This window comes from Mucilaginibacter sp. (assembly GCF_025359345.1).
Classification (GTDB): domain Bacteria; phylum Bacteroidota; class Bacteroidia; order Sphingobacteriales; family Sphingobacteriaceae; genus Mucilaginibacter.
Genome location: NZ_JANYGQ010000020.1, coordinates 1 through 115,343 on the forward strand (window position 1 = coordinate 1; position 115,343 = coordinate 115,343).

99 protein-coding genes, 3 tRNA genes, 1 pseudogene and 1 riboswitch (1 of these 104 running past the window's edge) are annotated in these 115,343 nt (G+C 42.4%); of the genes and pseudogenes, 53 read left to right on the top strand and 50 right to left on the bottom strand.

Going from position 1 to position 115,343, the window contains the following annotated elements; all coding sequences use genetic code 11:
- From Q0R52_RS11545 to Q0R52_RS11670, 26 genes and pseudogenes are all read left to right on the top strand, one after another.
- Window positions 1–1,176, top strand: a pseudogene (locus Q0R52_RS11545) (DNA-directed RNA polymerase subunit beta'); the annotation flags it as partial.
- A gap of 70 nt (window positions 1,177–1,246) precedes the next feature.
- The gene (locus Q0R52_RS11550; RefSeq protein WP_252789922.1) at window positions 1,247–1,558 is read left to right on the top strand and encodes a DUF3467 domain-containing protein; all 312 of its coding nucleotides are present in this window, start codon (window positions 1,247–1,249) and stop codon (window positions 1,556–1,558) included.
- A complete protein-coding gene (locus Q0R52_RS11555) occupies window positions 1,559–2,488 on the top strand; it encodes a GDP-L-fucose synthase (protein ID WP_295794814.1) in 930 nt (309 codons plus the stop codon).
- Between the two features lie 211 nt (window positions 2,489–2,699).
- Window positions 2,700–5,198, top strand: a complete 2,499-nt coding sequence (locus Q0R52_RS11560; RefSeq protein WP_295794815.1) for an SLBB domain-containing protein — start codon at window positions 2,700–2,702, stop codon at window positions 5,196–5,198.
- Between the two features lie 19 nt (window positions 5,199–5,217).
- Window positions 5,218–6,294 carry a lipopolysaccharide biosynthesis protein gene (locus tag Q0R52_RS11565; protein WP_295794816.1) on the top strand — a complete coding sequence of 359 codons (1,077 nt, stop codon included), beginning with the start codon at window positions 5,218–5,220 and terminating at the stop codon, window positions 6,292–6,294.
- On the top strand, window positions 6,294–7,337 hold the full coding sequence (locus Q0R52_RS11570) for a ferredoxin--NADP reductase (RefSeq protein ID WP_295794817.1): 1,044 nt from the start codon (window positions 6,294–6,296) through the stop codon (window positions 7,335–7,337). Before Q0R52_RS11565 ends, Q0R52_RS11570 begins: the two co-directional genes overlap by 1 nt.
- A gap of 10 nt (window positions 7,338–7,347) precedes the next feature.
- Window positions 7,348–8,121 carry a glucose-1-phosphate cytidylyltransferase gene (gene rfbF / locus Q0R52_RS11575; RefSeq protein ID WP_295794818.1) on the top strand — a complete coding sequence of 258 codons (774 nt, stop codon included), beginning with the start codon at window positions 7,348–7,350 and terminating at the stop codon, window positions 8,119–8,121.
- Window positions 8,122–8,123: 2 nt separating this feature from the next.
- Window positions 8,124–9,200 carry a CDP-glucose 4,6-dehydratase gene (gene rfbG / locus Q0R52_RS11580; RefSeq protein ID WP_295794820.1) on the top strand — a complete coding sequence of 359 codons (1,077 nt, stop codon included), beginning with the start codon at window positions 8,124–8,126 and terminating at the stop codon, window positions 9,198–9,200.
- Complete coding sequence (locus Q0R52_RS11585) at window positions 9,193–10,119, top strand: NAD(P)-dependent oxidoreductase (RefSeq protein WP_295794821.1); 927 nt, start codon at window positions 9,193–9,195, stop codon at window positions 10,117–10,119. The genes rfbG and Q0R52_RS11585 overlap by 8 nt, the downstream gene beginning before the upstream one ends.
- Window positions 10,116–11,834: a thiamine pyrophosphate-binding protein gene (locus Q0R52_RS11590; RefSeq protein ID WP_295794822.1), complete on the top strand. Its 1,719-nt coding sequence runs from the start codon at window positions 10,116–10,118 to the stop codon at window positions 11,832–11,834. Before Q0R52_RS11585 ends, Q0R52_RS11590 begins: the two co-directional genes overlap by 4 nt.
- Before the next feature lie 23 nt (window positions 11,835–11,857).
- A complete protein-coding gene (gene rfbH, locus Q0R52_RS11595; RefSeq protein ID WP_295794823.1) occupies window positions 11,858–13,159 on the top strand; it encodes a lipopolysaccharide biosynthesis protein RfbH in 1,302 nt (433 codons plus the stop codon).
- Between the two features lie 7 nt (window positions 13,160–13,166).
- Window positions 13,167–14,330 carry a putative sugar O-methyltransferase gene (locus tag Q0R52_RS11600; RefSeq protein ID WP_295794824.1) on the top strand — a complete coding sequence of 388 codons (1,164 nt, stop codon included), beginning with the start codon at window positions 13,167–13,169 and terminating at the stop codon, window positions 14,328–14,330.
- A 127-nt stretch (window positions 14,331–14,457) separates the two neighbouring features.
- Window positions 14,458–15,807: a hypothetical protein gene (locus tag Q0R52_RS11605; RefSeq protein ID WP_295794825.1), complete on the top strand. Its 1,350-nt coding sequence runs from the start codon at window positions 14,458–14,460 to the stop codon at window positions 15,805–15,807.
- Window positions 15,795–16,865 carry a glycosyltransferase family 2 protein gene (locus Q0R52_RS11610; RefSeq protein WP_295794827.1) on the top strand — a complete coding sequence of 357 codons (1,071 nt, stop codon included), beginning with the start codon at window positions 15,795–15,797 and terminating at the stop codon, window positions 16,863–16,865. The genes Q0R52_RS11605 and Q0R52_RS11610 overlap by 13 nt, the downstream gene beginning before the upstream one ends.
- 123 nt (window positions 16,866–16,988) lie before the next feature.
- A complete protein-coding gene (locus tag Q0R52_RS11615) occupies window positions 16,989–17,504 on the top strand; it encodes an acyltransferase (RefSeq protein ID WP_295794828.1) in 516 nt (171 codons plus the stop codon).
- A gap of 5 nt (window positions 17,505–17,509) precedes the next feature.
- Window positions 17,510–18,589 carry a glycoside hydrolase family 99-like domain-containing protein gene (locus Q0R52_RS11620; protein ID WP_295794829.1) on the top strand — a complete coding sequence of 360 codons (1,080 nt, stop codon included), beginning with the start codon at window positions 17,510–17,512 and terminating at the stop codon, window positions 18,587–18,589.
- A gap of 63 nt (window positions 18,590–18,652) precedes the next feature.
- Window positions 18,653–19,771, top strand: a complete 1,119-nt coding sequence (locus Q0R52_RS11625; protein WP_295794830.1) for an EpsG family protein — start codon at window positions 18,653–18,655, stop codon at window positions 19,769–19,771.
- A 7-nt stretch (window positions 19,772–19,778) separates the two neighbouring features.
- Window positions 19,779–20,945, top strand: coding sequence for a hypothetical protein (locus Q0R52_RS11630; protein WP_295794831.1), 1,167 nt, complete (start codon window positions 19,779–19,781; stop codon window positions 20,943–20,945).
- The gene (locus Q0R52_RS11635; RefSeq protein WP_295794832.1) at window positions 20,942–21,715 is read left to right on the top strand and encodes a glycosyltransferase family A protein; all 774 of its coding nucleotides are present in this window, start codon (window positions 20,942–20,944) and stop codon (window positions 21,713–21,715) included. The genes Q0R52_RS11630 and Q0R52_RS11635 overlap by 4 nt, the downstream gene beginning before the upstream one ends.
- Before the next feature lie 22 nt (window positions 21,716–21,737).
- Window positions 21,738–23,111, top strand: coding sequence for a glycosyl hydrolase family 28-related protein (locus tag Q0R52_RS11640; protein ID WP_295794833.1), 1,374 nt, complete (start codon window positions 21,738–21,740; stop codon window positions 23,109–23,111).
- A 99-nt stretch (window positions 23,112–23,210) separates the two neighbouring features.
- A complete protein-coding gene (locus Q0R52_RS11645; RefSeq protein ID WP_295794834.1) occupies window positions 23,211–24,323 on the top strand; it encodes a glycosyltransferase family 4 protein in 1,113 nt (370 codons plus the stop codon).
- A gap of 495 nt (window positions 24,324–24,818) precedes the next feature.
- The gene (locus Q0R52_RS11650; RefSeq protein WP_295794835.1) at window positions 24,819–25,799 is read left to right on the top strand and encodes a sugar transferase; all 981 of its coding nucleotides are present in this window, start codon (window positions 24,819–24,821) and stop codon (window positions 25,797–25,799) included.
- 652 nt (window positions 25,800–26,451) lie between these two features.
- Window positions 26,452–26,829: a polysaccharide biosynthesis protein gene (locus Q0R52_RS11655; protein WP_295794836.1), complete on the top strand. Its 378-nt coding sequence runs from the start codon at window positions 26,452–26,454 to the stop codon at window positions 26,827–26,829.
- Window positions 26,830–26,851: 22 nt separating this feature from the next.
- Entirely contained in the window at window positions 26,852–27,496 is a 645-nt protein-coding gene (locus Q0R52_RS11660; protein WP_295794837.1) for a hypothetical protein, read from the top strand.
- Window positions 27,493–29,187, top strand: a complete 1,695-nt coding sequence (locus tag Q0R52_RS11665; RefSeq protein ID WP_295794838.1) for a capsule assembly Wzi family protein — start codon at window positions 27,493–27,495, stop codon at window positions 29,185–29,187. Before Q0R52_RS11660 ends, Q0R52_RS11665 begins: the two co-directional genes overlap by 4 nt.
- A gap of 15 nt (window positions 29,188–29,202) precedes the next feature.
- Window positions 29,203–30,900: a capsule assembly Wzi family protein gene (locus Q0R52_RS11670; protein ID WP_295794839.1), complete on the top strand. Its 1,698-nt coding sequence runs from the start codon at window positions 29,203–29,205 to the stop codon at window positions 30,898–30,900.
- On the opposite strand, the gene Q0R52_RS11675 is transcribed toward Q0R52_RS11670, so the two are convergent.
- The 3 genes from Q0R52_RS11675 to Q0R52_RS11685 all read right to left on the bottom strand — a co-directional run bounded on the left by Q0R52_RS11675 (window position 30,897) and on the right by Q0R52_RS11685 (window position 35,711).
- Window positions 30,897–31,961 carry a hypothetical protein gene (locus Q0R52_RS11675; RefSeq protein ID WP_295794840.1) on the bottom strand — a complete coding sequence of 355 codons (1,065 nt, stop codon included), beginning with the start codon at window positions 31,959–31,961 and terminating at the stop codon, window positions 30,897–30,899. The two genes, Q0R52_RS11670 and Q0R52_RS11675, sit on opposite strands and share 4 nt — an antisense overlap.
- Window positions 31,962–31,963: 2 nt before the next feature.
- Window positions 31,964–34,303 carry an SLBB domain-containing protein gene (locus Q0R52_RS11680; protein WP_295794841.1) on the bottom strand — a complete coding sequence of 780 codons (2,340 nt, stop codon included), beginning with the start codon at window positions 34,301–34,303 and terminating at the stop codon, window positions 31,964–31,966.
- Between the two features lie 175 nt (window positions 34,304–34,478).
- Window positions 34,479–35,711 (bottom strand): glycosyltransferase family 4 protein, encoded by a 1,233-nt coding sequence (locus Q0R52_RS11685; protein ID WP_295794842.1) that lies wholly within the window; start codon window positions 35,709–35,711, stop codon window positions 34,479–34,481.
- Window positions 35,712–36,188: 477 nt separating this feature from the next.
- On the opposite strand from Q0R52_RS11685, the gene Q0R52_RS11690 reads away from it, so the two are divergent.
- Together Q0R52_RS11690 and Q0R52_RS11695 are read left to right on the top strand one after the other, a co-directional pair.
- Window positions 36,189–37,133: an NAD(P)-dependent oxidoreductase gene (locus Q0R52_RS11690; protein WP_295794843.1), complete on the top strand. Its 945-nt coding sequence runs from the start codon at window positions 36,189–36,191 to the stop codon at window positions 37,131–37,133.
- A 15-nt stretch (window positions 37,134–37,148) separates the two neighbouring features.
- The gene (locus tag Q0R52_RS11695) at window positions 37,149–38,252 is read left to right on the top strand and encodes a glycosyltransferase (protein WP_295794844.1); all 1,104 of its coding nucleotides are present in this window, start codon (window positions 37,149–37,151) and stop codon (window positions 38,250–38,252) included.
- Here Q0R52_RS11695 and Q0R52_RS11700 read toward each other — a convergent pair.
- From Q0R52_RS11700 to Q0R52_RS11720, 5 genes are all read right to left on the bottom strand, one after another.
- Entirely contained in the window at window positions 38,249–39,376 is a 1,128-nt protein-coding gene (locus tag Q0R52_RS11700; protein WP_295794845.1) for a glycosyltransferase family 1 protein, read from the bottom strand. The genes Q0R52_RS11695 and Q0R52_RS11700 overlap by 4 nt on opposite strands.
- Window positions 39,377–40,072 (bottom strand): acyltransferase, encoded by a 696-nt coding sequence (locus tag Q0R52_RS11705; RefSeq protein ID WP_295794846.1) that lies wholly within the window; start codon window positions 40,070–40,072, stop codon window positions 39,377–39,379.
- The gene (locus Q0R52_RS11710) at window positions 40,065–41,459 is read right to left on the bottom strand and encodes a hypothetical protein (RefSeq protein ID WP_295794848.1); all 1,395 of its coding nucleotides are present in this window, start codon (window positions 41,457–41,459) and stop codon (window positions 40,065–40,067) included. Before Q0R52_RS11710 ends, Q0R52_RS11705 begins: the two co-directional genes overlap by 8 nt.
- 91 nt (window positions 41,460–41,550) lie before the next feature.
- Entirely contained in the window at window positions 41,551–42,492 is a 942-nt protein-coding gene (locus Q0R52_RS11715) for a glycosyltransferase family 2 protein (RefSeq protein WP_295794849.1), read from the bottom strand.
- Window positions 42,485–43,747 (bottom strand): oligosaccharide flippase family protein, encoded by a 1,263-nt coding sequence (locus tag Q0R52_RS11720; RefSeq protein WP_295794850.1) that lies wholly within the window; start codon window positions 43,745–43,747, stop codon window positions 42,485–42,487. The genes Q0R52_RS11715 and Q0R52_RS11720 overlap by 8 nt, the downstream gene beginning before the upstream one ends.
- A gap of 147 nt (window positions 43,748–43,894) precedes the next feature.
- On the opposite strand from Q0R52_RS11720, the gene Q0R52_RS11725 reads away from it, so the two are divergent.
- From Q0R52_RS11725 to rfbA, 3 genes are all read left to right on the top strand, one after another.
- Complete coding sequence (locus Q0R52_RS11725) at window positions 43,895–44,722, top strand: 2OG-Fe(II) oxygenase (RefSeq protein ID WP_295794851.1); 828 nt, start codon at window positions 43,895–43,897, stop codon at window positions 44,720–44,722.
- A gap of 160 nt (window positions 44,723–44,882) precedes the next feature.
- Entirely contained in the window at window positions 44,883–45,740 is an 858-nt protein-coding gene (gene rfbD / locus Q0R52_RS11730; protein WP_295794852.1) for a dTDP-4-dehydrorhamnose reductase, read from the top strand.
- Between the two features lie 15 nt (window positions 45,741–45,755).
- On the top strand, window positions 45,756–46,616 hold the full coding sequence (gene rfbA, locus Q0R52_RS11735; protein ID WP_295794853.1) for a glucose-1-phosphate thymidylyltransferase RfbA: 861 nt from the start codon (window positions 45,756–45,758) through the stop codon (window positions 46,614–46,616).
- 91 nt (window positions 46,617–46,707) lie between these two features.
- Here the strand turns inward: rfbA and miaA are convergent, their stop codons facing one another.
- The 6 genes from miaA to Q0R52_RS11765 all read right to left on the bottom strand — a co-directional run bounded on the left by miaA (window position 46,708) and on the right by Q0R52_RS11765 (window position 52,582).
- Window positions 46,708–47,628 (bottom strand): tRNA (adenosine(37)-N6)-dimethylallyltransferase MiaA, encoded by a 921-nt coding sequence (miaA, locus tag Q0R52_RS11740; protein ID WP_295794854.1) that lies wholly within the window; start codon window positions 47,626–47,628, stop codon window positions 46,708–46,710.
- 67 nt (window positions 47,629–47,695) lie between these two features.
- Window positions 47,696–48,349: a plasmid pRiA4b ORF-3 family protein gene (locus Q0R52_RS11745; protein WP_252789958.1), complete on the bottom strand. Its 654-nt coding sequence runs from the start codon at window positions 48,347–48,349 to the stop codon at window positions 47,696–47,698.
- Window positions 48,350–48,519: 170 nt separating this feature from the next.
- A complete protein-coding gene (locus Q0R52_RS11750) occupies window positions 48,520–49,929 on the bottom strand; it encodes an HD domain-containing protein (RefSeq protein ID WP_295794855.1) in 1,410 nt (469 codons plus the stop codon).
- Between the two features lie 172 nt (window positions 49,930–50,101).
- Window positions 50,102–50,668 carry an L-threonylcarbamoyladenylate synthase gene (locus Q0R52_RS11755; protein WP_295794856.1) on the bottom strand — a complete coding sequence of 189 codons (567 nt, stop codon included), beginning with the start codon at window positions 50,666–50,668 and terminating at the stop codon, window positions 50,102–50,104.
- Window positions 50,661–51,647 carry a glycosyltransferase family 9 protein gene (locus Q0R52_RS11760; RefSeq protein WP_295794857.1) on the bottom strand — a complete coding sequence of 329 codons (987 nt, stop codon included), beginning with the start codon at window positions 51,645–51,647 and terminating at the stop codon, window positions 50,661–50,663. The genes Q0R52_RS11755 and Q0R52_RS11760 overlap by 8 nt, the downstream gene beginning before the upstream one ends.
- A gap of 119 nt (window positions 51,648–51,766) precedes the next feature.
- The gene (locus Q0R52_RS11765) at window positions 51,767–52,582 is read right to left on the bottom strand and encodes a 2,3,4,5-tetrahydropyridine-2,6-dicarboxylate N-succinyltransferase (RefSeq protein ID WP_295794858.1); all 816 of its coding nucleotides are present in this window, start codon (window positions 52,580–52,582) and stop codon (window positions 51,767–51,769) included.
- Window positions 52,583–52,717: 135 nt separating this feature from the next.
- On the opposite strand from Q0R52_RS11765, the gene Q0R52_RS11770 reads away from it, so the two are divergent.
- From Q0R52_RS11770 to Q0R52_RS11780, 3 genes are all read left to right on the top strand, one after another.
- Window positions 52,718–53,119 (top strand): RNA-binding S4 domain-containing protein, encoded by a 402-nt coding sequence (locus tag Q0R52_RS11770; RefSeq protein ID WP_295794859.1) that lies wholly within the window; start codon window positions 52,718–52,720, stop codon window positions 53,117–53,119.
- 61 nt (window positions 53,120–53,180) lie between these two features.
- A complete protein-coding gene (locus Q0R52_RS11775) occupies window positions 53,181–54,584 on the top strand; it encodes an undecaprenyl-phosphate glucose phosphotransferase (protein ID WP_295794860.1) in 1,404 nt (467 codons plus the stop codon).
- 39 nt (window positions 54,585–54,623) lie between these two features.
- Window positions 54,624–54,995 carry a DUF4406 domain-containing protein gene (locus tag Q0R52_RS11780; RefSeq protein ID WP_295794862.1) on the top strand — a complete coding sequence of 124 codons (372 nt, stop codon included), beginning with the start codon at window positions 54,624–54,626 and terminating at the stop codon, window positions 54,993–54,995.
- Window positions 54,996–55,206: 211 nt separating this feature from the next.
- On the opposite strand, the gene Q0R52_RS11785 is transcribed toward Q0R52_RS11780, so the two are convergent.
- Together Q0R52_RS11785 and Q0R52_RS11790 are read right to left on the bottom strand one after the other, a co-directional pair.
- The gene (locus Q0R52_RS11785; protein WP_295794863.1) at window positions 55,207–55,671 is read right to left on the bottom strand and encodes a nucleoside deaminase; all 465 of its coding nucleotides are present in this window, start codon (window positions 55,669–55,671) and stop codon (window positions 55,207–55,209) included.
- Between the two features lie 100 nt (window positions 55,672–55,771).
- Window positions 55,772–56,362, bottom strand: a complete 591-nt coding sequence (locus Q0R52_RS11790) for an OmpH family outer membrane protein (protein WP_295794864.1) — start codon at window positions 56,360–56,362, stop codon at window positions 55,772–55,774.
- Window positions 56,363–56,705: 343 nt separating this feature from the next.
- Between Q0R52_RS11790 and gyrB the strand changes: the two genes are divergently transcribed.
- Both gyrB and Q0R52_RS11800 read left to right on the top strand, forming a co-directional pair.
- On the top strand, window positions 56,706–58,664 hold the full coding sequence (gyrB, locus tag Q0R52_RS11795; protein ID WP_295794865.1) for a DNA topoisomerase (ATP-hydrolyzing) subunit B: 1,959 nt from the start codon (window positions 56,706–56,708) through the stop codon (window positions 58,662–58,664).
- A 197-nt stretch (window positions 58,665–58,861) separates the two neighbouring features.
- Window positions 58,862–59,248 (top strand): DUF559 domain-containing protein, encoded by a 387-nt coding sequence (locus Q0R52_RS11800; protein WP_295794866.1) that lies wholly within the window; start codon window positions 58,862–58,864, stop codon window positions 59,246–59,248.
- Window positions 59,249–59,522: 274 nt separating this feature from the next.
- Here Q0R52_RS11800 and Q0R52_RS11805 read toward each other — a convergent pair whose 3' ends face one another.
- The 7 genes from Q0R52_RS11805 to Q0R52_RS11835 all read right to left on the bottom strand — a co-directional run bounded on the left by Q0R52_RS11805 (window position 59,523) and on the right by Q0R52_RS11835 (window position 73,750).
- On the bottom strand, window positions 59,523–59,981 hold the full coding sequence (locus Q0R52_RS11805; RefSeq protein ID WP_295794867.1) for an aspartyl protease family protein: 459 nt from the start codon (window positions 59,979–59,981) through the stop codon (window positions 59,523–59,525).
- Window positions 59,974–61,485: a PAS domain S-box protein gene (locus Q0R52_RS11810; protein ID WP_295794868.1), complete on the bottom strand. Its 1,512-nt coding sequence runs from the start codon at window positions 61,483–61,485 to the stop codon at window positions 59,974–59,976. Before Q0R52_RS11810 ends, Q0R52_RS11805 begins: the two co-directional genes overlap by 8 nt.
- A 476-nt stretch (window positions 61,486–61,961) precedes the next feature.
- Entirely contained in the window at window positions 61,962–64,259 is a 2,298-nt protein-coding gene (locus tag Q0R52_RS11815) for a BamA/TamA family outer membrane protein (protein WP_295794869.1), read from the bottom strand.
- 3 nt (window positions 64,260–64,262) lie between these two features.
- Window positions 64,263–69,401, bottom strand: coding sequence for a translocation/assembly module TamB domain-containing protein (locus Q0R52_RS11820; RefSeq protein WP_295794870.1), 5,139 nt, complete (start codon window positions 69,399–69,401; stop codon window positions 64,263–64,265).
- Between the two features lie 110 nt (window positions 69,402–69,511).
- Window positions 69,512–70,783: a DUF5103 domain-containing protein gene (locus Q0R52_RS11825; RefSeq protein WP_295794871.1), complete on the bottom strand. Its 1,272-nt coding sequence runs from the start codon at window positions 70,781–70,783 to the stop codon at window positions 69,512–69,514.
- Window positions 70,784–70,931: 148 nt separating this feature from the next.
- On the bottom strand, window positions 70,932–72,857 hold the full coding sequence (locus Q0R52_RS11830; protein ID WP_295794873.1) for an ABC-F family ATP-binding cassette domain-containing protein: 1,926 nt from the start codon (window positions 72,855–72,857) through the stop codon (window positions 70,932–70,934).
- A gap of 122 nt (window positions 72,858–72,979) precedes the next feature.
- Window positions 72,980–73,750: an SGNH/GDSL hydrolase family protein gene (locus tag Q0R52_RS11835; RefSeq protein ID WP_295794874.1), complete on the bottom strand. Its 771-nt coding sequence runs from the start codon at window positions 73,748–73,750 to the stop codon at window positions 72,980–72,982.
- A 199-nt stretch (window positions 73,751–73,949) separates the two neighbouring features.
- On the opposite strand from Q0R52_RS11835, the gene Q0R52_RS11840 reads away from it, so the two are divergent.
- Window positions 73,950–74,990, top strand: a complete 1,041-nt coding sequence (locus Q0R52_RS11840) for a quinone-dependent dihydroorotate dehydrogenase (protein ID WP_295794875.1) — start codon at window positions 73,950–73,952, stop codon at window positions 74,988–74,990.
- A gap of 267 nt (window positions 74,991–75,257) precedes the next feature.
- Here Q0R52_RS11840 and Q0R52_RS11845 read toward each other — a convergent pair whose 3' ends face one another.
- The 3 genes from Q0R52_RS11845 to Q0R52_RS11855 form a co-directional block, all read right to left on the bottom strand.
- On the bottom strand, window positions 75,258–75,434 hold the full coding sequence (locus Q0R52_RS11845; RefSeq protein ID WP_252791484.1) for a spore protein: 177 nt from the start codon (window positions 75,432–75,434) through the stop codon (window positions 75,258–75,260).
- A 33-nt stretch (window positions 75,435–75,467) separates the two neighbouring features.
- A tRNA-Cys gene (locus Q0R52_RS11850) sits at window positions 75,468–75,538 on the bottom strand.
- Between the two features lie 30 nt (window positions 75,539–75,568).
- Window positions 75,569–76,324: an RNA methyltransferase gene (locus tag Q0R52_RS11855; protein ID WP_295794876.1), complete on the bottom strand. Its 756-nt coding sequence runs from the start codon at window positions 76,322–76,324 to the stop codon at window positions 75,569–75,571.
- Here Q0R52_RS11855 and Q0R52_RS11860 point away from each other — a divergent pair.
- From Q0R52_RS11860 to Q0R52_RS11875, 4 genes are all read left to right on the top strand, one after another.
- Window positions 76,315–78,696: an outer membrane protein assembly factor gene (locus tag Q0R52_RS11860; RefSeq protein WP_295794877.1), complete on the top strand. Its 2,382-nt coding sequence runs from the start codon at window positions 76,315–76,317 to the stop codon at window positions 78,694–78,696. The genes Q0R52_RS11855 and Q0R52_RS11860 overlap by 10 nt on opposite strands.
- A 71-nt stretch (window positions 78,697–78,767) precedes the next feature.
- Complete coding sequence (locus Q0R52_RS11865; RefSeq protein WP_295794878.1) at window positions 78,768–78,998, top strand: hypothetical protein; 231 nt, start codon at window positions 78,768–78,770, stop codon at window positions 78,996–78,998.
- Window positions 78,999–79,645: 647 nt separating this feature from the next.
- On the top strand, window positions 79,646–81,478 hold the full coding sequence (locus tag Q0R52_RS11870; protein WP_295794879.1) for a hypothetical protein: 1,833 nt from the start codon (window positions 79,646–79,648) through the stop codon (window positions 81,476–81,478).
- 420 nt (window positions 81,479–81,898) lie between these two features.
- Window positions 81,899–83,107: a hypothetical protein gene (locus Q0R52_RS11875; RefSeq protein ID WP_295794880.1), complete on the top strand. Its 1,209-nt coding sequence runs from the start codon at window positions 81,899–81,901 to the stop codon at window positions 83,105–83,107.
- Window positions 83,108–83,156: 49 nt separating this feature from the next.
- Here the strand turns inward: Q0R52_RS11875 and Q0R52_RS11880 are convergent, their stop codons facing one another.
- The gene (locus Q0R52_RS11880) at window positions 83,157–83,483 is read right to left on the bottom strand and encodes a hypothetical protein (protein WP_295794882.1); all 327 of its coding nucleotides are present in this window, start codon (window positions 83,481–83,483) and stop codon (window positions 83,157–83,159) included.
- 309 nt (window positions 83,484–83,792) lie between these two features.
- On the opposite strand from Q0R52_RS11880, the gene Q0R52_RS11885 reads away from it, so the two are divergent.
- Window positions 83,793–83,945, top strand: a complete 153-nt coding sequence (locus Q0R52_RS11885) for a hypothetical protein (RefSeq protein WP_295794883.1) — start codon at window positions 83,793–83,795, stop codon at window positions 83,943–83,945.
- A gap of 24 nt (window positions 83,946–83,969) precedes the next feature.
- The gene (locus Q0R52_RS11890) at window positions 83,970–84,428 is read left to right on the top strand and encodes a PA2169 family four-helix-bundle protein (RefSeq protein ID WP_295794884.1); all 459 of its coding nucleotides are present in this window, start codon (window positions 83,970–83,972) and stop codon (window positions 84,426–84,428) included.
- A 57-nt stretch (window positions 84,429–84,485) separates the two neighbouring features.
- Here Q0R52_RS11890 and Q0R52_RS11895 read toward each other — a convergent pair whose 3' ends face one another.
- Both Q0R52_RS11895 and Q0R52_RS11900 read right to left on the bottom strand, forming a co-directional pair.
- A complete protein-coding gene (locus Q0R52_RS11895) occupies window positions 84,486–85,019 on the bottom strand; it encodes a hypothetical protein (protein WP_295794885.1) in 534 nt (177 codons plus the stop codon).
- 45 nt (window positions 85,020–85,064) lie between these two features.
- Window positions 85,065–85,556, bottom strand: coding sequence for a TspO/MBR family protein (locus Q0R52_RS11900; RefSeq protein WP_295794887.1), 492 nt, complete (start codon window positions 85,554–85,556; stop codon window positions 85,065–85,067).
- A gap of 154 nt (window positions 85,557–85,710) precedes the next feature.
- Window positions 85,711–85,893: riboswitch (SAM riboswitch) on the top strand.
- Window positions 85,894–85,947: 54 nt separating this feature from the next.
- Between Q0R52_RS11900 and Q0R52_RS11905 the strand changes: the two genes are divergently transcribed.
- Window positions 85,948–86,018, top strand: a tRNA-Cys gene (locus tag Q0R52_RS11905).
- A 76-nt stretch (window positions 86,019–86,094) separates the two neighbouring features.
- On the opposite strand, the gene Q0R52_RS11910 is transcribed toward Q0R52_RS11905, so the two are convergent.
- The 7 genes from Q0R52_RS11910 to Q0R52_RS11940 form a co-directional block, all read right to left on the bottom strand.
- On the bottom strand, window positions 86,095–86,940 hold the full coding sequence (locus Q0R52_RS11910; RefSeq protein WP_295794888.1) for a transglutaminase family protein: 846 nt from the start codon (window positions 86,938–86,940) through the stop codon (window positions 86,095–86,097).
- 77 nt (window positions 86,941–87,017) lie between these two features.
- Window positions 87,018–87,737, bottom strand: coding sequence for a peptidase (locus tag Q0R52_RS11915; RefSeq protein ID WP_295794889.1), 720 nt, complete (start codon window positions 87,735–87,737; stop codon window positions 87,018–87,020).
- Window positions 87,738–87,812: 75 nt separating this feature from the next.
- On the bottom strand, window positions 87,813–88,556 hold the full coding sequence (locus tag Q0R52_RS11920; RefSeq protein WP_295794890.1) for a YdcF family protein: 744 nt from the start codon (window positions 88,554–88,556) through the stop codon (window positions 87,813–87,815).
- Between the two features lie 128 nt (window positions 88,557–88,684).
- Window positions 88,685–89,881 (bottom strand): hypothetical protein, encoded by a 1,197-nt coding sequence (locus Q0R52_RS11925; RefSeq protein ID WP_295794891.1) that lies wholly within the window; start codon window positions 89,879–89,881, stop codon window positions 88,685–88,687.
- A 13-nt stretch (window positions 89,882–89,894) separates the two neighbouring features.
- Window positions 89,895–91,259, bottom strand: a complete 1,365-nt coding sequence (locus tag Q0R52_RS11930) for a hypothetical protein (protein ID WP_295794892.1) — start codon at window positions 91,257–91,259, stop codon at window positions 89,895–89,897.
- Between the two features lie 142 nt (window positions 91,260–91,401).
- Entirely contained in the window at window positions 91,402–93,960 is a 2,559-nt protein-coding gene (locus Q0R52_RS11935) for a M56 family metallopeptidase (protein WP_295794893.1), read from the bottom strand.
- Window positions 93,957–94,319: a BlaI/MecI/CopY family transcriptional regulator gene (locus Q0R52_RS11940; RefSeq protein WP_295794894.1), complete on the bottom strand. Its 363-nt coding sequence runs from the start codon at window positions 94,317–94,319 to the stop codon at window positions 93,957–93,959. Before Q0R52_RS11940 ends, Q0R52_RS11935 begins: the two co-directional genes overlap by 4 nt.
- Window positions 94,320–94,738: 419 nt before the next feature.
- Between Q0R52_RS11940 and Q0R52_RS11945 the strand changes: the two genes are divergently transcribed.
- Window positions 94,739–96,448 carry an ABC transporter permease gene (locus Q0R52_RS11945; RefSeq protein WP_295794895.1) on the top strand — a complete coding sequence of 570 codons (1,710 nt, stop codon included), beginning with the start codon at window positions 94,739–94,741 and terminating at the stop codon, window positions 96,446–96,448.
- Window positions 96,449–96,682: 234 nt separating this feature from the next.
- Here Q0R52_RS11945 and Q0R52_RS11950 read toward each other — a convergent pair whose 3' ends face one another.
- The 6 genes from Q0R52_RS11950 to Q0R52_RS11975 form a co-directional block, all read right to left on the bottom strand.
- Window positions 96,683–97,324, bottom strand: a complete 642-nt coding sequence (locus Q0R52_RS11950) for a DNA adenine methylase (RefSeq protein WP_295794896.1) — start codon at window positions 97,322–97,324, stop codon at window positions 96,683–96,685.
- A 216-nt stretch (window positions 97,325–97,540) separates the two neighbouring features.
- Window positions 97,541–98,107: a glycosyl hydrolase 108 family protein gene (locus Q0R52_RS11955; RefSeq protein ID WP_295794897.1), complete on the bottom strand. Its 567-nt coding sequence runs from the start codon at window positions 98,105–98,107 to the stop codon at window positions 97,541–97,543.
- 1 nt (window position 98,108) lies between these two features.
- Window positions 98,109–98,345, bottom strand: a complete 237-nt coding sequence (locus tag Q0R52_RS11960) for a hypothetical protein (RefSeq protein ID WP_295794898.1) — start codon at window positions 98,343–98,345, stop codon at window positions 98,109–98,111.
- A 26-nt stretch (window positions 98,346–98,371) separates the two neighbouring features.
- Window positions 98,372–98,683: a hypothetical protein gene (locus Q0R52_RS11965; protein ID WP_295794899.1), complete on the bottom strand. Its 312-nt coding sequence runs from the start codon at window positions 98,681–98,683 to the stop codon at window positions 98,372–98,374.
- A 2-nt stretch (window positions 98,684–98,685) separates the two neighbouring features.
- A complete protein-coding gene (locus Q0R52_RS11970; protein ID WP_295794900.1) occupies window positions 98,686–100,824 on the bottom strand; it encodes a phage tail protein in 2,139 nt (712 codons plus the stop codon).
- A complete protein-coding gene (locus Q0R52_RS11975; protein ID WP_295794901.1) occupies window positions 100,825–101,853 on the bottom strand; it encodes a hypothetical protein in 1,029 nt (342 codons plus the stop codon).
- 1 nt (window position 101,854) lies between these two features.
- Between Q0R52_RS11975 and Q0R52_RS11980 the strand changes: the two genes are divergently transcribed.
- From Q0R52_RS11980 to Q0R52_RS12000, 5 genes are all read left to right on the top strand, one after another.
- Window positions 101,855–102,940 (top strand): FtsX-like permease family protein, encoded by a 1,086-nt coding sequence (locus Q0R52_RS11980; protein WP_295794903.1) that lies wholly within the window; start codon window positions 101,855–101,857, stop codon window positions 102,938–102,940.
- Between the two features lie 240 nt (window positions 102,941–103,180).
- Window positions 103,181–104,446, top strand: a complete 1,266-nt coding sequence (locus Q0R52_RS11985; protein ID WP_295794904.1) for a BamA/TamA family outer membrane protein — start codon at window positions 103,181–103,183, stop codon at window positions 104,444–104,446.
- Window positions 104,447–104,687: 241 nt separating this feature from the next.
- A complete protein-coding gene (locus Q0R52_RS11990; RefSeq protein WP_295794905.1) occupies window positions 104,688–107,051 on the top strand; it encodes an ABC transporter permease in 2,364 nt (787 codons plus the stop codon).
- An 84-nt stretch (window positions 107,052–107,135) separates the two neighbouring features.
- A tRNA-Arg gene (locus Q0R52_RS11995) sits at window positions 107,136–107,207 on the top strand.
- A 125-nt stretch (window positions 107,208–107,332) separates the two neighbouring features.
- Window positions 107,333–108,106 carry a phage integrase SAM-like domain-containing protein gene (locus Q0R52_RS12000; protein WP_295794906.1) on the top strand — a complete coding sequence of 258 codons (774 nt, stop codon included), beginning with the start codon at window positions 107,333–107,335 and terminating at the stop codon, window positions 108,104–108,106.
- 181 nt (window positions 108,107–108,287) lie between these two features.
- On the opposite strand, the gene Q0R52_RS12005 is transcribed toward Q0R52_RS12000, so the two are convergent.
- The 5 genes from Q0R52_RS12005 to Q0R52_RS12025 form a co-directional block, all read right to left on the bottom strand.
- The gene (locus Q0R52_RS12005; RefSeq protein WP_295794907.1) at window positions 108,288–108,539 is read right to left on the bottom strand and encodes a hypothetical protein; all 252 of its coding nucleotides are present in this window, start codon (window positions 108,537–108,539) and stop codon (window positions 108,288–108,290) included.
- Window positions 108,540–108,875: 336 nt separating this feature from the next.
- On the bottom strand, window positions 108,876–109,091 hold the full coding sequence (locus Q0R52_RS12010) for a hypothetical protein (protein WP_295794908.1): 216 nt from the start codon (window positions 109,089–109,091) through the stop codon (window positions 108,876–108,878).
- On the bottom strand, window positions 109,088–109,519 hold the full coding sequence (locus Q0R52_RS12015; RefSeq protein WP_295794909.1) for a hypothetical protein: 432 nt from the start codon (window positions 109,517–109,519) through the stop codon (window positions 109,088–109,090). Before Q0R52_RS12015 ends, Q0R52_RS12010 begins: the two co-directional genes overlap by 4 nt.
- Window positions 109,516–110,079 (bottom strand): LuxR C-terminal-related transcriptional regulator, encoded by a 564-nt coding sequence (locus Q0R52_RS12020; protein ID WP_295794910.1) that lies wholly within the window; start codon window positions 110,077–110,079, stop codon window positions 109,516–109,518. Before Q0R52_RS12020 ends, Q0R52_RS12015 begins: the two co-directional genes overlap by 4 nt.
- Window positions 110,076–110,294, bottom strand: a complete 219-nt coding sequence (locus Q0R52_RS12025) for a hypothetical protein (RefSeq protein ID WP_295794911.1) — start codon at window positions 110,292–110,294, stop codon at window positions 110,076–110,078. Before Q0R52_RS12025 ends, Q0R52_RS12020 begins: the two co-directional genes overlap by 4 nt.
- Window positions 110,295–110,591: 297 nt before the next feature.
- Between Q0R52_RS12025 and Q0R52_RS12030 the strand changes: the two genes are divergently transcribed.
- Complete coding sequence (locus Q0R52_RS12030) at window positions 110,592–110,810, top strand: hypothetical protein (RefSeq protein WP_295794912.1); 219 nt, start codon at window positions 110,592–110,594, stop codon at window positions 110,808–110,810.
- A gap of 249 nt (window positions 110,811–111,059) precedes the next feature.
- Here the strand turns inward: Q0R52_RS12030 and Q0R52_RS12035 are convergent, their stop codons facing one another.
- The 3 genes from Q0R52_RS12035 to Q0R52_RS12045 form a co-directional block, all read right to left on the bottom strand.
- A complete protein-coding gene (locus Q0R52_RS12035; RefSeq protein ID WP_295794914.1) occupies window positions 111,060–112,316 on the bottom strand; it encodes an Hsp70 family protein in 1,257 nt (418 codons plus the stop codon).
- Window positions 112,317–112,488: 172 nt separating this feature from the next.
- A complete protein-coding gene (locus Q0R52_RS12040; protein WP_295794915.1) occupies window positions 112,489–113,349 on the bottom strand; it encodes an RNA polymerase sigma factor RpoD/SigA in 861 nt (286 codons plus the stop codon).
- 204 nt (window positions 113,350–113,553) lie between these two features.
- Window positions 113,554–113,937: a hypothetical protein gene (locus tag Q0R52_RS12045; RefSeq protein ID WP_295794916.1), complete on the bottom strand. Its 384-nt coding sequence runs from the start codon at window positions 113,935–113,937 to the stop codon at window positions 113,554–113,556.
- A 36-nt stretch (window positions 113,938–113,973) separates the two neighbouring features.
- On the opposite strand from Q0R52_RS12045, the gene Q0R52_RS12050 reads away from it, so the two are divergent.
- Together Q0R52_RS12050 and Q0R52_RS12055 are read left to right on the top strand one after the other, a co-directional pair.
- A complete protein-coding gene (locus tag Q0R52_RS12050; protein WP_295794917.1) occupies window positions 113,974–114,684 on the top strand; it encodes an SDR family NAD(P)-dependent oxidoreductase in 711 nt (236 codons plus the stop codon).
- Between the two features lie 561 nt (window positions 114,685–115,245).
- Window positions 115,246–115,343, top strand: the 5' portion of a protein-coding gene (locus tag Q0R52_RS12055) for a histidine kinase (protein ID WP_295794918.1). Its footprint extends 970 nt past the window's final position; 98 of the gene's 1,068 nt are visible here — the first part of the coding sequence; it begins with the start codon at window positions 115,246–115,248; its stop codon lies off the right edge, out of view.

Sequence of the window (115,343 nt, forward strand, 5' to 3'; positions counted from 1 at the left end):
ATTATATCTGAATTTGCGGGTGTTACCAAATTTGAAGCTGTTTTGGAAGGTATTACTTTCCGCGAAGAATCAGACGAGCAAACAGGTCACCGCGAAAAGGTAATTATCGATACCAGGGATAAAACCAAAAACCCTGTTATACAGGTTGCTGATAATAAAGGAAACATTATTAAAGGCTATAACATCCCGGTAGGCGCTCACATTGCTGTTGACGAAGGTGAAAAACTGCAAACAGGACAGGTTATTGCTAAAATTCCTCGTTCAACCGGTAAAACCCGGGATATTACAGGTGGTTTACCACGTGTAACCGAGTTATTTGAAGCACGTAACCCATCGAACCCTGCGGTAGTAACCGAAATTGACGGTGTGGTAACTTTAGGTGGTGTGAAACGTGGTAACCGCGAAATCACCATCGAATCGAAAGACGGACAGGTTAAAAAATACCTGGTTCCATTGTCGAAACACATCCTTGTACAGGATAACGACTTTGTGAAGGCAGGTATGCCATTGTCTGACGGTTCGATATCGCCTGCTGATATCCTTGCCATTAAAGGCCCTGCAGCAGTGCAGGAATACCTGGTAAATGGTATACAGGAAGTTTACCGCTTACAGGGTGTGAAAATTAACGATAAGCACTTCGAGGTAATTGTTCACCAGATGATGCAGAAGGTAGCTATTGAAGATGCCGGCGATACCCGCTTCCTTGAAAGGGAAGCAGTTGACAGCTGGGATTTCATGCTGGAAAACGACGACATCTTCGACAAGAAGGTTGTTACAGAGCCAGGTGATTCAACAAGCTTAAAATCAGGACAGATAGTTTCAGTAAGAAGGTTGCGCGATGAAAACTCAATTTTGAAACGTAAAGATTTGAAATTGGTTGAAGTGCGCGACGCAATTGCTGCAACCTCCAGCCCGATGCTGCAAGGTATAACAAGAGCTTCATTAGGTACTAAATCATTCATCTCGGCCGCATCGTTCCAGGAAACTACAAAAGTTCTGAACGAAGCAGCAATCGCAGGTAAAAAAGATTTGATGCTTGGCTTGAAAGAAAACGTTATTGTAGGTCACTTAATTCCTTCAGGAACAGGTCTGCGCGAATACGAAAATATCCGTGTTGGTTCACAGGAAGAATTTGACCGCTTGATGGCGTCGAAAGCTGAAGAAATAGAAGCTTAAAATTATTTCGAACAAATATATTATCAAAGCCTTCCGCACAAACGGAAGGCTTTTTTGTTAATTTAGCACCATGGAAGAACAAAACGAAAATCAACTGAATATTGAGCTTTCTGAAGAGATTGCAGAAGGTATATATTCCAACCTGGCTATAATCACGCATTCAAGCTCAGAATTTGTGCTTGATTTTATCCGTGTAATGCCCGGTGTGCCTAAAGCAAAGGTGAGATCGAGAATAATTTTGACGCCCGAGCATGCAAAACGTCTGTTAACGGCGCTTGAAGATAATTTAGAAAAATTTGAAAACGCAAATGGTCGTATAAAAATTCAGCAGGACCCATCGGGGTTCCCCATGAATTTTGGGGGCACAGTAGGACAGGCATAAATGGATAAATCGGCTAAAATATATATAGCAGGACACCGCGGTATGGTGGGATCGGCAATCCATCGCAAACTGCTTAAAGAAGGGTTTACCAATTTTGTTACCCGGACGTCAGATACACTGGATTTGCGCAATCAGCAGCAGGTGGCTGATTTCTTTGTCGACGAAACGCCCGACTATGTTTTTTTGGCGGCAGCTAAAGTTGGTGGCATTATTGCCAATAACACTTATCGGGCCGAGTTTTTGTATGATAACCTGCAGATACAAAACAATGTTATCCACAATGCATACCTTACCGGGGTAAAAAAGCTGATGTTTCTGGGCTCGAGTTGTATATATCCTAAAATGGCCCCGCAGCCACTAAAGGAAGAATATTTGCTTACAGGCTTGCTTGAACCGACCAACGAGCCTTATGCGATAGCAAAAATTGCCGGAATAAAAATGTGTGATGCCTACAGGGCACAATATCGTTGCAACTTTATATCGGTAATGCCTACCAATTTGTATGGCTATAATGATAATTACCATCCCCAAAACTCACATGTGCTGCCTGCCCTGATACGCCGTTTTCATGAGGCAAAGGAGCAGGGTTTGCCCGAGGTAACCATATGGGGGACTGGCTCACCAATGCGGGAGTTTTTATTTGCGGATGATTTAGCTGAGGCGTGCTATTACCTGATGCAAAATTACAATGAAGAAGGCCTTGTAAATATTGGTACCGGGCATGATATCTCAATTAAAGACCTGGCCATGCTTATTAAAAACGTTATAGGTTATAACGGCGAAATAAAATTTGATATCACCAAACCTGACGGAACACCCCGGAAGCTAATGGATGTTAGTAAACTGCACAGCAAGGGCTGGAAACATACAGTTGGGCTGCCTGAAGGCATAAAGATGGCATACCTGGATTTTTTAGCAAAACAAGCTTGAGTTCAGGGAACTGTTTGTTGAAAATTAAAACAATAACGGCTCTAATCTGTATTTAACGCATATTTATTCGGGCTGTGCTTTAGAGCGTTGCCGACCATTGGGAGCCGCTAATACTTACAAGTAATTTTATTTGCTTAATATTGCAGCGAATTTATTTGTAACCATATCACAAGTTTGGCAAAAATGCATTGGATGTGATTTTTATAAAATAATGAATAAACTTAAACTCTGCCTATTTATAATTTCTGTTTTTTTGTGCATCGCTGTTGTCACTCCGGCATCAGCACAAAGTATTCCGCAAAATCTTTCAAGCATAAATGTAGATGATCTTTCCGATCAACAGATAACTACACTGCTTCAGCAGGCGCAAAAAGCCAGGTTAACCGATGACCAGTTACTACAACAGGCGCAAGCGCGGGGTATGTCTGGCGTACAGGTTCAAAAACTGCAAACCCGTATAAATAATATCAGAAACAAGAACGGCGGCGGTAACAATAATAAATTAAAAAAATCGGCTGCGGATACTTTAAATGGTAAGCGTAAATCAAGTTACAGAGACACTACCAATACAGATACTTCATTAAAAAAGCTGGATTTATTTATTGATTTAAGACCTAAAATATTTGGAGCTGATTTATTCAGGAATAGTAATCCTACGACGTTCGAACCCAATTTGAAATTGGCTACGCCTTTAAACTATATTGTGGGACCTGATGACCAGCTGAATATTAATGTTTATGGGAATTCGGTGGTCGACTGGAGCCTGGACGTGTCGCCCGAGGGGAATATCAACATCCCCGGTGTTGGAGTCTTAAATGTAGCCGGCAAAACTATCGCTGATGCTACAACCGCAATAAAGAACCGGCTGAGAGCTAACAATTATGCAATTGACAAAGGTACAAACGTTAAAGTTACACTCGGCAATATTCGCAGTATTAAGGTAATTGTTCAGGGGCAGGTGGTCAAACCCGGCACCTATACCGTTTCTTCATTGGCTACTGTTATTAACGCCCTGTATGCGTCTGGCGGCCCTAACGATGTAGGGTCATTCAGGCAAATTGAGGTCATCAGGAATAATAGAATAGTGCGGCGTGTCGACTTGTATGACTTTTTGGTAAAAGGCAGTCAAAAAGATAACATATCGTTGCAGGACCAGGACGTAATTAGGGTGCCTACCTACCATATACGCGTAACGCTAAAAGGAGAGGTGAAAATTCCGGCTCTGTTTGAAGTTTTACCGGGTGAAACGCTGCAGGATGTTTTGAACTTTAGCGGTGGGTTTACCGATGAGGCATATACTGCGCGTATTAAAGTTGACCAGGTTAGCGATCAGCAACGGAGGATTACAGACGTTTTCGAAAGCGACTATAAAAATTATACACCTTTAAGAGGCGATAAATATACAGTGGATAAAATTTTGGACCGGTACGAAAACCGGGTTCAAATTCAGGGCGCAGTTTTCAGACCTGGAGAGTTTGAATTGCAAAAGGGTTTGACCCTATCGCAGTTGATAAAAAATGCCGGGGGATTAAAGGAAGATGCTTTTACCGGCCGTGGGAGCATAGTGAGGCTTAATCAGGATAATACTACACAGCAACTCTCATTTAATGTAAAAGATGTATTGAATAAGCCGTCAGCAGATATATTGTTGCAACGCGAAGATAGTGTGAACGTGGCCTCGATTTTTGATTTGCGTGACGCTTACAAGGTTACTATAAAGGGCGAGGTTAGAAAACCCGGAGATTTTGTATTTTCAGATAGCTTAAAAGTTGCCGACCTGATCGTTAATGCCGGTGGTTTTACCGAAGGTGCCAGCCCTAAACGGATTGAGGTTTCCCGCCGCGTGTACGATAATGATCCCAAGGTATTAAGCAGCAAAATTGCCCAGGTATTTATAGTTGATGTTAATGAAGGGTTAAAAGATGAGTATTCTAATTTTACACTTAGGCCTTACGATATAGTGTCGGTATATAGTTTACCGGGGTATGAGGTTCAAAAAACGGTTAAAGTGGAAGGTGAGGTAATTTATCCCGGTTATTACACCATTCAAAAGAAAAATGAGAAGATATCAGACATAATAGCCCGTGCCGGCGGATTAACCCCTTCGGCAGATATCGAAGGGAGCAGTTTAAAGCGCGACAATGCCGCGGTGCTTGGTGTGGACAAAACCAAAATTGATACTGCCGAGATAAACAGGGAGCGTATGCTAAATTTACAAAGGCTGCAAAATGATTATAGTGCAAATCCGAAAAAAGATACTATCCAGCTTAGAAATAACTATGTGGGGATTGACCTGAAGAAAATATTGCAGAAACCTGGTGGCAGTGAAGATCTTATCTTAGAGAACGAGGATGTTTTAAGGGTGCCTAAACAGCAACAAACTGTTAGGGTGAATGGTGAGGTGCTTTACCCGAGTGCGATAGTTTACAGTAGCGGTAAATCTTTCAGAGGGTATGTATTAAATGCTGGTGGATTTGCTCCCAGGGCGTTAAAACGCGGCGCATATATTGTTTATCCAAATGGAACGGTTAAAGGAACAAGTAAGTTTTTGTTTTTCAATATTCACCCCAGTGTAAAACCCGGCAGTGAAATTTATGTGCCCAAAAAGCCAATTAGCAATAATAACACGGCTCAAACAATTTTGGGCTTTACTACGGGCCTGGCATCATTGGGTGCAATTATACTTGGGATAATTAGCCTGCATAAATAAAAATTAAACTATTGTATTAATGGCCCAGGTTAAAGAAAATAGCAATATCCCCGCTGAGGAAGTTACATTAAAGGATGTAATTCTTAAACTTATAGGGTGGTGGCGGTTTTTGTTATCCAAATGGGCGACCATATTGTTTGCAGCGGTTATAGGTGCAGCAGTTGGTCTCACCTATTCTTTTATAAGCAAAACCAAATATGTCGCCGAATTAAGTTTCGCACTTGACGATGATAAATCAGGGGGCGGGGCGTTGGGTGCTTTAGGTCTGGCCAGCCAGTTTGGGATTGATTTAGGTAATAGCGGTGGTGGTGGAGCTTTTAACGGCGATAATCTGCTGGCGCTCATGAAGTCACGTTCAATAGTCGAAAAGACGTTGTTGGCAACTGTTACCATTAACAATAAGCGGCAAACGCTGGCCCAATATTATATTGAGTTCACGGGGTTTTATAGCGACAATCCAAAGTTAAGGGATGTTAGTTTTTTACCTGACGTTGAGAGGACAAAATTTACACTAAAGCAAAACGGAGCTTTGGGCGCTTTATATTCAAAAATAATCAAAGATAATTTAACGGTTGATAAGTTTGATAAAAAGCTGACGATTATCACCGTTAAGGTCGAATCAGAAAATGAGTTATTTTCCCAAAATTTTACCGAAATACTTGTGAAAAATGTTTCTGATTTTTACATAGATACAAAAACGAAAAAGTCTGCATACAATGTTGCTGTGCTGCAACGGCAAACAGATTCTGTTAGGCGCGAGTTAAACGCGGCCCTCACAGGCGTTGCAGCAACATCTGATGTTAATCCTAATGCAAACCCATCGTTACAAATACTACGGGTGCCCTCACAACGTCGCCAAGTTGATGTTCAGGCTAACCAGGCTATACTAACCCAATTAGTTGCAAATCTTGAAATATCAAAAGTATCGTTACGGAAAGAAACACCGTTAATACAGGTGATAGACCGGCCGATACTTCCGTTAGAAGAGGAAAAATTCGGGAAACTAAAAGGGCTGATTTTAGGCGGTGTGTTATTTGGTTTTTTTGCTGTCCTATTCTTCACAGTGTCAAAAGCCTGGAAAAAAATATTAAGATAATGCAATATTTTACTCTGAAAGTTGTAGGGCGGTTTTATGAGACCAGCGATACAGTCACGGTCTCATTTAAACAGCCGGGGCTTAAAAAAATAAAATATAGCGCCGGGCAGTATCTAACTCTAATCTTTAGGATAAATGGACGCAGGTATATGCGTCCGTACTCATTTTCGTCTGCACCATTTATTGATGCTGATCTGGAGGTAACAATTAAGCGGGTGCCGGGCGGTATTGTATCAAACCATATTATCGACAGTTTAAAAGTTGGTGACATTGTTGAAGTGATGGAACCGATGGGCGATTTTATATTGAGGGAGAACAATATTGCACAAGATACAAGAATTGTGCTATGGGGAGCAGGCAGTGGTATTACACCGCTTATGTCGTTAGCAAAATACGCTTTACATCAAAATATAGCTAGCCATGTAACCCTCATATACGGTAATCGAAATATAGAAAGCGTAATATTTAATGATAAAATTGAGGATTTAAAAAAACGGTTTGACAATAAGTTTTCTGTTTGGCATTTTCATACCAGGTTGGCGATCAGATCAAATAATCCCTATGTTATTGAAGGCCGTATTAGTCCTCAAAAGGTTTTATCGGTAATGCAGGATGAAAATAATTTTGATAATAGTTTACATTATATATGCGGGCCGGTTGGATTAAAAGAATCGGTTAAAGCCGTATTGCTTAACCATGGTGTTAGTAATGAGAAAATATACTTTGAAGATTTTGAAGTAGCACGCAACCCCGCTGATTTTGACGAAATAGTCACCAGGGAAGTATTAATAAAAAAAGGCGGCCAACATACAACGGTTGAAGTAGCTAAGGGTAAAAGTATTCTCGAGGCAGGGCTTGATGCTATGATTGAATTATCTTATTCGTGTCAAACCGGGAATTGTTTGGTTTGTAAAGGGCGCTTAATTAAGGGAGAAGTCAAAATGATAGGAGTTAAGAAATTGCCGGAAGATTTGCAGCAAAATGAGTATTTATTATGCAGCAGTTTCCCCCTTACAGACGAAGTTGAAATAGAAGTGGATTAATAAAATATAAATGAAAGTTGTACTATTAGCTGGCGGATTTGGAACCAGGTTATCTGAAGAAACTGTATTAAAGCCCAAACCGATGGTGGAAATTGGAGGGATGCCCATATTATGGCACATCATGAAAATATATTCGGCCCATGGATATAATGAATTTATAGTTTGCCTTGGATATAAAGGATATTTGATAAAGGAATATTTTGCAAACTACTTTTTGCATAAATCTGATGTAACGATTGATCTGGCCGATAATTCGATAAAAGTACTTGACTCACAAGCCGAACCCTGGAAAATTACGCTTGTTGATACCGGCACTGAATCCATGACGGGTGGCAGGATCAAGCGTATTCAACAATACACCAATAATGAAACGTTTATGCTAACCTATGGCGATGGTGTGGGTAATATCAATATTAAAGAACTTGCGGATTACCATAAAGCACATGGTAAACACTGTACTGTAACATCTGTGCAACCTTCCGGAAGATTTGGTGCGCTGAACATACTTGAAGATTCTACCGTTCATTCCTTCACGGAAAAACCCAGGGGCGATGGCGCCTGGATAAATGGCGGCTTCTTTGTTTGCGAGCCTGAGGTTTTTGATCATATAAAGGATGGGGATAAAACTGTTTGGGAGCAGGCCCCAATGGAACAAATAGCAAATTCAGGGCAAATGTGTGCCTACAAACATAGTGGATTTTGGAGGCCGATGGATACATTAAAGGATATGCACGATTTAAATAACATGTGGAACACAAATAGCGCTCCATGGAAAATGTGGTAAGTATGTTACATATATTACAAGAAACTTACCGTGGGAAGCGGGTTTTCCTGACCGGTCACACGGGCTTTAAAGGTTCGTGGCTCCTGAAAATCCTTACAATGCTTGGCGCCGAAGTTAAGGGTTATGCCTTGCAACCTGCCGGACTGCCAAACCTTTACGACATTATTAGCGGAGATGAACTTTGCCAATCGGTTATAGCTGATTTGCGTAACAGGGAGGCATTAAAAACTGCTGTTTTGGATTTTCGGCCCGATTTTGTTTTTCACCTCGCTGCGCAGCCGCTGGTGCGATTATCTTATCAAATTCCATCAGAAACTTTTGAAGTTAATGCGATCGGTACAGCTAACCTGCTGGATGCAATAGCCCTTTTGGACAACCCTTGTAACGCTGTTTTAGTTACTACCGATAAAGTATATCATAACAATGAGTGGGAGTACCCATATCGCGAAAATGACCGTTTGGGTGGAAATGACCCATATAGCGCAAGTAAAGCATGTGCTGAATTAGTTATTGATTCTTATCGCAATTCATTCTTCAACGTAAAGAATTACGCTACTCATAAAAAAGCAATAGCCGTAGGCAGGGCAGGTAATGTTATTGGAGGGGGCGATTGGTCTGATAACAGGCTAATACCAGATGTAGTTAAGGCGTTGAATAAAAATGAGAAAATAGAAATCAGGAGCCCCGAATCTGTCAGGCCTTGGCAGCATGTTTTAGAACCCTTGGCAGGATACTTATTACTGGGCGCCAAATTATGCAAAGACCCTCAACAATATTCTCAGGCCTACAATTTTGGCCCCGACTTAGATGATGCCCTGCCTGTTAACAAAATGGTAGAAATGGCAATTGATTGCTGGGGTGGTGGGGAGTATTTTATTAACAAGGAGATTAATCAGGTGCATGAAGCCGGATTGCTTAAATTAGATGTAAGTAAAGCGAAAGCCCAACTTAATTGGACACCCCAACTGGCAGCGTACAAAGCCGTCGCCGATACAATAACTTGGTATAAGGAATTCTACAAAAGTACAGACATGGCGGCGTTCACCGATACCCAAATTCATCAATTTTTTAATGGCTAGAGTTTTTATAACCGGTATTACTGGTTTTCTGGGATCAAATATAGCCAGGTATTTGCTTGAAGCACGGCATGACGTAGTTGCTATTTATCGGGAAAATTCATCAAGAGATTTATGCTTAACTTACATTGAAAATGTAACCTGGATAATAAAAGATGATAGTGATGAATGGATTAATAGTGTTGCTAACGGGAAGATTGATGTGGTAATACATGCAGCCTGGTTAGGCGTGGGGCACAGGGAACGGAATAACTGGGACCACCAGTTTTTAAATATAAACTTCCTGCAAAAAGTATTGCAGGTAACTCAAAAAAGCGGAGCTAAAAAATTAATAGGTTTAGGTTCGCAAGCCGAATATGGTGTTTTTAACGGGTGCATTGGTGAGAATCATCCCTTAAATGCGAATGAAGCTTATGGCCATGTAAAAATTATTTGTTCAGAAATAATTAAGCAGTTTTGCAGCTATAATAACATAGACTGGTATTGGCTGCGGCTATTTTCTTTTTTTGGGAAAGGTGAGTCGGATACATGGTTAATTCCGTCATTAATAAAAAAAATCACTATTAGTGACGAGATAGACTTAACTTTGGGCGCGCAGAAATACGCTTACTTATATGTTGACGACTTGGGTTTAGCCATAAATAAAATTATTAATAGCCAGGGAAATCCTGGTACATACAATATATCAGGAGCATCATTGCTGGCGCTCAAAGACTTAATTCAGAGGATAAGAGATTACATTAACCCAAAATTTAAGCTAAATTTTGGGGCTCTTCCTTATCGGCCAAATCAATCAATGCATATACAGGGCGATTCTGCAAAGTTCGTCGAAGCTTTTGGAGCGTTTGAGGTGTCAAATTTTGATAAATCGCTGCTGAAAACAATTGATTATTTTTTAAAAAAACCATTTACAAACAAATGAAGGTTTCGGATTTTGTAGCTACATATTTAGAAAAAAGAGGTGTAAAGCATGTTTTTGAGCTATCTGGTGGAATGATAACACATCTTTTAGATTCATTAAACCAGAAAACGTCTATTAATATAATTACCATGCATCATGAACAATCTGCGGCATTTGCAGCAGATGCTTATGGGCGAATTACCGGTATACCGGGTATTGCGCTGGCCACCAGCGGGCCGGGGGCAACTAATTTATTAACCGGGATAGGCAGTTGTTATTTTGATTCCTCTCCTGCAATTTTTATAACAGGCCAGGTTAATCGTCATGAACAAAAACGCGATAGAAATATAAGGCAACTGGGATTTCAGGAGACAGATATTATTTCGATGGCAAAACCAATTACAAAGGCCTGTTTTAAAATCGAAAGCGAACACGAGTTACCTGCTATTTTAGAGCAAGCTTTTTTAATTGCCACCGAGGGCAGGCCGGGCCCGGTGCTGATTGACATACCGATGGATATTCAGCGGGCACAAATTGATATTCGGGATTACGGTGTTGTTGCCCCAATTTTGCTGGGACCATCGGCAGCCCAGCTGAAAAATATTTTTGATGATATAAAAAAGGCAAAAAGACCACTGGTATTAGTGGGCAGGGGAGTAAGATCGGCGTTTGCAATAGAGCAACTGAAAATTTTCCTTCAAAAAACCCAATTGCCTGTAGCGACTACTTTGCTTGCTATCGATGCTTTGGAACATGATTCTCCTTCCAGGGTGGGATTTATCGGGGCTTATGGAAACAGGTGGGCAAATATCGCATTCGGAGAGTGTGATTTGTTACTTGTGATTGGCAGTCGCCTTGATATCAGGCAAACCGGCGCGGATACCAAATTTTTCGAAAATCGCAAGATTTATCATGTTGATTGTGAGCAGGATGAGATTAATAATAGGGTAAAAGGTTGTATACCTGTAATTGCTGATGCAAAACAGTTTTTTACCGACTTTGTTAATGAGGCAGCAACCGAAATTTTTGAAAAGCCAATAGAATGGTATGATTACATAAATGCATTAAGGCTCCAATGGCCTGATACGGCAGAGCTTAAGCCTGTTGGGATTAATCCCAATGTATTTATTCATGCCTTGTCCCACAATTCGAAATTAACCAAATGTTATTTGGCGGATGTTGGTAGCCATCAAATGTGGACTGCCCAATCAATAGAGATTTACAAAGATCAGTTATTTTTAACATCAGGAGGGATGGGGGCCATGGGGTTTGCACTGCCGGCTGCCATTGGGGCTTGTTTCGCGTTGAATTTAAAACCTGTGGTGGCAATAATTGGCGATGGCTGCATGCAATTGAATATCCAGGAACTGCAAACCATTGTGCGTAACAAGTTGCCTGTAAAAATGGTAGTAATGAATAACAAAAATCTGGGAATGATCCGCCAGTTCCAGGATAGTTATTTTGAATCGAGATATCAGTCGACCTATTGGGGTTATAGTGCCCCCGATTTTGAAAAAGTTGCAAATGCATACGAAATAAATGCAATTACTATTAATACTGAAGATGAAATAGAAGATGCAATAAAATGGATGTGGAACGACCAAAATGTGAATTCGCCTGTTTTACTGCAGGTGATGATAGATCCGCATACAAATACTTATCCTAAAATTGCATTTGGCAGGCCTATTACAGAAATGGAACCGTTTGCAAAACCTATTGAAATGGAAGGTACCTGATAGATTTATTTATAAATTAAAACATGTTAAAAAATATTATTGATCCTGAATTAGAAAAAAATCTCAGGAATATAGCAAAAGCAAAAACCAGCCAGGTTATTATCCCTGGGAAAAATTATATACCGGTTACAGGGAAGGTTTTGGATGAGGATGATATATTATCAGGAGTTGATGCTGCTTTAGATGGCTGGCTAACTGCCGGGCGCTTTGCCAATGCATTTGAATATGATTTTGCAAAGTATTTTGGAGCCCACAAAGCTTTATTAGTCAACTCTGGTTCATCGGCAAATTTGGTTGCATTTTACGCGCTTACTTCAACAAAATTGGGCGACCGGGCTATAAAACCCGGCGATGAGGTAATTACAGTTGCAGCCGGGTTCCCAACGACGGTAAACCCCATGATTCAGTTTGGGGCTATTCCTGTGTTTGTTGACGTTGATATTGCCACCCATAATGTAAAAGCGGAAGATATAGAAGCCGCTGTATCGCCAAAGACAAAAGCAATTATGATAGCGCATTCATTAGGTAACCCGTTTGATTTGGACGAGGTAATGCGGGTTGCCAAAAAATATAACCTGTGGGTTGTAGAAGATGACTGTGACTCATTAGGGGCTACTTACAGAGATAAAAAAACAGGCACATTTGGCGATATATCAACTTTCTCGTTTTACCCGGCACATCATATTACAATGGGCGAAGGCGGCGCTGTTTTAATAAACAATCCTGAATTGGCGAAAATTGCCGAAAGCTTTAGGGATTGGGGGCGCGATTGCTATTGTGAACCGGGTAAGGATAACACCTGTGGTTGTCGTTTTTCGCAGCAATTAGGTACATTGCCATATGGTTACGATCATAAATATACCTATTCTCATATCGGTTTTAATTTAAAGGTTACCGATATGCAGGCTGCTTTCGGGGTTTCGCAATTGAAAAAGCTTGATCACTTTGTACAGCGAAGGCGCGAAAATTATAAAGCTCTTTATGAGCGTATGAAGACGCTGGAGGAAATATTTATCCTTCCGGAGCCAACTCCAAACAGCAATCCTTCATGGTTTGGGTTTTTACTTACTTTGCGCGAAGGCGACGCTGCTGACAGGCACATGCTTGTACAGCACCTGGAAGAGAAAATGATTGGAACGCGTTTGCTTTTTGGCGGAAACCTGCTACGCCAGCCAGCTTATGCCAATATTAAGCACCGTACCATCGGAGGGCTTGAAAATACCGATACCATAATGAACCAGTCTTTTTGGATAGGTGTATGGCCCGGATTAAATGAAAATCACTATGACTATATACTAGATGTGATAAAACAATATATTAATTAGAAAAAAGATGTCGATAGTCTCAGAAATTAAAAAGAAACTGGTTGAAATAAAGGTTAACTATTTAAAAAAAGCGCAGTATAAAAATGTTCTTGAAAACCTTGGGTCCAATATTCCGCAATCAGATGATTTTAAAAATAACGACTTAGAGAAATGCTTTAGGCAAAAAAACGTTCACACAGAGAATAATGTAATAACAGACCGTATAATTCAAGCGTATAACAAGGCAAAAAAAGTTCAAAAAACCTTACCAGGGGCTTTTCAGGTGGGTAATGAATGGTTACCTATCTATGAGAATTATATGAATGATATTATTATCGCTTTAAATACGTTAAATAAAGCTGACACAAATAAAATATACGAAAATTTTATGCGTGAAGGTTGTAGCGTAGGATTGCATGGTTTACCATTTAGTATGGAGGATAATTTTTTTAATGGTAAAATTTCCAGGCTAAATGGTGACATATACTTGCTTGATTCTATTTATAGATATAATCATTGGAAGGAGCTGACCGCTAACCAATACCAGGTAGGCGACTTGTATATGCCGGACTATGGAAATCCGTACGGATATTATATAAACAATGAGTTTGTGAGAACCGGTGCAGAATATTTTCACTATTACGCCACACGTATTTCGGAGTTAATTAAAGGCGAAAAAGGGAGAAAAGTGGTGGTGGAGCTTGGGGGCGGGTACGGTGGTCTTGGATATTTCTTAAATAAAGTAATTGATGACGTTACGTATGTTGATTTTGATTTGCCGGAAAATATGGCCTTAACTGCATATTACCTAATGAATTGTTACCCGGAAAAGAAAATATTGCTATACGGGGAAGACGATTTTAATGAAGAAAGTATCTCAGAATACGATGTGATCATAATGCCTAATTTTGAAGTGCTTAACCTTCCTTCGGGAAAAGCCGATTTGGTGTTTAACTCATATAGTTTGGCGGAGATGTCGACAGAAACGATTAATACCTATATAACTGAATTGAAACGGGCAACAAAAAAACATGTTTTTCATGTAAATCATACCATCAAATCAAATTCTTTAAAAGCAGACGAGTTTGGTATCGAAGACAAAGACTTTAAACTTGTTTCAAAAAAACCAGCGTTATGGAACTTGGGAAGAGATTCAAAAATGGATGAATTCGAATACTTGTATTCGAAATAAAAAGAATAATAATTTTGATTGTAGCAGATAGCTAAAAGTTAGCGTATAGGTAATCTGGTATGATTATTAAATACACTGCAATTTCAAAGCCCTCCGCGCTAATTATAAATATGCCTAACCACGTATAATGAAGTCCATAATAAAGGTGTTTTCCGCGAAACTGGGGATTGATGGAGCCATTGCGTATACAATACTGACCAGGGTTATACAGGCTGGCAGCGGCCTTATATCAATTATTTTTATTGCGAAGTTTTTATCGTCGAACGAGCAGGGGTACTATTACACATTTGCCAGCGTTTTGGCGATACAAATATTTTTTGAATTGGGTTTAAGCGGCATAATAACACAATATGCCGCTCACGAATTTGCTCATTTAAGCCTGACCGCAGACTTCCAATTAGCAGGCGAAGAGTTTCATAAATCACGATTGTCATCGCTGCTTCGATTTTGTGTTAAATGGTTTGCAATTATATCCGGAATTTTGTTTTTTATTTTATTGGCAGTTGGTTTCTTCTTTTTCTCCTCATATAATAAAGACTTAAATATTTCCTGGCACTACCCATGGGTTATACTTTGTGTAGCTACATCGTTAAACCTTTTTATCGACCCGGTACTTGCATTTTTTGATGGCCTTAATCAGGTAAAGGATATGTCAAAGGTGCGGCTGATTCAAAAAATAGCCAATATTGTTTTGTTATTTGTGTTTTTTCTGTGTGGATTTAAATTATATGCAGCTGCTTTAGCTTCCTTAATTGCAATCGGGATCAATTACATCCAGGTGATTTTCTCTAACAGAATAAAATTATTAAAAGCCGTGTGGCGTGCTCAAAGCAAATGGAAAATAAATTATTTAAAAGAAATATTTCCCCTGCAATGGAAAATTGCATTGAGCTGGATAAGCGGTTATTTCATATTTCAATTGTTTATCCCGGTTTTGTTTGCAACAGAAGGCCCAATAGTAGCCGGGCAAATGGGGATGACGCTGGCGGCGTTAAATGGTGTGCTATCCGTATCAATTAGCTGGATTACTACCAAAGTACCCCTGTTTTCAGGTTTAATTGCCAAAAAGGAATATGAAAAGTTAAATGAAAAATTTAATTTAATCACAAAGCAAGCATGCCTGATTTGTGCGCTTTGCCTGGGTATATTTATTATTTTTGTTGAAATAGTACGACATTTTCATTTCCCGGTCGGCAACCGGTTTTTGCCAACTTTTCCACTTGTTTTATTAACCATCTGCACTTTTATCAGCCAATTTATTTTCGCTTTGGCCACGTATTTACGCTGCCACAAAAAAGAGCCCTTTTTGGTCCAGTCAATTGTAATGGGCATCTTAAGTGCGTTATCAACAATATTTTTAGGTAAATATTTTGGCGTAAATGGTATCACGATAGGTTACACAACACTAATGATATTTGCGGGACTACTTTGGGTGACTATAATTTTTAAAAACAAAAAATTGGAATGGCATCATTAGGGGAGACTATATTAACAATTGCTATACCCACTTATAATAGAGCTGTATTCCTAAATAAAGCTTTAAATAGCATTCAAACTCAACTAATCGGCTATGAAGATTTAGTTGAAATTATTGTATCTGATAATTGCTCAACTGATAATACCGCTGAAACGGTTACGGCTTTCATCGATAACGGAGTAAATGTAAGGTACATTATTAATGCTGCTAACATTGGCGCTGATTTAAATATTGCCCAGTGCTTTTTAGAAGCGCACAGTAAATTTGTACTTATTTTAGGAGACGACGATTTTTTTCTAGCCGGTGCAATTGAAAAAATTATAGCAATTATACAAAATAAGGGAGATGCGGGTATAATTTTTGTTAATGGTGCTTCGTATAATGATAAGTTTGAAGTAATAAAAACACCTTCATCTCAGGATGGTAGTTTCGATGTATACCACAACAAATCTGATTTTGTTAAAAGAGTAAATTATTATTTAACGTTTATATCTGGCAATATCATAAAAAAGGAATTGGTTGATAAGGATGTTAACCTTGATGATTTTAAAAAAACAAACTTAATTCAGTTGGGATGGGTTATACCGGCATTTATAAATTCGCCTTACAACGTTGTTGTAGAGGAAAATCTCTTGGGTATCGGCAGTGTTGAAAATACCGGGGGCTATAAATTATTTGATGTTTTTGGCGAAAAGTTTAATTTAATAATGAAAGCTTTTATTGCGAAAGGGTTCAATCAAAAGTATATCAATATCGTAAATAATAGTCTTATCATTTCTTTCTTTCCTCCCTTTTTGGTAATGAACAAATCGGCAGCAAATGGTAGGTTGGTGAGTGAAGATCCGTCGCCGGTACTATACTCTAACTTTAAAAAATACGGCGCTTTTTGGGTGGCATTGTTCCCAATATTACTTTTACCACGTCAATTTTGTAGATTTGGTATCGCTGGTTCGATGTTGCTCAAAAAGATGACAGATGTCAGGAGCATTCTTTTCGCCCGACTTAACAAGAATACCATTAGGATTGAAAAGGGTTACTACAGTTATCAATCAAAGTAAGTGAGTTATATCAAAAAGATTTTAAAAAATGCGTTTTATGTATTTGTGCTGCTAATTTATAATAAGCTTACCAAAATACTTATAAATTATACAAAGCGGGTACTTTCTCTAATTTACGGAAACATGATCAAGACCGAACTGAAAGAGATCGGTCCGGCGTTTTACCTGCAATATCCTGTTACACTTAAAGGTGGAAAATATATTACTATAGGCAATAATTTTTCTACCCGGGCAAGGCTGCGTATTGAGGCATGGGATGAATATCAGGGCGATAAATACCAGCCTAAGATAAAGATCGGCGACAATGTTAATATAAACTTCGACTGCCATATCGGCGCAATAAATTACATAGAAATTGGCGACAATGTTTTGATAGGTAGCAAGGTGCTCATTACCGATCATTCACACGGTGAAGTTTCGGCGAACAATTTATTAACAGCTGCAAGTCAACGCCCACTATTTTCAAAAGGCCCGGTAATAATTGAGAAGAATGTTTGGATAGGGGAAGGTGCCGCTATTTTGGCCGGTGTTAGGGTCGGCGAAAATTCCATAATTGGCGCAAATGCAGTAGTTACTTCAGATGTCCCTAATAATTGCGTAATAGGTGGGATACCAGCGCGAATTTTAAAACAGTTTTAATATAAATGGCAAATAAGGAAAAGAAAGCGCGTGTTATTGCATTTTATTTACCACAATTTCATCCAACGCCTGAAAATGACGTTTTTTGGGGAAAGGGGTTTACGGAATGGACAAATGTTGGCAAAGCCAAGCCGCTGTTTAAAGGCCACTATCAACCACATGTGCCGGCGGATTTGGGCTATTATGATTTAAGATTGCCCGAAACCAGGGAAGCACAGGCAGATTTGGCAAAGGAATATGGGATAGAGGGTTTTTGTTACTGGCATTATTGGTTTGGTGACGGTAAAAGAACGTTAGAGCGGCCATTTGCCGAAGTATTGAAAAGCGAGAAACCTGATTTGCCTTTCTGCGTAGGCTGGGCAAACGAAACCTGGAGTGGAATTTGGCATGGCGAAGACAAAAAAGTGCTGATTGAGCAAAAGTATCCGGGCAAAGCAGACTACGAACAACATTTTTTAAGTCTGGTGGATGCGTTTAAAGATCCACGCTATATTAAAGTTGATGGAAAACCATTAGTTTATATTTACCGGCCGTTTCAAATTCCTGATATTAATGTGTTTTTTGAAGCATGGAGGGGGCTTGCCGTTGAGCATGGACTGGCTGATATTTATTTTGTTGGCCATTGTCAGCAGTTTGAGCAAAAAAACGAAATACTTCAACTTGGATTCGACGCTGTAAATATTTCAAGAATATTTGATATAGAGAGATTTACAACCTCAAAAATTAAACGTGGTGTTTTACATCGTGTGTTTAAAAAACTAAGGACATACGACTATGAAAAGGCGTCGGCATATTTTGTGGGTAGCGAGGAGACTGAGTTAAATTGTATCCCAACTATAATTCCTAATTGGGATAACTCACCAAGGAGCGGCACCAGGGCGTACATAATGACTAACTCAACACCTGGCAAATTTCAAAAACATATTAAAGATGTTTTTAAAATTATTGAGCACAAGCCAGAAGAAAACAGGCTGGTATTTTTAAAGTCATGGAACGAATGGGCCGAGGGCAACTATGTTGAACCCGACTTGGTTTATGGAAGGGGATATTTGGAAGCAATTCAGGACGAAGTATTGGTTAAATAATGATAGCTTTGAATTTTAGTGAATTGAAATAGAAGCAAAACCTTATATTTTAGACTTTAAAAATTGATTTTATACATCTCCTTATATCTTTACTTAGTAGGGTTAAGTTTTCTTGATTACGTTAAGATTTCTAAAGTAAGCAGGGTATTGTTTATATATGCAGGTAGCGCGTTCACTTTTTTAGTGTTTTGGGCACTTGCAAGTCTCAGGTGGAAAACGGGGACCGATTGGGATAGTTATTACGATTCATTTAGCTATTTTTCGGAGGTTTACGCAAAGTTATTTGAGCCTGGTTTTTCATTTTTACTTTCCTTTGTCAGGAGTTTTACGGATAACTACACCATATTCCTAACTATATTCTCATTTCTGTGCCTGTCGTTAAAATTTAAGTTCTTTTTAAAATACCATAAAGAAACAATATTTACGGTTTTGCTATTGTTTTTGTGCTATTATTTTGCCGATATATTTGCTGTTCGGCAAAATCTCGCAATTTCTCTTACGTTATTTAGTACGATTTTTATTATTGAGCGCAAGCCCATAATTTTCGCGGTGTTTGTTGGCGTTGCTGCATCAATACACATCACAGCTGTTCTCTACTTTGCAGCCTACTATATTTACTGGGCCAATATTAGTGACCGGTCATTTTATATTTTAATAGGCGTCAGTTTTGTTTTTGGGGTATTTAGCCTTGATGAAAAATTATTGAACCTCCTGCTCCAGGTGGTTGGCGTTGGGGGCCGGGCCGGTGAGAAAATAAGCGGATATCTGAACGGCGAATACGATACGGGTAACCCAACTGGAAATCCGCTCGTGCTTTATTTACTTGGAACCGTCAAACGAATTATTTTCATACCAATTTTTGTTTTCATCAAGAATAAACTTCGAGATACCACCCCTTTGGTGCAGGGATATTTTAAACTGTACATGGTGGGTAATATAATCTACTTTTTGTTTGCTAAAGACTTAGCCGTATTTGCAAGGGCTTCAGTTTCTTACCTTTTCTTTGAGATTTTTTTAGTTGCCTATACAATAAATTACTTTAGAAATTCAAAAAAAGCATTGGTACTGGTTTTTGCGATAGCTATGATAGTGGTGTTAAGCAGGTATAATGCTCTAATTAATTCATACAAGGAACTTTATGTGCCATATAACTCAATTTTCGATAAACATTTTGAAAGGTAGTAGGTAAATGATTTTAGTTAGTGAAGTCGTTCATCCAGGCGAAGTGCACCTTGAGTTTAACGCTGCCTTGTTGCAGGTGTTTAGTTCTGTCTACCCTAACGAATCATTTATTTACCGGGCAGAAGACGAACAGTTGAAATTAGTTAAAGAGCGTATTTTAACTCCTTTAAATATTGAATTTTGTGGCTTTGATAGCTATTACGATCCTAAAGCGTTTTCGTGGCCGGCAAGAATTTTTGGAGAGATAAAAGAAATCTACCGTTCACTGCGGTTAGGGGAAAAGCGGAATGTTAGCACTTATTTGTGGACATGTCTTTTCCCGACGGGCCATCTTTTTTTAAGTCTTTATTTATTTATTTTTCGAAGTAAAAAAGCCAAACATTTAATTGTTCTGCATGGCGAGCTCGAATTTTTAAAATCAGCAAATCGAAAGAAAACCACCATTGCTTTTGGCGTTATGTTAAAACTTGCAATAAACCTGGGTAATAAAACAACCAGGTATATTGTACTTGGCGACCGCATAAAGGGCCACCTTGAGAGTTACTTTTCAAATAATGTCACTAAAAGGATAATCACAATATTACATCCTTATTCATATCATTCGGATTATAAGCAGGTTGCTTTTGACGTGGATAAGACGCCGTTAACGTTGGGAGCTATTGGAACGCAGATGCTTTCAAAAAATTCAAACTTAATTTTTGAACTGGCTCGGATACTCGAAAAGGAAATTGCCAGGGGAGCATTGGATTTCAGGACGATCGGCAAAGTGCTGCCCGAAATATCCCCGTTTACAAATAAATTGGTTAATCAACGTTACCCTGACGCATTTGTCCCAAACGCTATTTTTGAAACCGAAGTCGGGAAACTAGATTTTGTTTTGTTTTTTTATAGCAATGATTCTTATCAATTATGCGCAAGCGGGGCGATTTTTGAGGTGATCAAACTTGGAATACCTATAATTTCAATTTATAACGATTACTTTGACTGGCTTTTTAATGACTACGGCGAAATGGGATTTCTTTGTAAAGACATAAACGAGATGAGCGCGGTGATTTTAAATATTGTTAACGGGAAACTGACGACAGAAATAGATGTTTTTGTAAGAAATATAGAGACCTTTAAGACGAAAAATAATTTGCAGTCAATTGCCACAGATTTAGCGACCAAATTATGATTGAAGATATTTCAATATCGGTAATTATACCCTGTTTTAATTCCGAAAATACTATACAAGATTGCGTCAATTCGGTTTTAAACCAGTCGGTTAGTGTTAACGAACTAATTATTATTGATGATGGCAGTACCGATAATACAAGAACCATAATTAAAGAGATCCTCAAAGAGATGCCCCCTGAAATTAAGGCTATTTCAATTGAACAACAAAATCAGGGCCCCTCGGCGGCGAGAAATAATGGAGTGAAAATCTCATCGTCGGCTTATATAGCGTTTTTAGACAGCGACGATAAATGGTTCCCTGAGAATATTCGTTTAATAAAAGAATTTATTACAGCTAATAACAGTTACGACGTTGTATCAACGAAGTATCAATCGGCGCCCACAGCTTTTACCGGAGAGGTTACTTTTAAAAAATTACTTTTTAAAAATTATTTTCTAACGCCTTGTGTAGTTGTAAAAAGGAAAACATTTCAGATGCAAAATGGTTTTGATGAAGGTATGCGTTTTTCCGAAGACTATTTTTTGTGGTTGAATATAATACATAAGGGGAGGGGCTATTTATTGCCTTATACCGGTGCCCGTAATATCGAAGATAAAAAACCATTCGGGCAAAAAGGACTATCTTCCAATTTGAAGGAAATGCATCTGGGCGTATTGAAAGCATTCCAACAGCTTTCTCAGTCTCAAAAGATAAGTTATCGGGAATACCTTATGGTAGCTTTTTTTGAAAATATAAAATATCTCAGGCGATTGCTGATATCTCACTAATAATTCATTTGTACATTATATTATGAAAAAAACGTTATTGCTGATTTGCATAATTTTATCATTAAATCGTGGTACAAATGCAGCCCGCTTCTTTAAGAATAAATCATTGACTAATGATAATATTGTTTCGGTTCAAGCTTACGGGGCGAAAGGTGACGGTCATACGGATGATGCCGCTGCGTTTGAAAAAGCAATATTGTTTTGTATTAAGAGGCATAAACAATGTTACGTGCCGAAAACAAATAGTTCATATAATATCTCGACGACTATAAGGGTGAATTTAGAGCCGGGCGAATCGTTAAGTATTTCATCAAATGGGGCTGTAATAAAACCGGTAAGCCCACCTGTTAATAGCGCCGGGTGGAATTTGACAGCGTTTAAAGAACATATTTTTCTTTCGGTAGGGAAGAAAATTTATGGACTGGGGAATGACATGTTCAAGTATAGCAACGGCTCGGCGGTTGAAGTCTCAGGGCTGGAATTTGACGGCGCGAACTTGCAGGGGCCGTTTGCACCGACTGCGTTAAGCACCGATATATTTATTGGGATGCAGGTACTGGCAGAAAAGGTAGCTATATCTAATTGTGTATTCAAAAATATATATGGGTATGGAATAACAATTTATAACGTTAAAAACGCTTTCCTAAATCATTGTAAATTTGAAAATGTGGGGGGGCGGGGTGGCACCCCTATTGCCCAAAAAATAGATCGTGATGCTTTTGGCGATGGAGTTCATTTTTCAATGGTGAAAGCAAATGGTAAGGTTACTATACAAAACTGCAGCTTTAACGGGCTTAAAACCCAGGGAAGAAGAAGCAGATCTGCTATTACATTTGAGTTTTCAAATCAGCCTTATGCAGCTTTTGTTACTAATGTGAGCATTTCCGGGTTTGCAAAGTGTATGCATATAGAGGAAAGTGCTGCAACAACCGTTAATTTGGACCAGGTCCGCATGTCTGATTTTAATTTTGGAATAGTAAACGTATTGAATGATCGGTCTGTTGTTTCTCTTAATAACGTTAAAATGGATGTTGGGATAGCTGATGGCAATGACGGAGGGGATGCGCTCGCTTTCCTTAACTACCGGAGCAAAGCCAAAATTTACGTAGCAAACTCTTACCTTAATTTTAATGGAAAAAAACAATCATATCAGAGTGCGCCCGGTCTGGTAAAGGTTCGAAATACCATTATAAATGGTAATAACACAAACTTTTTTTTTGCTGATGGGAGTACAGTTTTTGATCATTGTACCTTTGTCGCTTTTGGTGGAAACGGCCCGTCATTTTGGGGCGGCATGCTTAGCAATTACAAATTAATTAATTGCACGCTAAAAAACAGTTCAACTATACATGCAAACGGGCAAAAACTTAAATTGGAAATCCAAAAAGGGCGATAATAATAAAAGCAGTTATACCTGCTTTAAAAATGTGCATTTGTTTGCCTTAAAAGTCCGGGGCGTTGCATCAAAATATCTCTTTAATTTTTTTAACTTGTTGTGAAGATACTAATAGTAATAACCAGGGGTGACTCGATTGGCGGTGCTCAAACTCACGTAATAACATTATCGAAATTGCTTCAACGCCACGGACACGACGTGCTGATTTGCTATGGCGGGGAGCTAGCGGGGCCTTTAAATCAGTTGATAGTTGCTGCCGGACTGAATTCTGTAACCGTCCCCAGTTTATGCCGTGAAATATCCCTGATCAATGATATAAAAGCAATTTTTCAATTACGTAAAGTAGCTAATAGGTTTAAACCGGACGTGATATCACTGCATTCAAGTAAAACCGGAATTGTAGGGCGGTTAAGTAACTTATTTTCCGGCCGTCCAGTTGTCTTCACGGTGCACGGCTGGGCTTTTACTGAAGGAGTAAATCGTACGGGAGCTGTTCTATACAAATTAATTGAGAAGGCCCTCGCCGGCCTGGCTGCTAAAATTATAGTTGTATCGGATTATGATAAAAAGATAGCTTTAAAAAATAATGTCTCTAATTCAAGAACGATTGAAAGGGTATATAATGGAGTTGATGTTGGGACCTATGGCAAGGATTTTTCCGGGGCGAAGGGGACAGTCGACATTGTGATGGTCGCTAGGTTTGACGACCAGAAAGATCATGAAACATTAATATTGGCGTGTAATGATATCGACAATATAAAGGTTCACCTTTTAGGCGATGGCCCCAAATTTGAAAAAACAGTCGGGTTGGTTAACGACTTGAAAATTGGCGATAAATTTATATTCTACGGATATTCGAATAGCGTGGAAGAAGTACTAAAAAAAGCAGATATTTTTGTTTTGATATCCAATTGGGAAGGATTCCCAATTTCTACATTGGAGGCTTTAAAGTATAGCTTGCCAGTAATTGTTTCTGATGTTGGCGGAGCCGGGGAGGCTATTATTGACGGCGAAACCGGGTATTCTGTAAAAAGAAAAGATGTAGCTGATTTAAAGTCAAAATTGGTTAAACTAATCAATGATCCAGTCCTTAGGCAAACGATGGGATTGGCGGGAAACAGGTTATTGCTTCAGCAATTTTCGTCCGAGGCTATGTATAAAAACACACTCGAAGTTTTCGAATCTGCTATTTTGAAAAAAAGCTCGAATTAGTCCTGTTAATAATTTTCGGTAATCCCATAGGCATATCATCCCGCTTTTCATTGTTCTCTATACATTCATTAATTATCTTTCAGGTATTTAACTATTGCTTAATATTCTCCGCGTCTTTTTGGATGTTACCTGTGGTAAACAATTTACCTGGACATCGCTCCATTAATGAAGCACTGTCGCAACGCATAAAAACAACAACAATGTGCACTTTATGTAAAAATAATGTGATTTTTCGAAAATTTCGAAGAAAATATATAAAACGAAAGGTTTAGTTAAGTACCTTTGCGGCATTGAACTTTATCATTTGGGTAAAAGTGTGAACAACATAATAAATGCCTCATCAGCGCCTATGTTATCATCTCCCTAAATTTGTATCATTTACTTATAAAAAAATTAAACAGAAGATTAATTTAATTAGTTAAAAACGACTAATTTTTTTTCTGGAAAACAAATTTTCACTTGTTTGGTTAAAAAGAAAGTGGAACTAAAGACTATATGGAATTACTGGTAGCGGAAGACGTACAATTATATAGTAGGAATTTAAATCAAGATAAAACCTCGTTTTTTGAAATTGAGCTTGGCTTTAATAAAATAGAAGTATTTTGTCCAGAAGACCAACATGACAAAATCCAGGATCTGTTATACGCGCTTTTACGGAAAAAACCTGCACGTATAAAAAAGATGTTCTCTTCGAACAAGAAGATAATTTTATACTATCAAACTCATTTAATTAATCATCTTGATAAACTTCACCTGATAAATTATATCGAAAATGGCTTTACGGCTTATTCGCTTGTTGATTTTTTAGAAGAGATAAATGGATTTACCGAGGTGGATTTACTTGACTGGGATTATTTTATAGGAAAGGATGACTTTTCTGTACTCAGAAATACCCGAAAAGTTGCGTTGAAAAGATTAGCTGATTACTTTCATGCAATTATTTTATTTGTTTTAACCTTGCCGATATCGATAATTACAGCGATTTGTATTAAGCTTGAATCTCCCGGCCCAATTTTTTATTTACAAACCAGGGTTGGCCAATTTAATGAGGAGTTTAAGGTTATTAAATTCCGCTCCATGACTGTTGATGCAGAAAGCAAAGGGGCGCAATGGGCACAGAAGGCCGATCCACGCATAACCAGGGTGGGTAAGTTTATCAGAAAAACGCGTATCGATGAGATCCCTCAATTAATCAATGTTTTAAGAGGGGAAATGTCATTGATTGGCCCACGCCCTGAAAGGAGAGTGTTTATCAATATGCTGACTAATGAAATTCCGTTCTATGAATTCAGGCACAGCATATTACCTGGTATAACTGGTTTGGCACAAGTGAAGTACCCATATGGAGCTTCGATTGAAGATGGGGTTTGGAAACATAAATACGATTTATATTATATAAGAAATCAAAATTTTTTCCTTGATGCCAAGATAATATTCCTAACGATAAGAACTGTTCTAAGTGGTTTAGGAATATAAATAAAGTCTGTATAACATACAAACGATAAGCTATTGGCTTTCTGAGCAGAAAAAATTAGTGGTTAACCTCTAATTAGCCAAACTTAAAGATGTTACTCCGCACAAGGTCTATGCAGTAGTGCCATTGATAACTACTAAAGCTACTTTTCTTCTGGTTCAATAAGTTACTTACTCGCATTGCTTTTTTACGCGTTGTTAAACTTAAAAATGCATTAGATGTGGCTGGTACAGGGATGCAATATTTTATTAATTTTGAAAAATATCAAGTGTTTGTTTAATATTTGTGAAAATTCGGTCTAAGGTTGTTACTTTTGTCATAATTGAAGGGGCGCTATTCGCAGTCAGACCAATATCGCGTTTGATTGAATATTGAATTAGCTTAAGTGAGTTTCGGGTAATTTATAGCTTATTATTTGAACATGAATTCATCTTCGTTATTTAAGCAGATAAACATGGTATCCCGCTGGATAGTTTTTACATCTCGATTTATTAATCACCTTTTTATCATCCAGCTATTGCCTATTTGATTAATACTTATTTAATATTTATCAGATAAACTCAATGGAGTTTTATCCTTGTGCCCTAAAATTGAAGAAATACATACTGAAAAAGGCTTTCAGGCGTTTATTGGAAACGTAAGAGACTCAAAAAGATGCAGCAATTGTTTGAAAAATACAAGCCTCATTACGTTTATCACACGATGGCCTATGCGCACGCTCCAATTGTGGAAGATAAAGCAACTGAGGCCATAACTAGTGTTTTAAGCATTGAAGCAGTAGTCGATTTTTCTGTAAAATACTGCATAAAAATAAATATGCCGATTGCTTCGGATAGAACAGCAAATCCAACAAATGCAATGGCTGCTTCAAAAAGAATTACTGAAATTTATCTGCAGTTGCTTAATAAGTTAATCTGTGATAGAGATCACGTTTTTACCAATGGCTCAAGCAATAATGACAGGCACGTGGCAATGTCAATAAAGCGGATAATACAAGAATTTAAAAGCAAAAATCGATCTTTGAGGAATTAGATATTACACGTAACGCTACCATATGAAAAAAATATTACTCTTCATCATCCCTCTTTGTTTTATTGGGTCGTGCAACAAAAGCACTGTTAGTAACGAGATGGTGGTGTACCATAATGACTTTGAAACCAACGATCTGTCGAACATAACCAATGGCACGATCACCCAATTTAATAACTCCTCGGTATTAGGGCGATATAATGACACCAGTTTTACCCTGTCACTAAAAAGCCTGCCTAATCACGATCTTATTACCATTTCGTTTGATTTGTATATTCACGATAGTTGGGACGGAAATAAAGCTGCTCCTGATGGACCAGACATTTGGGAAATGATAGTAGATAACAGCCGTTACATTTACACTACCTTTTCAAATTCCGACTGTTCACCAGGTAATTTCTGTTCGCCGCAGTCGTATCCACTGGATTATCCTAATAACTATAACAACCCGAAAACCGGGGCGTTCAGGACTGATTTGCCCGGCGCTTGTAGTTGGGCAAGCAGCACCCATGGCACCACAATGTACAAGATTTCAAAAACCTTTAAACATTCTGACAAAACGTTAGTGCTAAAGTGCCTGGATAAACTTGTTCAACCGAACACGATTGATCCGAAATGTGACGAAAGTTGGTCAATAGATAATATCAATGTTAAAGCAATTACCTTATGAAGATCCTGAAGCTTGCATTAATATGTGCGCTAGCAACTTTTGTGCAATTTAGCGCTAAAGCGCAAACTTTGCCTGTTGGCACAACGGCACTCGAAGACTATTACAGAAGGGCGCAACTCCTTGGAACTGCCGACTCAAGCGTGTCGTTTACAGTTCGACCTTTATTTACCGGCAGCATAACCAGGGGCACAAATATATTTTATCCTGACAGCACGGCACAAAAATATACAGGTTTTGGTTCGAGCAGGTTGTGGAAACCGGCAAAAAAAAATGCTTTTGACATTAGGTTATTACCAGTAAGCATTCAAACTCAATTTAATTCCGACCATCCCTATGGATGGAACGATGGTATAATGATACCCGCCAAAGGATTGCAGGGGGTTTTGAGCGCAGGTGTTTTTGCGCAATACGGTCCTCTGACAATACAATTGAGACCAGAGTTTTTGATGGCTGCAAACTCAGATTTTGTAACATTTAATCCTAATCATTATGATGTAATCTTCGCCCGCTACTATGATATCTACAATAATATTGATTTACCAGCTCGTTTTGGTACTTCAGGGTATAATAGGGTACGCTGGGGGCAAAGTAGCATACGGGTAAATTATAAGGCGATGTCGCTCGGCTTATCGACCGAAAATTTGTGGTGGGGGCCGGGTATCCGCAACTCGCTGTTAATGAGCAATACGGCGCCTGGCTTTTTACACGCAACGTTAAACACTACACGCCCGATAAAAACCGCAATTGGTTCGTTTGAAGGGCAACTCATAGGGGGGAAACTCAATAATTCGGGTTACCCACCCCTGGAACCGGGACATACTTATTTTGGTACCGACTTATACGTTCCGAAGCCCACGGATTGGAGGTACCTGGCGGGAATTGTGCTCACCTGGCAGCCAAAATGGATTCCTGGTTTGTTCCTGGGATTTGACCAGAGTTCACAGACCTACGGGAAAGATTTAAATGGTATTAAAAGCATCCTGCCTCTTTTTTCGCCAATAAAGAAAGTTGGGGCCCCTGATGAGGCGATCAACAAGCAAGATGAGCGAAGCTCGTTATTTATGCGCTGGTTATGGCCGCAGGAAAACGCTGAAATTTATTTTGAATGGGGGCATAACAATTATACAGGCGATCTAACTCAGGCTGGATTAAACCCGAGCGAATCGCGTGCGTACATTTTTGGGATAAGAAAATTGGTGCCTTTTAATACTGCAAAACAAGAGAATATTTTGATAGGAGTAGAGGTTACTCAATTGCAGGAAACGTCTTTCGATAAAATTAAGGCGGGGGATGAGTGGTATACAAGCAAAGGCATCCCCGAGGGGTATACTAATTATGGCGAAGTACTTGGTGCCGGCATAGGCCCTGGAGGGAATTTACAAACGCTGGAGGTAAGCTGGGTAAAAGGGCTTAAGAAAATCGGACTACAGTTTGAACGTTACATCCATAATAACGATTTTTACTATTACGCTTACTATGACAGTTATGATTTCAGAAGACACTGGGTTGATTTGAGTATAGCAGCAAATGGTGAATGGAATTATAATAACCTGTTATTTAACGTAAAGATACAGGGTATAAAATCGTTAAATTATCAATGGTACTTAAAACAGATTGGCAATACATATTTTACAAATGGCGCCAACGCAATTAATTTACAAATTCAGGCAGGTGTTACATATAGGTTTTAATTGCTAAAGTTACAGATGAGAAAGATATTTTTTATATTAAGCATGGCGTTAGCCTTTACTGGTTTGTTGAAAAGTAAAGTAAACGCTCAGTCCGTTCCGGTTGGCACACCTGCGCTTGACGATTATTATCGCAGGATGCAGTTACTTGGAAAGGTCGACTCGAATGTTTCGTTCACCATACGGCCGCTTTTTCCTGGCGCTGCGTTTAAGAAGCACAATGCATTCGATCCCGACACCACTTTAAAAAATGATAATTGGACCCCTGCAGGACCTGTTAGCTTTGGCAACGGTGCCGGATCGTTTCAAATATTGCCGTTTAGCTGGCAACAGCAATTTAATTCTGACCATCCGTATGGCTGGAACGATGGAGCGATGATACCAGCCAAAGGATATCAAACTATGGTAAGTGGCGGAATATTTGTAAAATATGGCCCTTTAAGCATTCAATTCCGACCGGAGTTTGTTTATGCTGCCAACCCACCTTTTAATGGATTTGCTTCGGGCCGTTCTGACCAGGATTTGTTGGCTTATTACCATTTTTATAATAACATTGACAACCCGGAACGCTTTGGCACCAAAGCCTATAGCAAAGCATTTTTAGGGCAAAGCAGTATCCGATTGACTTTCGACCCTGTATCAATCGGGCTTTCAAATGAAAACCTTTGGTGGGGGCCGGGTATCCGTAATTCGTTGATCCTGGGTAATAATGCCCCCGGGTTTAAACATTTTACAATCAACACGGTACGCCCGATAAACACCCCTATAGGGTCGTTTGAGTTTCAGGTTATTGCCGCACATTTGGATGCTACAAACTTTCCGCCTTTATTAACGACTGCTACCTCAACAGGGACCAACCTGGTACGGGCAAAAAACAATGATTGGAGATATTATACCGGGGTTAATATTAATTATCACATAAAATGGGTTGAAGGTTTGACACTGGGACTAACCCGGACCTTTGACGCATACCATAAAGATATTAATACACTTAGTGAGTATGTCCCTTTCTTTTTTCCATATCAAAAACAGAGCACCAACGACGGTGACCCAATCCCACGCGACCAGTTAACTTCATTGTATGCAAGGTGGTTATTTACAAAAGCGCAGGCTGAGGTTTATTTTGAGTATGGGTTAAACGATAATTCATACAATTTCAGGGATTTTATTGGATCACCCGACCATTCCCGTGCTTACATATTTGGGGTGCGTAAAATGCTCCCTTTTGGCGGCGATCCGGATCAGCATATTTTATTAAGTGGCGAGATAACACAGCTTTCGCAATCTGTGGATAGGCTGGTAAGAACTGCAGGCGGATGGTATGTTCATGGTGGGGTAAGGCAAGGCCAAACTAATGAAGGACAAATTATTGGTGCAGGTACGGGTTCCGGGGGGAACCTTCAGTCGATGGATGTGAGCTGGGTTTCAGGCTTGAAAAAGCTCGGCATTAGACTTGAGCGCTATGAGCACAATGTCGACTTTAGCAGTGTAGCATTTCCAGACATAAACGGCAACAGTAGAAAATGGGTCGACTTTGCATTTGCCTTGCAAGGGGAGTGGAATTATAAGAATTTGATATTTAACGCTACCCTTGAGGAGGTGAAATCGTTAAACTACGAATGGGTTTTAAAAGATTACAATTCATCGCAATATTATATTCCGCATAACACAGTCTATAACCTTCACGCGGTAATTGGCGCAACTTATAGGTTTTAGGCCCTTTTTTTCCGGGTTACCAGTATATAAAAGCTGAATAATAATCCTGAAATTATCAAGCCACTTAATATGGCAATAGAATATTTGAGTTTGTTTTTCTTAAGCGGCAATTCAGGTTCGTCAACTATCTGAACGGTTGGTGTTTCCTGGGCTAGCATTGTTTTGCTTGATTCAAGGTTTTTAACTGTTTCAGAAAAAACGGTTGACAGAACAATCTTGTCACGCTCTTTTATATCAACATTGGCTGATGCCCGGGTATAAGCGGGATTAACATCAAGCAATGTTTGGTTTGCACTGGATAAGTCGTAAGTTTTATGGTTTAAAATAGCACCAATACTGTCAGCGCGTTGCTGCAGTCGCTCCACATTATTTCTTAGCCGCTTCGTTTTAGTGGTGATAAAAAAGTCAGTTGACTGTTTAATCATCCTGGTGCAAAATAGTTGAGCCAGCTTTTCATCCTTCATAGTAGCGTTTACTTCGAAGAAGCCAAGTTTTTTATCGGTTTTATCAATCCCAAACTCGCCTGATAAAATAAGTGTGGTCATTTCGTGCAACAGACTATCCTGCAGGCGTGTATTGTTTTTACCATTTAAGGGGAAGCGTGTGATTTTGCCATCAGGGCTGTATTTAAGCCACTTTTTATCAAGCTTGTTTACCGCAGCATAGCGGTCGGCAAGGGTTTGCGTACTATCGTAAGCAGTTAACAGTGTGGCTTTTATCAATTTATGGCTCTTTATCAACTCCTCAACATTATCGCCGGCTAATACGCCGCTCGCGCCGCCAAGTCCATCGAGATTGAATCCGAACTGACCGGCCAGTGCCGAGAGGCCACCTGCGCTGCCTGATGATTTAGCATCATCCACAACAAACGTCAGTCGGGCAGTATAGGATGGTGTCCACAACCAGGCCGTTAACGCACCGACAATGGCACCGACAATTAAAACCAGCGCCAAAGCTTTTTTAAATTGAAAGATGTAGGCTATATCCGCAACACGGTCTTGAAGTACCTTTTTTATAGAAAACTCGGGCTCGTAAGGATATGGTGGATTTTCCTGGCTCATTCTTATTTATGTAAAATGGCAATAATACTAACTATTGCAGTTAACGCTGCAGCTATGCTGCCAATATCTCCTACGCCTATTTTAATACGGGTATCTGGCGTTTTTTCAGGCACTATGATCTTACTTCCGGGTTTTACTGATGGATAATTGCGAAAGAACAGAAAATGCCGCACAGGTTGGTTTAAACCATCGGGATACTTAATATAAGCACCTTTTAACCTCGCCTTTTCGGTTGTGCCACCGGCCGCATTAATGTAATATTTAAAACTGCTGCCGTTATAGCTTATATACTGCGGATTGTTTACAGAGCCAGATACTTCAACATATGAGATAACCCTCGGAACATAAACACTGTCGCCCGGCATTAATACCATATTGCTGTTTTCAATTTTATTACCGTCCTTCCGGGTAAGATCAACATTTACCCGTATTCCTTTTCTAAAAACCTGGGCATTTTGCAGCGAACCGTAAGGAGTTACACCTCCGGCCCGGTTTAAAAAATCAAGCGCAGATTCGTCCTGTTTTTGAACCGCATAATCGCCCGGGAACACCACCTCACCTTTAATGCTCACGTTTCCTAATGAGCGATAGTTGACCAGGCGCGGCACATAGATAAAATCCATCGGCTGTAATTCAATGTCCTTGCCGGCCTCCGGGCTATTCATATTTACAACAAAAGTATTTACTAATTTATTAGCTACTGTGTCCGATTCGTTTTTTATAATCCTTGATATCTCAACATGATGGTCGGCTGCCTCGTCAGCAAACCCACCCGCCATTGCAATTACATCAGCCAGCTTTAATCCGGAGCGGTATGTGAAAACGGCCGGCTTCCGTACAAATCCGTCTACCACAACTTTTTGGTTTGATGTGAAAACATCGCGGTTAAGCACCATCACCGAATCTTCGCGCAATAAGGCAACGTCATTCTTGCCGGCGATTACATCGCCAGGGTTAAATGATATCAGTTGCCGTTCGAGGTTTGGCATTGTTCTTTTTATATAGCCGCGTTCCATATAGGCTTCGGGTTTTAATCCTTGCGCACTTTTTAGCAGCGCGCTTAAAGTAAAGCCCGCAGTAAGCTCATAAACGCCGGGGCGGTACACCGCGCCTTCGAGCACTATTCTATTGGTGTAGCGGTTTGTAATGGCTCCTATTTGTACTAAATCGCCATTATGGGGTATGTAGTTTGCAAACAAGTTTGCCGGTACGTCCTTAACCTCGCGTTCCAGCGCATTAATTTGATCGACCTTGGCAATGCCTTTATAGGCTACATCAGTAAAGCCGCCTGCGTATTTTATAAGATCGTCTAACTGTTCGTTGTCTTTTAACTCGTAAATAGCAGGGTTTTTTACTTCGCCGCTAATGCCAACACGTTTTTTATAAACCGGGATGCGTATTACATCCTGATCCTCGAGCCTTATATTACCATCCAACAGCCCCTGCTGAAGAAATGCGTAAAAGTCGACCGTTTTGTATACTTTATTATTTCTTATCAGCTCAATGTTTCTTAGCGAACCGTTTTGATTTGGGCCGCCTGAGTTGTATAAAGCGTTAAACAAAGTTGAAAGGGCCGATAGTGTATATGACCCCGGGGTCTTCACTTCGCCCACCAATGTAATCTTGATACTGCGGGTATTGCCGAGGTTTACAGCTAATTGTGTTTGGCCGGAGCTTAAGGCAGGGTAAACCCTGGCCATTTTGGTTTTAATAAGTTTTGTGGCCTGCTCAATAGTAAAACCATTTACATAAACTATACCGGCGTAAGGTACCTGAACATTTCCTTCTGGTGTTACCTTCGAGCGTACGCTGCTTTCATTCAATCCGGTTAATAGTACAATCAATTCATCGCCAGGGCCTATCACATAGCCTTTAGGCGTTGCGATGGAGAAATTTGGCTGAAAACTTAAACTGGTCTGGTTAAAGAAATCGCTTCCGTAAACACGTAAGCCATTGGTGCTGGCGGGAGCTGGGACAGCCGTATTTGCTTTTGGGGTTAATACCGTGTCATTCTCGTCCCTTGAAAAATCTATCTTTTTCTTTTCAGTTGACTGGGTAGATTTTGTTCCTGTTTTTTTGTTGAGGCCAAGCAGCGTTACACGGTTTTTAAAGGCATCAACTTCACCTGCAGGCATACCCTTTTGAATGAGTATTTTATAAGCATCCTGTTCAGATACGCCGGAGTCCTGTAATTTTTTCCAGGCCATTGTTATTTGCTCATCGCTCAAAGCGCCAACCTTTATGTTTTGGATATTTGCGAGTGATACATCCTGCGCTGTTGCCCTGGTTGAAAAGGCCGTTAAGGCAAACAATAAAATATAGAATAAGTATTTAATCCGCATGTAAAAATTGAAGTTAAGCTTAGCGTTGCAAATATAAAATATTAAATCAGTGAAATACCATAAATAGCAAGCCTGTGGTGATCGCAGCGTTAACAAAACGAGAGCGGCTTGGTTTGCTGGTTTTTAAAATAAAGTGATTACAAAGTATCCCTGGTAATTGCCGCGGACAATTTGCCTACAAGCCGGGGATAAGTTTTTGAAGGCTTTCGTAGTGCGTTTTGTTGTTTATAAGTTTGTTAATATGCCCGAGTGCATTTTTTCCCATTTCGGTAACAAGGCTTTCATTATTGTACAGGACTTTGATTCGCTCGGCCAACTGTGCGGCGTTGCCCGGTTCAAACAGCAGTCCTGTATAATTATCAATAACCATTTCGGGTATACCTCCAATACGAGCGCCAATAACTGGCTTACCCAGCGCCATAGCCTCAACCACAGTGAAGCCTAAAACCTCGTAACACTCCGACGGACAGATCAAAAAATCAGCCCCCTTAACAATTTGTAAAACTTCTGACTTGCTTTTTTTTCCTAAAAACTCGACATTGTTTAACTGATGCTCAGTTTTTAATGCTTTTAATTCCGCTTCCTGGGTGCCGTCACCTATTATTTTAAGCTTGATATGGGGGAAAGATTGCATCGCTTTTAATAAGGTATGCGCGCCTTTAATCCGCTCCAGCCGGCCTACAAAAATTATATACTTTTCGGTTGTTTGCGCTGGCATCAGCTTTACCCTTTCAATTTCAGCATAGTCGTAGCCGTGATAAATTTGTACCAGCTTATCATTAAAAAAATTGAATTGCTTATATTTTTCAAGTTGAAAAATTGACGGGCAAACAAAATAATCTACGTAGGCATAATAGTTAAGGTATTTATGAACGTAGTTTTCAAGCGCAGCCACCGTGCTTGCCAGGTATGAACCTTTTTTGCATGAATGGGTAATGCAGTTGTAAAATTTACCGCCAAAGCACCTTTCGCACACCTGGCCATGGCTTACAAAAATACTATCCGGGCAAATGGGTGTATATTCATGCAAGGTCCAAATGATGGGAATATTTCGTTTTTTTAGAATTTTTAAAATAGTTGGGGTGATATAATGGTGGATAACATTGATATGGGCAAAATCAATTTGAACATCATTCAGCAGCTTTTCAAGGTTTTCCTGGGCCTCAAATGAATATATGCTTTTCATTACCACTTTTACTCCGGAGGATATGCTCCGTTTGTTAACCTTTTTGTAGTCGATGTTTTCAATAAAGTAGCTGCTGTATTCCGAAGGTAGGTTCCTGTCATCTTTCATAGAAAATGGCACAACAATGTGTCCTTTTTGCTGGTAAATATTTACCACATTTTCGACATAAGTCCAGTCACCTCCGGTCGGATACCACGCCCAATTAACAACAAGAATATTCATTCCGAATAATTTCTTAACTTAAATAAAACAAAATTCAAAGATGCCTGTATTAAATGATATTAGTACGATAAAACCAGAAGTTTAAAATTTGGAGGACAATTTTACATTAATAACGGGCCGCTATTTACCCGGTAAGGTCATGAAAATGACCCTAAAAATTAACTCGGTTAAACAATGTTGACCCGCATTGTATCGAATTGATGTAGATTTTCCACGCTGTATAGACTTCCGATAAAGCATTTTGGACGACCCGCTGGTTATAATACCCGTATTTAATTGGTATTTTGGTTGCTAAAATTTTATCTAACTATACTAAAAGCCAAAGTATTTGAATTATTTTATCGATTTTTTAACAGTTTTAAAAAAAATAATCTGGTTGGTAAGGCAAAAAAAGTTAATTTTGGAAAGTGAAGACTATCTATCCCGTCACACTTTTGAATCAACTACCAGATTCTACCTTATGGTTTTAACATTTATATGAAGAAAAAGATTTACATTGCAGGCGCAGGCGGAATGCTTGGGGAAGCTTTTTATCGAATATTTAAAGATGAGTATGAAGTTAAGTGCACAGATAAGGATGTAAATGAAAAATGGCTTAGCTTTTTGGATTTTCGCGATTTTGAGAAATATAAGAGAGAAGTAGAGAGTTATAAACCAGATTATCTTTTTCACCTTGGCGCCTACACCGACCTTGAGTTTTGCGAACTTAATTTAGACGATACCTACCTTACCAATACTACAGCTGTTGAAAATGCTGTATTCATAGCTAACAACTTAGATATCCCTTTATTATACATCAGCACTGCCGGTATTTTTGACGGCACAAAGGACTTTTACGACGATTGGGATGAGCCTAATCCGCTTGGCCACTATGCACGTTCAAAGTATATGGGTGAACGTTATGTGAGAGAAAATGCAAAGCGCTATATTATTTGCCGGGCAGGATGGATGATGGGCGGTGGGCCATATAAAGATAAAAAGTTTATAAACAAGATAATTAAGCAGTTGGCCGGCGGTAAACGCGACTTGCATATTGTAAACGACAAAGATGGTACGCCAACTTTTACGGTTGATTTTGCCAAAAATGTTAAGCTGCTGATTGAAAAAGAATATTGGGGCTTATATAACCTTGTTTGCAATGGCGAAACCAGCAGGCTTGAAGTAGCTGAAGAGCTGGTTAGAATTTTGGGCCTCGAAAATGAAGTTACCTTCCACGAAGTTTCATCAAGCTATTTTAAAGATACCTATTTTGCACCCAGGCCGCCGTCAGAGCGCCTGATCAATAAAAAGCTTGAGTTGAGGAACATGAATATTATGCGCGACTGGAAGATCGCACTCGGCGAGTATATTGATGACTACTATGTTGACTACTTGAAGGAAAAAAATATCTATTCGACAAAAGAAGATACCATTACTTTATAACTACTACCAGCCATAATGCGCATTGCTGCCTTCGGTTTCCGGTCGGTCCCGCCATCGAAAGGTGCTGCCGGCGCTGATAAATTTGCTTTAGAACTTTTTCCGCGACTTGTTACCAGAGGCCATAGCGTTGTGGCCTATAATCGCCGGTACCCGGATGTTTTTGTTGATGTAGACGACTATAGGGGTGTAAAGATTAAAACCTTTAAAACTACCCCAAAAAAAGGATTCGATACACTGCTGCACTCCTTTAAATGCACCTGGGATATTATTGTAAATAACACCGCTGATATTGTGCACATACAAAATGGAGGCAACAGCATATGGGCGCTGCCCTTGCGCCTTTTTGGCAAAAAAGTATTTATCAGCCAGGACGGAGTTGATTGGAAACGCGATAAATGGCCCTGGTACGGTAAATTATATTTAAAACTTTCGTCATTTATTACCGCACACATACCCAACGAGGTGATATTTGATAACGTAATTGCCAAAAAACTTTTTGAAGCAAAATTTAACAAGCAATTTAAGTTTATACCCTTTGGCAGCGAAGTCGAGCCAGGCAACGGTAATACCGGAATTTTAACAAAGCACAATCTTGAAAAAGGCGGCTATTATTTATTCGTTGGCCGCTTTATACCTGATAAGGGCCTGCACTACCTGATACCCGCGTTTAAGAAATCGAACTCAAAAAGAAAGCTTGTGCTAATAGGTGGTTCACCCAACCCTTCGCCATATGAAAAGGAACTGCTCGATATGGCAAATGAGCAAATAATATTCCCCGGTTATGTTTATGGCGATGATGTAAATACCCTGATGAAAAATGCTTATTGCTATATCCAGCCATCTGATGTAGAGGGTTTGTCGCCGGTAGTGCTAACTGTGATGGGGCTTAACGTGCCGCTTATAGTAAGCGATATTGAAGAAAACCAATATGCAGTTTTAGATACCGCCCGCATGTTTAAGCAAGGCAATATTGAATCGTTAACCGAAGAAATAAACTTTTGCGAGGCAAATCATTCCGAAATGCTTGCTCTTGCAGAGAAAGCGCAGGTGCGTGCGTTAAGCGTATTTAACTGGGAAATGGTTGCCGATGAACATGTAAAAGTTTTTGCAGAGGCCTAAATAGCCTTTTTAAATACTTCAACAAGTTGTAACGCAGTGTTACGCCACGAGAATAATTCAAGGCGTTCTCTTCCTTTGTTTTTCATGTCCTCACGTAATTCAGTATCATTCAAAACTTTTTTGATTTTTGCCGCCATATCCTCAATATCAAAAGGATTGAACTGTAGGACGGCATCGCCGCCAATTTCGGGCAGGCAGGTATTATCGGCTACCAATACGGGCAAGTTACTTTTAAATGCTTCGAGGACAGGGATACCAAAACCTTCATTTGTAGATGGGAAAACATACAGCAGTGCATTTTGATAAAGCGCTCCCAGGTCGCTATCAGTTAAATAACCGGTGAGTAATACATCATTGTTAAGGCTGTTAATCTCAATAGCGTCTAAAATTAGTTTGTAATCGCTGTCGAAGATATTGGCAGGGGTGGGGCCTGCTAGTACTAATTTTAAATCGGGGTAGCTGGCTTTAACTTTTGCGAAAGCTTCAATAAGCGCAGGTATGTTTTTTCGTTTAAACATTGAACCGGCGTGCAGGAGGTATTTTTGTGGTGCTATTCCAAATTTGCTTAATATCAATTTGTCAATCTGAGAATTGCCGGCAGTAGCTAACTCTTTCGGCCCTTCATATATTACTTCCAGTTTTTCATGGGCGATGCCGGTAAAATGATGAATTTGCTTTTTCGACCATGCACTGGGCGTAATTACAAACGGCGATCTTTTCGCAGCTGGTACCGCTGTTTTCATATACAGCCATAGCCATAGCTTACCATAGGCCTCGGGCGATTCAAAACAAAAAGCATCATGAAAAACAGGGATGGTTTTGTACCCCAAATGAATTAGGGGAACGCAGTTATCAGTGCAGAAAACAATGTTACAACCTTTAAAAAAGGCTTTTAATGGTAAAATCAATTGCTTCCATAACTGGTACCTGGCGTGCTCAATATATTTTAGCAATTTGTTGTTACCGGCGTAAACAGGAATGCTGGTGTCGATAAAATGAAAGCGGATTGTGGCGCTTTCCATGTTTTTAAATTCTTTACAAAGTTCCTCAAGGTAGGTGCGTGTGCCTGTTTTGGCCACCTGCAAATCGCGCACATCAACGGCTATGGTTAATGGTTTCGGCATTTAATTTTCTCCCCTGGTTTTTATCAGTTTGGCAGGCACGCCCGCAATCACTGAATTTGCAGCGAACGATTTAGTAACAACGCTGCCCGCTGCAACTACGCAGCCATCACCAATAGTGACGCCCGCCAATATGGTTGAGCCGGCGCCGATCCAACAGTTATTGCCAATGCTTACGGGTTGCTTTGTCACGCCTTGTTCCTTTATGGTTAGACTCATATCGTTGTAGAGATGATTTTCTGAGAACACCTGCACATTTGGCCCCATTATCACATCGTTGCCAATGTTTATACCGCCTTGGCCTGCAAAATAGGCCCGTGCACTGATGCCTGTTCGGTCGCCAATAGAAATACCTTTGCCACGGTAGGCAATTATCCCGGTGCAAAACAGTATCGAATCACGGGCGATAGAAACGTTGTCGCCAAAGCTGATGCCGTTTTCAGACAGGGCGTTGACGCTCACATTATCCTCAAGAATCAAATTTTTACCGGCTGTTATCTTGTAGCCATGCCTCACTTTAACATGACTTCCTCTGAAAAGTAACCCTTTTGACTTTTTTAAAAACGGCTTTAAAAACAGTCCACGGGTAAACTGTATCAACCTCACCCAGGCAATGCTAAATAAATCCCTTGATGAATGGGGGCTTTCCCACTTATAATTAGGGTCGTTTTTTAATGTTTTTATCAGCTTTTCAATCATTATTTGCCGGATATAATTGTTCCGTTTGGGGCTTCATAATAATACTCATCAATAATCCACATAAAAACCAGTTTACGTAAGATATATACGATGATGACTCCACTTCTGACGTTAACAGTGGGATAAAGAACCCAACTTTTATTAGTAAAACAGCCATACAAACCTTCTTTTCCCGCCCGTGTAAATGTGGTAGCCATTTTAGGCTCGTTTTTATCAGCATGATATAAATCCACAAGTATAAAAATAAGGCAATTATACCAGCTTGTACCCCTATTATTATATATTGGTTTTCGCCGCCCACGTTTTCGCCAAGGCTGCCCGCAACACGACCTGAAGTACCCAGCCCCAGGCCTAAAGGTTTCTCAATCATAGCCATCAACCCTTCGGCCCATTCCAAAAGGTGGCCAACGCTCGATGGATTGCTAAAGTCGATGGTGTTCATTATCACCTCTGTGATGCCACCCTTTTGAACGCCAAATGCGGTAAAAAGGTAGATAAAATATAAAGCTCCCGTACCCAGGATAGCATGTACAGTGTAGGTAATATATTTCTTTTTGGTGATTAAAGCGTATACATAAATTATAACAAAATAACTTACAAACGGCGCCCGCGATAAAGCAAATACAATTGAAAGGAATGATGCACCCAAAGCAAGCATGCCTACGCCATTAGGCTTAAACTTGTTATCCTCGCGGTTAAACAACGCTATAATAACAGCCAAAGCCAACAGGGTAGCAGAGGCGTGCTCCAACGGGTTGGCAAAAAAACTGGCAAAGCGTTTATACCCGCCTTCGGATTGAAATGTCCAGCTCAGGCCAAAATCGCCGCCGGGTTCGAAGTTGAAGAAGTAGTAAACGTATTCGGCAAAGCCGGTTTTGCTTTGCAGGTGCTGGTTAAAAATCACCTCGGTAAGTACTACACAGCCAGCGGCAATGGTTAGTAAAGCTATAAAATTGAAATATTTACTTACATACACCGCCTTTATATCCATCAGGCGCCCGGTAAAATATATCACCACAAAAAACGATGTGCTTTTAAAAGCCATCAGCCTGTTAACAAAGCCTTGTTCACCAATGGGCAATATGACGTAAATAAATGTGTAGCCTAAAAATGCAAGTATTGCGTAATCAATTAAATGGAGACGTGGCCGGTATTGCAGCGATATGATGTTTAAAAACAGCACGCTTAATACCAATACTTCCTTAAAATATTGAAATATGGGAATGAAATCTTTAAGACCGAGCAAAAAGGCAACCGACATTGCCGTGGTGTACATAGAAAGGCCGAAAATGAAGAACACCAATATCCCCTGCAAATTCCCTTTCACCACCTCACGGCAGGCGACAAAAAACGAAGTAAGGAAAATGAGCGGAAATATGAATAACATCCTTTTTTACGTGTATCGTTTCAGTTATAAATTGTAGTTTAGTCAGAAGTCCTGAGTCTGTAGTCAATAGTCTTTTCTTTGGACTCTGGACTTAAGACTTCTGACTCCCCAAAGGCCAAATTAGGCTTTTTGGCGTGAAAATCCCCTCTTTTAACCCCTTAATTAAAAAGCCTGCTTTTTGCGTACGGCGGCGCAACAACAAATACCCAAGCAACGCCAGGTAGTAAAAACCGTTGTAAACCAGGTAAACAGGGTACAACAACGGGTTGCCATACCGTCTTAATATCCAGATATGGTTACGACTGGTATAATAGTGAATAACTGGACTTAAAGTACCTTCTTTTTTTGGTGCAGCTACTTTTGCAGACACTCCCGCCTCGTGATACATTTTACATGACGGGAGGTAATGTACCTCGAAACCGGAATCACGCAGCCTGAACGAAAGCTCTACATCCTCGAAATATAAAAAGAATTGCTTGTTAAACATTCCGCTTTTTGCAAGTGCTGAATTGCGGAGCAGCATGCAGCAGCCGGTAACCCATTCGGCTTTTTTGTAGGTATTTAATGCATCGGCATCGGGCACAGAAAGGTCAGATATAGTTTTGCCGGTAAATCGGTTAAATTTTCCTTCACCGTTCCAGATTTGGGTTTTATCATGCATCCAATAAATCGCCGGTTGCACAGCGGCGGCCTCGGGATGGCTATCCATGTGGTGAAGCAGGCAGCTAACCAGGTTGCTATCAACTTCTGTATCAGTATTCATCACCAACGAATAGGTATAACCGTTATCGATGCTGTATATAAGCGCCTTGTTATTGCCTTCGGCAAAGCCGAGGTTTTGTTGATTATCAACATAAATTAAGTCCGGATATAGCTTTTTTAATATCGATAGAGAATCGTCGGCAGAGCCATTATCGGCCACAATAATATCAAACAAAGCCTCATCGCAATAATGTTTAAGCGAAGCGATGCAATTAACCGTATGCACAGGCGTATTCCAGTTGAGTAATATAACGGCTACCGGCTTAACCATTTTGGGTGTAGGTTTTTTTTATGGCATACTCGTACATCAGTACGGCGCTTGTTTCAATTATCAAGGTAAATGCGCCAATTACCAGGGCCCCGCCAATGTTAACCAGCGCAAACGCAACAAGTACCGATAATATAAAAAGATAAACCGCAATCCTGAAAATATAAACGGTGTTGTTTTTTAAAAGCTGGTCGAGCACGTTTAACACATTAAGCGCCGACATTATCGGCACAAAGGCCATTACCCTTAAAATTAAAACAGCGGTAGGGTTGTGTTCTTTTGATAAGACAAACACAATAAAATCGGCAAGTATAAATATCAGTATAGAGCCGGCAAAAAAGACGGCTGCCAGCAGATACTTTGTTTTTTTGCGATAGATATTCCATAACCCGTTACTTTGCTGAAATAAGCGCGCCGCATTTGGATAAATAGCGTTTGATACCGTAATAAGCAGGATCCGGCACTGGCCGATGATTTTATCGCACAAAGTATAAGGGCCTAGCAGCGCCGCATAACCCCAGCGTGGCATGGCAAATATGATGATAGACTGCTGCAAGTTAACCGAGATGTTATTGATGGTGAGGTAAGAATTATCTTTCCCTATTTTTAGCATTTCCTGCCGCGATGGTAACTTAAAGCCTAACCCGTATTGCGAGGCAAAGTAAACAAGCAGCCCGATGTAGGTAATTGTATTGGCCCCGCCCAGTATAAAATTTACCCAAATGGCATCGTGCGGGCTTTTGACAAAAATCAAAATGGCTATAATTGAAGCTACGTTTGAAAGCATGTTTAATAAATTAAACAACTTCAGCCTTTCGGCGCCAATAAAGAAACATAAGGGGTTAAACACCTCAGCTAAAGCGATAGGAATTGATAGCAATATGTAGGGGTAATAATCAACATTAACCCACTGCAGACCAAATAACAGGGCTATAAAAAGCACGAAGATAACTACCCGAATGAAAAGGTTGTTGTAAAATACGGTGCCCAGTTTTTTTTGATCAGTTAAATAAAACGCTACGTCCCGTACGCCAGACTGGCCGGTACCATAGTTAATAACTGAACCCGCTAATTGTGCAAACTTGCTGGCAAACATTATGATGCCAAATTCCTTTATACCGATAATGCGTGTAATGATGGGGATAAGTAACAACAATAGCAGCATATTTGAAATTTGGATGCTGCTTAAATTTAAAAAGTTGGCTATGATGTTGGTCGCCTTTAGCTTATTGTAAATGTTAGTTACGCGTTGTTTCAAGTGGTACGGATTGCGGGCAAATTTAACTTAATTTAACCGGAAAAATACGGTTTAATGATGGAGAAATGATACTGACTGGCGCATTGAACATTTGCTTAATTATGCGTTGGATAAATAATTATATTCGTGAATTAATAAATTTACCGTATGAACTACCTTAACCCGGAAATAAAAGATCTGAAACAGCTTGGGATTGATAAGCGTGAAGAATACCTTGACGCCAGTCCGTTCCCCAGTATAGTGTTTGACAATTTTTTTAACGAGGAAGTTTTAAACCAGGTGTTGTCCGATTTTCCGGATTTATCGCAAAAAAAGGAGGTTATTAGCTACGATAACCACAACGAAAAGAAATTTGAGGCAAAGGGCGAGAAATATTTTAGCGATATAACCAAAGCGTTTACCCATTATTTAAACTCGCAGCCGGTGCTGGAGTTTTTACAGGAGCTTACGGGAATAAAAGAAACCCTGCTACCCGACCCATATTTTGTTGGCGGCGGGTACCACGAGATTAAGCCCGGTGGCTTACTGAAAGTGCATGCCGATTTTAATAAACACGATTTTACCAAACTTGACCGCAGGATAAATTTATTGGTTTACCTGAACAAAGACTGGGAAGAAAGCTATGGCGGCCATTTTGAGCTATGGGATAAAAACATGACCAAATCGTGTAAAAAAGTATTGCCGGTATTTAACAGGGTAGCTATTTTTTCGACAACAGACTTTTCATACCACGGCCACCCTGATCCGCTTACCTGCCCGCCGGACAGGAGCAGGAAATCGCTGGCGTTTTATTATTACTCAAACGGACGGCCCAAAAGCGAAATAAGCGACCGCAGCCACGGTACCGTTTTTGTTAACCGGGCAAAAATAAAGGATGATATAGTAAAAGAGCCGATCACGTTCAGGGACGTGGTGCTTGATATTGTACCGCCTATTTTGATAAAGGCAGCAAAAAAGGTAATGAAACGCGGCTGAATTCATCCGGGATAGTGTCTTTTCAACACTAATGTTTAAATTTTTGCCTCTAATTTGAAATATAGTGGGCATATTTGTAATAGTTGCCATAAACACCATCACCTTGTCGGCTTAAACTACCTTTAAGTATTGGCATTTATGCGAAAAAAGATTTTTTTATATGAAAAACATAGTGGTTTTCGGAGCTTCGGGTCAATTAGGGCAGTGCATAAAGGCTGTTGCGGCCGAAAAGCAAATAACAACATTGATTTTCCCGCCCGAGGAAGACGCCAATATTTTAAACACCGCCGGTCTTGAAAAAATATTTGACCAATACAAACCGGGTTGGGTTATTAATTGTGCAGCATATACCGCAGTTGATAAAGCGGAAGATGAGTTTGAAATTGCTGAAAAAGTTAATAAAACCGGGGCCGAAAATCTTGCGAGATTGTGTGACATAAATGGTGCAGTATTGATTCACATATCCACCGATTTTGTTTTTAAAGGTGATGTTGCCCATCCGCTTAAAGAAGATGATACAGCCAACCCGATAAGCGTTTATGGGAAAACAAAGCTCGACGGCGAATTAGCGGTTGCCCGGGCATTGAAAGAGTATTTCATTATCCGAACCGGCTGGCTGTATTCGGAATTTGCAAACAATTTTGTAAAAACGATGCTGAAACTTGGTGCAGAGCGGGATGAGCTAAGGATTATTGCTGACCAGGTTGGCACGCCGACCTACGCTATCGATCTGGCTGGGTTTATTTTAATGATTATTTCGGGAGATAGCAAAGCCTATGGCACCTATCATTACAGCAACGAAGGCGTAACATCGTGGTTTGATTTTGCACGGGCTATTTTTGATATATCGGGTACGGAGGTAAAAGCCATACCGGTTCGTACCGACGAATATGTAACAAAGGCCACGCGGCCCGCATATTCGGTAATGGACAAAAGCAAATCAAAACAAACATTTAATATAGAAATACCGTATTGGAGAGACAGCCTTGTAAATTGCATAGGCAAACTTCAAAAATAACCCCAAATCTTCTACATGAAAGGAATAATTTTAGCAGGCGGGTCGGGCACCAGGCTCTACCCCATAACCAGGGCAATAAGCAAGCAACTGATGCCCATCTATGATAAACCGATGATTTATTACCCGCTATCGGTTTTAATGCAGGCAGGCATACGCGAAATTTTAATAATCACAACACCCGAAGACAGCGACAGCTTTAAACGCTTGCTTGGTAACGGCGAGGAACTCGGTTGCAGCTTTAAATACGCCATACAGGAAAAACCAAACGGCCTTGCCCAGGCTTTTGTAATAGGTGAGCAGTTTATCGGTAACGACAAAGTAGCGCTTATTTTGGGCGATAACATATTTTACGGTACAGGTTTTACCGAGCTGATCCGCAGTTTTAACGATGTGGACGGCGCTGCTATTTTTGCTTACCCGGTTGCCGACCCTGAAAGATATGGCGTTGTAGAATTTGATTCGGATTTTAAAGCTTTATCTATCGAAGAAAAGCCGGCAAAACCAAAATCAAACTATGCTGTACCCGGCCTTTATTTTTACGATAACAGCGTGGTTGATGTTGCCAAAAAACTTGAACCGTCTCCCCGCGGAGAATATGAAATTACCGATGTAAACAAACGTTACCTGGAGCAGGGCAACCTCCATGTTGGTGTTATGGATAGGGGTACTGCCTGGCTTGATACCGGTACATTCGATTCATTAAGCGATGCTTCTGAATATGTGAGAGTTATTGAAAAGCGACAAGCAACCAAAATAGGTTGCATTGAAGAAGTTGCCTGGCGGCAGAAATTTATTGATAACGAGCAATTGAAGGTGCTGGTAGCCAAGTATATTAAGAGTGGTTACGGGGCTTATTTGCAGACGCTGCTGGACTAAAGGATTTCGGAAGTCGGATGTTCGATTTCGGAATTTTTTTGACGCCGGAAATGATTTAAAATTTATTAAATCCGAAATGGAATATCCGAAATTAAAAGGCATTAACTATTTTCGATACCAAATCACCTCCCGCATCTACCCAAATAATCTCTTTGTCTTTCCCAAACCAGGTCATTTGCCTTTTGGCAAAGCGGCGGGTGTTTTGTTTGATAAGTGCAATTGCGGTTTGTAAATCAGTTTTCCCGTCAAAATAGTCAAACAATTCGCTGTAGCCTACGGTGTTTAATGCATTTAAATGTCGGTAGGGCAGGAGAGATTTTACCTCATCTATTAAGTCTTGTTCAACCATTAAATCAACTCTGTGGTTAATTCGATTGTATAACACTTCGCGCGGGAGGTTTAATCCAAATTTTAGTATACGGAAGGGTCTTTTGTTACCGGCTGATTTGCGGAATGACGAGTATTGTTTGCCCGTGCCTTCAAATATCTCCAGCGCACGGATAACGCGTTGCGGATTATTGATATCCACCTGTTCAAAATAGTCCGGGTCGGCGGCTTTTAGTTTTTCCTGCAGATAAATCAGGCCATTATCATTAAGTTCATTGTTTAGCCTATTCCGCAATTCGGCGTTGACGTCCGGGAACTCGTCAAAGCCTTCGCAAACTGCCTTGATGAATAAGCCGGAACCACCTGCCAATACCACTACATCATGAACTTTAAAAAGTTCTGTCAACAGTTCGAGGCATTGTTTTTCGTAGTCGCCTGCTGTGTAAGTTTCTGTTATAGAGAGGGAATCGATAAAATAGTGCTTAACCGCCGCTAACTCTTCGGCAGATGGCTTTGCAGTACCAATTGACATTTCGCGATAAAACTGCCTCGAATCCGCAGAAACAACCACGGTCTTAAAATGCCTGGCTACCTCAATAGCAGCCGCAGTTTTACCCGAAGCAGTGGGGCCGGCAATGACGATGATGGTTTTTGAGGAGTCCATAGTCGATGGACCATAGTCCATAGTAGAAATGCGTTTATCGAAAAATGTTAAATCTATGGACTATCGACAATGGTCCATAGACTAAAAATTAATAATCGTCGCCGTGCGAAAGTTTGCTGTCGTCGTCGAAGCCTTCATCGTCAGAAAATTCGCTGCCGAATTCATCTTCTTCTTCCTCATCATCTACGGCAACTTTAGGAACGATATCTTCATCGGCCGATTCGCTAATTTCTTCAAAGTCCTCGGCATCTTCTTCACCGATGGCCATTTCGTTCAAAAAGTCGAAATCGTCGCCTTCGGGTGCTGCAACAGGTACGTTAAGCACGTTACCAAACTGTTTTGGAGCTTCGCCGGTTGATTTGATAACCGCCGGGTAAGTAACACCTGGTGTTTCGTCCAGTATAATTTTCATCAACTCAACGTGAAAATCAAAGGGGCGGTCGAAGTTGAAAGTATAATAAAATTTTTGGTGCGGGTCGTCGATATAACTCAGCAGCTTCACCTTGTCCATAAGGGCAACCTTACGGTCAATTCTTTTCTGGTTGGGCATAAAGGTAATTTCCTCGCCCTTTATCCACTGGTCGTTGCTGATATAAAAGGATGAAGAATATTCAGGATTGTATCCTGTTGATTGATGGATCGCCCGGTGAAGGTCTTCAAATGTCTGGTTCGACTTTACGTCGATTTCTCTTACCACATCATCATAGTCTTCAAAAGTAATCCTGAACCTGTATAGCGCCATTTTTTAAGTATAGATTTTTTACAAAAATAGTAATGTTTTATTTATTTCGGATGTCGGATGTTCGATTTCGGATTTATAAAGATGCTGCATCAATTATTAGAAATCACTAAAATGTGAATTGTATAGTTGGGTTTTTAAATCGTAATTCGTAAATCTTATATCGTAAATCGTTACGGCTTCCCTACAACTTTTAAGCCAATTTCTTCGCCTTTGGCAATTGTGTACTGAATAGCCTCTTCGCGGCGGTTTGGGATTTCGCCCTCAAGTATGGCTTCGCGTATCTGGTTTTTAATAATTCCCACTTCCCGCCCTTCTTTTATGCCAAAAAGCTCCATAATATCGGTACCTGTAACAGGCGGCTGCCAGTTTCGGATGCTGTCGCGCTCTTCCACGTCCTTTAGCTTTTGTTGAACCAGCTCAAAATTATTGCGGTATTTTTTTACCTTATATTCATTTTTTGTGGTGATGTCTGCTTTACACAACAACATCAGGCTTTCAATATCCTCGCCTGCCTCAAAAAGTAAACGCCTCACAGCCGAATCGGTAACGATTGATTGTGCCAAAACGATGGGCCGTAAATGCAATTGCACCATTTTTTGCACAAACTTCATTTTTTCATTCAGCGGCAGCTTTAGTTGCGTAAACAATTTTGGCACCATGCGGGCACCTTTATCCTCGTGCCCATGAAACGTCCACCCGTGGCCGGGTTCAAAACGCTTGGTGGCAGGTTTAGCAATATCATGCAGTATAGCTGCCCACCGTAGCCACAAGTCGTCAGTCGTTTCGCAAATGTTATCCAAAACCTGCAGGGTGTGGTAGAAATTGTCTTTGTGCCCTTTGCCGTCGATATAGTCAACACCATAAAGCACCGTCATTTGCGGGAATATTTTGTGCAGCAGGCCAGTATCAAACAAGTAATTAAACCCAATGGATGGTTTTGCCGACAAAATTATTTTGTTCATTTCCTCGGTAATCCGCTCCTGCGATATAATGCTAATCCTGTCTACATTATTTTTTATAGCAGCAATCGCCACCTCATCAATTTTGAAATTGAGCTGCGTAGCAAAGCGTATGCCCCGCATCATGCGTAAGGGGTCGTCGCTAAAGGTTTCAACCGGGTTTAATGGGGTACGGATTAACTTGTTTTCCAAATCGATTATGCCACCAAAAGGGTCAAGCAGTTCGCCATAAGTGTCTGGATGCAATGATATGGCCAGGGCATTAATGGTAAAATCCCTGCGTTTCTGGTCATCATCCAAAGTTCCATTCTCCACTATTGGCTTCCGCGAATCGCGGCGGTACGATTCCTTGCGCGCGCCTACAAACTCAATCTCCAGGTCGCGGTACTTAAGCGATGCGGTTCCAAAATTTTTGAAAACGGATAACTTTACGTTTAATTTACGGGCAACCGCCTCAGCAAATTCAATGCCGTTACCAAGCACTACAATGTCGATATCCTTTGACGGCCGGTTTAAAAAAATATCGCGCACAAAACCGCCGATAGCATAAGCCTGCACGTTGTGTTCGCCGGCAAGCTTTGATATCGTTGAGAATATAGGGTTTTGTAAGTGCTTGACCACAGATTTAACAGATTTAAATGATTAACGCAGATTTTATTTTTTAACCGCTGATTATTTTGATTTCGTTGATTGTCTGAACCTTGATTCGCTTGATTTAAGGATTTGTTGATTCTTTGTCGATTGTTGATATTCGATCTTTTCTCCTAATCTCTAATTAACAAATCTCTAATCTCTAACGACGAATAAACTCAAACTTTCCATCAGGGGCTAAGCGCATTATGGTTGATGGGTTTTTAATCTCCATGTCGTACTGGTCAATGTCTACTACATAATCAACGCCGTTTATTATTTCATCGTCAATTTGCGAGAAATATTGCGGCGATGGTTTGCCGCTGATGTTCGCCGAGGTTGATACCAGGGGCTTACGCATCCGCTGTATCAGCTGCTGGCAAAACGCATGTTTGGCTATTCGGATACCTATGCTACCATCGGCCGCTATTAATGCGGGCGAAATATTTTTGGCGCCGGGCATAACCAGGGTTAGCGGATTTTCGGCATATTCTATCAAATCGTAAGCCAAGGGGTTCACATCGCTGATGTAGCTTTCCAGCTTATTTTCGGTATCCAGCAAAATGATCATGCTCTTAGCCTCATCGCGCTGTTTCAGCCTGTAAATTTTATTTACAGCATCAGTATTGGTGGCATCACAGCCAATTCCCCATATAGTGTCGGTAGGGTACAAGATGATGCCCCCATCCTGTATCACCTTAAAAGCTTTGGCAACTTCGTCTCTAAGCATGGGGCAAATATACAGTCAATGCGTTAATCATTTGTAATTCATCTAACAGTTGCATGCATTTTGGTATACCGTAAAGCTTGCAGGTGTTTTTTACACAGGGTTCACAGTCTAGTTTTCCTGCACGTAAAATGGTCAAATTGTGTTTGTTATAGGGAGCGGTGTTGTGTTCGTTACCTGCGCCAAATAAAACAACGGTCGGCGTTCCAACTGCGTTAGCCAGGTGCGCCGGGCCCGAATCGGTAGTTAAAATTGCTGCGGACGAGGCCATTAGACCCGCTAAACCGGGCAAATTCGTTTTGCCGGCAAAGTTCTCAATTCTTTCGCTGTTGTCAGCGCCGGCAATAAGTTCATCAACAAATGCGGCTTCCTTTGGCGAGCCGATAAAAGTTAGCGTTGTGCCGGTAAATGTTGATGTCAGCAAATTAATAATTGCCCGGCCCTTATCTACCGGCATTCGCCTCGATTCAGCTTCAGAGTTAAAATTAACCAACAAACGGGCGTTATTTTTTTCAGTTGGCGGCGGCAACAGCATAACCTTCCTGGTGGCTTTGGTTTTCCCGGTAAATTGTTCCAGCAAAAACAGGTATTCATCAACGCGATGAAGATTTGCAGGTGCCTTATAGCAATTTGTCAGCAGGAAAAAACCACCCTCCTTTGCAAAACCAACCCGCTTTTTTGCTCCCGTTGCCCGTGCCATAACCAATGATGACAGCGAAGCAGGCAGGTTGAAAAATATATCATACTTCTCACTGCGAAGGTTTTTACCAAAACGATAAACTCCGCCGAGTCCCTTGTATTCTTGTTTTGAAAATGGGTGTACTTTATCTATCCCCGGTATCAACGCAGCAATGCCCGCCAAATCCTTTTTTACAATCACATCAACCTTCAAATCCGGGTAAGTTTCCCTTACAGTCGCCACGAACGCAGTGCTCATCACCACATCGCCGAGCCAGTTAGGAAGACGGATCAGGATTTTCATGGGGTTAGTTGATTAGAGATTAGCTGATTAGAGATTAGTTAATTAAAGATTAGTTGAATTGAGCAGTTTTATGAAGTATCACTCTACTCAACTAATCTCCAACCTCCAATCTCTAATCACTACACTGCTACATTATTTTCGCGCAGCGCATCATTTAATGATGTTTTTTTATCGGTCGATTCTTTGCGGGTACCGATTATTAAAGCACAAGGAACCTGGTAATCGCCGGCAGGGAATTTTTTAGTGTATGAGCCTGGAATAACTACCGAACGTGCAGGAACGCGGCCTTTGTATTCGATAGGGTTTTCGTGGGTAACATCAATAATTTTGGTCGATGCGGTTAATACAACATTTGCACCCAATACCACTTCGCGTTCAAGGTGTACACCTTCAACTACTATGGCCCTGGAGCCCAAAAAACAATTATCTTCAATTATAACTGGAGCTGCCTGCACAGGTTCAAGCACACCGCCGATGCCAACACCACCGCTTAAATGCACATGTTTGCCAATTTGCGCACACGAGCCTACAGTAGCCCAGGTATCAACCATGGTACCTTCATCAACATATGCGCCTATGTTTACATACGATGGCATCATGATAACGCCTTTTGCAAGGTGCGCACCATAACGTGCAATTGCATGAGGAACCACACGTACACCAGTTTGGGCGTAATCCGTTTTTAGTTTCATTTTATCATTAAAAACAAACGGGCCAACTGAAATTTCTTCCATCTGGCGGGTGGGGAAATACAGGATAACCGCTTTCTTCATCCACTCGTGCGTGTGCCAGCGTGTGCCAATCAATTCAGCTACGCGCATGGTACCTTTATCAAGGTTTTCAATTACCGTATCAATAGCGTTAACGTACTCGGTGTAATTCAGCAGGTTCCTGTCTTCCCAGGCAGCTTCTATCAATTTTTTAAGGTCTTGCATTAGTAAATTTTAACTTTCGGCAAATTAAAGGATTTTTAAAGAATTTGTTCAGTAAAGTTAACATACAATTAAACAAATGGAAAATTGTTTAGGTTGAATAGACAAGTGTGTAAAACTTTGTAATTTTGACCACTTATGCCGGTTAAAGAAAAACTTAGGATAGATAAATATTTGTGGGCGATAAGGCTTTTTAAAACCCGCACCCTCGCTTCAGACGCGTGCAAAGCCGGGCGCGTAAAGCTGGATGGCCAGAATATTAAACCTGCACACGAGGTGAAAATAGGAGAGGTGTACCAGGTTTCAAAAGGGCCTGACAGAAAGATAGTTAAAGTTACGGGTATGCTGGAGAACAGGGTTGACGCCAAAACAGCCGTTAACTTTTATGAAGATGTTACTCCGGTTGAAGAAACGCATGCCTTTAAATCAATGTTTCACGCCCCGGTACTAAAACGCGACAGGGGCACAGGCCGCCCAACGAAACGCGACCGCCGCGAAATTGACGACCTGAAGGACGACTATTTTGAAAAAGGCAACTAAAAACAACCGCTATATCGTTATCTTGGCAAAAAACTGTACAAATTTAAGCTGCAAAATTTGAATGATAAACAGGCATACCACCTTTTTTAAAGCCTTAAATCTTGTAGTCGACTACCTGGTATTGAACATTAGTTTAATAGCGACTTATTATATTGAAAACAGTACCAGCATATTAGCGGGGAGCAATAAAAAATACCTGCCCATAGTGCTGGTTTTTAATTTGATATGGATGCTGTCGGCCAATATAGCAAAGCTATATTTCGATGTGCTGAACAAGGATTCAATCATAACCTTCCGCAACGTAATTAATGCCTATTTTCTGTTTATCAGTTTTATCTGCTTTACCATATTGATATTAATTGGTACTGAGGCTTATTTTATTACCCGGCAATACCTGTTTTACTCGCTGGCACTGTTTGGATCGTTGTTAGGGTTTTGGAAGGTTATTTTCCTGCTGATACGTAAAAGGCAGCGCGCATCGTTAATGGATACGCGCAGAGCGGTAATTGTTGGCGCCGGTCGCACCGGGCAAGATTTACACGAATACCTGCTTAAAAACTGGGATACCGGTTACCGGGTGGTAGGCTTTTTTGATGATGAGCCTGCCAACGTTAGCGAAGCAGGTTTGTATTTAGGCGATGTAAAGCACTGTATTACATATGTGAAGCACCATAAAATAACCGAGATTTTTTGCACGCTGCCGGTATCCGAAGCTAAAACCATAAAAAAGCTGATGTTGGATGCCGATAAAAACCTTATCCGCTTTAAATCGGTACCTGAGTATTACGACTACGGCAACAAGCCGGTCTATATCAAAAGTTTTGGGCAAATACCGGTGATATCTGTCCGTGCCGAGCCTTTGGAAAACTTGTTGAACCGCTCGATAAAGCGGACGTTCGATATTGCATTTTCATTGTTTGTTATCCTTTTTATTTTCAGCTGGCTGTTTCCCATCCTGGCGCTCATTATCAAACTTGAATCAAAGGGGCCGGTGTTTTTTGTGCAATCGCGTTCGGGGCATAATAACGAGCCTTTTAACTGTTATAAATTCCGCAGCATGTATGTTAACGGCGATGCTCATAAAAGGCAGGCTACACGCAACGATAGCCGGGTTACCAAATTGGGAGCCTTTATGCGGCGAACCAGTTTGGATGAACTGCCGCAGTTTTTTAACGTGCTGATAGGCAATATGTCGGTAGTGGGGCCGAGGCCGCATATGATAACCCACACCGAGGAGTATTCGGAATTGATAGACATGTTTATGGTAAGGCATTTTTTAAAGCCTGGCATAACCGGCTGGGCGCAGATAAAGGGCTTCCGTGGCGAGACCAAAACGGTTGAGGATATGAACCAGCGTGTTGAGGCTGACTTGTGGTACCTGGAAAACTGGTCATTTTTGCTCGATCTTAAAATTGTTTTCCTAACGGTGAGGAATTCGCTGGTAGGCGATGAGAACGCGTTTTGACACGCGATCTTTTAGAATAATTCTTTTACAATATCTTATATGAACGACAAAGCTTTAATTATCCTGGTTGCCGGCCCGTACCGTTCAGGAACCAACGATGACCCGGTACTGATGGAAAACAACCTGCGGAAAATGGAAGAAGCCGCGCTGCTTATTTTCAGGGCGGGGCACATACCGGTTGTTGGCGAGTGGTTTGCACTGCCGCTATTAAAAGTCGCAGGGTCAAAGTATCCGGGGGATGCTATTTATGAAGAAATTTCGTACCCGATCGCCCGCCGGATGATTACCAGGGCCGATGCGATATGGCGAATTGAAGGTGCATCAAAAGGTGCCGACGGCGATGTAGAAAAGGCGCACTCACTGGGGATCCCGGTTTATTATAAGGCGGAAGATATACCAGGAATTTCGTAACCTGTTTTCGTGGGATAACCAAAAGGCCAGCCCCAGCGAATGAGGTATAAGCCTGCAATGCGTTCCATTTTTACACGCGGAACACCCGGAACGTTTTGAAACATGCTGATTATCACGCATTCCAATTTTAGTGCATTTGTGGATACCTCAACCAGGTGTTATAAAATCAGTTTTTTAGATGTGCAGCTGTGATTTGAAATTAAATCTGCTGCTATCCAATTTCCTGCCAGCGTTTAAAGGCAGGCAGGGCTTCATCGCGTAATAGTTGTACAAATGGCAGCTTGCGTTCGTCCATACTGCATGCCATTTCATCATAAATGAAATGATCGTCAAAGCCTATATTGGCGGCATCTACCTTGGTGTTGGCGTAGTAGATCTTGTCTATGTGTGCCCAGTAAATGGCGCCCAGGCACATAGGACAGGGCTCGCAACTGGTATAGATTTCACAACCGGATAAATTGTAAGTACCCAAGGCCTTGCACGCCAGTCTTATGGCCGAAATTTCGGCATGGGCGGTTGGGTCATTCTCCGGTACTACTTTATTGGCGCTGCTTGCCACAACCTCGCCGTCTTTTACAATCACTGCACCAAACGGACCGCCAAGGCGCTGCTCAATATTGCTTTCGGCCAATGCAATGGCCATCCGCATAAAGTTTTCATTCATCCCGTTTTCCATTGGTTCAAAATTAAAAAACCCCGGCTATTTGCCGGGGTTTTTGTTTATAATATCAAATTTATAGGCATCTGCACATTAGTGCATCTGCATTATCTGCACATTATTTTTTCTCTTTAGCATAGGCGTCGTTCAGCTTTTTCAAATAATCAGCTGTAACGTCAAGGCTTGGGTCAGCATATAAAAGCTGGGCATTGCCTGTCTGGAAAGTCAATACCATTTTATAGCCATTTTCTTTGGCGTATTGTTTAGTGAACTCATAAACTTTTTCGTAAAGTTTTTTGCTTTCGTCGGCCTGGGCGGTTTGCATCTGGGCGCTTGCATTTTGCTCGTACGATTGTTCAGTTTGCCCTTCGCGCTGTAAACGTTGCTCAGTAGTCTGGCGCTGGTCGGCGCTCAGGGTAGCAGCGTTTTTTTGGTATTCCGCAATTTCGCGCTGTAAGGCCTGTCTTTTACCACCGACATCATTCTGCATGCTTTTGCCTTTATCTTCAAGGCGTTTGCGCATATCAATCGAGGCATTGTATTTTGTATTAACCGTATCTTCGTTTATGTAAACAATTTCGGGTTTTACACTTGTTGCTGCAGCTGGTGTGGCCGGGGTTGCGGGTTTGTTTTGGTTACATGCCACTATGCTTCCGGCAAGTAGAGCACCAAGAGCAATTTTTGTAATAATTGAAGCCGAAGTTTTCATTGTTTTAATTTGTTTTACTGCGATTTACGCAAAGAATTTTGCTTGTTTTGATTTATAAAAATTTTGACAAAGATAAACTTTCAGCACAAGTATCCTAATTTGATGTGCGAATGTGTAAATGTGCGGTTGTGCGGTTGATTTGATGTCCGAATTTGCAGGTGTAAAAGTGAAGAAAACACTCAGAAGAAGATTAATCTCCGCCTTATCCTGTTTCTCACCCACACATCCGCACATCAAAAATCTGCACACCAATTTTACATGTTTTCCACACATATTACTTATCCACAAATGCGGTAATATGGGGTATTTTTCGTACTTTTGAAGGTTATTGTTTTTACCATATATGAGCGAAGAAAAAGAAGATAAATCAAATTACTCAGCAGATAATATACAGGTTTTAGAGGGTTTAGAGGCGGTGCGGAAACGCCCGTCGATGTACATCGGTGACACTGGCGTTAAAGGCCTTCACCACCTGGTGTACGAAGTTGTAGATAACTCGATAGATGAGGCACTTGCCGGCTATTGCGACACCATAAATGTAACCATCCACAAAGGCAATTCAATTACCGTAGTTGATAACGGCCGCGGTATCCCTACAGGTATTACAACCAAAGAAAAGGTATCGGCATTGCAGATTGTAATGACAGTTTTGCACGCCGGCGGTAAATTCGACAAAGATACTTACAAGGTATCCGGCGGTTTGCACGGTGTGGGTGTAAGTTGCGTTAACGCGCTGTCAATCCACATGAAAACCGTTGTTGAGCGCGATGGCAAAATGTTTACCCAGGAGTACTCGCAAGGGAAGCCTTTGTTTGAAGTAAAGGAGATTGGAAAATCAGACCGTACAGGTACAACCCAAACCTTTCAGCCGGATCATGAGATTTTTACGCTTACAACCGAGTATAAGTACGACACGCTGGCAGCCCGTTTACGCGAGCTGGCTTACTTAAATAAAGGCATCCGTCTAACACTAACTGATGAGCGTATACCCGAAGAGGATGGTAGCTTTTTAACTGAAGAATTTTACTCCACCGGCGGCTTGGCTGAGTTTGTCAGATACCTTGACGGCACCCGTACAGCTATAATACCGGAGCCTATTTATGTTGACGGTATAAAAAACGGCATCCCGGTTGAGCTGGCTTTGCAGTACAATGATACTTATTCAGAAAACGTGCATTCGTACGTGAATAACATCAATACTATTGAAGGTGGTACACACGTTGCCGGTTTCCGCCGTGGTTTAACCCGTACTTTGAAGGCTTATGCTGATAAGGAAGGCCTGTTAAAAAACATGAAGATTGAAATTACCGGTGATGACTTCCGCGAAGGGATGACTGCAGTAATTTCGGTTAAAGTGCAGGAGCCGCAGTTTGAAGGACAAACCAAATCGAAGTTAGGGAACAACGAGGTAATGGGGGCTGTGGATATGGCAGTAGGCGAAATTTTAGGTAACTACCTGGAAGAGCATCCTAAAGAGGCCCGCATGATTGTGAACAAGGTTATACTTGCCGCAACTGCACGCGCTGCTGCCCGCAAGGCACGCGAAATGGTGCAGCGTAAAAGTGTAATGGGCGGCTCAGGCTTACCCGGTAAGCTTTCAGATTGCGCCAACAGTGATCCTGCATTGTGCGAGTTGTACCTTGTCGAAGGTGACTCGGCGGGTGGTACCGCCAAACAGGGCCGTAACCGCGAATTCCAGGCTATTTTACCACTAAGGGGTAAAATACTGAACGTGGAGAAAGCCATGGAACACAAAATTTACGAGAACGAGGAAATAAAGAACATGTTTACCGGGCTTGGCGTAAGTCGCGGTACGCCTGAGGATGATAAGGCCCTGAATATGGTCAAACTGCGTTACCACAAAATTGTGATAATGACGGATGCGGACGTCGACGGTTCGCACATTACTACGTTGATATTGACTTTCTTCTTCCGTTATATGAAGGAGCTGATTGAAAACGGTTATGTTTATGTTGCTTCGCCGCCGCTTTACCAGGTTAAAAAAGGTAAAGAATTTGAATATTGCTGGACTGAAGAACAACGCGATGCTGCCGTACAACGCCTTAAAGGCGCGGGTAAAGAAGATAGCGTACACATTCAGCGTTACAAAGGTTTGGGTGAAATGAACGCTGAGCAATTGTGGGACACCACCATGAACCCGGCAACCCGCACCCTAAAACGCGCCAGCATTGAAAACGCCGCCGAATGCGACCATACCTTCTCCATGTTAATGGGTGATGAGGTTGGCCCTCGCCGCGAGTTTATTGAGAAGAATGCGAAATACGCGAGAATAGATACATAGTATTTATTTGTCTATATTTTTGAAGGCCACTTGAGTAATCAGGTGGCCTTTTTTTGTGCAGCTAAAAAACAACAGGGTGTCCGAAATCTTATTGTCTATGGAAGAACGGTTCCCCTCTTGAGAGGGGCTAGGGGTGTGTTATTGAACTATCCTCCAAAATACTTGGTTTTCCTTAAATTCTTTTCTATTATTGATTTATGCCCCGCAAAATCATCCCATATAATACAAGCCTAAAACAATTCGCCAGAAAATTAAGAAACGACAGCACCCTCGGCGAAGTTTTGCTTTGGAATGAACTGAAAGATAAACAAATGTATGGGTACGATTTTCACCGTCAAAAGCCGCTGTTAAATTATATCGTCGATTTATACTGTTACGAATTGGATTTAGTGATTGAGATTGATGGCCAATATCATAGTTATGAAGAGATATCAAATGCTGACGTCTTACGCGATGAGGAACTGGCTGCTTATGATTTAGTTGTCTTGCGATTTACCGAGCGGGAGGTTAGAAAGGATATGGTTAACGTTTTGAGGACAATTGAAAATCATATTTTGGAGCACGGGGCTAAAGGGAAAAAGTGACTTTTTGTTCCCCTCTTGAGAGGGGGCGCATCTGACTGTGTAGTGGCAGTGGTGTGTTCGTCGCCATGCAATATTCGCAATGCACGCGGGCTGACACACCCCTAACCCCTCTCAAGAGGGGAACTTGTTTTTGGAACGGAAAAAAGCTATTGCTTCTCTATTATTCATCGCAAATTCGCAATGCACGCGGGCTAACACACCCCTAACCCCTCTCAAGAGGGGAACTTGTTTTTGGAACATTTAAGTTTTTGGTCCGATACAGAGGTCAGTCGCTTTATATTGTCCTCTTCAACACCATCTTCTCTTTCCCATAATCAATTACCGCTTTATATTTCATCAATATATCACCACCTATAACGCCTAAAACTTCGGGGTGCCCGAGCTGGCGATAGGCAATATTTATGGTTGATAAGTCCAATACGGCTACTTCAAATTCATCAACCAAAAGTTTGCCTATATGCAAGTCGCTAATTAGAGCAGTAGACGATTCCATGGTGGTGGTGCCGAGGCCTGTCGAAAGGCGGTCGCTGATGTTCAATACGGCTTTGGCGTAGGCTTGCAGCAGGAGGGTTTTGTCGAATGCGGTTTTTGATGCCCCGGTATCAAGCACAACTTTAAACCGTTTGCCAAATACCCGTATGTTTACCAACGGATGATAACCTTCCTCATCCAGATCAATGATGTGCAGGGGAACCCGGTATTTTTTTGTGGTTATTTTTTCGGTTTTAGTCATGGTATGAGGCCTCTTGCGCCATTTCGATAATTATGGTGTCCATGCGCTGCAGCTCATTTTGAATATGAGCCAGCAACTCCGCGTTGGAGGGATCGTCCTGGAGTAAAATAAACAGGCCCTGTAAATTAGCTAAGGGGCTGCGTATTAAGTGCGACTGCTTCCAGGCCATATCTTTAATACTGTTAATATGGTTCTGTATCCGTTCATATGCACTTTTTAAATCATTCTCAGCCTTAAGCTTGGCAGTGATGTCGTTTGTCATCGACAATCTAACCGGGCGGCCTTCAAATATAATGTCGTACGACATTATTTGCACGAAGATAATTGAACCATCTTTTTTAAGGTGCCGCACGACGCGGCGGCTATCCCAGTTTTTTACCTCCTGCCTGTAGCCTTCCAATTGTTGTTCATAGTCTTCCTCGGGCCGGAACACCTTTGCGTTTTTATGTATAAGTTCTTCTTTAGTATAGCCGTAAAGGCCAGCTCCGGCATCGTTTACAGCAATTATGGTTTGGTCGTCCTTGGCGATCATCCACATCGGCATAGGGTTACTATCGAAAAGCAGCCGGTATTGCTGTTCAGAAGATCTCAGTTCCTCTTCGGTTTTCTTTCGCTCGCTAATGTCAATCATCGAGCCGATAATTGTAGGCAGTCCTTCAATTTCCGCCCTGCTCCCATAAAATTCGACCCAATTTGACGTGCCGTCTTTCTTTTTACCCTTTGCCTCGTAATTCACACTTTCAACTTCGCCTGCTATCCGTCGCCTTACATTTTCGATTGCAATACCGCGAAAACTTTCATCAAGTATTTGCTCAACAGCGAAGGTATTGACCATTTCGGCGGGTTCGTAGCCAAATACCTGGGCAAAGCGAGGGTTTACGTAAGTAAATTTACCATCCTGCACAATGTACACGCCTACCATTGATTTTTCGGCGATTGTCCTGGATTTTAATTCGGCTTCCCTAAGGCCGGCTTCCATTTTTTTGCGGTAAGTGATATCGCGGGCAATTACCATTATCCGGTCGCCCTTAAAGCGCTTCACATTTACTTCAACTGTAAAAATGTACCCATCTTTTCTTATAAATCTCCTTTCGCGTATTACAGGCGCGCCTTCGTTATCCATCTTTTTTGGCAACGGGTCGATTTTTAACTCCTCCGGGTCAATTATTTGAATAATGGTCATCTTTAGCAATTCTTCGCGGGTGTAGCCCATCATTTGGCACATTGCAGCATTTACGTCGGTAAACCGGCCCTGTAAATCCAAAATATAAATAGTGTCAGATGCCTGTTCAATAAGCGAGCGGTATTTGTCTTCGCTGTTCTGCAATTTGCTGTACTTGTTTTTATTTAATCTTAGTTGGGTAAAAAGCAGTATAAGTCCCACTACGATATGACATAGCGGGAAATAAAATTTGGTAAAAGCTGAACTTATAATCAATCCCTTCAGCGGCAAAATATCAAATATCCATACCACTATAGCTGCGCACCCAGCAATAATAGACATGGTTGCTATTATTAAAACGATGATATTTTTGTTGGGTTTAAACATTTGGAGATGAAAGGTCTGGCTTTAAATTTTTGCTTAAATGTTTAATTAAAGTGTAACGGCTGCGAAAATTATTTACTATTGAACAATAAAGCAAAGCGCTTACTGTTAAGATAGGCAAATTTATAGCTAATATTCTTATACGCCACAGCATTTATAATAAATGTGTGCGAAACACCATTAAATTAACTTGAGCTCGATATAAGAATCGGAACACCTCAAACTTTTACTTCGCCTCACCTAAACGGCGAAGCCCTCATGTAATAATCTTCTCCAAAGGAGAGGACTTGAGCTTCGCTCCTCGAGGTTTCCTTTTAAGCACCCTCTCCTTTGGAGAGGGCAGGGTGAGGCGACGAGCGGCTATTGTGGTTTTACCCGCAGCTTGATCGATCGTATTCCTATACCGAACTTACAATAAATTACTCAATAATTAATTAAAACGGATAGCCTATAGCAAGGTTAAATATGTAATTGCTTCCGCGCCATCTGGCATCGGTGAAATCGATGCCATTTATTGTGGTGCGCAGGCTGGCCGGCAGGCTCGGCTTTATCAGCGGGAAGCCAATATCAGTCCGTAAAATGAGCACTGTTAAATCAAGCCGCAGGCCAAAACCGGCATCGACCGCCATTTGATTGATGAAGTTGCTGCCGAATGCTGCGCCCGGTTGAAATTTATTAGGCCTTAATAGCCAGATATTACCGGCATCAACAAATAAAGCGCCTTCAACAATGCTGAATAGCTTAGGGCGGAATTCGGCATTGGCTTCAATTTTTATATCTCCCGATTCGTCTGCAAGGAAGTTTGAGCCTGGTGTAAGGCTTGGCGGCAGGTTGTAGGCGCCGGGGCCTATCGACCGCGCCTGGAAGCCCCTCAAACTATTTGGCCCCCCGATAAAAAATTGCTGACTGTAGGGGAGTACCGTCGAATTGCCATAGGGTAATCCTACCCCCACAAGCAGCCTGCTGGCGAATTTAATAGCCGGTGTAAGTTTATGGAAAAACCGGAATTCATTCTCCAGCTTAACATACTGGTTAAAAGGCGTGCCGAACAATTTGCTGACTTTGCCGCGCAGTGTGTCGGCGCCGGTTAGTATACCGTAAAGGTTGCCCGACATGCTCACCTTGCCATTGTAATAAAAAGTATTGGTCCGGTAGTCTTCAGTGGTATTGGTATACGTGTACCCGTAGCTCGGGCCGAAGGTAAACTGGTTGTTAATTACGTGGGCCAGCGCTGGGTTGCGGGTATGTTTGATGCTATCCATGTAAATTTTGCTTACACTGGCGGCATCAACGTAAGTTATGTTTATCAAGTTCAGATCGTGCTGTTTGTGCAGGCTTGGTTTCCAGGAGTAGCCGAACGATCCATTAAATGAATTTAGCGTGTATAACTTAGTGCGGTTAATTAAAGTATAACCGGTTGTTAAAATGGTATGGGGAATAAACGCATTGTTCGTAGTGAAATTAAACGGACTTATAAACCTTGGCCAGCTGATGGATGGCTGTATACCCGTTTGGTAAACGTTGTAGCCGTTGTTATTACTGCCAAACTGTATATCCGTACTTGCAAACAGGGTAACCGTAAATAATTCGGCGCCCTTAAAGGTGTTTTTGTTGCGGAAATTAAGGTTTACCTGCGTACCATTATAATTTGCAGATGTTTGCCGTGCCAATAAATCGAGCGAGAGCGATTTGCGTTTGTATTGGGTTAGCTGGTAATACACATCTAAAAATGCAGAATCGGGGGTAACATCCTCAAACCTGTTTTTAACATATTTAAATGGCCCAAGGTTTATCATCCGGTTTAGCGAACTGTTGTGTTGCGTACGGTTGTAAACATCGCCTGGATGCAGTAACACCGAGTTTTTAAAGGTAAAGGGCCTCACGGTGTTTTTAGGATCAATAACGTTGTACCAGCGGTATTTTACTGCCGAATCAAGCTTGGTGCCGGTATCGCGTAATGAGTAATGCGGATATACGTAGATGTTCCTGATTTTATATATCCATCGTGCTTCATCAGGTGTGGCATCCTTAACCTTCACAAACATATCTATCTGGTGATTGGCTACGGTGCTGTCGTACCGCATTATCAAATCCTCAGGCGCAAAATAAAAGAAGCCTTCTTCCTTTAAACGGGCGTCAATGCGGACGCGTTCGTTTTTAATAATATCCAGGCTGTACTTATCGCCAACTTTTAAAAACGTCTGTGCCGATGTGCCGGTAACAGCTGTATCCAAATCATCTTTTTGGGTTGGAAAAGTTATGGAGCGGTAATGATACGATGGTCCCGCCTGCACTGTGTAAACCGCCTTGGCGGTTTTGCCTTTACTTACTGTATCTCCACTTACCTGTGCTAAAAAGTAGCTTACATTTTGAAGCCTGTTTTGCAAAATGCCGCTGTTTTTTTCTAAATCAACATTGCTCACCAATACAGGTGGCTCGCCAAAATGGGTATTTAAATAATGCCGCAGTCCCGTGCGTTTATTAGTACGTGTTTTATTGTAGATCCATAGTTTTACCCGTAACCCCAAAATACTTGCATTTGGTATAGGCCGCAAGAGGGACTGTAAATTTCCTTTCAAGTCGTCTGCGTCGCTCTTTTTAATATCCTTATCGGTAATTTTTACCTCGCCGCCGGTGTACAGTTTTTGGTTTGCGGCCAAATACTTGGTATTGCTACAGGCACTTAAAAATAAGGCTATCGAAATAAATATTAAATATCTAAGCTTGGCCATGGGTTAATTTGATGTTTTTTTGATTTCTGCAGGCGTTTGTACCGGCGCTGCTGTTGAGTCGGCTTTTTTATCAGCCGCCTTTTGTTCTGTTTTTATCTGTTTTTGTTTGTCGTTGTAGTCTTTTTGCAGCTGCTTATCCTCTTTCGACCGTTTCCTGAATAACTCTTTAAAGCGGTTATACTCGTAAGTTAGGGTAAAGCCTATACCCGTTTCAATTACCTGGCCCTCCACAACAATAAACTCATCCTTTCTGTAAACCCGCACCATGTAGCGGCCATCTTTAGTTATTTTATAATTTACCGACACGTTGCCCGCTATGTCCGTTGATTTTTGACCTGGCTGGTTTTGGCCTTCCAGGTTAAAGTTGTTGCCTACGGTCACCGTTAGCCGGTCGTTCAGGAATTGCTTGGAGAGGCCCACATTCAGATCCGTTCGGTTCTGTGCCGTGCCGGAGGAGTAATCCTCGCCCGAAGTCAGGTCGAAACTTAATTGTACGCCGCCTATAAGGTTACCTGCCAGTTTGTTCAACTGGTCGGATAGCAAACTGCTCACACTATTGCGTATTGCGCCGCCAATGCCCGCATTGCCCCCCTGGCTCTGGAACGGATTATCGCCGATAAAATGGCCCAGCACCAGCACGCCTAAAACCTGTTTGTTTAGCTCGTTAGGGTCTTGCCTTATTTGTGCAAGCCGGGTATTTACAGTAGTTATCACATCGGGCGATACCGTGTAATTGCTATCCGGTAACGTTATATCAAAACTGATATCGGGCTTTAACAGTTCATTCTTTAATGTAAGGTCCACATGGAAAGGCAGTTTTTGCTTTAACATGGTATTGGCTGTGCTGCCGTCGTCCTGCTGGTTTACCAAATCGATAGGAGGGACATTGGCTATGTAGGTAGCAGTAAGGTTAACGTTTGCGCTGGTTGGGTCGCCTGTCCAGGTGATGGTACTGCCCGGTTTAAAGTTAAATTTGCGTTTTACAGTTGCGTAGGCCAGGTTATACGAACCCTGGTTAACTGTGTAAGTACCGGTTAAGTTTATTTTACCGCTCGGGTCGATGCCGGCGTTTAACTGTGCATCACCTTTTAATTCCACAATATCGCCGTTGCGCTCATCAACTACAATAGTAAATTTTGCATTTTTATTTACGGTGATGTTTGCTGTTACGTCAAGTCCGGTAATGTCAGATTTTCGCAACGAATCCAGCTGTTTGGCAAGGAATATGGAATCGAGCTTTGGCGCGTTGGGGTTTATTACTTCAACAACACCTTTTCTGTCCTCAATGCCAGGGTCATCAGTCGGTAATACTATAGTCAGATCGGTTTTGTCATTAACAGTTAGGTTGGCATCAACCACGGGCTTGGCCATATTGCCGCGTATACGTATGCGGGTATCAATAAACAGTTTGCCATAATACAGCTTATTATCATCCTGCGTGGAGTTTATAGCCCTGAAATTATTGGCATTAATATCTATCCCGAACCTGTAGTCGGTAAATGTTTTGGTATAAAGCGTACCGGTAACTACGGCCTTGTTGCCCAAAGAATCAACAAGATTAAAATCATTAAACAGTATGCCGTCGTTATTAAATGTTATCTTTTCGTTGGGCATTGTGAAGTAGGAGTTCAGCATCGATACATTGAACCCTACTTTGTTAAAATTGATGTCGCCCCTTACCACGGGCGCGTCTGTTGTCCCTGTTATCTTTAGCTGCCCGTTAATGTCACCGCTTGAGCGCCTTATGCTGCCAAAACTAAAGCCCTCAATGCTCTTCATTTTTAAGGTAATGATATTGAGGTTTAAGTCAAATTTGCTCTCGGGTGCAGTATAATATATGCCGTTTAAATTAACCTGGTTGCCCTTACCGGTAACGGTAACATCGGCAGCGTAGGCGTTGGCGGTTTGGTTATTTACCTTTAGGGCTATATCGCCAACGGTATCTGTTTTAAAGTTAAAATCTTTCACATTCAATGCGGCCGTAAATACCGGCGAGGCCTGGAAATTGCTGATATGCGCATCGCCATTTATCACGCCGCCCACTTGTAACGAGTCTTGCTGCGCCGCTTTGGTTAACGTTTCAATCTTGAAGTTTTTAAAGCTCACGGTAATGGGCGCGTTAAACTCCTGCGTATCGCTGTTGATGCTTAACACCTGGTTGTTGTTGGTAAGCGCGAAGTCGCGGGCCATTATGCCTTTGCTGCCAAACTGCAGTGCATTATTGGCGTTAACTGTCCATGGGGTATAGTCTAATATCAGGCCATCCTGCAAAAAGTTAAACTGGTATTCGTTTGGCAATACGCTAAAAACGCCTGCCAACCGGTAGCGCTCCTTTTTGGCGGCATCGCGTATCTGTAAATTTACATTCAGCTTGTTGTTTTGCGCACTGCCGGTTAGGCTGGTGTACAGTAAATCGAGGTTGGATGATGCTTTTACCTCATCAACATTAAAGCTGTAATTAAGCGCGTTATTTTGGGTGTTTATCGCAAATTTTACGTTGTTAACGGTGTTAGCGCCGTAAATAATCTTCGGTGCGGATCCGTCAACGGTTAAATCACCGGCCTGGCTATCAAAATGACCGCTTATCAATACAGGGTCCAGTCGTTTTAAATCGGGCACCAGTTTGTCTGTTAATGATGTCTTAACCAATCTTAAATCAAACTTAAATTGCTGCGGCGAGTATTTTGGTTTAGGTGCATTTGTAGCAAGATTTGTGTTGTAGTATTTGTTGATTAGATCCTGTATGGCAGGGCCAACCTCTGTTAGTTTGTATTTGCCTGCCATGTGGGCATTTAGCATCGGAGCCTTTAAACGCAGGGTGCTGCTATCAGCATTTGCGGTTGATACCAGGCTTATGGTATCCAACTTAATTACCTGGTCTTTTTGAGCGACCAATAGATCGGTAACCTGTATTTTTGCATTCAAATAATTTGGGTCGGCGGTGGGCACATCGGCAACAATTTTACCATGTACACTCATCGCATTTTTGGTAAGTTTTAAGTTTTGCAGATTGATGCTATCCAGTTGTAGAGTTGCCGCAACTGACGGGTATTTTTTGTTCATATCGGCCTTGCCATCTAATGCAAAGCTAATATTAGGGTCCTTCATGGTGGCTTTGGCGGTGTAGTTGCCGTCGTGTGCCGTGCCTGCCATAACCAGGTTTTGGTAATTATAGCCTTTTACATAAGCGCTAGCCACATTGCCGCTGAATTGCAAATTAGCTTTTTTAGGATCGAGGCTTACGCCATTTACCTTAGCGGTAAGGGTAACGGTGCCTACAGTTTGAGGCTGCTTGGTCAGTGCGCCAACATTTAAATTGTTGGCCTTAATATTAGCCGAATAAACTTCCTTGCTGGCGTGGTTACGGTTTTTCATCGTTGCATCCAAATCAACCGCACCGTAGGTTGAGCGCAGGGCCATTTTGGTGGCGAAATCGTACATGGTACCTTTAAAAGTACCCTTCAGCCTTAAATTGGCCGGAATACTCACCGATGCAGGAATTATTGATGGTGCAACCAGTTTGCTAATGTCTTCGCGACTGGTAGTAATGTCGTCAATCTTAACATCAAAATACGACTTATCCATATTGGGTAAGCCCTTCATTGTTGCCGATGCCTTAATATGAGTATTTGCCAGGCCGCGTACTTCTAAGTCGGGGATACGCAAATCGTTTACTTTGCCTATCACTTTACCATCGATCCTGAAGACTGAATTTGGCGAGCTTTTAAATGGCTCCATTGTCGCCATAGTCGGCATTAGCAGTAACACATCTTTCAAACCAAGGCGGCTGCCATCTAAATTTGCATTAACATAAAGCTGGCCTAAATCTTTGGTCAGTGATTCTATTGACGGATAGCCCACCTGCAATTGCTTCTGCAACACGGTTTGCGGGGTTTCAACATACAAATCGTTCAGGTAAGCCGTTTTTGGTCCATATAAAAACGAGGTATGGAATCTCTTTAAAACGAGGCCGCTCTTTTCGCTGAAGGTAAAGTCGTTCACTTTGCCTTTTATGGTGTCGGTGCTGTAGGCAATATCCTGTACATTGGCGTTCAGGTTTTTGATATTCATATGTCCAAAATCGAGGCCTTTTGCCAGGGGATTTTGTGCATTGTTATCAAACTGGATATTATCGTTGGTAAAAGTAACCTTCGCCAGGTTGGCCCGCCAGCCCTTGCCACTTTTGGGCGAAGCCATCAGTGTATCTAACTTTTTAACCGCTTTTACTATTTTCTCCTTAACGTTTTCGGGTTTGGCAAACACAACGACAGCTTTAGTGTCATTTAACTCAATATTTTTGATGCCGACGATTTGATTTTTCAGGTCGATCTTGTCCATCTCCACCAAAAACTTGCCCAGATTAACCTTACTGCTCATATCCTTGCTGCGATAATCAACCTTAACTTTCGATACATCGATAGTCCCCAGGTCAAGCGTCATGTTGATGGGCGTGGTAGTGGTATCAACCGGTATTATTTTGGTGCCATTTGAAGTTACCGGCGATTGTATAATGCGGGCGTTAACATCCGAGAGGTTAATTTTCGGTATGGTAAACTTCATTTTATCCATATCAAAATTCTTAATCCGGGTATCAAAATGCCCGAGTATGAATTTTACATCGTTGCCGGTGATTTTGTCCTTATAGCTTACATTGATTTTATCGAGGATGATTTTGTCGACAGAGAACTTCATCGTCGAGGCGGTATCAGTTGGCTTTACCGGCTTTTTTTGTTCGCCCGCAAAAGCTTTCATAATATAATCGAAATTGAACGTGCTGTCGGCGCCGCGGCTTATATTGGTGGTAATGCCTTCCAGGTTTATTTCGTTCACCTCAACCTTATGGCTAAGTAGTTTAAACAGGCTGATATCTACTTTTAGCTTTTCGCCGGCTATAAGGGTGTCTTTGTGCTGATCCTCAAAATACACGTCCTCCAGCACGATCAGTTTTGGCAGACCAAGGCTGATATGGCCTATTTTAACGGGTGTATGGATTTTATCGTGTATAAAAGAAACAGCCTTATCCTTAATAAAATTTTGAACGGCAGGAACCTGTATTAAAATTACGATAAGTATTACCAGGAAAAGCAGGCTGGCAATTATCCAGAGGATGGTTTTTAGGGCTATTCGGCCAAATCGTTCCAATTGTATAGTTTTTTCAAAGGGTAAGTTTGTTTTGTTCTTTTATTATAATCAAATAACTAAGCTAAAAGTTTTTACAAACCTTCCAAAACTTTAACAAAATAGAAGATTTTTTACTTTTTTAAGGAATTCAGCATTTTATAACCCACCAACTCTTCCCAGCGGGCGCCGGACGGACGGTAGTAAACTAAAACCTGGTAATCGTTTTCGGTTTCAAAATAGCTGCCTTCGAGGGCGGTGATATCAGTTTTTCCTTTTCGGTCGACCCAAACATAGGCGTAATCATAAACGCCCTGCTTTAAAAATATGCTGTTTACATATTTGCCCAGGCCGGCATCAAACGTCATTTTGCTGTGTTCGTCAAGCTTATAGTCGTTAAAACGACCAACAATGTAAGGGCTGCCGGCATTAGGCTGTTTGGTTGTTGCCAGGCTGAACAACATGTGTGCGTAATCGGCATCATTGCGCGGGTCGGTGCCGTCCTGGTTAAGTACGTAGTAACTGCCGTTGAGGTCGTATTCCAGGGTGTAATTTGGTTTATTCCGGTCAGGATCGGTAAGCATCAGTACCGAGTTTGCGGTATCGCGGTAGATGTGTTGTATACCTTGCGAGTTTAACTTAAGGGTACGTGTATCAAAATGCCGGAACTCATTCACTGCGGGGAAATCATTTATCGTTACATCGCTGTAAATAAGCTGCGTACCTCGTATGTAAGTTGGCTGCGTATTCAGTATCCCGGTCTCCGGACGGTTGTTTTGCATTATCAATGTACGCACGTCGCGGCTTGGGTTTTGCACCCGCAGGCTGCCATAATCGAGCGTAAAGTTTACCTTTTGATTAGTTTGCCGGGTGGCGTTGTCGTTTGATGGCACAAGCTCGGCCGCTATATTAATCTTCGGACTAACCACATACAGTTTACGGGTAAGCACCAGTTTGGATGGGTCGCTGTTTTCGTAAACCTTTAGGATATAATTGCCCGGTATTTTAGGTGCGATGTTTTCGTTGGGCAGCTTAAGCTCGTAGTGGGTGTACTTTTGTACGGTGGCGATGGAGTAGCTGTAGTTTAATATGCGGTCGTCGTTGTAGTTTTTTAAATACTCCGCAGTTGAGATATTTGACGAGTTCCACTCTGCGTCGCAATGCTCAATGGTATAATGGTAGTTTAGTGTGCCGCCCGCGAGATTATCAAATCCAAGTGTTACTGTTTCGCTTGAATTTAGGGGGATAATAGGGAAGGAGGCAGGTTTAGCCGAATTATAAAATTCAACACTTTTTATTTCATGGCGATAAACGCTGTCGGTGTAGGGTTGGGCGATGGCGGAAATAGAAAAGAATACGAATAAAATTATGAGAAATCCTTTGAACAGCGTGTGATTTTTTTTCATAATACTTATCAATAATCATCATGTCATTGCGAGCGCAGCGTGGCAACCGTACGCTGTACACAACCGCCAATGCAAGTTCCACAACTTTCCATCGGCTCTGTATAGTTCGCGGTTGCCACGCTGCGCTCGCAATGACAAAGTTTATATTCTACGCTTCCAACTCCATTATCTGCTCGGCCAGTGCTTCCCATTGCAGTTGTATGTGGCCAAGTTCCATTTTCTTTTTATCGTAATTGATGTTAATTTCCTTCATCTTAGCCACATCGTTATATAGCTTATCGTCGGCTAATTGAGCTTCTAGTTGCTTTACCGTTTTTTCAAGCACGGCAATCTGCTCTTCCATTTTGCCCAAATCCTGGTTCAGCTTTTTTAACTGCTGGTGTTTGTTTTCAGAGTGCGGTTGTTTAACAGGTGCTGCTTCTTTCTTCTCTTCTTTTTTAGGCTGAGGTGCAGGAATGGCGGCCTTTGGCTCCAGTTTGCGTTTGGCAAACCAAACATCAAACTCAGCATAAGTGCCGGGGTATTGTTTTATTTGCTGGTCCTCAATAAACCAGATTTTGTTGGCAATGTTATCAAGGAAATACCTGTCGTGTGATACAACAATGAAGGTGCCTTCAAACTGCTGCAAGGCCTGTATCAATATATTTACCGATTGTATATCAAGGTGGTTGGTAGGCTCATCCAGTACCAAAAAGTTAGCATCCGCTGTAAGCGCTTTTGCCAGTGCCACGCGCGATTTTTCGCCACCCGAAAGCACTTTTATCTTTTTAAATACATCATCGCCAGTGAACAAAAATGAACCTAAAATGCTGCGCAGTTCAGTTTCCGTATGTTTCGGGGCGAAAGATTGCAGTTCTTGTAAAGCCGTGTTTTCCAAATGCAATGCCTCCAGTTGGTGCTGGGCAAAAAACGTTTGGGTAACATTGTGGCCTGTTTCGGCTTTGCCGGTAAATTCGTGGTCGGCACCGGCAATAATGCGCAGCAGGGTCGACTTACCTTTACCGTTGGCACCTATCAACGCAATTTTATCGCCTTTTTCAATAATTGCCTCGGCCCCGCTTAAAATATCGATAGCCGGGTATTTTTTCGTTACATTATCCAGGGTAATCACATGGCGGCCGCTTTGCTTCGAGAATTTGAAGCTGAAGTTTACCGATGGGTTGTCATCATCCACATCATCAACCCGCTCCATTTTGTCCAGCATTTTTATACGGCTTTGCGCCATTTTTGCTTTGGATGCTTTGGCGCGGAAACGCTCGATAAGCCGCTCTTCCTGCTTTATTTTCGACTGCTGGTTTTTAAACTCACCACGCTGAATTTCTTCGCGCTGTGATTTTTCCTCCAAATAAAAAGTATAGTTGCCCGAATAAACAGTCAACTTGCCTTTGCGCGACTCAACCGTACGGTTTATTACTTTATCCAGGAACCATCTATCGTGCGATACGATAACAATTGCACCATCGAACGCTTTCAGGTAGTCTTCCAGCCAAACAATTGAGGGTAAGTCGAGGTGGTTGGTAGGCTCATCCAGCAGCAAAATATCAGGTGCCTGCAATAATATTTTTGCCAGCATTACCCGCATGCGCCAGCCTCCCGAAAAGGTGCTGAGCTTACGGTGTGTATCGGCCTCGCTAAAGCCAAGGCCCGCTAAAATTTCGTGTGCTTTATATTCAATGTTATAGCCGTCGAGGGCTTCAAATTCATGCTGCTTGTCGCTTAGCTTGTGCAGCAGGTCTTCACTATAATCGGTTTCTAACTTGTGGAGTATAGTTTCAATCTCATCGTGCAACTGGTTTTGGCGCTCAAACGCTTCCATGGCCACATGCAGGATGTTTTTTTCAGACGAATACGACAGCAAATCCTGGTTGAGGTAGCCTAAAGTAAGGTCCTTAGCCATTGATATAGAGCCCGAAGTAGGCGTATAATCGCCTACAATAATTTTGAGCAGGGTGGTTTTGCCGGTACCATTGGCGCCAATAAGGCCGATTTTTTCTCCCGGTTTTATGTGCCAGTTAGCTTCATCATATAGAGCGCGCGCACCAATCTCGAACGTAAGGTTATTTATAGCTATCATTTGCGCGCAAAGGTACGATTTTTGGGGGAAGTCCGAAAGTCCGAAAGTCGGTAAAGTCCGAAAGACCGAAAATCTTCCGTAATCATATAACCCTTTTACCCCTTACCTTTCGCCTTTAATCTTTAACCCACCACTTCCATCCACGTCTTCGCCATCAGGGCTTCGCCGGCAATACTTGGGTGCACGCCGTCCAGCGTCCAGTAACTGCCGGGGGCAAGCTCCAATGCTTTGTCAAACGCGCTTTGGTAAGGCACAAACGCTGCATCGTATTCATTGGCGATGTCTTTTGCCGCTTTGCGGAATAAATCAAACGTGGGATACCATTTGTCGTCAACCGCCCTAACACCTTTTACACCAAATGGCTCGCAGACAACCAGTTTAACATTGGGCAACGCTTTTTTTGTTCTGTCAATTAGCGCGTGGTAATCGGCAATGTAATTATCAATAGTACCGGTGTATCCGTTGGTAAGCGTATGCCAAAAATCGTTTACACCAATGTGGATGCTGAGTACAGTCGGTTTTATACTAAGCGCATCAGCGTCCCAGCGCTCGGCTAACTGGTAAACTTTGTTTCCGCTAATGCCGCGGTTGTGGATTTGCAAATTCAGCTCCGGGTACTTTATTAATAGCTGGCCGGTGGTTAGCAATACATACCCTGTGCCTAAAGTACCTGTGTCGTTTGGTGTGAATTTGTTATGGTCGCGGCCCCAGTCGGTGATGGAATCACCCTGGAAAAGGATGATGTCATTTTTTTCGAGGCGGATTTTTTTAGCTCCGCTTTCGGCCACGGCAGCCTTTACAATTTGTGGCAGCGATAGTGATAGTGTTGCCAGTGTGCCTACAGAGGCGGTTTTTATAAAGCTGCGGCGGTTGGCATTGGAATTAAACTTCATAGTTGACGGTTCATAGTTCATGGCCGGAAAGCCAGTTGGTGTTGCTAATATAGAAATTAGTAGGCAATAGTTTTTGTAATTGCTCATTTTGTTACGATGCGGTGAAATACTGAAAATTGACTCGTCCGAACTTTTTCTTTCGGACTTTCCGGACTTTTCCGACTTTCGGACTTCCCCCAAAATTCCTACCTTCGCACCCATGTATTTCCTGCTGAAACCAATCCTTTTTAAGTTCGACCCGGAGCGGGTGCATTACTTTGTAACAGCTAATTTAAAGCGCTTTAACCGGTTTCCCGGCGGTGCGGCTTTGAGCAGGGCGATATGGGATGTTAAGGATGCCAGGCTTGAGCGGGAGGTGTTTGGCTTGAAGTTTCGAAACCCTGTGGGCCTTGCCGCCGGGTTTGATAAAAACGGCGAAATGATGGGCGAAATGGCTAACATGGGTTTCGGTTTTGTTGAGGTTGGTACTGTTACGCCGCTGCCGCAGCCCGGTAATCCCAAGCCGCGCATGTTCCGCTTGCCTGCTGATGGCGGACTGATCAATCGCATGGGCTTTAATAACCTTGGAGTTGACGTGGTGGCTGAACGGTTGGCGGCATTTCGCAAGAGCAAAGCCGGGCAAAAAGGATTGATTATTGGTGGCAACATCGGCAAAAATAAAGTAACGCCGAATGAGGACGCGGTTAGCGATTACATCAAATGTTTCGACCGGCTTTTTGATGTGGTCGATTATTTCGTGGTAAACGTAAGCTCCCCTAATACACCTGGACTGCGCGCCCTGCAGGAAAAAGAGCCGTTGATGGATTTGTTGAACACCCTGCAAAAGCGTAACAATAAAAACGGTATCAGCAGGCCCATTCTGCTGAAGATAGCGCCCGATTTAACTAACGAACAACTGGATGATATTGTGGAAATTGTGCAGCAAACCGGCATTGCGGGTATCATTGCTACCAATACAACCATCAGCAGGGAAGATTTGACTTCTCCGGATGAATTAAAAAACGAAACAGGAGGCCTGAGTGGCGTCCCTTTAACCAAACGTTCAACCGAGGTGATTGCCTACCTGCATAAAAAATCAAACGGCGCATTCCCGATAATAGGAGTGGGGGGTATACACAGTGCTGAGGATGCTATTGAGAAACTAGATGCCGGGGCTGTGCTGGTACAATTGTATACCGGGTTTATTTATGAAGGGCCGGGGTTGATTGGGCGGATAAATAAAAGGATATTGAAGGGGTAGGTCTCACGTTCTACACGCGTCATTGCGAGGAATGAAGCAACCTCTACACACGCAAATCAATGAAGCGAAAACCTTGTGGCTACCCATAAGCGGCTGCAAGGTCCGTTCGGCATAAAGGTTCATGAATGTCCTGCGTAGAGGTTGCTTCGTTCCTCGCAATGACGGGCCGGGGGGCAATAAAAAAATCCCATCGGCACAAACCAATGGGATTTATATCATTTACCAGGACGCAATAAATTGCTTCCCAAACTATTTAATCAAACAAAATTATTTTGCAGCTGCTGCTTTTAACAAAGCGGCATTGTTTATTGCTATCTGGTTGCCTTTTTTCTCAGCACTGCGGCTTCCGGGCTCCAGGTTGGTAGCCAATTTCAAAAACTGAACTTCTAAACGTGAAGTAGTTTTGTTTTTCCTGTCTTTTCTTTTTAAACGAGTAACGCCCATGATGGTATTATTTTAATGTTTTTAAATCTTCCGAGGTCGGGAGCGGATTCGAACCGCTGTAAAAGGTTTTGCAGACCTCTGCCTAGCCACTCGGCCACCCGACCTTTTTTCAAGGCTGCAAAAATAGCAATTATTTATTGCTTGCCAAGTTTATTTCTGCTTATTTCTGCACAAAATAATGCAGTGGCTATGCCAACGTTTAATGATTCGGCCTTGCCAGCCCTCGGGATGGTCACAGCTTTGCTGATCAGCCGCTCAATTTCGGGGCGTAAACCGTTGCCTTCGTTGCCCATAACTATTAATCCTTCGTCGCCAAAATTGGTTTTATAAATATTTTCGCCATTAAGCATCGCCCCAAAAACAGGCAGCCCAACCTGTAGTAAAATTGTGGATAAATCAACATAATGCACATTTACCCGTGCAAGCGAACCCATGCTGGCCTGCACCACCTTGGGGTTGTAGGCGTCGACTGTATCGTCTGAACAAACAATATCATCAATGCCAAACCAGTCGGCAGTGCGTATTATGGTACCCATATTGCCGGGGTCCTGCACGCCATCTAAAACTAACGAGAACTTTTGTCGGAGCTTTTGGTTATTAAGCGGTGCGTGTTGCGGGATTTTAACAAGAGCAATAACCTCCTGCGGGGTTTTTAAACTGCTTATTTTTTCGATATCTGTAACAGAAATATTATATAAGTTTATTTTTTGGGATAATTTGAGCACTTTTGGGTCGAACGAAGCGGTATGGTAAATAGCTTCAATTTTGTAGGGAGAATTAATGAATTCGATAACCGATTTATATCCTTCAACTAAAAACTGGCCGTATTCTTTACGCTCTTTTTTGTTTTGCAGGGACTTTAGTAAACTGATTTGAGACTTTGAAAGCATATATAAAACCTGTTGGTTACCGCCTTACAATATTAAGTATTTTGCTGCTCTTTATCGGGTCGGGTTGCAGTTTAACGCGCAGGCTGCAGGGAAACGAGTCGTTGGTGCGCAAAATTAACATCAAGGGCGTTGATAAAGAGTTCACCGATGCGGCATTGTTGTATGTTGATAAAGGCCAGCAACCCAACAATGTTATTAACCTGCAGTTTTATTACCTATTCAGTAAAAATGGTAAGCGGGATATTGGCGAGCCGCCTGCGATTCTTGACAGCGGTTTGGTTGAATTTTCGCGTGTTCAGATTGAACGTTTCCTGCAGAATAAAGGCTACCTGAAAGCCAAGGTTACCGACAGTATAGAGATAAAGAAGAAAAAAGCAACACTTAACTTCACAGCGGTTGAGGGGCCTATGTTCAGGATACGCAAAATTCAGGATAGCATTGCCGATAAAACTGTACGAAATTTATACCGGGTTAACCGCCCACGCTTTTCACACGTGCAGCCCGGCGGCCGGTTCGATATGGATAGTTTAGCTTACGACCGCGACGAGTTTTACTTGATAATGAAGCGCAACGGCTTTTACGATTTTTATAGGCAGTATGTTAATTATCAATACGACTCAACATTCCGCAGCAGCGTGGTTGATTTAAAAATGATTATTGATAACCCTGTGGGTCGGCCATTTCACCCGGTTTACCGCATTAATAATACACTTATAACCATATCCAAAAGTAACGGGCGTAACGAAGGTAAAGCCGATACCATACAGGTTGATACGCAGTTCAGGTTTGTTGATTATTCAGGCAGGTTTAAACCTCATTCGGTAACCAACTATGTTTTTCAGAAAAAGAGCGATTTTTATGATGTTGACAAACAAACCCTGACAACATCACGACTTTCAGAACTGAACGTATTCCGTAATGTGCCAAACCCTACGTACATAAAATTGCCTGATAGTACCAATCGCCTGGACACAAGGATTGATATAACGCCGCTAAAGCACTTTAGCGATAGGGTTGAAGGGGAGTTTTTGTTTGCCGGCGGTAAATTTGGTTACAATCTTGGAAATACATTTACCGACAGGAACCTGTTCAGAAATGCCGCCATATTACAAATAAAGACCAACTGGAGCGTGTTGTTCGACAATAATAACAACAGCATAAGCAAGGCTGCCATTTTAAACCAGGATCTAAGGATTGGCGCAAACCTGGTTTACCCGCGGTTGATAGTGCCCTTTGTAACGCTGCCTATCTTTGGTAAATATGCGGTACCGCATACCACGTTTTCATCAAACTACCAGCTGTTTTATCAAAAAGGGCTGGTATCGCGCGAGAGCTTTACCAACTCCATAACGTACGATTTTTTCGAGACCAGCCACAAGCTGCACACATTTACACCCATTAGCTTTGAGTTCTCGAAAGGTACAATTGACCCTGTCGCACAGGTCGAGTTGCTTAAAAAAGATTTATTTGCCTACAGTTATTTGATTGGCCGCACCATTTTTACCATAGGCAGCCAGTATAGTTACCAGTTAAATACCGACCGGTTAAACAGCTACGGTAACTTCACTTATTTTCGCGGCAGTATAGATGCTGGCGGAAATACACTTGACCTGCTAAGCAATGCTTTTAACACAAAGCGGGATGCTGCCGGTAAACGCACCATTTTTGGTTATCCTTTTGCACAATATACCAAATTAGAGGTCGACCTGCGTATTTACAAAAGCCTGGGCGGGGAACGGCAGTTTATTTTCCGCTTAAACCCCGGCATTGGCTTACCATACGGCAACTGCGATGATCAACACTGGATTTTTGAAAAGGAATTTTATACAGGTGGCGCAAACGATATGCGCGCCTGGCTGCCACGCACGCTGGGCCCCGGCAAGTTTAACCGTGCCGAATTTTACGGCCCTCCAACACCGGGGAACGACAGCCTGCGCACCCGTTTGAAATATCTTGACCAGTTTGGCGAGGTGAAAATAATTGCAAACGCCGAGTATCGCTATAAGCTTGCCGATAACTTTTTTGGAGCCAAGCTTAAAGGCGCATTTTTTATCGACGCCGGTAATGTTTGGCGGCTGCATCCCCAACCTAATGAAAAGGATGCAGAATTCAGGTTGAACAATATTCTGCCATCTACAGCCATTGATATTGGCACCGGCTTCCGGTTCGATTTGGCCTTCTTTGTGTTCAGGCTGGATGCTGCACTCAAGTTTAGAGACCCCCAGTTCTCCGGCTCAAACTCATGGGTACTGGTTAAAAACTTTAGCGAACTGTTTAAGTCGGGTGCATTTAAAGCCAATTATAAAGCCACCAACAGCGGTGATTCCTACAATTTTATGCAGCTGAACTTTGGGGTGGGGATGCCGTTTTAGGATTAGAGATTAGATGGGCTTACCAAGGAAGATTCACTTTTGTTTAAACAGATGAATTTGTATATTTGTGTATGGTAAGAACAATTATCACCCCTGAAAATACCAATGTTCAGTTGGCTATACCTAAGGAATATGTCGGTAAAGAAATCGAGGTTACAGTTTTAGCACTTGATGAGTTATCCGGCGATAAGCCCGTTAAGGTTACTATGGCCGACTTTTGGAATACCATATCGGATGATACAGCCAAAATTCTGCACAAAGATGTGGAACATAGTCGCAACGAATGGGAGCGAAATATTTAATCGACACCAACGCGATTATTGACTTTTTTAACGGTAAGCTACCCTGTCAGGGAAGGCAACTGCTATCAACAATAGAGCCTGCCATTTCAATTATCACCCGCATCGAATTATTTTCAAGGTAGCAACATAAATCAACAGGAACTTCAGCAACTACAACGATTTGTTGACATTGCATTGATTCACTCAATCAATTTACAGGTGGCAATTGAAACTATCGAAATAAGAAAGAAACATAAAATAAAGTCCCGGATGCTATTATTGCTGCCACGGCTATAGTTTACGATTTTAAATTGGTTACAAGAAATGTTTCTGATTTCGACAAGATTAGTAACCTGGAGCTAATCAATCCTCATACATTATAGCACAATAAAGCTTTTTTCTGTAGGATGAATCAAAAATATTCCCCTTGGTTAAGACTTCGTTTCTAGGCCGTTATTTTACCGGATAAGTATTTCTACGCAACAAACTCACGTACAACTACACGGAATGTTGCGTGGTGGCAACCTTGCCTTATAGTTTATTTAGCTGAAACTTTGGGTTAACAAAAATCGGGTAACTGAAATGGTTTACCTGTATGATGTTTTGGAGGCTGTGCCGAAAATCCAATTGTAAAGAGTAGGCGGCTAATATATAAATCTACTACTACCATGAAATTCGTTATCAAAGGCAACCTGCGTGGTTTGCTGTGTTCTGATTGTGAGTTGCCTATAAACGGCACCTCTGTAAAAATTTACAAGCCCGCTGCCGACAGTCGCGAAACTATGCTGGCCGTGGCGGATGCAAAACAAACCTTTCACCAAACCAGCGCCGATGAGCTTAAAGCCAAAGAGAAACTATTTATTGCTGAAGGCCAAATACAGGAAAATGGCGACTTTGAAGTTGACCTAGGCGACCGCAGTGGCTACGATGGCGGTGCATTGGAGATTGACTGGTACTGTGGTACCGGCCCGATAAAAATCGGTCCCGGCCCAAGGAAGGAGCTTGATCTGCAATTTCATATCACCACGCTGCAGCCTATGTGGCAGGGCAACAAAGGCGATACCCAGTTTGCATATTTTGAATACAGTATCGACTCCAAATGGTTTTGCCGCATTTTATCACTTTTTGATATATGGGTGGTTTGCGGCATAGTTACCGATTGCGAAACCCGTAAGCCTATCAGCGGTGTAAGGGTATTTGCTTACGATGTTGATTTAATACAGGACGATACCCTCGGCGACAGCTATACTGATGCCAATGGCAAGTTTACCATAGTTTACCCCGGCGATAACTTCAGAAAAACACTGCTTTCGCCGTGGCTGAATGTCGAGTGGCCCGCCGGTCCGGATTATTATTTCAGGATTGAATCATCATCGGGCACCGTATTACTGAGCGAAGACCGTACCCGCGGTCGCCAGGCCGACAGGCACAATGCACACAACTGCTTCTGCGTAAAACTTTGTGTAAAAGGCGGGCCGGGTGTTAGCGATGTGCCATGGTTTACTTCGGTAGGCAACTTCAGCATCACATCAGACATCGATGCTGCCGGCAAAACTCAAATTGCCAAATTTGGCGCAGGTGGCGTTGGATATGGTTTCTTTGGTTCAGTTAAACTGGGCGGTTATGCTACCAAACGGGTGCCTACTGCACCTGGCAGTGCGTTGTACTACCGCTTTTTGTACTCGCTGGATAATGTGAATTTTACCAAGATCACTACCGCCCAAATGGAAAATACCGCGTTAAAGGTTGCCACCCGGCAAATAACCTGGCACGGTGGCGTTGCCTTCCAGGATGTGGTGATTGACATTAATCAGCCAGCATCGGTGCCTGATAGCATCCCGGCAGATAACTATCCACTGCCGATAGCCGACCACGTGCTGCATCCTGATGCTGATGGATGGGTAAGGGTTGATCAGCCCGCGCTTGACAATGGTTTCTATGGTTCACTGTTTTATTTAAACACCACTACCATTTTAGCCGGTGGCGATGCAAGTGTTGGCCAGTCAGCAGGTGCTGCGGTTAGCGCTGCGGACCAAAAAAACGGCAAAATGCTTTACATACAGTTTCAAACTACCGACGACCCATCAAACCCGGGATCACCAAACCTGAAAACACAGGTACTTGTTGGCCAGATTTATGTGAACAACTGGAACGAAGTAACCCTGGTGAAGCTGGAAGAATTATACGCAGGCGGCGGAAGTGGCTGTACGCCGGTTCAAACCCAAGCTCATATTGATTACACGGTTGATCACGAGCTGATTGCGGCTTGGAACCTTAGTATATGGTCAAATGCTACCGGCAGTATAGGCGGCCTGCCATCAGGCAATGTGCCGAGGGGAGTGGCTGCTCAGTTAAACCTGGCTACAGTTGCAGGTATTACACCGGCATTTGCTACCTGGCCATCATGTGCTTATGAATTGTCGCTAAATACTGTGCGCAAGCTTACCACTGGTGAATATAACGATATATGGAAGTCAAATCCCGTATTGTTCTGTAAATAAGGCACTCTACATCAAATCTATGAAAGCCAAGGCGCTGCGGGAAACTGCGGTGCCTTTTTATTTTGGTCATTTCGCTGCGCGGTCATTTGCTTCGCGTCATTGGTTAATTCGCTGCGCTATCATTGGTCATTTCATTAGTCTAAACTGTATGCCTGCGCTAAATCTTTGTGCCAGTATATTGATGATAAAAATAAAGCACCTGGAAATCAGTATGTTTCATGGCGTTCCGGGTGTTCCGCTGTGAAAATGGAACGTTATGTGCTGACACAAGTGATTTCCCGGCTACCCCAGGATTTTGCGGTGTCATTTGTCATACGGGTGAAATTAGGAAAGTCCATCGATTTTTAATCGTAAAATATTTTACTGCCAACAGTATCTTACAAATGACCAATGATAATTTATTTCCCTACTTTTATCTCAATGAAATTTAATTACCCCAAACTGCTGTTTAAGGCATTTTTGTTATTGATGCTGGCTGGAATTATTGCAGGTTGCGGCAAGGAGCCGTTTCAGCCTAAAACCAGTGGTATCACCTTACGGGATTCAACCGGCGGCTCCGATACAAGCGGCAGTGGTGGCATTGTTTTGTTGCCTGATACCGTGCCAAGTTTTTTTAGTCCGGCGGGTGTTGCTGTTGATGGCGGCGGCAATATTTACGTTGCCGACTATGGCAACAATCTTATCCGGAAGATTACAGCATCGGGCTTGGTGAGCACGCTGGCAGGCAGCGGCAACCAGGGTTCAATAAATGCCGGCGGGGTTTTGGCATCATTTAACCAGCCAACAGGCATAGCCGTAGATGCCACCGGGAATGTGTTTGTGGGCGATGCAGGTAACGACATCATACGAAAAATTACCCCCGATGGCACGGTAACAACGTTTGCCGGAAGCGATAGTACCGGGTATGCCGATGGTGCTGCTGCCACAGCTTCGTTTTTTCACCCGGAAGGCATAACCCTTGACGGCGCCGGCAATGTGTATGTAGCCGATGCGGGTAATAATCTTATCCGCAAGGTGTCGGGTGGTATTGTATCAACTATTGCGGGAAACAAAATAGGCACTACCGCTGATAATATTTTCAGCGACCCAACCGGCGTTGCAATTGATGCCGGCGGAAATATTTATACGGCCAATTTTTTAGCAAGCAATATCCTGAAAATAAATACTGCTGGTACGGTAAGCGTTTTTGCCGGGTCGGGCAATATTGGTTCGGCTAATGGTACGGGTATCGCTGCGTCTTTTTATTTTCCCAATAGCCTTGCAATCGATGCTACGGGGAATGTTTACGTGTCGGACGGTGTTAATAACCTTATCCGCAAAATTACACCCGATGGTACGGTAAGTACATTTGCAGGTAGCGGTGTTGCCGGGGCAGCCGATGGCGCAGGAATTGCAGCCTCATTTAACGGACCAGCCGGTTTAGTGGTCGATGCCGTTGGTGATGTGTACGTAGCCGATGCTAATAACAATCGTATCCGTAAAATTACACCAGCAGGTTTGGTAACCACCATTGCAGGCAGCGGGCACGCAGGTTCGCGTAATGGGCAAATCTCAGCTATCAGAAACTCAAAAACAACAAGAGCCGTTGTTAAACAAAAACTACCGATTTTTTATAAAAGCAGTAAGTGATTTGAAAATGCCAATAAATCACTAATTCGCTAACTCACCAATTCACTAATTAATATCTCAAAATATAGGTTGCTGCCTGTTTTTGCTCGTCGAGACTTAGCAAGTCGCCGTGATAAGCCCAATTGGACTGGCCATCGAAAACTATTTTGCCTAAATAATCGGGATTGATGTTGTCGGGCATTCGGGTGTTGGACTCCATTGTTTCCAGCGGCTCGGTAAACAGGGTAGACTCATCGCCAAAAGCATCCTTATAAATGCGGTAAGCGCCGGTGTTCTGCAGCCCTTTTTTGTCGTTTCGCTCTAAAACGGGCTCAACAATTACATTCCTTTTTGTGCCATCTTCTTTAACAAGGCTAAGCTGCAGCGGGTTAGTCATTTTATTTAATATTGATGAAGATAATACAGCCAGCAACAGGGATTGTTTGTGGGTTGAATAACAATTTAGCCATGAAGTGTCCTTCATAAAGTCCGCAAATGAATACAAACTAACCTTTTATATCTCTTCCAGCAGCCGTCCCTCAGTATCCCAGAAAAAAGTCTTTTTTAACGCGTTATTGTAAGTTACTAAAGGCCATATTCTTATAAGTTATCTTTTTGAGATATAAAATTAATTTTAGAAAAATTTATTTTCTTTAATAAGCTGGCATCATATTTATGTAGGTAGAGGAACCGAATAATTATAATTATGGAAAACTCAACATCAACCACAAATAGCGCACTTTTAAAAATGATCGACCTTAAATTGAAGGTGATTCTTGAAAATGATTTGCGAAATTTCAGGATGATGAAGCAAGTGCAAACTAACCCTGTTAAGGCAAACCAGGCCATAGCAGCTTAATAATAAATACAAAACACAAATACCATGGAAACTACAGAAAAATCAATCGATGTATTGAACGATTTAATTGAAATTAATAACGACCGCGTTGCCGGTTTTGAAAAAGCAAGCAAAGACCTTGACGAAGGTGAGTTTGAGCTCAAGGGCATATTTGACAGATTTGCTGCCCAAAGCAGAACGTATGCGTCGGAACTATCATCGGAAATTGGCCGCGTTGGCGGTGAGGCCGAAACCGGCACGAGCGGCACGGGCGCATTGCACCGTGCATGGCTGGATGTTAAGGCTACCTTTAGCGGCCACGACCGCAAGAGTATCTTAGAAGAATGCGAGCGCGGCGAGGATGCCATCAAAAAAGCCTACCGTACCGCACTTGACCCTGAAAACGAACTGGCGTTTGAAGCCGCCGACCTAATACGCAGGCAACAGCAAGGTATAAACGTCGCACACGATCAAATTAAAGCCCTGCGCGACGTCCAAGCTTAAAAAAGGACTAATAAATTATGCTGAGGCCGCTTCAGAAATGGAGCGGCTTTTTTATTGTCAAAACATTCCTTTCAACCCATCGATAACGCTTTGAAAAAACGTGGGCATGTTAAGGTTGTTGTGGTAGTTGAAGTAAAGGAAAATACAGAAGATAATAATGGCTATAATAATAAACCTTTTAAACATGTATGCTAACAATACCAATGCACACGGGATGGCCAGCAGCCATATCCAAACGATGTGGATTGGGCTAAGTTTATCATCATGTTTATAAACGTAGTAGAGTATGCCGTTTGAGCCCTTGTCGTTTTGATGGCGGACATACAAAAAGGTAGATTTTTCAATCTTATGGCGATAAAATGCGGTGCCTTTATCAAACGTTAGCTGGTCGTCGATACCGTTGATACTGAAAGTAAAAACACCGTTTACGTTTTCCTGGATTATGCCTGCGGTATCAGTGGCAATTACAGCAACCTCGCTGCGGGCGAAAGGGTTTTCCTTAACCACAAAATGTTTAATAGCAATGGTATCTGCAAACGCAAACGTTGCTGTTGCAGATACAAGGAAAAAAAATAGTAATAACTTCTTCATTTTAATGCAGCAATCAGGCGCAATAAAAGTAACATTTTTAGGCTATCAGTTTAACAAATAAATGCTTAAATTAAGTATACTGGCAAAGCTTACCCAAAGCAGGTAAGGTACCAGCAGCCAGGCCGCTGTTTTGCTGTATTTCTTAAACCACCTGATATTTAATATGATGCTTACCCACAACAGCAGTATGACAAATAAGGCCGGCAAAATACCATGAAGCCCGAAAAATACCATCGACCACGAAAAATTAAATGCCAACTGGACGATATAAATGGAGGCTGTTATTTTGTAGGTTTTTGAACTGTCGCGCCGTTGCCAAACCAAGTAGGCGGCAATGGCAATCATTATATAAAGTGCGGTCCACACCGGGGCGAAAAGCCAGGGCGGCGGGTTAAATGTTGGTTTGTTAAGCGTACTGTACCAACTTGCAATTTGCGGACGGGTAAATAAAGATGCCACAAATCCGATTGCCAGCGTAATTACCAGGCTGATAAGAAATGGGAATAATTGGAATTTTTTTGACGTTGATGATTCCATAAATATTTAACAATTAGTATTTAAATGTGTTTTAACTTGAATTTATCTGGTTGATAGCTAGTAATATACAAGAAAATTGAAATTAATTCTATAATATAGATAGGAATTATAGAATTAATCTGTATGTTTGCATTAACAAAATCGTTCTTTATTTCGCTTATCCAGAAAGACTGAGGGAAAAGGCCCTGTGACGTCTTAGCAACCTGTGGGTGAAAGCTAAACATAATTGACCGAAACTACGAACGTGAAATCTCGCAGGTAGGGTTAATGTTTAGACTTCAATACCAAACGCAAGGTGCTAACTCCTGCTCCGTTCTCATACGGAGAAAGATAGGTTATCCCCGGCTCCCCGGTCTCCCTGGTTAAAGTGATTAAATAGTTTTTTTTATAAAGTCGCGTGACCGAGAGGATAGGCTGGGGCCTGCAAAACCCCATACGGCAGTTCGAATCTGCCCGCGACGTCTGTGTGAAAGTCTTTAGTCGTAAGTCTAAAGTCATTAGTCACTTATCTAATTAAAAATTTTATCAGGCTTAAGATTTACAAATAAGACAATCCTTTTAATTGTGTTGGTTCGTAATAGAATGGTGTAAAGGGTTCCTCCGCCAATTCGCAGCTTACCAGCATTGATGTGAAAATTACATTGCCAAATATGTTGGCTATCGCCGTGTCTGCAGCATCGCGCCCCGATGCTATTTTTATTAAACCGTTTAGCGGTACAAGGCCCGTGGCATCAAACAAAACCCATTCATTCCCCAAATAGGCTTCGAAACAGGCGTGAAAGTCGGCCGGTTTTAGCTGATAGGCATAGCCGGTAAAATAACGGGCCGGTATGGTTAGCGCGCGGCACAGGGCTATGCCCAGGTGTGCAAAATCGCGGCAGACACCCTGTTGTTGAGTTACAGTATCATAAGCCGACGTTTGTGCATTGGTTGAGCCGCTTAAATACTGTACATTTTTATTTATCCAGCCGGTTAAAGCCACTACCTTTTCAAATGGATTAAAAATATGCCCGAACAAGTTGTTTGCCAACCGGTAAAGCTTATCGCTTTGGCAATAGCGGCTGGGGTACAGGTAGGGGAGAATGGCATTGTCCATTTGGGCAATGGGTATTTCAACCAGGTCACTATAGTCTTTTACTTCGCAGCAGTTATCGATGGTAGCTTCGTAAGTTACTTTTATCGAACTGTTTTCGGCAATTTCAAATCTCACCACCCGGTTATCGCTCTGCAAGGATTGTAGCTCCTCAATCTTAATATACGGTTCGATATTAAATGTTTCGCTTATTACGGTTTGATGGGGCGTGCGCTGTGCGTGGATGTTCAAAATCAACGTTCCGGGCGATGCTGCCGTGTATTCCATTTGGGTGAGGACGTTGAATTTCATTTTTGTAGATTGTTGTAACGTTAAAATAGTTGGCAAATAACCTGGCAGTGGGAGACGCGAAGCATCGCGTCTCCAAATCAATCCAATTTATTAAAAGCTTCGTCCATCCAGCCTTCGGATATGTTTTCGAGCGCTGTTTTCAACTCTTCGGCCCACTGGGTTGATATGTATTCCAAATCCTTTTTCTCGTAGCGTTTCTCAATAATGTGGAAGCTGTCTTTTTCATACAGCGCCACATCTATGGGGAAGTCGACATTATTTGAGCTTACCCTGGTCGAATCAAACGAAAGGAAGCCCGTTTTAAGTGAAAGTTTCAGGCTCGAATCTTCAGTCAATATCCTGTTTAATATAGCTTTGCCATGACCCGAGTTACCGATAATCACATACGGCGCGCCCTGGCCCAGCTCAACCCAATTGCCCTCGGGGTATAACAAAAACAGTTTGTGTTCATCATCATCCTTCAGCTGCCCGCCAATTATGGTGTTTAAATCAAACTTAAACCCGGCTTTTTCAAGCGCCGCTTTGTCTTCACTGGCCACTCGTTTTACTTGTTCGCCAAAAGCATTTACAGCTTTGTACAGCTTGTTATATTCTGTGGTTTCGAGCAGTTCATTAAAATAAACCAAAGCCTTATCCCTCACCGACCGTAAGCCGCTGGTCATAATAAAAAGCGAAAACTTGTCTTTTTGTTCAATGGTGATTTTCTTTTTTATTGAAGTTTCCGTTCCTGATGTTATGCGGGTATCAGCGATGGCCACCAGGCCTTGTTTAACTTTAATTCCTAAGCAATAAGTCATTATTAATAGTTGTGGATGAGCAAAAAGTTTTACGGGGACAAATTAAGTAAATAAGGGCTACAAGCAACAGCACTATTACTTAAAATAATTAACAGTATGGCCAACCACTTCCTTTACGTAAAAATTCCAGGTACTCAGCGGGCCGGCATCTGGTATAAAGTCGGTTATGGTAAATTCGCCATTGCCGGCAATGTAGCAGCAAGGGAAGGGCACCACGTCCATTTTTTGCTTTTTAAAGATGGCAATTGCCCGCCTCATATGAAAGGCCGATGTAACAAGCAGATAAGGAGGCTGGAGGTGCTTTTGGGCCAGTATGCTTTTTGAAAATGCCGCATTTTCGAGCGTATTGCGGCTTTGGTTTTCAATAACGATAAGGCTATCGGGTACCTTCAATTCTTCAAGTTGTGTTTTAACCCAATCGCTTTCCCTAAAGCTGCCGGCCAGCAAATTGCCGTTGCCGCCTGATATCAATATGTGCGTTGCTTTACCGGTGGTCAGTAACTTTAGCGATTGTATAAACCTGTCAGACATGGCATTAAAAACGCCTTTCCCGTTTGCGTCAACGCCCGAAAAACCGCCCAACACAATAACGCAGCTATAGGTTTGATTTGTTAGCGGCGCAGGTTTAACATCCCATCGCTTTGCAAATTGGTTTAATAAAAAGGGGTTGGTGAAAATTAGCAGCAGCACCATGGCAATGGTGAAAAATCGCCGCTTAAGATGAGGTTTGCGTACAATCAGCGATGTAATTAAGCAAACTGCAATCCAGGTAAAAGGGAAAATAAATACCAGCAGCAGTTTGGAGAGCACAAAAAACATAGTCGATTTAATTTCGATAAAAATAGGTTTTTTAACGGTTTTTGAGCGGCTAAACCCGCTATTAAAACAAAAAAAGCAAACCGGGCCATCCGGATTTGCTTTTTACTATAAACAGTGTTGATTGAGTGTTAAAACCCGGTGTCCTTCATTTTAATATAATCATCGAGCGAGGCAACGTTATGCAGGCCCTTACCTTTTGCTTTTTCAATATAGGCAACAGATACGCCATGGTCCTTCAATTCTATTGCTTTTTCAAGTGACAGGTCTTTAAAGCCAAGCGCCTTTATCCCCGAAATAAATTCGGGGCTAACACCATGGTCCTTTAGTTCCTGGGCCCTGTCGAGCGATATGTCTTTGTATCCTGCATTTTGCATTTTTTTGAAAAATTCCGGGTTCACGCCGTGGTCGCGTAAATCTTGGGCTTTATCAAGGGTTAAGTCTTTGTAACCCATTTCCTGCATGCTTGCTATGTATTTCGGGTTAACACCGTGATCTTTTAAATCGGTAGCTTTATCCAGGGATATGTCGGTGTAGCCCATCTTTTTAAATTCGCTGATAAACTGCGGGCTTACGCCATGATCGCGCAATTCCAATGCCTGGTCCAACGAAAAGTTTTTGTAGCCCATTTCGTGGAAGCCGTTAATGAATTTAGCGCTTACACCATGTTCGCGCAGTTCAACAATCTTGTCGATAGGCTGGTGACCATAATTTTCAGCTTTAAACAAATCGAAATATTCGGTTAGTTTTTTGCGGTTCAGATCCTGCTGAGCAAGGTCCCTGAACTGGTCGTTGCTGATGTCAGCATAACCATTATCCTTCAAAAAATCAAAATATGCTTTGTTGATGTCAGTAAAAAATACGTCAAGCATCAACTGATCATCCAACTCTTTATAGCCACGCTGTTCCAGGTACGATTTCAAGCCTGCATTTTCTGTAAATGCATAACTGCCATGGCCGAACCGGCCCTCAAAAACACCTTTGAAATCCATTTTCCCGGATTCGCGGGTTAGGGTGAACTCGCCTATTTTACCATCAGGCAATGTACCTAATTCCGACGATCGGAAGTTGCGGCCCGAGTTCCAGCGATGGCCGTAGAACTGGATATTTACCTGGCCTTCTTCTACTATAGCGTCCCATGTGCCGGGTGCGTGGTTTCCGTTTGAGTACCAGCCATTGTTGTCGTCATCCTTGTCGCCTTTAACTTCCGATTTTGAAGCCGATTTAGCGGCCGATTTTGAAATGGATTTTTGCTGGGCCTGGGCACAGCCCGACAATGTTGCGAACAGCGCAAAAGCTGTTAAGCAAGGAATAAATATTTTCTTCATAATGGTTTATGTTTTATTTGCCTTCGTTGAACGAGTTTTTTAACTGCATGTATTTTCGCAGGTTATCTGACTTGAAACCTTTTTTCTGCATTTCTTCCACGTACTCGGGCGTAACGCCGGTTGATTTTAAGCCCGGTAATTCATTTAATGAAATATCTGTAAAGCCCAGTTTTTTAAACCCGTTGATGTACTCGGGAGTTATGTGCAGCGATTTGAACGTTACCAGGTTATGCGCAGAGATGTCTTTATAACCGGCATCCTGGAAGCTTTTTACAAATTCGGGTGTGATGTTCAATGATTTAAAAGTAACCAGCTGGTTGATAGGAATATCCTTATAGCCAATAGCATCAAACGGTTTAATATAATCACCGTCAATCCTTAGTGATTTAAGGGTGATTAGTTGGTTTACGGGCACATTTTTATAACCAAGAGCTTCAATGCTTTTGACATATTCGGGGTTAATATGCATCGATTTCATGGCCACCAGTTTATTGCAGGGGATATCGTTATACCCAATGGCTTTAAAGCTGTTGATATAAGCCTCATCAACATGTAGCGATGTCATAGCCACCAAATTATTGGCGGTGAGTTCGTTGTAACCGTTTTTCTGCAGCATTTCAACATAGCTTTTTTGCAAGTCGACCAGGAAAAAAGCAAATGCGTGGCGAGGGCGCACGTCAGCAATGTTATGGCTTTTTATGAACTCGCAAAAAGAATTGTCGGCAGTAAATTTATAATGGCCAAACCCTTCATCGCCATCAAACTTGCCGGTGAACGATGTGCTGCCGGCCTCGCGTTTTAACGTGAAATCGGCTTTCGCATCTTTAGGCAGGGCAGGGAAATCGCTCAATTTAAAGGTTGCATCGTTCGACCAGGTATGTTCGTCATCTTCGCCTTCCTTGCTACTGCCGCGAAACTCGATACTGATCCTGTCGCCATGGATAGTAGCAAACCAGCTGCCTTCGCTGTGGTCATTATCGCCATCAATATTCACGTCAGGGTTAACATCCACATTTATTTCGGGGTTGATGTTTTCATTAATGTTGGTGTTTACGGCGCGGTTAACGTTAGCGTTAATAACCGGGTTGATGTTTGTATTAATGGCTGTGTGGATAGCTGGGTTAACACTTGCATTTATACTTGAAGTGATGGCCGGCCTAACGTTCGCATTTATAGCTGCATTAACGTTTGCGTTGATAATCGGGGTAAGGTTTGCGTTAACATTTGCAGCAACGGCCGTGTTGATACTGGTGCGGACAGCCTGGTTTACAACAGGGTTAACGTTTACAACCGTCTGCGCCATTGCGCCCCGGTGATAAAAAAAGCATACTATGCCGCAAAGCACGGGCAGCAGGCGGGTTATTTTAATTTTTTTCATGATGTTGGTTCATTTGTTCGCTGATTCATTGTTTCATTGGTGCACGCTGGTTAAGCATTGCTTGTATGGTTAAATACTCCGATAAAAATTAAAGGTTACAGACTTTTATTTTTTTAATCTCTAATCTCCAACCTCTTATTAACTACTCAAACGAATTCTTTAGGCGTATGTACTTATCTACATCGTTTGAATTAAAACCTTTGCCACGCATTTCTTTAATATAAGCAGGCGTTACCCCGGTGGCTTTTAGCGACGATAGCTCATTTACCGATATGTCATTAAAACCAAGGTCTTTAAAGCCTTTTACAAAATCGGGAGTTACACCAAGAGCTTTTAATGAACTCAGGTGATTTACCGGGATGTTTTTGTAACCAACAGCTTCAAATCCTTTAATATAATCGCCGGTAATGCCCAGCGCTTTTAACGAGCTTAAACTGCTGGCGCTTAAATTTTTGTATCCCATCGCCTCAAATCCTTTGATATATTCGGGTGTAATATCCAGTGATTTAAATGATGTTAATACACTTGCCGCAAGGTTATCATATCCTACAGCTTTAAACCCTTTAACATAATCTGGCGTAATGCCCATTGATTTGAATGACGTAAGTACGCTTGCCGCGAGGTTATTATAACCTACAGCGTTAAACCCCTGGATGTATTCAGGTGTAATCCCCATCGATTTGAAAGACGTAAGTACGGTTGCCGCGAGATTATTATACCCTACAGCGTTGAACCCTTTAACGTAATCAGGCGTAATACCCATTGATTTAAATGATGTAAGTACATTCACCGCAGGGTAATCATATCCAATTGCTTTAAACCCTTTTACATATTCTGGCGTGATATTCAGCGCCTTTAAGGACGTAAGCTGGCTGTACGACAGGTTTTTATAGCCCATTGCCGCAAACGAGCGCACAAAGTTCGAATCGATATTCATGGCCTTGTAGCTTGATATTTCGTTGGGCGATGGCATGCTGTCTTCTCCGTAGCCTTTGCCATCTTTCAGCTTTGCCTTTCGCAGGCTATTTATGTAGGCGCCGGTAATGTGCTGAGCCTTAAAGCTGATGAGTTGGTTAAAGCTCAGGTCTTTGTAGCCGGCCTTGCGGATTTCCTCTACATAGGCATTGTCAATATGCAGCGCCTTGCCCGATACCAGTTCATTTGGCGTAATGCCCGAAAAGCCGTTCGCTTTCCACATTTTTATGTATGGTTCATCGACCTTAAGTGCTGCCATTGATATGATGTTGTTTTTCGACAAATCGGTATAGCCATTGCGTTTTACCATGGCTATGTACTCTTTGGTAACATTCACCATAAAAAATGCAAAGTAGTCGTCATCGTCCCCAGCTTCGGTAATGCCTGCCTGTTTCAGGTACGCGTCGAAACTTTTGTCGGCAGTAAATTTGTAATGGCCATAGCCTTCGTTACCCTCAAATTTTCCGTTAAATAAAACCGAGCCGGCTTCACGCTTTAAGGTAAAATCGCCTTTTTGGTCGCGCGGTAAGGCAGGCAGTTCACTTAACAAAAAGGTTGAGCTGTTCGACCAGTTGTGGTCGTCGTCATCACCTTTAAATTCAATGTTTACCTTCTCATTTTTGATAGTTGCAAACCAAACGCCCTGGGTGCGGTCGGTATGGTAATTGTTTCGATGTACAGGGTTCGTTGATTTAACTTTAACTTTAGCTTTTGTAACCTGGCTGTAGGCCATGGGGTTATTCAACGCGCAGGCCAAAATGCCCAGCAGCGGCACCAGGAAGAAGTATTTCCACATGATGTGAATATTTGATTTTTTTGAGTTCATCATGAGTATGCGTTTTTTCAATAATGATTGGTTATAGTTGGTGGTAATACCCAACGACAGGTGCGGAGCAGATACTTTCAGCAGGCTCATCTGGTAGCTTTCGCGCTCCACTTCTTTGTGGCCAAGCACGGCATCGTCAGTTAAAAATTCAAGGTTGTTTTCAAGTTCGGTGCGGTAAATCCAGGCAAAGGGGTTAAACCATTGCAGCACCAAAACCAGTTCGGCTAATATAATATCAAAGCTGTGGCGTTGCTGGATGTGGATTTTTTCGTGCAGTAAAATCTGGCTGTAGGTATCCCAATCGTATTTTTCTGGGTTAATAAAAATATTGTTGCCGAAAGAGCAGGGCGCCTTATCGCCCGTAAGCTCAACTATACGATACCTGCCGTCCTTAATAACAGGTTTGGTATAAGCCTGGTAAAGCAATACAACTACCTGCAACAAAAGGTTAAGACCAAAAGCAGCAACACCAATCCAGTAGATAAAAAACAACCATTTTAGTACTATTTGCATTAAGGGTACAGAGGGGGGAGTTGCAGTTGTGGTAGCAACAGCAGTCGCAGTGGCAGGGTTTATCCTAGGGACCTCAATCGTTTTGATTTTAAAAATTGGGTGTGATATTTTAACCGGCGTTTCCGGTTGAACGGCTTCCGGCTGCGGGTCAACTACTATTGGCTGTGGTGGTTTTACCTCATCCTGGTTTACAATCGTCGGCGTAATACTATTGCGTAACGACCATTGCTGCGGGATGGATATAAACGGCAGCGCGAACGAAAGGGCCAGGCAAAATATCAACACCAGGCGATTTAGGCGGTAAAAGGTTTCGCGCTGCAGTAACAATTTATAAAACAGCAGGCAAACCGATATCAGCAGGGCAACATGCAGGATATAGGGTATCATTTCTTTTGCGATTTAATAAGGTTTACTATTTCGTTTAGTTCTTCTTCGGATATTTTTTGTTCTTTGGCAAAAAACGCAAGCATGCTGGGATACGAATTGTCGAAATAATCTTTTACAATATCTTTCATGGTATGCTGTTGATAAGTGTCTTTTGATATGACTGGGTAATACCTGAAAATGTTGCCAACTATTTCGTGCCCGAGGAAACCTTTTTCTTCCAATATCTTCACCATGGTGGCAATGGTGTTGTAATGCGGCTTAGGGTCGGGCATTTCCTGGATGATTTCTTTTATAAAAGCATTTTCAAGCTGCCATACGGCCTGCATTATTTGTTCTTCTCTTTTAGCCAGTTTTTGCATAACAATATTATTTTTTTGTAAAGGTTGTACTAATTCGTTAGTATTGCAACTAATCAATTAGTATTTATACTAATCTAATAGTATTTAAATTGTAAAGTATTGATTTACAGTGAGAAGTTTTTTATAATGTAGAGACGCAATACTTGCGTCTCCCGCGTGCAGGCAATTATTATGCATTTTCGACATACATGTTCTGAGACGCAAAGTATCGCGTCTCTACAAAAAATAAATTATGCAACCATATTATTCTAAAGGCGTCTTATAACGCAAATCCAGGAATTAAACTGTTCGCCAGCGTGCAATAACCATACTGTTATCGTACGTACGCTTAAAATAGATATACCATAACGCATTGATAATTAATGAATTATAAAAACGGCATAGTTTTAGCCGGAGGCCTTTTACAAAAATCACCCGTCATGATAAAAAATTATTTACTCATCGCTTTCCGTAACCTTAAAAAACATAAGGCATTCTCGTTTATCAACATAGTAGGGCTGGCCATAGGTATGGCTGCCGGATTGCTGATAATTCAGTACGTGGTATTTGAATTAAGCTATGATAATTTTCATGCGAAAAAGGAGCGGGTGTTTCGTGTTGCGCAGGACAGGTATAACAACGGCAAACTTAGCACCCAATGGGCGGGAGGAGCATTTGCTGTAGGTACAAAGTTCAAAGCCAATTTTCCGGAAATTGAAGATTTTGTAAAAGTAGTTGAGGCCGGCCCGGTATTAGCTATTTATAAAGAGCAGCGGTTGAGCCTGCAGAAAACATATTTTGCGGGTAATTCGTTTTTTAATATTTTCAGTTACCAGTTCGTCAGTGGCGACCCTAAAACAGCATTGCAGGAGCCAATGTCGGTAGTGCTGACTGAAACCAATGCAAAGAAACTTTTCGGCAACGAAAACCCGGTTGGTAAATTGCTGAACTTCGGGTACGACCAACCTGTAAAAGTAACCGGCGTTATTAAGGATTTTCCTGTTAATACTCACTTTAAATCAGATGTATTGCTGTCTTATGCAACACTTTTAAAATTTGTGGGCCCTAAAAGAGACCTTGATAACCAGTGGCGTAATGATGGCTGCCTTACTTACCTTTTATTAAGGCCCGGCGTTAACCCTAAAACACTTGACGCGAAGTTTGTACCGTATGTGAATAAAGAATATGCGGCGTTTAAAGCCGACGGCGACGGAGCCAAATATTACCTGCAGCCACTGGAAAGCATCCACTTAAAATCACACCTGATGTTTGAGGCGGAACCTAATGGCGACGGTACATCAGTATACCTGTTGGCCGGCATAGCCATATTTGTGATAATTATAGCCTGGATAAATTATATAAACCTGGCTACCGCACGCGGCATAGGCCGGGCGAAAGAAGTTGGCGTACGCAAAACACTGGGTTCGGCAAAAGGACAGCTTGTTGCGCAGTTTATGATGGAGGCCATGCTGCTCAACGGGCTGGCTATTATAGTTGCTATAGCTTTAATTATTGTGTTCCTGCCGGTTTTTTCGGCTATATCGGGGCAATATATTAGTCTTACGCTGCTTATCGAGCCGGCATTTTGGGCCGGGGTTGTCGGGTTGTTCCTGTTAGGTTCATTCTTCTCAGGTTTTTACCCTGCCATGGTGTTGTCGAACTTTAAGCCGGTTGAGGTGATGAAGGGCAAACTTTCCGCATCGCCGCGTGGTATTTTATTGCGAAAAGGGATGGTTGTATTCCAGTTTGCTGCTTCCATATTTTTGCTGATTGGCTCGCTCACCGTGTTTAAGCAGATACAGTTTATGGAAAAACAGAGCCTCGGTATTAATATCAACCAAACGCTGATCATTAAGCCGCCACTGGCAAAGGTCGACTCGTTTTACCGCAGCATGAGCGCGTTTAAGAACGAAAGTTTGCGCAATGCAGCCGTGAAAAGCGTAACCGTATCCACCTCTATCCCCGGCGAGGCAGTGCAATGGAACGCCGGTGGTATAAAACTGGTTGGTACCGCCGAAAGCGAGGGCAAACAATACCGCGTTATAGGCGGCGATTTCGACTACCTGAAAGCCTATGGCGCAAAGCTTGTTGTCGGGAGGGTGTTTTCGAAAGATTTTGTTACCACCGACCCAAAAACTGTAGTGCTATAATCGCAAAAACCAAACCTGCACATAGCCTAAAACGAAAACCGCAGAAAAATAACATTTAAAGCCTGTTTAAATCGTCTTTAAACAGGCTTCTTTTATTACATTTGCATCGCTAACATTCACTTCAACATCATGCCGAGGCTTTGTTTACCCTTTATAGGTATAGCCCGGACGCATCGCGCTTTCGGGCGCGTTGTTGTGGTGAATGTTAGCGCTTTTATCCGTCCGGGCTCTTTTTTAACCTAATGGATAGTTAGCGGTCAGCACTTCAACCTTTCGCTTTACATAGCCCGATTTATTATTTATGGTTACGTTCTGCTCCACCGACCACATGTGCCAGCCGTGCTCTTTTGCATATCGCATCAACACATCACTTGGATAGGACGACAGTAGGAACTTACCTTCAATCTTACTTAGCGTTATTAGCAGGTTTTCAAAGTCCTGTTCGCTATAGCCATCATAGTGGCCGCAATCGCTGTTGAAGTAAGGCGGGTCGCAGTAAAAGAAGCTGTTTATACCATCCCGGCTTCGGATGACATATAAAGCATCAGCACTCTCTAATTGAACGTTCTGAAGCCTTATTGCAAGGTCTTCCGTAAATGCATCCCGCTTGTTAATGATCTTCTTTGTAGTGGTGTTCTTGGCTTTGTCGTATCCAAACGAACTGTCGAGCATTGAGGCAAAGCTTTGCGTACTTAATAACCAAACTGCCCATGCCCGTTTTATCTCATTGAATAAGTCAGGATTGTTGTATATAACAGAGGCCTTACGGTGCAAATCTCTGCTATGCAATGTTATCCTAATCTCCTTTTCGAGGCTCACAAAATCATTCTGAACTACTTTATAGAAGTTCATTAACTCTTTATTGGTATCATTCAAAACCTCGACAGAGGATGGCTCTTTAGCAAAGAAGATAGCGCCACCGCCAGTAAAGGTTCACCATAAAGCGTATGCTCAGGTATCAAAGAACAAATTTTTGCAGCTAACTTTTGTTTCCCGCCGTAGTAGCTAACCGGCGTTTTCATTTTCACGTTTGACATATAAATTTTAATAGGGGTTAGTTGCTTTGCTTACCCTATTTTAGATATGTCTTTATTAAGCTTGCCGCTGACTTCTATACAGCCAGCTTCCAAGCCATTCCGCCTGCGATGGCGACAGGCTGACACGCTCGTAATAGTGAGCTGCGCGAATGGCGGATAGGGCTAAATCAAAATCGCGTTCGTCTAAAGCGTTGATACAGCTGAATGTTTGATTGCCATACTTGCCGTCCACAGTCAAAACCTTGGGTTTAACTACATTGCAGGCCATCTGGGCGGCTCTGATCACAGAAACAATGCAGGGATTAACCGAACAATCAAACAGTGCATTAGCCTTAATTTGGCTCACAATCTTATCCAGGCTCAGCACACCCCAATAGTTTGTTTTATAAAACGCCTGTACATTCGCCTGTAGCTGCTGGTTGCCGTTTAATATTGTGTTTAATTGGGCTACTGTGATGCTTGGATTGCCTTTCTTTATGGCATCTACAAATGCCCAACCCGGCCACTTTTGATTTTGGCTACGATCTATCCCGCGATAGGTTTCAGCCTCATTAGTGCCGGGGTCGTAACCGCCCTCGATGCCGAGGACGGTTCTTTTGTAAGCTGTTAGGAAATCTGCCATTTTAATTAGTTGTTTGGGCAGGTGGAGCGGTAAGATTAGCGATTGCTTTGTCCTTATCGGCACCCGATTTACTCGCTATGAAATAAAACGAAGGTGCGAGATACATTATATCCAGTAAACGGCCTTCGGTAGTTTCTTTCAGATGCCCGAATACTAATAATACTGGAACGCCAATAATAATGACGAAAGCAAGCGCAGCCTGTGCTTTGGTGTTGTGAATAAAATCTAATAGTTTCATAAAATTAAGGGGTATTTAAATGGTGTTTAAAGCGCATGTATTTTCTCGCAAAGCGGCAATAAATCCTGTGTAACGCCGCCCGATCTGCTTAATGTATATATAGTTTCTTTTAGATAGGCCGTTTGTGTCGCATCCAGTGTAAATTCTTTGTCAATGCCTTTCGTAGCATCCCATATAAACCCATTTGGAGCAGGCTGCAAGCTTATATGCTTGGTTTCTTGCTCTGTAATTGCTGTTAATGCCCTTATATATCTTTGCAAACTCGCTTCTGTCATCGTGTCTTTATTCGCTGCAAATATTGCCGGAAACACCAACCTGTCTTTAATTGAAAGTATCATAATTATGGTTTAATATTATTGCCTACATAAATGCCGTTTACAAAATGCAATACCCAGGTATCGCTACCCCTATTGTATTCTACATCTTGCGTAATTCCGGTGTATAAAGTACTCGCAACGCTTATTTCTATAAACCCATCTTTTATACTTAATCCCCCTTCTAAATAAGCGGCAATGTTGCCCGTTGATATCGTAGCGCCTGCTGCCTTACAGTGCAGCGCAATATTGATAGATGATGTAGTGTCAACTGCCTGAAATACAGCTACAGCCGCGTCAAGACCACTACTGCCATCTGTACCAATGTAAGCTTGTGCTATAACGGCACCGCTACCATTCCTTTTTATAGTTTTTAAATAAACATCTCTAGTCGAATCGTTAACTAAGCCAACAGTATCTATACTCCAATTGCCAATAAAACCGGCTGTAGCAATCATTTTCCCCTCATTATTGACCCTAAACGGCGCGGTATCTTTATGGGCATAATCAGCGCCCGCCCAAAACCTTACAGATTTATCAACCCCACTTACTACATTATCAATCACGCCGGTGATACCTGCGTTGCCAACAGGGCCAGCGCCTACCAATAATGTGCCTGATGCAATCAGGCCATGTGGCGCATCAATAGTTACGCCCCAATAATCAGTAATTGCCTTTACCCCGTCAGCTGTGGCTTTTGCCTGCAATGCGTTGTTATAGGCCGAGTTTGTTGTTTTGCCAATATTGGTAACATTCTTTTTCAGGTTCTCGTTGGCAACAGCGCGCTGCACAACCGGGCTAACGGCTACAGTTTCCGAAAGTTCGGGCTTAAATAGCCATGTTACCTGTAAGTCACGAGTAAATGACGTTATCCTTAGATTGGCATCGAGGCCCAAATCGTCATCCTGAACAGGCACATAATTACCCAGTTTTAATATGGTGTTTTTCCGTTTAAAATCTAGCGGGTCACAATCAACCTGGTAACTAACTATCGGGTTACAATTAGCATCTAAATATGCTTGTGCCCGCTCCTGTAATTCAGCCTCTGCATCGTCGATATATCCCGATGGCATGGCAATATCAGTTATTACATATTCATCGCCCACAGCGGGCTTAATGAGGGCTGTAGGAACAATAAAAGCCTTGTCATCCTGGTTTGGGTTTATCTTAAATGATTGAGTTGCATTATTGAATGAATTTATCTCGAAGGTATACCCGGCAAGCTGGCCGGTATTAAAAGTGAGATGGGCGGTAATGCCCGCAAGTTTTACAACGTTTAAATCAAAGTCGATCGCGCTGTCAATAAAGTTAAACTGGTCAGTAACAGTGGTAACAATTCCGGTGCGATGTGGGTAGACATCATCAAAGGTTACGGTGCGTTCAATTACACCATATAGCACGCCGTTAGCTGAATCGTCTCCTATGTATACATTTTTTTCTAAAAACGGGATACTGCCGGGAAGCTTGAGGCGGTTAGAGAACCCTTTATAGTCGGCAGGAATATTCTTTTCTCCGCCATAGGGGTATAACCTGGTAACCATTTTTTTATTGGTTGACGTAGTCCGGCTGATATTATACAATCCGTTACCCCTCCCATATTGCAATGAAAATAACTCTATATCGCCACGGTTTGTCAAATGAATAGTTTGTCCATCAATCCACCACTCTACATTAAACTCGGCAGCAAGCGTGGCTAAAACGCTCAGGCAACTGTCGTCGGTATTAAATGTTAGGTTTCGGTAGTCGGTAGTATCAACGGTCCCTTTTACCCAGCCAGTTTGGTCGCGGTTGGCGTTAGCTATCAGCAAGTCGACAAACGTATCAAGCGTTCCCATTAATGATTGCCCTGACAGGGTATATGCGTTATCAGCATCTGGGAATAGGTACCCGGCGTTGTCGAGGTAATATTGCCAGCCTTTAAAAGTCACCGTATAATTAAACTCTTTGCTCGATGCTTTTTTAACGTCAGCTAAATCAAACAAAAAATAACGTTCAATATTGTCATCAACAAAAACATCCACGTAGTCATTAATTTGAAAATCAGCAGGGCCGGGCAGGTCAATGTTCATGGTAACGATATTCTCGCCCATAATCTTTTTTGATTGCTGCCCGGTCGGCTTTACTGTAGCGATTACATCGCTGCCACGTTTGATATAATATTGCATTTACGCGTAATATTTAATTACTGCTTTTTGCTGTATCCCTATTTGGTCATACCCGCCCGGTGCCGGGTGTACGCCGTTGGTTTGCATGCTTACCTGGTCGGCACTGTTGCAATCGTTGGCAGCGTAAAGCGCCTTTTGCATGTTGTAGGTTCGGTCGAGCACACAGCAAAAAGGTATGAGGTAATTACCAGCAGTTTCTTCGGTGGAATTGCTGAATTCCGCAATTAACCGCATCTGCCAAGCTTGTATATTCTTATAATACCGCTTAAGTGTTTGCCCGGTTAAGTAACTATAACCAAAGCCATCCTGTGAAATTGCAGGGGGTATCGCTATCATAATGCCGCACCGGATACCGCTTACAGCAGTGTGAACACTGGTCAAAATAGCGCGTAACTGTATAACCATGGTATTTATTGTCGCTAATAGGCTTCCATCGTCGGTAAATCCAAAAACGTCATTAATTCCAAGGTGAATAGTAAACCAGTCCCCCGAGTTCATTACTATACTGTTGGCGATCAGGTAATGGCTGTAATTAACTACAGTACCGTCCCAAAGCGGGTTACCAGTTGCCACCGATGTAGTGTTATAGCTTATGCTGGCGGGGCCTACGCCGCTAACTTTCGTAAGCGTGGATGGCCCTGCTGTTGGCGTAGTTGAGCCAGTGGTGCGCTCGGTTGAGAAATACCCCGTACCCGCTGTAATATTTACCTCGCGCACTGTGAATTGGCTACCATTACTGGAGTAAATATCGCCAACACCTGGGTTACTCGCCAAGCCTGTCAAATCAAACCTGTAAAATGTTCGGCCAACAGTTGCATAATCGCTTATTTTCCAGCCTCCGCGACCTTCATGTTTGTTTGCGCCGCTGCCCTGTGTACCTTTAAAGGTAATTGTCATTGGGTCGGTTCCTTGCTGCGCAATAATAATTGATTGCGGGTTACGTGTGGCATCATTGGCCAATGTGCTGTCCCCAAATGAATTAACAAACCTGGTAACGCCTATACCGGCAGCTGCCGCTGCAATACACAATGTGCCGGACCAAGTTGCCAGTGTAACGCCATTAATAGGTACTATAGTTATTACCAGTCAGCTGAATTATATCCGTGCTAAAAAACTGGGGTACGATAAAACAAACGTATTCTCGTTCTGGATGCGCGATGCGGCAAAGCACTATGATGCCGTTAAAGCTGAGCTGTTAAAAAGCCCCGGCGTGCTCGATGTTACCCGGTCGAACCAAAACATAGTGCGTTTCGGTGGCTTCACCGGGGATAACGACTGGGATGGAAAAGAGCCGAATACCACCTTTATTGTGCACTGCATAGTTATCGACAAAGATTTTACCTCCTTTTTTAAGATGAAAATGGCCGAAGGCAATACCTTTACCGGTGCTGTGAGTGATACGGCCCATTTTGTGCTGAACGAGGCGGCCATCAAACAAATGGGCCTTAAAGACCCCATTGGCAAGCGTTTTATGATGCAGGGCATTAAGGGTAAGATCATCGGTGTGGTGAAGGATTTTCATTATGCATCGATGAAGGAAAAAATCACCCCGGCCGTGTTTTGGTACCAGCCGCAACATTTCAGCACCGTGTATGTAAAAACCACTACAAAAGATGCCAAAAAAGCACTTGCAGCAGCCGGTGCGCAGTTTAAACAATACAACGGCGAATACCCCTTTGGCTACGCTTTCCTTGATGATGTATTTAACAGCCTCTACCAGTCGGAACAACGGGAAGGCTCGCTGTTTAACTATTTTGCCTCCATCGCTATATTTATATCGTGCCTGGGCTTGCTAGGTCTTGCCGCCTATACCGCACAGGTACGTACCCGCGAAATTGGCGTGCGCAAAGTGCTGGGCGCAAGTGTAACCCGGCTGGTTGGCCTATTGGCGCAGGACTTTATAAAACTGGTGCTGATAGCCATTTTAATAGCATCGCCCATAGCCTGGTTTGCCATGCACAGCTGGCTGCAGGCCTTTGCTTACCGTATTGATTTAAGCTGGTGGGTGTTTATTGTGGCGGGTTTGCTCGCGGTTATCATCGCATTTGCCACCATGAGTTTCCAAACGGTAAAAGCGGCGTTGACTAACCCGGTGAAAAGTTTGCGGTCAGAGTGAGTTCATGGTTCATGGTTGATAGTTCATGGAAAAGAGAGTCAAGAGCCAAGAATCAAGAGTCAAGGAAAGAAGTACGGCCCTAATTGCAGCTATGAACTATGAACACCTTTTCAAACTGAAAAAAAATACTTCCGTTATGTAACAGAATTACTACTTTGGCGCCTAATTATAAACCGGTTGTTCAGGGCGCATTTACAAGGGTGTTGAATATCAATCAGCCCGGTTGTTTAACAGGGTTGCATGAAGTTTTTTCTCTCGATTTTTATTATCTTATTTGTATCGACCAGGCTTTATGCACAGCAAAGCCCGGTTCCCATTAAGCGGATACCCGTACACCGCAACGGAATTGTAAAAGATACTATCCGGATTGATACCCTGGAGCGTCAGCCAAAAGTGCCATTGTCTAAACAGGAAGATATCGGTGATGCACTGTCGAAATTGTTTCACAGCAAACCCACACCGGCGGTCGACAGCATTACCAGCAAACCTGAAATCTCTATTGCGCCGGCTATCGGTTATACGTTGCTTTCAAAGTTTGCACTGGTGATATCGGGTAATGCAATTTTTAAAACAGCGCCGCAGTCCCGTATTTCCACAATAATTGCCAGCACATCGTACACCCAGAATAAACAGTTTACCCTGCCTATTCAAACCAACATCTGGAGCAAGGACAATACCTACAACTTTGTAGGCGAATACCAATATTTTAAATACCCGCAAAGTACATACGGACTCGGCAGCAACTCGAATATCAAAAACGAAGATCCGATGGATTACTCGTTTTTTAAATTTTACCAAACAGTGCAGCGCCATGTGGTTGGCAATCTATACGCCGGCCTCGGCTTCATTTTCGACTCGCACTGGAATATATCCGACAAGGGCAACCGTAACGGAACAGCCGACGATTATACAACCTATGGTAAGCACTCGCACACCGTTGCCTCGGGCCTTACCTTCAACATGGTGCTCGACTCGCGGGACAATGCCATTAACCCGTTTAAAGGGGGATATGCCGCCCTGCAATACCGCGACAATTATGAGTTTTTTGGCAGCAGCATGCCATGGCGGTCGCTGATACTGGATGTACGCAAATACATCAGGTTCCCCGAAAATTCGGACAACGTACTCGCATTCTGGAATTACGACTGGCTGATTTTAAGCGGCAAACCCGGCTACCTTGATTTACCGAGCACACAATGGGACGGCAACACCGCCACGGGTCGCGGTTACATACAGGGCCGTTTCCGGGGTGCGCAAATGGTATATGCCGAAGCCGAATATCGCTTTAAAATCACCCGCAACGGCCTGCTTGGTGGCGTGGTGTTTTTAAACGGCGAATCGTTTTCAGCCGCGCCTGGAACAAGCCTGCAGCGCATACAACCAGGCTACGGCCCCGGCTTACGATTAAAACTTAACAAAACCTCAAACACCAATATCACCATCGATTATGGCTTCGGCCGGCAAGGTAGTAACGGGTTGTTTATTGATATAGGCGAGGCGTTTTAATTTTTGGGTTGATTAGGTTGATTAGGTTGGATTGAGTTGATTAAGTTAACTTTCTTTCAAACCCTTCTTCTTTTCGTCTTTCGGACTTTCCCGTCTTTTCGGACTTTCTCGTCTTTCGGACTTTCCCGACTACAATCGTTAATTCTTGTTAAAACCTGTTAAATAACTGTTAATCACAGCAACTGCGCTTTTTCCTGGTACTTCAATGCCTTAGCTTTGGGCAACAATAATTGAAAACCTTATGTTAAAAAGCTATCTAAAAATCGCCTGGCGCAACCTTATCCGGCATAAAAGTTTTTCATTTATCAATATCGGCGGATTATCGATAGGGATAGCAGCCTGTTTGCTCATTTCGCTGTATGTACATTACCAGCTAAGCTTCGATGCTGCCAATACCAAAAAAGACAGGATACTTCGGGTCAGCAATGTTATCCACACACCCGAAAACGATAACATCAACATGGCGCTAACGCCCGAGCTGCTGGGCACCACGCTAAACCGCAGTTTTCCGGAAGTGCAAACGGCGGTGCGTTTTGCACCAACCAAAGGTGTGATAAAACTAAACGGTCAGATTTTCAAAGAAGATGATGTTTATACCGCCGATGCCAATATATTCGATGTATTTGATTATAAGTTTGCCGAAGGCAGCCCCGCCCAGGCACTTACCGATTTGCATGGGTTAACGCTAACCAAAACCGCCGCCATAAAATACTTTGGCAAGGGCAGTGCCCTTAATAAAACCATAACCTGCAACGGTAAACTTTACCATGTAAGCGCCGTGCTGGAAGACCTGCCCGAAAATAGCGACCTTAAATTTACCATACTGCTGCCTGCCGAGTTTTATAAAACAACCAGCTGGCTGCAGGATGATTTTTCGGTTTATACCTATGTACTGTTTAAGCAAAAGCCCAACGCCACTGCATTTGAAAAAAAGCTCGCCAAATTTTCGAAGGAAACCATCCAGCTGGAGTTTAATAAAATAGGCGCTACCAAATACTACGTTGAATTTAATACCGAGCCGCTGGCCAATGTGCATTTCAGCGTTGGCAAACTGGGCGACACGCCGAAAGGGGATAAGCAGCTGGTTTACATCTTTTCGGTTTTGGCATGCGTTATTTTATTTATAGCGCTGTTAAACTATATCAACCTGTCCACGGCGCGCGCTGCCGAACGGGCCAAAGAGGTGGGCGTGCGCAAAGTAAACGGCGCGGTGCAGGCCAGCCTGGTAAGCCAGTTTTTGTTCGAATCGTTTTTTGTGACGTTGATTGCGTTGGTGATAGCTATCGGCCTAAGCCTGGCCATGCTGCCGCTTTTAAATGACTTGCTGCAAATAAAAATTTCATTCTTTAGTTCGGGCTTTACTTTCCTGTTGATTTGCGGATTGGTTTTGGCGTCGTCGCTGCTTACGGGTTTGTACCCGGCGTTTGTGCTGTCGGCGTTTACACCGGTTGCTGCCCTAAAGGCAAATTTCAAACATGCGGCAAAAGGTCTTACCCTGCGCAAAGTTATCACCGTTACCCAATTTGTAGTTGCCACGGTGATGATAGCCGGTGCGTTTATTATGAACAAGCAAATTAATTTTGTGCAACACCGCTCGCTGGGTTACGATAAAAGCCAGGTGCTTAATGTATCGCTGCCTGATGATTCGGTGGCACTAACACGATTACCCGCTTTTAATAACGCCTTAAAACAAATGAGCCAGGTAAAAGGCACATCGGTACAAAGCGGTTTGAATGTTGATAACGGCGGGCAGGCAAAATCAACTACCATGGTTACAGCCAACGGTAAAAAGCGCGAACTGATGTCAAATTACTTTTCTATTGATGACAAGTTTATCCCGCTATTGAAAATGCAGGTGTTAGCAGGGCGTAATTTCTCGGAACAAATGATCACCGATAAAAAGCAAGGCTTTATAGTAAACGAAGCATTTGTTAAACAGCTTGGCTGGAAGCAGCCCATTGGTCAGCCTATCAAGGGGATGGAGCATGAAGGGCATGTATTAGGTGTTATCAAAAACTTTCACTACGAATCGATGCACAACCCGGTGGCGCCAACGGTATTTGTTTACACAGGGCCAAAGCCGGCCGCTGTACTGGTAAAAATAAGCCCCAAATACCTGCCGCTGGTTAAAACTGCCTGGCAAACCTGGTTCCCCGATTATCCCTTTAATTACGAATTTATAGATACTGCCCTAAATGATCTGTATAAAAAGGATGTTACCAGCATCAGGCTGTTTAATTATTTCACGCTGCTGTCTATTATCCTTGCCTGTCTCGGCTTGTATGGCCTGGCCCATTTGATTGCTATACAGCGCACCAAAGAGATCGGCATCCGCAAAGTACTGGGCGCCGCACTAAACCAGTTGCTGGTGCTACTGGCAAAGGATTTTGTAAAACTTGTGGCCATTGCGGCGGTCATTGCCATACCTGTCACCCTGATTATAATGAATAAATGGCTCACAAGCTATGCCTACCACATCAGCATAAACTGGTGGCTGCTGGCATCGCCTGTTTTTGTTATTTTGTTGATTTCCGTTTTGGTAATAAGTTATCAAACCATAAAAGTAGCCGTTACCAACCCGGTGAAAAGTTTAAAAAGCGAATAATACCTGTACCATATCCACAAAAACTTACGGAGTTTTCAAAACTTCGTAAGTTTAAATTCCGATTTGTTCTATATTTGCAGCATTGCTCCCGTAGTTCAACGGATAGAATTATGGTTTCCGGTACCATCGATATGAGTTCGAATCTCGTCGGGAGCACTTTTACGGGAAGTTAAAAATCCCAAAAAATCAAAAACGCCCCTTAGCCCAAATCAGGGGCGTTTTTTAGTACTTCATGATTGGAAGAGTGTGGCCTTTTCACTCAACAAAATTCCAACATTTCTATGAAACCAATTCAGGGAATAACTATGTCCGAATGCACTGTGCAGCTGTGGTACAATAAGCAGCGCGTAAGAAAAGGCGAATATGTGTCTCTTTACCTACAAATCATCGTGGGCGGAAAGCACAAACCGGTTAAACTACCGAACCTTAAATGGCCGGAGGATAAGTTTGATTGGGATAACAAAAAGCTTTTGGAGCGATTTAAAAAAGACCCCGACCTGGTAACCTATAACGCTATTATTGAGCGGGAGCGTAATAAGTATTGGGGCATCGTAATGAACTTTGTAAAAGAAGACCGGCAATTCTCCCTTGATGATATCTTGAAGGGGGCAAACCTTTTCCGTAAGGGCACTAACTTTTGCGAATTCATGACCCAGGCGGTCATCGACAGGCAGAAGACAAAAATTAAAAATGACATGATAAAGGAGAGCACGGCCGAAAAACAAGCCGGTACCTGTCGAATGTTTACCGCTTTTTTAAAACATAAGGATTTACCTATAACCCGTATTGATGCTGCGCTGCTGGAAGGGTTTGCCGATCACCTGCGCAAAAAAGTTGGCGAAAACACGGTTTGGATGCGCATACAACATGTAAAATCTTACCTGTCTTATGCTGCCCGGCATAACGTAGCAATTAACCCGGACTATAAAAACTTCGTGATATCGATGCAGGAAAGCAATCCCGTTTGGCTTGAGGAAAAAGAATTGAACAGAATGCAGCAGTTATATATGATCATGATTAAGTTAAGTGTGCTCATGTTTTTAATTGATTTTTAAGAAAGTCCCCTCACCCTCGCAGCTCGGGGACTCCAACCTAAACCTTGTAACAAGAATGGCACCTTGCCATCTACCACCAAAACCCCGCCGTGTTATGGCGAGGCGTTTGGTGCACGACTGCGGCCTCCAGCGTAATTGTGTTTATCAGACTACCACCGCTGTTCCTGCCCGTCAAAGGATCTTACTTAATCTCCGGCCAATCCCAGTAAGCTTGTCCTTCGAACGCTTCGGATTTATGATGCACGGAATAGCGCAAAACATTCGTGGCGTCAGGATTCATGGGAAATACTGACAGGTTTACGATAGTGTTGCCAAAGTCCTGTACAACAATTGCAGGTACAACCTGAGCGTTATTTGCTGCTGTAATCGGGTCTGCACCGTTTGGAAAATAATGGAGGATTCTACCTACTGTTGGTGATTTTACTGTGTCCATAGTTTGTTATTAAATGGTTTCTACCACCAAAACCCCGCCGTGTTATGGCGAGGCGTTTGGGTGAAAATGCCGGCGGCGCAACCGACTACAAAACCTATTCTATCGCTATCCAATGACGGGGTGTTATGGATCATAAAGAACATTCGCGCGCCAATATCTGCCGGGCCGGCAGACTGAAACTTAAATCACTTCGGGTTAATGAATGATTATCTAGTATATAGCATATAAAGAACGATGCCTAATTCCGGCGGGGTACCGGGCCCGAACCGGTTAAGCCTTTTGACAAACCGGTATAAAGAACTATTCCCCAATATTGCCGGAAGCGTAACCGGCTATTCACTTTTTAAAATTCTTTCTATTACACATGGCCAGGTGATCCGTCAGCTCGCTGATGTCATATTGGTCTAAATATTTTTCAATCATTGCCTCCAGCCAATGCAGCTCGAAACTGGCCAATGTACTGGCAAAGTCCGGGTCGCGCTGCCTCCTGTATATTAACCCTTTGCGGCGCCGGTAAAGCTGCAGCAGTGCCTCCATAAACAAGATGCTCATTCCTGCCCCTCCGATATCCTTTGACAATGCTCAAGCACCGGCAGCACGCGGTTTTGATAAATCACATAATGCTCCGACTTCTCGGCCGGCGCAAGGGCCTCAAATACCGCGCGGTTGCTGTTAACCCGGTCGCACAGCTGCCAGTATCCGTGCTTATCGTAAACTCCTATCAGTACTACCAGGCCTGCAGCTTGCTTAAGCGCAGCAGCATTGTGTATCATTTCAAAAACGTACATGCGCTGGTGCAGCCAGCCAGTTAACACCTTAATTATGTAAAGCCGCAATTCGGCATACATGGCCTTTTTAGCCCGGCCTATCAGTATCACCTGGTTAGTTCCAGGGAAGTCTACCTCCTTTGGCTTGCTGTCGGGGTACTTGTAAACCACGTGCAGGTAAGTCGGATATAGGGTTGCTTCGGCGGTTATCATACCAGTTGTTTTTGGTGTGCCAGCCAAACCAGGTCCTTTTTATTCATCAGGCCTGCTTTTAACTGGATATTTTTAACATGAATTTTCACGGTTTCCGGGCTGATGTTCAGATCGCCGGCGATCTCTTTGTTTAACCGACGCCTACCGATGTGCGCCAGGATATCCGTCTGCCGGTCGGTCAAGGCCTTGCCCTGGCCGACAGTAAGCAGATTACATAAAATTCCGTTGCCTGGGCATGTAGCGCGCACCGGGCATTGCACATATTCGGAATGAATGAATTTGCCGTCTGCGTAATCCGGCTTGTCGTCAAACAGGCCATAAACGCAGCTGCAGTATTTCTCAAGTAAATCATCGCCGGCATATCCCATGGCTACCAGTTGCCGGAGCTTTGCCGGGTGCGCGTCGATATCGGTTATTACCATTGCTTTGATATCTGCCGGCAGGTCCTTAACCCGCCATACGCGACCGCGGGTAAGGGCGAAGCATTTTTCCGCATCGATAGGGGAGCGGAAAAACTCGATGCTGTCATCGGTTGGGAATATGCCTGCTGGAAGGTTCATAAGGCTGCGATGGTGTCTTTGGCTGATTTTACTTTATCCTTATGTGAGGCCACCATCTCTGCGGCAGCGATTATTACATCGTCATTTTTAGACTCGCTTTTTAAGGCCCGGCCAATTGATTTTTCTGAAAGCCCAAGTTGAGCCGCTAATTTTTTAAGTGAGCCCCTCGGTAATTCCGCCCTGATTTTTTCTATTTCTATAGCTGAAAATGTCATAACACTTAAAGGTTATTGTTTGATAAATGATAAAATGTCAACTTGCTGTCTAGTAAATGTCTATATAATGTCCACAATAATCGGACATTAAATGGACATTTCAAAATATAAAGTGAAAAAAATGTCCAGCGAATAACCTTTATTTTACATTCCGTGATACACAGGGGCCAGGTTTTATCCAATTACATCGTCAGAAACCGTATTAACAAGACAAAACTTGCTAATAAATTGCCGTGGACTGTCAAGACAATTTCCCGACATGTCGAGACGGCCGATCTATCGCTGGAGCGGTTGTTAATGTATTCGGAAGCATTGGGCCATGATTTTTCGGACGAGATCCCGGAAATGGCGGCGCTGAAGTTTCATTTAAAAGAGCCGGCCGCGCCTTATGAGATGAGCACAAAGGGGAATATTTCGGAGGCCGACTATTACAAGGATAAATATTTCAAACTCCTGGAGAAATACAACGAGATGCTGGAGCAGTATAACCAGTCGTTGCAAAAAAACACACGTTAAGGCAAATTAGATTCCAACAATTATAGTTAACCAACTGAATGACAGGTCAAGAAATTATTTCGTCGGGAGCACAAAATTTCAAAAACCTCGATTTCAGCTTCGGAATCGGGGTTTTTTGTTAGTTATATTTATTTATAGTTTAAAAATAGCTTTTAAGTCTAAAAAATGTGCTTTTAGCGTTCGATGTCCCCTTAGGCTACGTTCATTTAGCCACATTTATTTTAGTCGTTTCTGAACAAAAAATACTCCCTAGTTTTCGAACAAATATCCACTATAAGCCAAACCTTTGGCCACGCTCTTAAAGTTGTCGCCCGAATTCAGCTTGACGTGCGGGAACCTGGTTTTGAACAGGGCCTGGATACTGCTTACCATTGAAGTACCGCCGGTTAAAAACAGGCTGTCGATATGTTGGGGATCGATATTGTTCCGCAGCATGAAGTTATCGAGGTAACCCGCTATCCGCGCCACATCTTTAGCAATGATCTGTTCATAATCGGGTAGGGGGATGCGCTCATCGATAGCTATCCCCATTTGATGGTAGCTGAAGCTGGCGGTGTCTGCATTTGTAAGCGTGATCTTCGTTTTTTCGATGGCCTGGAAAACCGAATAGCCCAGGTTATTGTCTATCAGGGTGACCAGGTTTTTGAACAGCGGGTCTTTTCCTGAAAAATAATAGTAATCCTCGATATCTTTTTTGATCCGCAGGCCGTTAAAGAAGTTCATTTGTTCCCAGGAGCAGATATTTGCAAACAGCGATACCGGCACTGTCAGCACTTTACCGGGCGTAGCTTCGTAGCGGGTATTTTTTCCAAAATAAGGCGTGCCTTTCTCCCACATGAAGGCGGAATCGAAACTGTCACCGCCTACGTAGATGCCTCCGTTGGCCATCATGTCGTTTTGCCGGTCCTTGCTGCCCGCTCTGGCCGGGTCGAGCACGAGGTAGGTAAAGTCTGTTGTGCCGCCACCCAGGTCGGCGACCAGTACGTTTTCTTTTTTTGTAAGAGTTTTTTCATAGGCAAAAGCCGCGCCTATGGGTTCAAACTGGAAGCGGACGTCGGTAAAGCCGGCCAGCTCTGCGGCCTTGCTGAGCCGGGTCTGGGCCAAGGTGTCCTTTTGGGTATCGTCATCATTAAAAAATACCGGCCTGCCGATCACCGCTTTGCGGCAATTGTGCCCGGTGAACTGATCTGCGCGTTGTTTTAATTCTTTTAAAATGATCGCCACCAGGTCGGGTGCGTTGTACCGTTTATTATGGATGCGGGTTTCTGTGAAGCTGCTCCGGGACAGTATCTGTTTCACCGACTTAATAAAACGTCCTTGCATATTATCGCTCAAATAGGCTTCGATTGCAGCTTCGCCAACCACATAACCTGCTCCGGGCTCCTGGTGAAAATAGATCAGCGAGGGGATGATAATGGTACTGTGGATCTCTTTTGTTTCTTCATCGAAGATGGCCAGCGCCGAATTGGTGGTTCCAAAATCAATTCCATACAGGTACCGCTTCATAACATTGAAAATTTAAGGGCGGCGAAAGTATCAAAAAATACGCTGGAATCAAAGCCCCGGCACCGGTATTAATACTGTTCCTGGATTTTTACGGGTGCGGTCATCGCGTCGCAAAGCCAACAGATATTGAAGCGCTGGAGATCTGTCATGACCTGCGACGATATTAAAAATTTTAGTCTAAGTAGCCGTTCAATACCCAGGTGCGGGAACTGGCGCGAAGCCTGGCCAGTGCTTTATCTTTGATCTGCCTCACTCTTTCGCGGGTCAGGTCGTATTTATCCCCGATCTCTTCCAGGCTATGCGCCTGCCCGTCACCCAGTCCGAAAAACAGGGTTAATACGTCTTTTTCTTTTTCGCCCAGCAGTTGCATGCTTTGCGCAACCTCTATCGATAAAGATTCCGTGATCAAACCCTTGTCCGTCCCCGGTTCGGAACTTTGCAGCACATCGAGTAAAGTATTGTCCTCTTCACTTGAAAAAGGTGAATCATAGGAGATATGCCGGCCGGAATGGCCCAGCACATCACTAATCTTTTCGGCAGTGGTCTCCAAGCTTTCGGCAAGTTCTTCCGGCGTCGGCTGCCGTTCATATTGCTGTTCCAGCTGTGATGCGGCTTTGGCAATTTTGGAGATATCCCCAACTTTGTTCGACGGCAGCCGGACCATACGTGATTGCTCGTTGATGGCCGACAGTATGGATTGCCTTATCCACCATACTGCGTAGGATATAAATTTGAAACCTTTGGTTTCGTCAAAGCGTTTCGCGGCTTTAACCAACCCAACGTTGCCTTCGTTGATCAGATCACCGAGCGTTAGTCCCGAACTCTGGTATTGTTTAGCCACCGAAACCACGAATCGAAGGTTCGCGGTGGTTAACCGTTCCAAAGCGGCCTGGTCGCCTTCACGGATTTTTTGCGTTAAGATCACCTCTTCCTGCGGAGTAACCATCGGAATCTTTGCGATATCTGACAAATATTGATTCAACGATGCGGTCTCGCGATTGGTGATCGACTCACTAATTTTAAGTTGCCTCATTTATTTTTAATATTTAATGTGAATGCTAAAGATCCGGTGCCTTAGGATACGCGACGGGCAGAAATAATCTTCTGAGAGATGGCAGTAACGTACTGATGCCTGCGGAGAAAGGTATGCTGAATTCTTTAACGTACAAAGATAAGCATAGCCGCAAAAAATAGTGTTATTTAGATGTCATAACACGTAAAAAGGTGATTTTTCAGGTCACTTGTTAGGGGCAGTCAACTGAATTGCCTTTGGTGTTGTTTTACCAATTCTTTTGTCTCGGTGGGAAATGAGTTCGCAAAGCGCAATTGCAGCTTCTTCAAAATCATCGTGGCCATCCGGGAGTTGCAGCCAGTTGGGTTCAAAGGCTTCCCCGCCAAAGTCAAAGTCTGTTACAGCGGGGACTTCAGCTTTTAAGCTGTTATGATCTTCCCGGTGGGCGGCGATCCAAATGCCGTTATGGTGAAGGTTTTTAGCGACTTTCCGGAAGATCAGGACGATCTTGCCTTCAAAATAAATATAGAACATACCTATGGCGGGTTTGATAACTACCGAAGCCGGCAGGTAATCCAGCAGAAAATCATAAGGCATGGGCTTTTTCATCACAACAAAGGTAAATTTGCTTTGTTATAAAATACCATGGCGAAGATATTTATCACAGGTTCGGCGGATGGTTTAGGCCAGCTGGCGGCAAAGCAATTAGTTAAAAGTGGGCATGAAGTTGTACTCCATGCCAGGAATGAAAAACGTGGCCAGGAAGCGCTGAAACAGGTGTCCGGCGCAGCGGATGTGCTGATTGCGGACTTGTCCGACATAAAGGAGATTAAAGCGCTGGCAGAGAAAGTAAATCTTTTAGGACCATTTGACGCCGTGATCCATAATGCGGGTGTTTACCAGACCGGGGCGCAACAACTGCTGTTTGTAAATACGCTGGCGCCCTATATCCTGACGGCAATGATGCACCAGCCGAAACGCCTGGTATATTTGAGTTCGGGCATGCATTTATCAGGCAGGCCGGAATGGACGGATCGGCCGTCTTATTCGGATACTAAACTGCACGTTTTAATGCTCGCAAAAGCCCTGGCCAGGAAATGGCCGGAAGTATATGCCAACGCGGTCGATCCGGGCTGGGTGCCCACTAAAATGGGCGGCGCTGGTGCACCGGATGATTTGGAAAAGGGTTACCAGACGCAGGTTTGGCTGGCGGTCAGTGACGAGCCCGGCACTTTGGTCAGCGGGCAATATTTTCATCATCAAAAATCAGCGCGTTATAACCATTCTGCGGACGACAGGACCATGCAGGACCGCTTGCTGGAGCAATGTGCCCAACTCACCGGTGTTTCGCTTTAAACGCTTGTTATCGCCAACCCAGCCCGGGCGCAACATGTCCCAAAATTGCAGACAACGCATGAACATTGTAGTCAACACCCCTAATATATAGTTACCAAAGTTTTCTTGCACTATTTTCTTCTTTTGATTTATTGAACAACTCATCGCATAGTAAAACCTTGCTGAACGCCCCTTTGACCGATATGCGCTCGCCCCGGTTCGCAGATGAAATGAACAAGATGGCAGACATCCCGGGTTAGTTGGCATAACCGAATTTCGGGGAACGGTGCTTTAACGTAGGTTTACGCTCTGGTCAATAACCCGGGGTATTATGCTTTAAGGTTGACGCAGTATAAGTTGGCCGGGGAATTATTCGCTTTAAAAGTGAGCAACTATCCGGCGGATGCCAACCCCCAGGATTCTTATGGAGACTTTTACCTGATCATAGGTGACCAAAAAATTGCCACCTTATGTTTTAAAAAGGCGTTGTCTATCAAATAGATACCGGAAACAAGGGCTAAACTAAATTTACTTTTGAAAAGCGCGGTAAAGCCGGAATAAAGAGACACTTTTATATAAATTATGAAAAAATACTTCGCGATCTTATTGAATATTGGTTTCTGGACCTGCTATTTCATCTTGATTGGTATCCTTTTAGGCCTTTATAACAAAAGCAGCCC

Coding starts and splice junctions, on each gene's coding strand:
- Q0R52_RS11825 (WP_295794871.1), bottom strand. CDS start 70,783: ATGAAAAAAAATCACACGCTGTTCAAAGGATTTCTCATAATTTTATTC.
- Q0R52_RS11965 (WP_295794899.1), bottom strand. CDS start 98,683: ATGATACTTTCAATTAAAGACAGGTTGGTGTTTCCGGCAATATTTGCA.
- Q0R52_RS11640 (WP_295794833.1), top strand. CDS start 21,738: ATGAAAAAAACGTTATTGCTGATTTGCATAATTTTATCATTAAATCGT.
- Q0R52_RS11765 (WP_295794858.1), bottom strand. CDS start 52,582: ATGCAAGACCTTAAAAAATTGATAGAAGCTGCCTGGGAAGACAGGAAC.
- Q0R52_RS12035 (WP_295794914.1), bottom strand. CDS start 112,316: ATGAAGCGGTACCTGTATGGAATTGATTTTGGAACCACCAATTCGGCG.
- Q0R52_RS11600 (WP_295794824.1), top strand. CDS start 13,167: ATGTCGATAGTCTCAGAAATTAAAAAGAAACTGGTTGAAATAAAGGTT.
- rfbF (WP_295794818.1), top strand. CDS start 7,348: ATGAAAGTTGTACTATTAGCTGGCGGATTTGGAACCAGGTTATCTGAA.
- Q0R52_RS11700 (WP_295794845.1), bottom strand. CDS start 39,376: ATGCCGAAACCATTAACCATAGCCGTTGATGTGCGCGATTTGCAGGTG.
- Q0R52_RS11745 (WP_252789958.1), bottom strand. CDS start 48,349: ATGGCGCTATACAGGTTCAGGATTACTTTTGAAGACTATGATGATGTG.
- Q0R52_RS11755 (WP_295794856.1), bottom strand. CDS start 50,668: ATGCTTAGAGACGAAGTTGCCAAAGCTTTTAAGGTGATACAGGATGGG.
- Q0R52_RS11565 (WP_295794816.1), top strand. CDS start 5,218: ATGGCCCAGGTTAAAGAAAATAGCAATATCCCCGCTGAGGAAGTTACA.
- Q0R52_RS11570 (WP_295794817.1), top strand. CDS start 6,294: ATGCAATATTTTACTCTGAAAGTTGTAGGGCGGTTTTATGAGACCAGC.
- Q0R52_RS11960 (WP_295794898.1), bottom strand. CDS start 98,345: ATGAAACTATTAGATTTTATTCACAACACCAAAGCACAGGCTGCGCTT.
- Q0R52_RS11665 (WP_295794838.1), top strand. CDS start 27,493: ATGAAGATCCTGAAGCTTGCATTAATATGTGCGCTAGCAACTTTTGTG.
- Q0R52_RS11885 (WP_295794883.1), top strand. CDS start 83,793: ATGGAAAACTCAACATCAACCACAAATAGCGCACTTTTAAAAATGATC.
- Q0R52_RS11895 (WP_295794885.1), bottom strand. CDS start 85,019: ATGAAGAAGTTATTACTATTTTTTTTCCTTGTATCTGCAACAGCAACG.
- Q0R52_RS12010 (WP_295794908.1), bottom strand. CDS start 109,091: ATGAGCATCTTGTTTATGGAGGCACTGCTGCAGCTTTACCGGCGCCGC.
- Q0R52_RS11990 (WP_295794905.1), top strand. CDS start 104,688: ATGTTAAAAAGCTATCTAAAAATCGCCTGGCGCAACCTTATCCGGCAT.
- Q0R52_RS11550 (WP_252789922.1), top strand. CDS start 1,247: ATGGAAGAACAAAACGAAAATCAACTGAATATTGAGCTTTCTGAAGAG.
- Q0R52_RS11910 (WP_295794888.1), bottom strand. CDS start 86,940: ATGAAATTCAACGTCCTCACCCAAATGGAATACACGGCAGCATCGCCC.
- Q0R52_RS11865 (WP_295794878.1), top strand. CDS start 78,768: ATGGTAAGAACAATTATCACCCCTGAAAATACCAATGTTCAGTTGGCT.
- Q0R52_RS11955 (WP_295794897.1), bottom strand. CDS start 98,107: ATGGCAGATTTCCTAACAGCTTACAAAAGAACCGTCCTCGGCATCGAG.
- Q0R52_RS11970 (WP_295794900.1), bottom strand. CDS start 100,824: ATGCAATATTATATCAAACGTGGCAGCGATGTAATCGCTACAGTAAAG.
- Q0R52_RS12020 (WP_295794910.1), bottom strand. CDS start 110,079: ATGAACCTTCCAGCAGGCATATTCCCAACCGATGACAGCATCGAGTTT.
- Q0R52_RS11945 (WP_295794895.1), top strand. CDS start 94,739: ATGATAAAAAATTATTTACTCATCGCTTTCCGTAACCTTAAAAAACAT.
- rfbG (WP_295794820.1), top strand. CDS start 8,124: ATGTTACATATATTACAAGAAACTTACCGTGGGAAGCGGGTTTTCCTG.
- Q0R52_RS11835 (WP_295794874.1), bottom strand. CDS start 73,750: ATGAAGTTTAATTCCAATGCCAACCGCCGCAGCTTTATAAAAACCGCC.
- rfbA (WP_295794853.1), top strand. CDS start 45,756: ATGAAAGGAATAATTTTAGCAGGCGGGTCGGGCACCAGGCTCTACCCC.
- Q0R52_RS11870 (WP_295794879.1), top strand. CDS start 79,646: ATGAAATTCGTTATCAAAGGCAACCTGCGTGGTTTGCTGTGTTCTGAT.
- Q0R52_RS11805 (WP_295794867.1), bottom strand. CDS start 59,981: ATGACTAAAACCGAAAAAATAACCACAAAAAAATACCGGGTTCCCCTG.
- miaA (WP_295794854.1), bottom strand. CDS start 47,628: ATGGACTATGGTCCATCGACTATGGACTCCTCAAAAACCATCATCGTC.
- Q0R52_RS11685 (WP_295794842.1), bottom strand. CDS start 35,711: ATGAATATTCTTGTTGTTAATTGGGCGTGGTATCCGACCGGAGGTGAC.
- Q0R52_RS11675 (WP_295794840.1), bottom strand. CDS start 31,961: ATGAGCCAGGAAAATCCACCATATCCTTACGAGCCCGAGTTTTCTATA.
- Q0R52_RS11915 (WP_295794889.1), bottom strand. CDS start 87,737: ATGACTTATTGCTTAGGAATTAAAGTTAAACAAGGCCTGGTGGCCATC.
- Q0R52_RS11710 (WP_295794848.1), bottom strand. CDS start 41,459: ATGTTATTCATATTTCCGCTCATTTTCCTTACTTCGTTTTTTGTCGCC.
- Q0R52_RS11610 (WP_295794827.1), top strand. CDS start 15,795: ATGGCATCATTAGGGGAGACTATATTAACAATTGCTATACCCACTTAT.
- Q0R52_RS12030 (WP_295794912.1), top strand. CDS start 110,592: ATGTATTCGGAAGCATTGGGCCATGATTTTTCGGACGAGATCCCGGAA.
- Q0R52_RS11660 (WP_295794837.1), top strand. CDS start 26,852: ATGAAAAAAATATTACTCTTCATCATCCCTCTTTGTTTTATTGGGTCG.
- Q0R52_RS11585 (WP_295794821.1), top strand. CDS start 9,193: ATGGCTAGAGTTTTTATAACCGGTATTACTGGTTTTCTGGGATCAAAT.
- Q0R52_RS11815 (WP_295794869.1), bottom strand. CDS start 64,259: ATGGCCAAGCTTAGATATTTAATATTTATTTCGATAGCCTTATTTTTA.
- Q0R52_RS11605 (WP_295794825.1), top strand. CDS start 14,458: ATGAAGTCCATAATAAAGGTGTTTTCCGCGAAACTGGGGATTGATGGA.
- Q0R52_RS11935 (WP_295794893.1), bottom strand. CDS start 93,960: ATGATACCCTATATCCTGCATGTTGCCCTGCTGATATCGGTTTGCCTG.
- Q0R52_RS11840 (WP_295794875.1), top strand. CDS start 73,950: ATGTATTTCCTGCTGAAACCAATCCTTTTTAAGTTCGACCCGGAGCGG.
- Q0R52_RS11620 (WP_295794829.1), top strand. CDS start 17,510: ATGGCAAATAAGGAAAAGAAAGCGCGTGTTATTGCATTTTATTTACCA.
- Q0R52_RS11630 (WP_295794831.1), top strand. CDS start 19,779: ATGATTTTAGTTAGTGAAGTCGTTCATCCAGGCGAAGTGCACCTTGAG.
- Q0R52_RS11560 (WP_295794815.1), top strand. CDS start 2,700: ATGAATAAACTTAAACTCTGCCTATTTATAATTTCTGTTTTTTTGTGC.
- Q0R52_RS11775 (WP_295794860.1), top strand. CDS start 53,181: ATGATAAACAGGCATACCACCTTTTTTAAAGCCTTAAATCTTGTAGTC.
- Q0R52_RS11555 (WP_295794814.1), top strand. CDS start 1,559: ATGGATAAATCGGCTAAAATATATATAGCAGGACACCGCGGTATGGTG.
- Q0R52_RS11810 (WP_295794868.1), bottom strand. CDS start 61,485: ATGTCTATTATTGCTGGGTGCGCAGCTATAGTGGTATGGATATTTGAT.
- Q0R52_RS11930 (WP_295794892.1), bottom strand. CDS start 91,259: ATGAAAAAAATTAAAATAACCCGCCTGCTGCCCGTGCTTTGCGGCATA.
- Q0R52_RS11590 (WP_295794822.1), top strand. CDS start 10,116: ATGAAGGTTTCGGATTTTGTAGCTACATATTTAGAAAAAAGAGGTGTA.
- Q0R52_RS11715 (WP_295794849.1), bottom strand. CDS start 42,492: ATGGTTAAGCCGGTAGCCGTTATATTACTCAACTGGAATACGCCTGTG.
- Q0R52_RS11790 (WP_295794864.1), bottom strand. CDS start 56,362: ATGAAAACTTCGGCTTCAATTATTACAAAAATTGCTCTTGGTGCTCTA.
- Q0R52_RS11780 (WP_295794862.1), top strand. CDS start 54,624: ATGAACGACAAAGCTTTAATTATCCTGGTTGCCGGCCCGTACCGTTCA.
- Q0R52_RS11880 (WP_295794882.1), bottom strand. CDS start 83,483: ATGACTAACCCGCTGCAGCTTAGCCTTGTTAAAGAAGATGGCACAAAA.
- Q0R52_RS11940 (WP_295794894.1), bottom strand. CDS start 94,319: ATGCAAAAACTGGCTAAAAGAGAAGAACAAATAATGCAGGCCGTATGG.
- Q0R52_RS11690 (WP_295794843.1), top strand. CDS start 36,189: ATGAAGAAAAAGATTTACATTGCAGGCGCAGGCGGAATGCTTGGGGAA.
- Q0R52_RS11635 (WP_295794832.1), top strand. CDS start 20,942: ATGATTGAAGATATTTCAATATCGGTAATTATACCCTGTTTTAATTCC.
- Q0R52_RS12025 (WP_295794911.1), bottom strand. CDS start 110,294: ATGACATTTTCAGCTATAGAAATAGAAAAAATCAGGGCGGAATTACCG.
- Q0R52_RS12000 (WP_295794906.1), top strand. CDS start 107,333: ATGAAACCAATTCAGGGAATAACTATGTCCGAATGCACTGTGCAGCTG.
- Q0R52_RS11760 (WP_295794857.1), bottom strand. CDS start 51,647: ATGAAAATCCTGATCCGTCTTCCTAACTGGCTCGGCGATGTGGTGATG.
- gyrB (WP_295794865.1), top strand. CDS start 56,706: ATGAGCGAAGAAAAAGAAGATAAATCAAATTACTCAGCAGATAATATA.
- Q0R52_RS12045 (WP_295794916.1), bottom strand. CDS start 113,937: ATGAAAAAGCCCATGCCTTATGATTTTCTGCTGGATTACCTGCCGGCT.
- Q0R52_RS11875 (WP_295794880.1), top strand. CDS start 81,899: ATGAAATTTAATTACCCCAAACTGCTGTTTAAGGCATTTTTGTTATTG.
- Q0R52_RS12005 (WP_295794907.1), bottom strand. CDS start 108,539: ATGGACACAGTAAAATCACCAACAGTAGGTAGAATCCTCCATTATTTT.
- Q0R52_RS11695 (WP_295794844.1), top strand. CDS start 37,149: ATGCGCATTGCTGCCTTCGGTTTCCGGTCGGTCCCGCCATCGAAAGGT.
- Q0R52_RS11650 (WP_295794835.1), top strand. CDS start 24,819: ATGGAATTACTGGTAGCGGAAGACGTACAATTATATAGTAGGAATTTA.
- Q0R52_RS11830 (WP_295794873.1), bottom strand. CDS start 72,857: ATGATAGCTATAAATAACCTTACGTTCGAGATTGGTGCGCGCGCTCTA.
- Q0R52_RS11855 (WP_295794876.1), bottom strand. CDS start 76,324: ATGCTTTCAAAGTCTCAAATCAGTTTACTAAAGTCCCTGCAAAACAAA.
- Q0R52_RS11680 (WP_295794841.1), bottom strand. CDS start 34,303: ATGCGGATTAAATACTTATTCTATATTTTATTGTTTGCCTTAACGGCC.
- Q0R52_RS11770 (WP_295794859.1), top strand. CDS start 52,718: ATGCCGGTTAAAGAAAAACTTAGGATAGATAAATATTTGTGGGCGATA.
- Q0R52_RS11655 (WP_295794836.1), top strand. CDS start 26,452: ATGCAGCAATTGTTTGAAAAATACAAGCCTCATTACGTTTATCACACG.
- Q0R52_RS11670 (WP_295794839.1), top strand. CDS start 29,203: ATGAGAAAGATATTTTTTATATTAAGCATGGCGTTAGCCTTTACTGGT.
- Q0R52_RS11920 (WP_295794890.1), bottom strand. CDS start 88,556: ATGTTTTTTGTGCTCTCCAAACTGCTGCTGGTATTTATTTTCCCTTTT.
- Q0R52_RS12040 (WP_295794915.1), bottom strand. CDS start 113,349: ATGAGGCAACTTAAAATTAGTGAGTCGATCACCAATCGCGAGACCGCA.
- Q0R52_RS11925 (WP_295794891.1), bottom strand. CDS start 89,881: ATGAAGAAAATATTTATTCCTTGCTTAACAGCTTTTGCGCTGTTCGCA.
- Q0R52_RS12050 (WP_295794917.1), top strand. CDS start 113,974: ATGGCGAAGATATTTATCACAGGTTCGGCGGATGGTTTAGGCCAGCTG.
- Q0R52_RS11800 (WP_295794866.1), top strand. CDS start 58,862: ATGCCCCGCAAAATCATCCCATATAATACAAGCCTAAAACAATTCGCC.
- Q0R52_RS11890 (WP_295794884.1), top strand. CDS start 83,970: ATGGAAACTACAGAAAAATCAATCGATGTATTGAACGATTTAATTGAA.
- rfbH (WP_295794823.1), top strand. CDS start 11,858: ATGTTAAAAAATATTATTGATCCTGAATTAGAAAAAAATCTCAGGAAT.
- Q0R52_RS11615 (WP_295794828.1), top strand. CDS start 16,989: ATGATCAAGACCGAACTGAAAGAGATCGGTCCGGCGTTTTACCTGCAA.
- Q0R52_RS12015 (WP_295794909.1), bottom strand. CDS start 109,519: ATGATAACCGCCGAAGCAACCCTATATCCGACTTACCTGCACGTGGTT.
- rfbD (WP_295794852.1), top strand. CDS start 44,883: ATGAAAAACATAGTGGTTTTCGGAGCTTCGGGTCAATTAGGGCAGTGC.
- Q0R52_RS11845 (WP_252791484.1), bottom strand. CDS start 75,434: ATGGGCGTTACTCGTTTAAAAAGAAAAGACAGGAAAAACAAAACTACT.
- Q0R52_RS11900 (WP_295794887.1), bottom strand. CDS start 85,556: ATGGAATCATCAACGTCAAAAAAATTCCAATTATTCCCATTTCTTATC.
- Q0R52_RS11985 (WP_295794904.1), top strand. CDS start 103,181: ATGAAGTTTTTTCTCTCGATTTTTATTATCTTATTTGTATCGACCAGG.
- Q0R52_RS11705 (WP_295794846.1), bottom strand. CDS start 40,072: ATGATTGAAAAGCTGATAAAAACATTAAAAAACGACCCTAATTATAAG.
- Q0R52_RS11725 (WP_295794851.1), top strand. CDS start 43,895: ATGAACTACCTTAACCCGGAAATAAAAGATCTGAAACAGCTTGGGATT.
- Q0R52_RS11785 (WP_295794863.1), bottom strand. CDS start 55,671: ATGGAAAACGGGATGAATGAAAACTTTATGCGGATGGCCATTGCATTG.